We start from the raw sequence: 111,772 nt of genomic DNA on the forward strand, positions 1-111,772 counted from the left end.
CGCCGGCGCTCAGCGGGACCGCGCGGCTCCACATGAACTCGAAGACCTTGATCAGGTAGCTCACGAGACCGGGGTGACGCAGTTCCAGGGCGACCTGGCGGTCGTCCCGGATGGGGATGAAGGCGACCGTCTCGTCGCAGATGATGAGGCGCTCGACCAGTTCGTCGATGGTGCGGTACTCCACCTTGCCGTCGGTGAAGTTGTCCACCCACGCGAGCCGCTCGGGGCTGTATCTGGCCGTGTGCTGGTAGAGGGTCCGGATGCGCACCCCTCGCTCGATCAGCGGCCTGTCGCGCTCCAGCGCCTCGACGAGCCGGCGTTCCGGGTGGCGGTGGCTCGGCTGCACCGCGAGCACCTCGTTCTGGCACTGCGCCGTAGCGAGGTCGAGCGCCGCGTTGATGCGGTCGAGTCCCTCCAGTACGGAGATCGAGTGAGTGGACTCCGTCACCTGGGCGCTCAGCGCCATAAACGGCTCGAAGACGTCGGCCATCTCGATGGACAGCCGTCGGCGGTCCGTTATCTCGCGTTCGATCGGATTGAGCCGCTGAGCCAGGGCGACCGCCGGGGGAACCGGGCACAGCCAGTTCGCGTCGTCGGGATCCGGGTGGAGCAGGGCGAACTCCATCAAACACGGGGCAGGCTCCACGTCTGCGCGTGCGATACGTCCCGTGCGGAGTGCGTTCGCGTAAAGACGACCTCCTTCCTCACACAACTCCGTCACAGCGTGGGGATGTGTCGCTTTGGTCCGGTTCATTGTCAAATCTCCACCCCCCAGGGTCCTGAACATGCAGGAACATGATGCACCGATCGTGTGGCCATGACGTGCCCGAATGAGCCATCGTCTTACTCGACGGGGGAAGAGGGGACCTTCAAGTGAGGACGAAGCCGACTATGCGTAAGAGAATGCTTCGCTCGGTGCTTGTCGCCGCCTTCTCCGCCGTTGTGGCCTTCGGAACGCTGAGTGGCCTCTCTGGTGCGAAGAGCGAGGTGCGACAGGACACCGCTTGGTCACTCGCGGCCGACACCGCGACCGTGGCTGCCGGCGACACTTCTGTAACCGCAGATGACACTGCGTGGAGTTGACGTGACCACCCCACCCGACGACCGCTCGTTCCGCCGAGAAATGGCCACGGCCTACCGCTCCGGCTGGCACTTCATCGACCTGGCCACCGCCATCCCCCACAGCGGTGACTCGCTCATGGTGACCGTGTTCGGCGAGCCGGTCGTCGTGACGCGGGACGAGGACGAGGACGTACGGGCGTACCGGTGTCTGCGGCGGCCCCGGGGGGCGCCGCAGCCAGTGCGATGTGCCATCCGGTACGGAATGATCTTTGTGAATCTTGACCAGCGAGACCACCGGCTGGTGGAAACGGATGCCCCCGACATCCAGACCATCTCAGCCACCCCCCGCAGTGCCTGACGCGATTCCCCCGTCGTAACAAGATCGCTCAGGTGCTTCCCCCCGCAGCGGCGTCACCGTGACCTGAACACGGTGACGCCGCTGCAGTTTGTGCGGAATCTCCGGGTATCGGCCGATCCCGGGTGGCTGAAAATCGTCGCTTCAGCTGCTCCCGGCCGCCTTGCCCGCCACCTTCCCCACGGCCTTCCCCATCGCCCGCGTCAGCTCGATCTCGATCACCACCCGGGACGGGTTCGGCGACGGCGTCCGCTCGTAACGCTCCGCGTACCGGCGCTCCGCCTCGGCGACCCGGTCGCGTTCGACGCGTACGACCGCCCGGCCCTCCAGCGTCGCCCAGCGCCGCCCGTCCACCTGGCACACGGCGACCCGTGCGCCCTGGGGGCCGGCGGCCAGGACGTTCACCACCTTCGTGCTCGACTTGTTCGCGATGACCCGAGCAAGCCGTGCCTCCGGGTCGTATGTCACTCCGACAGGGACGACGTGCGGGCTGCCGTCGGGGCGGAGGGTGGTGAGGGTGCACAGGTGCCGTTCCCGCCAGAAGCTGAGATACGACGCGTCGGGATCGCCCGGGTCGACCGGGTAGGTGGCCATGGTCCGGAACTTAGTCCCCCGAAGGCCCCCTCCACTGCCTTGAGTGGAATAGACTCAACTTTGTGTACGTTGGGTGAGTCAGCCCGTGGGCGGGGGTCGTGCGCGACGCCCGCAAGGGCCCGTACGTGAAGGTCGTAGAAGCAGAAGGTCGTAGGAGGAGGAGCCTCGAACGTGGACGCCGAGCTGACCAACAGGAGCCGGGACGCGATCAACGCGGCCAGCAACCGTGCCGTGACCGGGGGGCACGCGGATCTGACCCCGGCGCATCTGCTGCTCTCGCTGCTGGAGGGGCAGGACAACGAGAACATCACCGACCTGCTGGCGGCCGTCGACGCGGATCAGGCCGCCGTACGGTCCGGGGCCGAGCGGGTGCTCGGCTCGCTGCCCAGCGTGACCGGGTCCACGGTCGCGCCGCCGCAGCCCAGCCGCGAGCTGCTCGCGGTGATCGCGGACGCGGGTGAGCGCGCGAAGGAGCTCGGCGACGACTACCTCTCGACCGAGCACCTGCTGATCGGGATCGCCGCGAAGGGCGGCGCGGCCGGGGACGTACTCTCCCAGCAGGGGGCCGGCGCGAAGAAGCTGCTGGACGCGTTCCAGAAGAGCAGGGGAGGGCGCCGGGTGACCACACCCGACCCCGAGGGGCAGTACAAGGCGCTGGAGAAGTTCGGTACGGACTTCACGGCCGCCGCGCGCGAGGGCAAGCTCGATCCCGTCATCGGGCGGGACCAGGAGATCCGGCGGGTCGTCCAGGTGCTGTCCCGCCGCACGAAGAACAACCCCGTGCTGATCGGCGAGCCCGGTGTCGGCAAGACCGCCGTCGTCGAGGGGCTGGCCCAGCGGATCATCAAGGGGGACGTGCCGGAGTCCCTGAAGAACAAGCGGCTGGTCGCGCTGGACCTGGGTGCGATGGTCGCGGGGGCGAAGTACCGGGGCGAGTTCGAGGAGCGGCTGAAGACCGTCCTCGCCGAGATCAAGGACTCCGACGGCCAGATCATCACCTTCATCGACGAGCTGCACACCGTCGTGGGCGCGGGCGCCGGGGGCGACTCCGCGATGGACGCCGGCAACATGCTGAAGCCGATGCTGGCCCGCGGCGAACTGCGCATGGTCGGCGCGACGACCCTCGACGAGTACCGCGAACGCATCGAGAAGGACCCGGCGTTGGAGCGCCGCTTCCAGCAGGTACTGGTCGCGGAGCCGAGCGTCGAGGACACGATCGCGATTCTGCGCGGCCTGAAGGGACGCTACGAAGCGCACCACAAGGTCGTCATCGCGGACAGCGCGCTGGTCGCCGCCGCCACCCTCTCCGACCGCTACATCACCTCCCGCTTCCTCCCCGACAAGGCGATCGACCTCGTCGACGAGGCGGCGTCGCGCCTCCGCATGGAGATCGACTCCTCCCCCGTCGAGATCGACGAACTCCAGCGCTCCGTCGACCGGTTGAAGATGGAGGAGCTGGCGCTCGACAAGGAGACGGACGCGGCGTCGATCGAGCGGCTGGAGAAGCTGCGCCGCGACCTCGCCGACCGCGAGGAGGAGCTGCGCGGCCTCAACGCCCGCTGGGAGAAGGAGAAGCAGTCCCTCAACCGGGTCGGCGAGCTGAAGGAGAAGCTCGACGAACTGCGCGGCCAGGCCGAACGCGCCCAGCGCGACGGCGACTTCGACACCGCCTCCAAGCTGCTCTACGGCGAGATCCCCTCCCTGGAACGGGACTTGGAGGAAGCCTCCGAGGCTGAGGAGGAGGCCTCCAAGGACACGATGGTGAAGGAGGAGGTCGGCCCGGACGACATCGCGGACGTCGTCGGCTCCTGGACCGGCATCCCCGCGGGCCGCCTGCTGGAGGGTGAGACGCAGAAACTCCTGCGCATGGAGGAGGAGTTGGGCCGCCGCCTCATCGGCCAGGGAGAGGCCGTACAGGCGGTCTCCGACGCCGTACGACGCACCCGCGCGGGTATCGCGGACCCGGACCGCCCCACCGGCTCGTTCCTCTTCCTGGGCCCGACGGGCGTAGGGAAGACCGAACTGGCCAAGGCGCTCGCGGACTTCCTCTTCGACGACGAGCGGGCCATGGTCCGCATCGACATGTCGGAGTACGGCGAGAAGCACAGCGTGGCCCGGCTGGTCGGCGCCCCGCCCGGATACGTCGGCTACGAGGAGGGCGGCCAGCTCACGGAGGCGGTGCGCAGGCGCCCGTACTCGGTGATCCTCCTCGACGAGGTCGAGAAGGCGCACCCCGAGGTCTTCGACGTCCTGCTCCAGGTGCTGGACGACGGCCGGTTGACGGACGGTCAGGGCCGCACGGTCGACTTCCGCAACACGATCCTGATCCTCACCTCCAACCTGGGCAGCAACTTCCTGATCGACCAGACCACGGGCGAGGACGAGAAGAAGGAGCAGGTCCTTCAGGTGGTCCGGGCGTCCTTCAAGCCGGAGTTCCTGAACCGGCTGGACGACCTGGTCGTCTTCTCCGCCCTGAACCGGGAGGAGCTCGGCCGCATCGCCGCCCTCCAGATCGGCCGCCTGGCCAAGCGCCTCGCGGAACGCCGCCTCACCCTGGAGATCAGCGACGAGGCCCTGACCTGGCTCGCGGACAACGGCAACGACCCGGCGTACGGGGCGCGCCCGCTCCGCCGCCTCGTCCAGACCGCGATCGGCGACCGGCTCGCCAAGGAGATCCTCGCGGGCGAGGTCAAGGACGGGGACACGGTGCGGGTGGACGCGTTCGGTGAGGGGCTCATCGTGGGGCCGGCGACCGGGAAGACGCTGTGACGCCCTGCGCTCAGGTCGTGACGTCAGGCGCTCAGTAGGTACTCGCGTCGAAGGTGACGAGGGCGGTGTCCCCGGCGGACCCGCCCTCGTGGCGCACGCTCACTGTCACGTCGTAGGTGCCGGCCGTGTGCGGGTCGTGGACGACGCGGACGCACAGGTCGTTCGTCCCGGGTGTCCTCCACACCACGAGGACCAGGCAGATCGACCACAACCCCCGCAGCCGCCGCCGCATCCCCCTCCGCATGTGCATGACCGTATCCGGTCAGCCCGTGGCGGACAGGTCCGTCAGGGGTTGCCACGCCCCTCCCCGGATGGGGGAGGATGGCGGAATCCGTACGAAGGGAAATACACGGTGAGCATCGACCCGTCCTCGATTCCGAACTTCGGGGGCCAGCCCGAGCCGAACCCCCAAGGACCGGCGGGCCCCGTCGTCCCGGATCAGGACCTCGTGAAGCAGCTCCTCGACCAGATGGAGCTGAAGTATGTCGTCGACGACGAGGGTGACCTCGCGGCGCCGTGGGAGCAGTTCCGTACGTACTTCATGTTCCGCGGTGAGGACGACCAGCTGGTCTTCTCGGTGCGGACGTTCTACGACCGTCCGCACGACATCGACGTCAAGCCGCAGCTGCTGGAGTCGATCGACGACTGGAACCGCCGCACCCTGTGGCCCAAGGTCTACACGCACACCCATGACGACGGCACCGTCCGTCTCATCGGTGAGGCACAGATGCTGATCGGCACCGGCGTCGACCTGAACCACTTCGTGTCCTCGACGGTCAGCTGGGTGCGCGCGGCGATCGAGTTCGACCGCTGGCTCGTCGAGCAGCTCGGCCTCACCGAGGAAGTCGACGAGGCCGTCGAGAAGCCTGAGGACGACGAGGAGTAGTCCTCGTCAGTACCGCTACCGCTCAGCCCCGCATGACTCGCGTGAATGTACCGGCGCCCGCCCACAGCCTGTGGACGGGCGCCGGTCGTCATGCCCCGCAGTCTCAGCCCGCCAGCTTCTTCAGCCGGTCCACCGCATCCTCCAGCACACCCACCCGCTTGCAGAACGCGAACCGCACGAAGGGCGCGCCCTCCTCCCGGTGGTCGTAGAAGACCGCGTTCGGGATGGCCACGACCCCGGCGAGTTCCGGCAGCGCGCGGCAGAAGGCGAAGCCGTCACCGTTTTTGGAGAGCTCAGGGCCGAGGGGGCGGATGTCGGTCGTGATGAAGTACGTGCCCGCCGGGCGGAAGACCTCGAAGCCCGCCTCCGCCAGGCCCGTCGCCAGGACGTCCCGCTTGGCCAGCATGTCCGCGCGGAAGGCGTCGAAGTACGAGTCCGGGAGCGCCAGCGCCTCCGCCACCGCGTACTGGAACGGGCCCGACGCCACGTAGGTCAGGAACTGCTTCGCCGACCGTACGGCGGTGACCAGCGGAGCCGTGGCGGTGACCCAGCCGACCTTCCACCCCGTGAACGAGAACGTCTTGCCCGCCGAACCGATCGACACCGTCCGCTCCCGCATCCCCGGGAACGTCACCAGCGGAAGGTGCTCGGCCCCGTCGAACACCAGGTGCTCGTACACCTCGTCCGTGATCACCAACAGATCGCGTTCTACGGCGAGTTCGGCGATGGCGGCGAGTTCCTCGCGGGTGAGGACGGTGCCGGTCGGGTTGTGCGGGGTGTTGATCAGGAGGAGGCGGGTGCGGTCGGTGACGGCGGCGTGCAGCTCGTCCAGGTCGAGGCGGAACGCCCCCTCGTGCGGGCGCAGGGTGACCGGTACGCGGGTGCCGCCCGCCATCGCGATGCAGGCCGCGTAGGAGTCGTAGTACGGCTCGAAGGCGATGACCTCGTCGCCCGGTTCCACCAGGGCCAGGAGCGCCGCGGCGATCGCCTCCGTCGCGCCCGCCGTGACCAGGACCTCGGCGTCGGGGTCGTAGGAGAGGCCGTAGCGGCGCTGCTGGTGGGCGGCGATCGCGGTGCGGAGTTCGGGGACGCCGGGGCCCGGCGGGTACTGGTTGCCGCGTCCGTCGCGCAGGGCGCGGACCGCCGCCTCGCGGATCTCCTCGGGGCCGTCCGTGTCGGGGAAACCCTGGCCGAGGTTGATCGAACCGGTCTTCAGGGCCAGGGCGGACATCTCGGCGAAGATCGTCGTCCCGAACTCGGCGAGCCGGCGGTTGAGGAGGGGGCGTGCGGTGGAGGTCATGCCCGTCATCCTGCGCCCAAGCTCTGGAGTTCCTCAACTCTGCTTTGGCAGGTGAGACGGCCGGGCATCCCTGCTTCACGCACCAACCGGGGCGCCCACGGGGGGCCGCTTCGGGGGAATCGGAAGGAGGGTGACGCCATGGTCTTCGGCATCATCCTGGCGGTCATCGCAGTGGCTTTCGTAGGAGCGGTCGTCCGCGCGGGGCGCAGGGACAAGCTCAGCAAGGGATCGGGGCGTCGGTCCGGGCTCTCCGGGGGCGCGGCCGGTTCGAGCAGCTGGTGGGCCGGGGACGGGGGTTCGTCGTCCTCGGGCGGCGGCCACTCCGGCGGTCACCACGGGGGCCACCACTCCTGCGGCGGCGGGCACTCGTCCTGCGGGGGCGGCTCGTCGTGCGGCGGGGGCTCGTCCTGCGGGGGTGGGGGCGGCTGCGGCGGGGGCAGCTGAGCCGGACGCGGTGACCGGACGGGCCGGACGCGGTGACAGCTGACACGGGGCAGCCGAGCGCCGCGAAGGAACCGAAGGGGCACCGCGAAAGGGGTCGAAAGGTATCGAAAAGTATCGGACGGGGGGTCGTGGCGCCCGTCGGGAGACCGCTCCCGGCGGGCGCTCCGGCGCGCGCCTGACACGCCTGGGCGTACGCCTTGGTTGAACAGTTGAGCTGTGCAGCCCCCTGAGGGATGGAAACCCCACGAAGTTGGGTAAAAACGCTGTGGTGGCGCCACCGCTCATGATTCCCTCTAAATCACCAACGCAGCCCCAACGCAACCCCTCGGGCGCCTGCAGACACCTTCTCCTCACTGGGCTGACCGGGCCGATGTCCCGGTGTCGGCCGGGGTGTGCCGGACCCCCACACCTCCCCTTACCTCCCCTTTCTTTGCGTGCTAGCGGAGCCGATCCATGCTCACGACCCTGAAGACCTCCTACACCGATACGCGCGCGGCCGACCTCGCCTGGACCCTGGGGCGCGAGCCGCTTCCCGCCCTGGCCACGCTCGATCTCGAACTGGCCGGTGCGAAGCTCCAGTTGAGACTGCTCGGCGCGTCCCACCAGGTACTCCTGGACGAGGAGCGGGGCAGCTGTTCGGAGACGGTCGCGTGCATCCCGGGTTCCAGCACACCGCTGCCGCTCGGGGTGGCCAAGCGGGTCGGCGACTGGGAGTACGAGTTCGCGGCCCGGGTCGAGGTGCTGTCCCCGGGGCAGTTCGCGGGCCGCGCCCAGGAACTGCTGGCCCTGGTCGCCGACCATCCCAACGGCCTGGCCGGGGTCTTCCCCGGCAGCCCGCACGCCTTCACGGCGATGCTCGCCCAGCGGCACGAGGGCCAGGTGCTCTGGCGCACCTGGCACGCGTATCCGCAGGACGGGCAGCTGGTGGCGACCCGGACGCGGGTGGGGGTGCGGGTGCCGGTGGGGCACGCGATGCCGTCGCCGGTGTGAACGTGGACGGGCCGGGACGGGCCCGCGTGGCCGACCCCGGCCCCGGTCCACCGTCTTGTGCCGGCCGACACCGACCCCGGTCGCTGTAAACACATTCCACACGTGTGGGTGACGAAGCGTGCCCGTCATGTGACGTAACGTCGCAGCGTGATCGAACCGCACGCGCCGGCCCGGCCGGGTACCCAGCCACCGTGGGCAGGCCCCGCGCGGCTGCCCGTACGGCCGGGCACGGGCCGGTTCCTGGTGCTCGCGGGCGTCTTCGTCTGCGCGGCCTGCGGCCTCGTGTACGAACTCGAACTCGTCGCCCTCGCCTCGTACCTGATCGGCGACTCGGTCACCCAGGCGTCCGTCGTCCTCTCCGTCATGGTCTTCGCGATGGGCATCGGCTCGCTCGCCGCGAAACGCCTGCGCTGGCACGCGGCGGCCGGGTTCGGCGCGGTCGAGGCGGCCCTCGCGCTGATCGGCGGGTGCAGCGCGATGGCCTTGTACGCGGTCTTCGCCTGGACGGGGAACTGGGGTGGGCTGTGGGCCCAGGGCCCGCGCTGCCTCCTGGTCGCCTTCTCGCTCGCCATCGGGCTGCTGATCGGCGCGGAGGTCCCGTTGCTGATGGAACTGATCCAGCGGATCCGCCGCCAGGACGCGGGGGGTGCGGTCGCCGACCTGTTCGCGGCGGACTACGTCGGTGCGCTGGTCGGCGGCCTCGCCTTCCCCTTCCTCCTCCTGCCGTTTCTGGGCCAGCTGACCGGCACCCTGCTCACCGGCACGGTCAACGTGGTCGCCGGCGGCTCCCTGGTCCTGGGCCTGTTCCGCCGCGACCTCTCCCGCCGGAGTCGCTGGCTCCTGGTCATCACCAACCTCACCGTCCTCGGCCTGCTCGCCTCCGCCGCCGTACTGGTCGACGACTTCGAACGGGCCGCGCGGCACGCGGTCTACGGCAAGGACGTCCGCGTCGCGCTCCAGACCGACGTCCAGGAGGTCGTCCTCACCGGCGGCGACCACGGCCGCCCCCTCGACCTGTTCCTCGACGGCCGCCTCAGGGTCAGCGGACGCGACGAGAACCGCTACCACGAGGCACTCGTCGCCCCCGCGATGAACGGCCCCCACGCGCGCGTGCTCGTCCTCGGGGGCGGCGACGGCCTCGCTGCCCGCGAGGTGCTGCGCCACCGGGGCGTGCGGCGCGTCGACATCGTCGAACTCGACGCGGGCGTCGTCCGGTTGGCCCGCCACGACCCCGCCCTGTCCGCCCTCAACGGTCATGTCTACGACGACCCGCGCGTCCACGTCACCACGGGCGACCCCTTCGACCGGTTGCGCGGGGTCCGCCCGGGCTCGTACGACGTGGTCGTCGCGGACCTCCCCGACCCCGGCATCACCGCCAGCACGAAGCTGTACTCCCAGGAGTTCTACGGCCTCGCCCGCCGGGCCCTCACGGAACGGGGGCGCCTGGTCGTGCACGCGGGTCCCGTCTCCTCCCGGCGCCATGTCTTCTGGACGGTCGTCTCGACGGTTCGCGCGGCCGGGCTCCACGCCGTCCCGTACCGGGTGGGGGGCCGTGCCTCGGGGTTCGCGGCGGGTCCCGACCGGACGACCGGCACGTCTCGGGCCCCGCGGGACTGGGGGTTCGTGCTGGCGACCCGGGGGGTGGCGCCCGCGGAGCCGGGGCTGGCGAGCGAGGAACGGGCGGCGGAGCGGACGCGGGTGCCGGGGCTGGCGGCTTCCACGTTGGTGCATCCGCGGTACTGAGGGTTTGTGTGCAGGAGGGGCGCTTGCTTTTCAGCGCCCGTCGGCATCATCCGACGCCCGCACCAACACACCGGCACTTCTGGGCAACGGCAGGTGTACCCCCGGTCAACCTAGGTAGGCTCGGCAAGCATGGAGCATGAGGTGCACGTTCCGGTTACCCCCGAGCAACTGCGGGACGCACTCGCGGACCCCGCCCGGGTCGCCCGCGCCGTCCCCGGCTTCCAGCAGGACGCCGGTACCGAACCCGTCGCCGGACGCCTGAAGGTCCGCGTCGGCAGCCACTCCATCACCTACCGGGGTTCCGTGCGCGTCTCCGCGCAGGACGACGGTACGTACGCCGTGGAGGGCGACGCGACCGAGGCCCGCGGCACCGGTTCCGTGAAACTCGCGCTCACGCTGCGCGTCCGCGAGTCCGACGGCGGCTCCACCCTCGTCTTCGACAGTACGGCGACGGCGGACGGCCGGATCACCGAGCTGGCGCCGGACGCGGTGCGGGCGGCGGCGACCAGGCTGCTGGACCGGTTCGCGGAGAACCTGGGGGCGGAAGCGGAAGCGGAGGCGAATGGGGAGGCGGAGGAACCGGGGCCGGCCGAACTCACCGACCCCGCCGCCGTGTTGGAGACACCGGAGACCGAGGTTCCGCCTCCGCCCCTGGAACCCCTGGCCGACGAGCCCGACGAGCCCGACGAGCCCGACGAGCCCGACGAGCCCGACGAGCCCGACGAGCCCGACGAGCCCGACGAGCCCGACGAGCCCGACGAGCCCGACGAGCCCGACGAGCCCGACGAAATCGACGACGTCGACGACGTCGACGACCCCGTGGGCGACATCGGCGGCCTGGACGAACCCGGACCCCACGTCTCCGAGACCTTCGCCGACACCTCCGAACCTCCCGCCGAAGCCGCCCACGCCCGCCGCACGATGATCGGCCGCAGCGCGGAGGAGGTCGACCACGCGCCCCCGCGCGGCCGTTACGCCCCCGTCCCCGCCCCGCAGACCGTGGCGGCGAACGCCACCCTCCGCTGGGCGGCCCCCGCCGCGGCGGTGATCCTGGCCTCTGCGATCGTGGTCAACAGGGTGCTGCGCAAACGCCGTTGACGGTTCGCCGAACGCCCTCTTGATCGGACCGTCGATCCGCCCAGTAGGGTCGTGCCGTGAGTAACGAAGAGATCACGCTGACCGCGGGCGACGCGGAAGTGACGGTGCAGCCGGGCAACGGCGGCCGTATCGGAGGGCTCCGCGTCGGCGGCACCGAACTCCTGCGCCAGGGCGAGCGGTTCGGGTGCTTCCCGATGGTCCCCTGGTGCGGCCGGATCCGCGACGGCCGCTTCCGGGACGGTACGACCGTCCGCCAGATGCCCCTCAACTCCCCGCCGCACGCCATCCACGGCACGGTCCGCGACGGCGCCTGGCGCACCGCCCGCAGGTCGGCCGACGAGGCGGTCATCACGTACGACCTGGTCGATCCCTGGCCCCACCCGGGCCGCGTCACCCAGGCCGTCGCGCTGACCGGGGACTCCCTGACGCTCACGATGGCGGTGGAGGCGTACGACGACTCCTTCCCGGCGCAGATCGGCTGGCACCCGTGGTTCCACCGCAACCTCGGTGGCGAGGACGTCACCGTCGACTTCAGCCCCGCCTGGCAGGAGGAGCGCGGTGACGACCATCTCCCCACCGGCAAGCGCGTCGACCGTAGGCCGGGCCCCTGGGACGACTGCTTCGGCATGCCCGGCGGCGTCGACGTCACGCTGACCTGGCCGGGGCAGCTGGAGCTGAAGGTGACCAGCCCGGAGGAGTGGGTCGTCGTCTACGACGAGCAGGAGGCCGCCGTGTGCGTGGAACCGCAGACCGGCCCGCCCGACGGCCTGAACACCCTGCCCCGCCTGGTCACCCCGATCGAGCCGCTGGAAGCCACGATGACCTGGGCGTGGACCCGCCTCTAAGCTGGGCGGCATGACGGACGTACGCGGCGTGGTGCTGCAGCAGATCAAGGACAAGGCCGTGGTGCACGGCAAGGTGACCCTGTCGTCGGGGCTGGAGGCCGATTACTACATCGACCTCCGCCGCGTCACCCTCGACGGCGAGGCCGCCCCGCTCGTCGGGCAGGTGCTGCTGGACCTGACCGCCGGCCTCGACTTCGACGCGGTCGGCGGGCTGACCATGGGCGCCGACCCGGTCGCCACGTCGATGCTGCACGCCGCCGCCGCGCGGGGGCGGAAGCTGGACGCCTTCGTCGTGCGCAAGGCCGCGAAGGCGCACGGCATGCAGCGCCAGGTCGAGGGCCCCGAGATCAAGGGCCGCCGCGTCCTGGTCGTCGAGGACACCTCCACCACCGGCGACTCCCCGCTCACCGCGGTCGAGGCCGTGCGCGCGGCCGGTGCCGAGGTCGTCGGCGTCGCGACCATCGTGGACCGGGCGACCGGTGCCGCCGAGAAGATCGAGGCGGGGGCCGGGGTGCCGTATCTCTTCGCCTACTCCAAGGACGAGCTGGGCCTGGACTGACCGCCCACTCTTAGCATCCGGCCGCGTCTGGAAAGATGGGGCCGACGATGACGTCGCACCCAAGGTCTAGGTCAGGGCCGTAGCACGCAGATCGCGAAGATCGCCAACCCGCACATACCAAGGAGCGGACAGATGCCCATCGCAACCCCCGAGGTCTACAACGAGATGCTCGACCGGGCGAAGGCAGGCAAGTTCGCCTACCCGGCCATCAATGTGACCTCGACCCAGACCCTGCACGCTGCGCTGCGCGGCTTCGCGGAGGCCGAGAGCGACGGCATCGTCCAGATCTCCACGGGTGGCGCCGAGTTCCTGGGCGGCCAGTACGCCAAGGAGATGGTCACGGGTTCCGTGGCCCTGGCCGAGTTCGCGCACATCGTCGCCGAGAAGTACCCGGTCACGGTCGCGCTGCACACCGACCACTGCCCCAAGGACAAGCTCGACGGCTACGTCCGTCCGCTGATCGCCGTCTCCGAGGAGCGTGTGAAGGCCGGCGGCAACCCGCTGTTCCAGTCGCACATGTGGGACGGCTCGGCGGAGACCCTGGCCGACAACCTCGCCATCGCGCAGGAGCTGCTGGCCCGCGCGGCCGCCGCGAAGATCATCCTTGAGGTGGAGATCACGCCGACCGGCGGCGAGGAGGACGGTGTCTCGCACGAGATCAACGACTCCCTCTACACCACGGTCGAGGACGCGATCCGTACGGTCGAGGCGCTCGGCCTCGGCGAGAAGGGCCGCTACCTGCTGGCCGCGTCCTTCGGCAACGTGCACGGCGTGTACAAGCCGGGCAACGTCGTGCTCCGCCCCGAGCTGCTCAAGGAGCTGAACGAGGGCGTGGCCGCGAAGTACGGCCAGCCGGCCGGCAGCAAGCCGTTCAACTTCGTCTTCCACGGCGGCTCCGGCTCCACGCCGGAGGAGATCGCCACCGCGCTGGAGAACGGCGTCGTGAAGATGAACCTCGACACCGACACCCAGTACGCGTTCACGCGCCCGATCGCGGACCACATGTTCCGCAACTACGACGGTGTGCTGAAGGTCGACGGCGAGGTCGGCTCGAAGAAGACCTACGACCCGCGCACCTGGGGCAAGCTCGCCGAGGCGTCGATGGCGGCGCGCGTCACCGAGGCGTGCTCGAACCTGCGCTCCACGGGCACGAAGATCAAGTAACCGTCTCTTCGAGGCGTTCACGAGGGTTTACGGCGCCCTTTTCGCGAGCCCGGTGCTACGGCACCGGGCTCGTTGTATACCTGGGGCATGTCCTCCGATGTCCGGCTCGCCTCGCCCCAGGGCAAGTGGATCCTGCTGACCACGGTGCTCGGCTCCAGCATGGCCATGGTGGACTCCACCGTCGTCAACGTCGCCCTGCCCCGCATCGGCCGCGATCTCGACGCCGACCTGGCCGCCCTCCAGTGGACGGTCAACGCGTACATGCTGACGCTGGCCGGCCTGATCCTCCTCGGCGGTTCGCTCGGCGACCGCTACGGCCGCCGCAAGATCTTCGTCCTGGGCGTGATCTGGTTCGCGGCGGCGTCCCTGCTGTGCGGACTCGCCCCCAACGTGACCGTCCTGGTCGCCGCCCGCGCGCTCCAGGGCATCGGCGGCGCGCTCCTCACCCCCGGCTCCCTCGCCCTCATCCAGGCCTCCTTCCACCCCGACGACCGGGCCAGGGCGGTCGGCCTGTGGTCCGGCTTCGGCGGCATCGGCGCGGCGATCGGCCCGTTCCTGGGCGGCTGGCTGGTGGACGGCCCCGGCTGGCGCTGGGTGTTCCTCATCAACGTCCCCATGGCCGTCATCTGCGCCCCCATCGCCGTACGCCACGTCCCCGAGTCGGCGGACGGCCGCAAGCACGGCCGCTTCGACGTCCTCGGCGCGGCACTGGGAGCCGTGTCGCTCGCGCTCGTGACGTACGCACTGATCGAGGCACGCAACGGCTCGCTGGTGGTCGTGCTGACCGCCGTCGCGGGCGTGGCCGCGGGCGTCGCCTTCGTCTACGTCGAGAAGCGCAGCGCCGACCCGATGATGCCGCCGGACATCTTCGCGTCGCGCCAGTTCACGGCGGTCAACCTCGTCACCTTCTGCGTCTACGCGGCCTTCGGCGGCTTCTTCTTCCTGACCGCGCTCCAACTCCAGGTAGTGGCGGGCTACTCGGCGCTCCAGGCAGGCACGGCGCTCCTCCCGACGACCGCCCTGATGCTGCTCTTCTCGGCCCGCTCCGGCGAACTGGCCCAGCGCATCGGCCCCCGCATCCCCCTCACGGTCGGCCCGCTCCTGTGCGCCGCGGCGATGCTGCTGATGTTGCGTGTCGGCCCGGACGCCTCCTACCTCGCCGACGTGGTACCGGCCCTCCTGGTGATGGGCGCCGGCATGGTCGTCCTGGTCGCCCCGCTCACGGCCACGGTCCTCGCCTCCGTCGACACGGCCCGCGCGGGCCTGGCCAGCGGCATCAACAACGCGGCGGCCCGCGCGGCCGGCCTCATCGCGGTCGCCGCGCTGCCGCTGCTCGCGGGGATGGGCCCGGAGGCGTACCGCTCGGCGGGCGCCTTCGACCACGCCTTCGACCGGGCGATGTGGTGGTGCGCGGGCGTCCTGGTGGTGGGCTCGGTCCTGGCCTACGCGACCGTACGCCGCCCGGCCCCGGACTGCCGCCGCCCGGAGTGCCTCACACACGGGTGGGTGACGGCTCCGCCGCTGGAGCCGCGGGTGGGGAAGGGGCGTCTCGAAGCGGGGCAGTAGGCGGGGCAAGGGGCGGGGTCGTGGCGCGACGGCTCGGCGGGCTTGTCGGGCGCGTCGGGCTTGTTGGCCTTGTCGGCCTTGATGCCGGGCAATCGCCGTCCCTGGGGGAGACTGGAACCCATGACGATTCACGAGAACCTCCTCGGGGGACCGCCCCCGACCCACCTCCCCGAAGACCCCGGGCCGCGCGACCTCCTCGCGAGTGGTGCGACGCCCGCCGATGTCGCCGCGAAGTATCCGACCTCCTCGCTGGCCTGGGCGCTGTTGGCCGACGACGCCTTCGAGCGGGGGAGTGTCGTGGAGTCGTACGCCTATGCGCGTACGGGTTACCACCGCGGGCTCGACTCCCTGCGGCGCAACGGATGGAAGGGGCACGGACCGGTGCCCTGGGAGCACGAGCCGAACCGCGGGTTCCTGCGGGCCCTGCACGGCCTCGCCCGTGCCGCGCAGGCGATCGGGGAGCAGGAGGAGTACGCGCGGTGCAGCCAGTTCCTGAAGGACTCCTCGCCGACGGCGGCCCAGACGCTCGGCTAGTCCGGGGACGTTGATGCAGGTCCGCCTGGTGTGACCAGGCGGACCTTGCGGTCTCGGGGGACCATTGGGGAGGATGCCCGGTGGGGACCGGGGCCCCCGTGTCGGAATTCGGCAGGGGCGGACCGCTACCCGGAGTACGCATCAGGAGACAGCGATGTCCCAACCGGCTCAGGAACCTCAGGAGCCCGAGGCCCCGCATCTCGACTTCCGGGGGACGACCCCCTACGAGGACTACGTCCAGGCCGACGTCCTCACCCACCTCCAGCACACCCGCTCCGACGACCCCGGCGAGATGGTCTTCCTGGTCACCACCCAGGTCATGGAGCTGTGGTTCACCGTCATCGTCCACGAGTGGGAGACCGCCGCGCGCGCCCTGCGCGAGGACCGGGTGCCGGTCGCGATCGACGCGCTGAAGCGTTCCGTACGGGAACTCGACGCGCTCAACGCTTCCTGGCGGCCCCTCGGCCAGCTGACCCCGGCCCAGTTCAACTCCTACCGCGCCGCCCTCGGTGAGGGCTCCGGCTTCCAGTCCGCGATGTACCGCCGCATGGAGTTCCTCCTCGGCGAGAAGTCCGCGTCCATGCTCGTCCCGCACCGCGGAGCGCCGCGCGTGCACGCCGAGTTGGAGAAGGCCCTGCAGGAACCGAGCCTCTACGACGAGGTGTTGAGGCTCCTCGACCGGCGCGGGCACGCGGTCCCCGAGGCCGTACTGACGCGTGACGTGACGCTGCGGTACGAGCCGTCGGACGCGGTGGAGCAGGTGTGGACCGCCCTCTACGCCGGTGACGCCGGCGACGAACTCGCCCGGCTCGGCGAGGCGTTGACCGACGTCGCCGAACTGGTCTGGCGATGGCGCAACGACCACCTTGTCGCCACCCGGCGCGCGATGGGCGCGAAGACCGGGACCGGCGGCTCCGCGGGCGTGGCCTGGCTGGAGAAGCGGGCCCAGAAGAACGTGTTCCCCGAGCTGTGGACGGCGCGGTCCCATGTCTGAACTCGTTCTGAAGGCCGAGAAGTTGGACGCCGGTGACGAACTGGCCGGTGTGCGTTCGCAGTTCGTCCTCAATGACGTTGTCTACCTCGACGGGAACTCGCTCGGCGCGCTGCCGGTCGGTGTTCCGGGGCGGGTCGAGGACGTCGTACGCCGCCAGTGGGGCGAACTGCGTATCCGCTCCTGGGACGAGAGCGGCTGGTGGACCGCGCCCGAGCGGATCGGCGACCGGATCGCTCCGCTGGTCGGGGCGGCGGCCGGGCAGATCGTCGTCGGCGACTCCACAAGTGTCAACGTCTTCAAGGCACTTGTGGCGGCCGTGCGGATGACGGCCGGCTCGGGGCGGGACGAGATCGTCGTCGACGCCACGACCTTTCCCACGGACGGGTACATCGCCGAGTCGGCGGCCCGGATGACCGGGTGCACGCTGCGGCCGGTGGCCCCGGCCGAGGTGCCGGGCGCGCTCGGCGACCGTACGGCGGCGGTGCTCCTCAACCACGTCGACTACCGCACCGGCCGGCTGCACGACCTGCCCGCGCTGACGGCCGCGGTGCACGCGGCGGGTGCTGTGGTCGTCTGGGACCTGTGCCACAGCGCGGGCGCGCTGCCGGTCGGACTCGACGAGCACGGGGTCGACCTCGCGGTCGGCTGCACCTACAAGTACCTGAACGGCGGCCCGGGTTCGCCCGCGTATCTGTATGTGCGGCGGGAGTTGCAGGACCGCTTCGACTCGCCGCTCCCCGGCTGGAACTCGCACGCCGAACCCTTCGGTATGCGGCCCGCCTACGAACCGGCGGCGGGCGCGTTGCGCGGCCGTGTGGGTACGCCGGACATCCTGTCCATGCTCGCTCTGGAAGCGGCCCTTGAGGTGTGGGACGGAGACGGCGGTGGCGTCTCGATCGAGGCGGTGCGCGCCAAGTCCCTTGCCCTGACGGACTTCTTCCTGGAGTGCGTGGCGTCGTACGTCCCCGCCGGGCGGGTGGAGTCGGTGACTCCGGTGGCGCACGCGGAGCGCGGCAGCCAGGTCGCGCTGCGGTGTGCGGACGCCGGGGACGTGATGAAGCGGCTGATCGAGCGGGGCGTGGTCGGCGACTTCCGGCATCCGGACGTGTTGCGGTTCGGATTCACGCCGTTGTACGTCGGGTTCGGGGACGTGGAGCGGGCGGCTCGGACGCTGGGAGACGTGGTCCGCTAGAAGCTGTATCTCGATCTAACCGTCGTAGGCCATGGGAGCGGTTAGATCGTCGGACAGGCTGGTGACGTACACCCCTGCCACGGCGGCGGCCCGCGCGGCGCGCGCGGCGCGCTCCGCGGCGGGGGTGTCCGGGGCGGTCCCGGTGGTCAGCAACTCGTAGTAGAGGGGCGCCGATACGGCCCGTACGACCTGGGAGGGATCGGTGCCGGCGGGCAACTCCCCGCGCGCCACGGCCTGTTCGACGCAGGGAGTCCACTCGGCGACCCGCACCTCGTAGAAGTGGCGCAGGGCCTCGGCCGTACGGGCGTCGCAGGTCGCGGCGGCGATGACGGCGCGGAACAGGGCGCCCTGCCGGGGATCGGCGAGGGTGCGCTGCACGAGCAGGGCGTTGGCGCGCAGGTCGCCGAGCAGCGAGCCCGTCTCCTCGCGCGGCAGCGACTGTTCGGCCATGTCGACGAGGAGGTCCGCGACCAGCGCGGTCACCGAACCCCAGCGCCGGTACACCGTGGTCTTGCCGACCTCCGCCCGCCGGGCGACGTCCGAGAGGTCGAGCCGGTCGACGCCCTGCTCGGCCAGCACGTCACCCGCGGCCCGCAGCACCGCCGTACGCACGCGTGCCGTGCGGCCACCGGGGCGCAGGGTGCCGGGTCCGGGGTCGGTTTCAGGGGCGGGCTCAGGGTCGGGCTGGGGTCTGTGTGCGTGCTCGTCCTCGGCGGACATTGCGGTCTCCTTGGAGTGCTGATGAGGTGCCGTGACGGGCACGGCGTCAGCGTAACGAAACAGCAGAACCGTTTAACCCTCACCCAGCGTGACATCCGCGTGTCCGCGCACGTCACCGGCCTGGTAGCGTCCCGCCAACGGCCGCAATCTTCTCCAGGTCCGCCACATCCGAACCGTCCAAATCCGTTTCGTCGCTGAGAGGTTGGAGCATGCCGGACGACGCAGCCGCACGTGCCGCCGCAGAAGAGGAGTCGGCCTTCTCGCACCCCGCCGTCGACCCCGACAGCACCGCCGCGTACGGCGACCACCCCGATCAGGTGATCGACTTCTACGCCCCGCGCGGCGAACGCGTGCCGGGCGAGGCTCCACCCCTGGTCGTAGTACTGCACGGGGGCGCGTGGCGCGCCCCGTACGACCGCCGGCACATCACCCCGTTCGCGGACTTCCTCGCGCGACGGGGGTTCGCGGTGGCCAACGTCGAGTACCGGCGGGGGCCCGCGAGTCCTGCGGAGGGCGCCTCAATTCCGGCGCAGGGCAGTGCGGTTGGCGCTACCGGCGGCCCGCTCGCCGGGCGCTGGCCGGACACCTTCGACGATGTCGCCGCCGCGCTGGACGCCCTCCCCGCGCTCGTACGGGAGGCGCTGCCGCAGGCCGATCCGCGCCGCACGGTGATCACCGGGCACTCGGCGGGCGGCCACCTCGCCCTCTGGGCCGCGGCCCGGCACGTCCTCCCGAAGGACGCCCCCTGGCGCACCGGCGCCCCCGCCGCGTTGCGCGGTGTGGTCGCGCTCGCCCCGATCGCCGACTTCACGGTCGCCGAGAAGCTGGCGGTGTGCGGCGGGGCGGCCGCTCAACTCCTGGGCGGAGAGACCAAGTTCGCCGAGCGTCTGCCGTACGCGGACCCGTCGCTCCTCCTCCCCACCGGCATCGCGACCACCCTGGTCCAGGGCCGCGCCGACATCGAGGTCCCCCAGGCGGTCGCCGAGTCCTACGCGGACGCGGCGGCGAAGTCGGGCGAGGTCGTGGGCCTCACGCTGCTGGAGGACGTCGGCCACTTCCCGCTGATCGACCCGGCGGCGGACGCCTGCGCGGTGGTGGCGGAGGAGATCGCACAGCTGGCGTGGTGAGCGGCCTCCGCCCGGGTGCCTGTCCGTCCCGGTCATACCCGTAATACCTGAGAGCTACGACGCAGGTGAGCTCCCTGGTGTGACGCGGACGACGACCCCGGATCCGTAATTTTCCTTCCAGATGATCCAGCCCGACAACCGGGCGGACGGGGAGGGGAGACGGGGATGGGGACGGGGACGGAGCTCGATACAGGGCTTGATACGGGGCTCGATACGGGGGCGGCCGAGGCGGCAACTGCCGAGCTGGGTGCGGAAGTTGCCGCGGATTCCGTGCCGCGGGCGGACAGGCGTCGCCGCACCGGCAGATGGCGTCGCGCCCTCCTCGCCGCCCTCGTCACCGGCGCCGTCGTGATCCCCCTCTCCGCCGCGGCGCAGCCCGAGATCCCCGCGCCCGCGCCCGCCGCCCTCGCCCCGCTCACACCGGCCACGCTGGACGAGGCGTACGCGGCGAACCGGGCCAACGCCGGCGAGGCGTCCCGGATGGCCGCCGCCAACGGTGACGACCGTCGCGCCGCGGCGGACCGCGCGATGGCCGACCCGGACCGGAATCTCCTCACCTTCGACGGCCGGGGCGAGGGCCAAGCGACGGAAGTCCTCGGCGACTTGGCGCACGCCGACCGCGTGGCCGTCCTGGTCCCGGGTTCGGACACCACGCTCGACACCTACGACCGCTTCCGCGCGACCGCGCTCAACCTGCGCCGCCAACTGACCCGGGACGCCCCCGACTCCCGTACAGCGGTGGTGTCCTGGCTCGGCTACCAGACCCCGCGCACGGTGAGCACCACGGTCCTGACGGGGGACAGAGCGGACCAAGCGGCCCCGCACCTACGGGAGTTCATACGGCAGGTGCACGCCGTCACCGGCCGCGGGGCGCACATCACGCTGGTGTGCCACTCGTACGGCACGGTCGTGTGCGGGCGGGCCGCCGCCGGTCTGGCCGTGTCCGACATCGCCCTGATCGGCAGCCCCGGCACGGGAGTCGACTCCGCCGCCGGTCTGCGCACCCCGGCCCGGGTCTGGGCGGGACGTGGCGCCGACGACTGGGTCGGAGGCGTCCCGCACGTCAGCGCGGACCTGTTCGGCACGACCGTCGGCTTCGGCACCGACCCGGTGTCCCCGGCGTTCGGCGCCCGTGTCTTCGCGGCCGGCGACGTCGGCCACAGCGACTACTTCACCCCGGGCACGGCCTCCCTGGCCAACCTCGCTCGGATCGTCCTGGGCGAGACCTCGGAGGTGACCCATGCGTAAGCGGACCCTGAGCAGTACGAGGACGAACGGGATCGGGATACGGCAGGGCCTGCACGGCCTACGGCACGCTGCCGCCCGGGTCGACGCCACGACCCCGCCCGACCGGGACCGTGCCGTGGACGCCCTGCGCGCCCTCGCGATCCTCGGTGTCGTCCTGGGCCACTGGCTGGTGACGGCGCTGGTCGCGGACGGCGGCACGTTGCACACGGCGAGCCCGTTGCAGCACATGCCGTGGCTGACGCCCATCTCCTGGGTGTTCCAGACGCTGGCGGTGTTCTTCCTGGTGGGCGGCCATGTGGCGACCCGTGGTTACGCCTCCGCACGGGCCCGGGGCACGACGTACGGGCAATGGCTGACCGCCCGGCTGGCCCGGCTGTTCAGACCGGCGGCCGCGCTCCTCACCCTGTGGACGGTGACGGCGATCGCGCTGCTCGTGTCCGGCGCGGACTTCGAGACGGTGCGCACCCTGGTCAAGCTGGCGCTGTCGCCGATGTGGTTCCTGCTCGTGTTCGCGGGCCTGACGGCGGCGACTCCCCTCGTGACCCGGCTGAACCCACTGTGGCCGCTGGCCGTCGTACTGCACGTGGACCTGATCCGTTTCGGACTCGGCGGCCCGTCCTGGCTCGGCTGGGTGAACGTGGCGGCGGGCTGGCTGGTGCCGTACACGCTCGGCGCGGCCTGGACCCGGGGCGAGTTGGACCGCGCCCGCGCGGGCTGGGTCCTGCTGGCCGGTGGTACGGCGGCGACGGCGGCGCTCGTCCTCTGGGCGGGCTACCCGGCGTCGATGGTCGGCGTCCCCGGCACCACGATCTCCAACCTCGACCCGCCGACCCTGGCCGCGGTCACCTTCGGCCTGGCCCAGTGCGGACTCGCCCTGCTCCTCCGCGACCGCCTGCGCCGCACGATGCGCCGTCCGCTCGCCTGGTCGGCGGTGGCCCTGGTCAACCTCTCCGCGATGACGGTCTTCCTCTGGCACCAGACGGCCCTGATGGCCGCCACAGCGACGACCCTCCCCGCGGGCCACCTGCCCGGCCTGCACACCCGCCCCGACGACCTGACGTGGGTCGCGGCCCGGGTGGCCTGGCTCCCGGTGTTCGCCCTGGCCCTGACGATCTGCTGGACGGCGTTCCGGACGTACGAGCAGGACCCGCGCCCGCGCCCGGTCGGCACCGGTTTCCGTACCCGCCTCCGAGCGAAGTCCCCTCACCGTGCCTAGGGTTGACCAGATGACCGCAGCTGCCGACGGTGCCGAGACCCCGCCCACCGCACCCACCCTGTTCCCCGGACACCGTCGGCTGCGCCTTGTCACGTACGCCCTCGTCTCCCTCGCCGCTCTCGGCCTCTCCCTGTCCGGCACGGACGAGATGATGCGCGAGTACGAACTGGGCGTGCCCCAGGGCTTGTTGGCGGGCTTCGGGCAGGGCGTCGCCCTGGTCCTCGCGCTGCGTCGCCCGTTCCCTGCCTGGGCGCTGTCCCTGACCACCACGGCCGTCACCGCGCTGGCCGCGCGTGCCGCCCTGGAGCCCCAACTCGCTCTGGACCACGGCCCGTACCCCGGCCCCAACTGGCCCTGGAGCACCACCGAAGTCATCGTCCAGGCCGCCGTACTCCTGCTGCTGGCGCTGCGCGTACCCGCCCGCAGAGCCCTCGCCGCGCTGGCCGTGACCGGGGTGACGACGTTCGTCATCCAGGGGGTGCTCGGCGCCCAGAGCTACTCCTCGACGGGCACGGTCGCGGTGGCCGTCTGCGCGGTGGCCGTCCTCGTCGGCACCGCCCTGCGCGGCCGCAGCGAGGCACGAACCCAACTCGTCGAGCAGGTGACGATCACGGCGGAGGAGCGGCACCACCGCACCCTCCTGGAGGAGCGCAGCCGTATCGCCCGCGAACTGCACGACGTGGTCGCGCACCACATGTCGGTGATCTCCATCCAGGCCCAAGTGGCGCCCCACCTGGTCGAGAACCCGTCGGACGAGCTCAAGGAGAACCTCGACGGCATCCGGCAGAACGCCCTTCAAGCCCTCGCCGAACTGCGCCGGGTCCTCGGCGTGCTCCGCTCGGAGAACCCGGAGTATCCGGAGGACCCGTACGCCATCGCCGCCCCCGGCACCGGCGTTGCCCCGCACGCCCCGCAGCCCACGCTGGACCGGCTGGACGCCCTGATGGAGAACACCAGGGGCGCCGGGCTCGACGTGCGCAGCGAGATCAGGGGCGAGGCGCGTCCGCTGGCACCCGGCGTGGAGCTGTCGGCGTACCGGATCATCCAGGAGGCGCTCAGCAACGCGCTGCGTCACGCGCCAGGTTCCACGGTCGCCGTCGAGGTCACCCACCTCCCCGAGGGGCTGCAGCTGACGGTCACCAACTCCCGCCCGCGGCAAGCCGTCCAGCCCTCCCTGGGCGCCGGTCACGGCCTGCTCGGGATGCGGGAGCGCGCGTCGATGCTCGGCGGACACCTGACCGCGACGGAAACATTCCAGGGCGGCTTCGCGATCGTCGCGTTCCTGCCCCGGGACGGCGTCGCGCTCCCCGACGAACCCGTCGACCCCGACGGACCACCCGCTCCCGAGCTCATCTTCCCGACAGGAGACGACACCCCATGACGAGCGGCACCATCCGCGTACTGATCGCCGACGACCAGCAGATGGTCCGGCAGGGCTTCACCGTGCTGCTCAACGCCCAGCCCGGCATAGAGGTGGTCGGCCAGGCGGTCGACGGCCTGGACGCGGTCGCCAAGGTCGCCGAGCTCGCCCCGGACGTCGTCCTCATGGACATCCGCATGCCCGAACTCGGCGGCATCGAGGCCACCCGTCTCATCACCGTCGCGACCCCGCAGATCAAGGTCCTGGTGCTCACCACCTTCGACCTCGACGAGTACGTGTACGAGGCACTGCGCGCCGGTGCCTCCGGCTTCCTCCTGAAGGACGCGTCCGCCGACCAACTGGCCGAGGCGGTACGGGTGGTGGCGGCCGGTGACGCGCTGCTCGCGCCCGGCGTCACCCGCCGCCTGATCGCCGAGTTCTCCCGGTTGAACGGCACCCCGCGCACCCCGCTCAAGTCACGCGTCGGCGACCTCACCGAGCGCGAGACGGAGGTCCTCGCACTGATCGCGCAGGGTCTGTCCAACGCGGAGATCGCCCAGCACCTGGTCGTCGCCGAACAGACCGTGAAGACCCATGTCGGCCGCATCCTGGTGAAGTTGGGCCTGCGGGACCGCACGCAGGCGGCGGTGTTCGCCTACGAGTCGGGGCTGGTCCGCCCGGGCGGCGGCCGCTGAAACCACGGCGGCTGCTGCACCACGGCGACCACGGCAGCCACCGAAGCCGCTGAAACCAGCCCGTCAGGCATACCCGTAGTACTTGAGACGGACGGCCCAGGACCCTTCTCACAGGTGACGACGGCTACCCGCCCCGCCGCCTACCGTTTTGAATGTGACCGAGACGACCCAGCAGATGCCGCCAGGCGCCGCCGCCAAGCCGCGCAGCCCGGAGTTCAGGCTGGCCGTGGACGCCCTGCGCGGGCTGCGGCAGGAGCTGTTCCACGATGCCTTCGCCTACCGCCCGCTGCCCCGCTCCACCGCCGAAGGCCCGCTGACCCGGCGCCTGAAGGGGCGGGCGCGGGAGTACGCGGCCTGGAGCCCGCACGCCCTGATCGTCGCGGCCGGCCTGCTCGCGATGCTCATCGCCTCGGACAACGGAATCCGCGGCGCGGGCAGCAACACGATCCTCGGCCTGCTCGCCCTGGCGCCGGTGCTGCTGACCATGGTGCGGCCGGTGGGCGCGTTCTGGCTGTCCATGGTCGCCACCCCGGTCGCCACGATGCTGGCGAACGAGTGGGACGACTCGTGGCCGTGGCTGGCCGGCAGTTTTGCCTGCCATCTGTTCGTGCTGACGATCGTGGCCATACGCACCCGGCCGCGCACCGCCGCCTGGATGTGGGTACTGACGGCGGTCTACGGCTTCATCGCGGGCAACGTCTCCGACGGCCGCGACTTCCGCTCCGACACGGCGGAGGTGCTGTTCAGCTCCGCGCTGGTCCTGCTCGGCGTCGCGGTCTGGCAGATACGCCGGGAGGCCCGGCAGGAGGTGACCGCGCAGCTGACGGTGACGGCGCACGAGCGCTCCCGGCGCACGCTGCTGGAGGAGCGCACGACGATCGCCCGCGAGCTGCACGACGTGGTGGCCCACCACATGTCGGTGGTCGCCATCCAGGCGGAGGCCGCGCCCTACCGCGTGGAGAACCCGCCGCCGGAGCTGGAGCGCGCGTTCGTCACGATCAGGGAGAACGCGGTGGCGGCCCTGACCGAGCTGCGCCGGGTCCTGGGCGTGGTGCGCGCGGAGGACTACGAGGCGCCCGACGCCCCGCAGCCCACCCTCGCCGACATGGACGCGCTGCTCGCCAATGTGCGCGACACCGGCCTGAGCGTCGACAAGGCGGTGACGGGGGCGGTGCGTGAACTCCCGCAGGGCGTCGAGCTGTCGGCGTACCGGATAGTGCAGGAGGCGTTGAGCAACACCCTGCGGCACGCGCCCGGTGCGAGCGCCCGGGTGGAGATCGGTTACGTGCTGGGCGGGCTGGGCCTGCGGATAGTCAACGGCCCGATGCCCGAGCCGAGCCTGGTGAAGCCCTCGCCGGGTGCGGGGCACGGCATCACCGGGATGCGGGAGCGGGTCTCCATGCTGAACGGTGAGATGACGGCGGCCCCGGCGGACGACGGCGGCTATGAGGTGACGGTGTTCCTGCCGGTCCCGAGTGCGAGTGAACCGGCGCCCAGTGCGAGGGAGGGTGACGCATGACGATCCGCGTACTGATCGCGGACGACCAGATGATGGTGCGCGAGGGCTTCTCGGTCCTGTTGGGCGCGATGCCGGACATCGAGGTCGTCGGCGAGGCGGTGAACGGGCGCGACGCGGTCGAGCGGGTGCGCGAACTGGCCCCGGACGTCGTGCTGATGGACATCCGCATGCCGGAGATGAACGGCATCGAGGCGACCCGGGAGATCGTCGCGGCGGACGGTAACGCGAAGGTGCTGGTGCTCACCACGTTCGACCTCGACGAGTACGTGTACCAGGCGCTGCGCGCGGGAGCCTCCGGGTTCCTCCTCAAGGACGCCTCGGCGCGTCAACTCGCCGACGGGGTGCGGGTGGTGGCGGCCGGCGAGGCGCTGCTCGCGCCCTCCGTCACCAGGCGGCTGATCACGGAGTTCTCGAAGCTGTCCGAGACACCCCGTCTGATGGCGGCCGCGCAGCAGGGGACGTACGGGGATCTGACCGAGCGGGAGACGGAGGTGCTGGTCCTCATCGCGCAGGGGCTGTCGAACGGGGAGATCGCCGAGCGGCTGGTGGTCGCCGAGTCGACGATCAAGACCCATGTCAGCCGGATCCTGGTGAAGCTGGGGCTGCGGGACCGTACGCAGGCGGCGGTGTTCGCGTACGAGGCGAGGCTGGTGAGGCCGGGCTAGGAACAGAGTCCAGGGGACGTTGGTCAGCGGCGGAGGATTCCGTTCGAGGGTGGTGGACAGCAGCTGGTACGTCCACCGATCTCCCCCTCTCGATGGAGTGATCCATGGCATTCGCCCCGCGTAAGAAGAAATCCGCCCGGTACCTCCCGCCCCCGTGCGCGAGCCGCTGCTCGGCTCCGGTCTAGGGTCCACCGGCCGCTCGGGACGTCCCATCGTGTGGCCAGGAACCGGTCCAGGAGCCGGTCCAGGACGCAGGACACCCCTGGTCAGAAGCCCGCCAAAGGGTTAGCGTCCGTCCATGGCAGCTGCTGACGACCTCGCCTTCGATCCCTGGGACCCGGCGTTCCTGTCCGACCCGTACCCCGCCTACGCCGAACTGCGCGAGCGGGGCCGGGTCACGTACTACGAGCCGACGGACCAGTGGTTGGTCCCCCGCCACGCGGACGTCTCGGCACTCCTCCGCGACCGCCGCCTCGGCCGCACCTACCAACACCGCTTCACCCACGAGGACTTCGGCCGTACGGCACCCCCGCCCGAGCACGAGCCCTTCCACACCCTCAACGACCACGGGATGCTCGACCTGGAGCCCCCGGACCACACCCGCATCCGGCGCCTGGTCTCGAAGGCGTTCACGCCGCGTACGGTCGAGCAACTGAAGCCGTACGTGAGCCGGTTGGCGGCCGACCTGGTCGACGCCCTGGTGGCGAAGGGCGGCGGCGACCTCCTCACGGACGTAGCCGAACCCCTCCCCGTCGCGGTGATCGCCGAGATGCTGGGCATCCCGGAGTCGGACCGTGCCCCGCTCCGCCCCTGGTCGGCGGACATCTGCGGGATGTACGAACTGAGTCCGTCCGAGGACACGGCGGCGAAGGCGGTCCGGGCGTCGGACGAATTCTCCTCGTATCTACGCGAGTTGATCGCGGTCCGCCGCAAGAACCCGGGTGACGACCTCATCTCCGGCATGATCGCGGCCCACGACGAGGACGACGACCGTCTCACCGAACAGGAGCTGATCTCCACCGCCGTCCTCCTGCTGAACGCGGGCCACGAGGCGACGGTGAACTCCACGGTGAACGGCTGGTGGGCGTTGTTCCGCAACCCGGATCAGTTGGCGACTCTCCGCGCGGACCACTCCCTCATCCCCTCCGCCGTCGAGGAATTGATGCGCTACGACACCCCGCTCCAGCTCTTCGAGCGGTGGGTGCTGGACGAGATCGAGATCGACGGTACGACGATCCCGCGCGGCGCGGAGATCGCAATGCTGTTCGGCGCGGCCAACCACGACCCGGCGGTCTTCACCGACCCCGAGCGCCTGGACCTCACCCGCGCCGACAACCCGCACATCAGCTTCAGCGCGGGGATCCACTACTGCATCGGCGCGCCCCTGGCCCGTATCGAACTCGCGGCTTCCATGGGGGCGTTGCTGGAGAAGGCCCCGACGCTGAGGCTGGCGGCGGAGCCGGAGCGGAAGCCGAACTTCGTGATCCGGGGGCTGGAGGGGCTGAGCGTCGAGGTGGGGTAACGGCCCCTCGTACAGCCCGAGTCGGCCCGTCGTGCAGCCCGAGTCGGGCCTACGTCGCCGACCCGCCCCGGGGTCCCTGGACCTGACGGCCGCCCGTCCGGGTGGGGCCGGGGGCGGGCGCCTTCCGCAACCGCTCGACGTGCTGCTGCTGGACGTCGCGGGAGAAGGTCAGGTAGTCGATGACCAGTTCCAACTGCTCGGGGGTGTAACGGCCGAACACCTTCCGGCCGGCGTCGTCGAGGAACGGCCCGATCAGCCCGAAGGCGCGCTGAGTCGCCTCCGGGGTGACGCGGATCAGGGTCTTGCGCCGGTCGCCGGGGTGCGGCGTGCGGGTGAGATAGGCGAGTTTCTCCAGCCGGTCGAGCATCGTGGTGACGCTCCCGGTGGTCAGGCCCAGTTGCCGGCTCAGCTCGCGAGGGGTGATCTCCTCGACCGCGAAAAGGATCTCCAGGCACCGCAGATCGGTCTCGTTGACCCCCATGAGCCGGGCCAGCTCGCGGTCGAAGTCGTCGACGGCGCTCTGGTAGGCCTGCACGGCCGCGCCCAGCCGCGCTTCGACCGACGCCGGTCCTGCCCCCGACCCCGAGCCCGCGCCCGACCCCGAGCCCGCGCCCGACGCTGAGCCCGCGTCCGAGCCCGCCTCCGACCCCATTCCGCTTGACATTCGAGATATCTCCCTGCATCGTAACTATCGACTATTAGCTTGAAAGCCAAGATGTATGAAAGTCAAGCAGAACTGGCCGACCCGAGGAGTCCACGCCATGTCGTCCAGCACGACCAACACCATGAACGTAGCCGCTGACGGCGGCGGCGGGCCGGTGCCCTATCCCAAGCGGTGGGCGGCGGCGTTCGTGATGATCCTCGCGGCGCTGCTGGACATGATCGACGGATCGATCGTGAACACCGCGCTGCCCTCCATCGGCAAGGGGCTGAAAGCCACCCCCGCCGACCTCCAATGGACCGTGTCCGCCTACATGTTGGGCTTCGCCGCCACGCTGATCATCGCCGGGCACCTGGGCGACCGCTACGGCCGCAAGAAGCTGTTCCTGCTCGGCGTCACCGCGTTCGCGCTGACGAGTCTGGCCAGCGCGCTGGCGGCCTCGGCCGGGGTGCTCGTCGCCTCGCGCGGCCTCCAGGGCGTGGCGGCGGCCGTGATCATGCCGCAGATCCTCGCCTCGTTCCGCACGATGTTCGACGGCGAGGAACGCGGCAAGGCCTTCGCCCTGTACGGCGCGATCGCCGGCATCTCCACCGCCGTCGGCGTGCTGCTCGGCGGCGTCCTGACCGACTGGGACCTGTTCGGCTGGGGCTGGCGCACGATCTTCGTCATCAACCTCCCGCTGGCGGCCGTGGTCCTGGTCCTCGGCGCGAGGTGGATCCCGGCCTCCAGGGACCGCGCCTTCACGGGCCGCATAGACCTGCCCGGCAACCTGGTCCTCGCCGCGGGCCTCGTCGCGATCGTGCTCCCGCTGGTCCAGGGCCGCTCCAACGGCTGGCCGCTGTGGGGCTGGCTCTGCCTGGCCGCGGGTGTCCTCGCGATCGCCGCGCTGACCTTCTCGGAGGGCAAACGCGGCCTCGAACACCCCCTCCTCCCCACGGACTTGTTCAAGAAGCCCGCCTTCAGCGCCGGCCTGCTCGTCCAACTCCTCTTCTACGGCGGCATGTCCGGCTTCTTCCTGGTCTTCACCATCTGGCTCCAGTCCGGCCAGGGCTACACCCCCACGCAGGCCGGTCTGCTGATGGTCGCCTTCAGCGCGGGCTCGATCCTCGCCGCCCCCGGGGTCGACCCGCTGGTCGCCAAGTTCGGCCGCGGCGTGCTGATCCTCGGCGCCCTGGTGATGGCGGGCGGCCTGTTCTGGGTCCGGCACGCGGCCCAGCACTCCGCCCAACTGCACACCGGAGCCTGGCCGTTGGTCCCGGGGCTGGTCCTGGCCGGCGTCGGTCTGATCTTCCTGATCATCCCGCTGGTCAACACGATCCTGAGCACCGTGCCGAGCGGCCTCGCGGGCGGCGCCTCCGGAATCCTCTCCACCGCCCAGCAGTTCGGCGGAGCCCTCGGCGTCGCCGTCATCGGCAACGCCTTCTTCTCCCACGCCGACAAGGGCCTCACGGACGCCCTCACCCACGCGGGCCCCTGGGCGATCGGCGCCTACGTCCTCTGCGCGGTCCTGTGCCTGGCCCTGCCCCGCAAGGCAGTCGGCAACCAGGCCGAGACCACCGCCTGACCCTCCACCCCAACAGGCCACTGCCCTACGGCAGTTGTGCCCCCCGCCCGAACGAAAGGGACCCCCATGTCCGAGAAGACCACCCCCACCGAGATCCTGACCCCCGCCGAGAAGCTCACCCTCCAGACCGCCGCCCACGGCGTCGTCTCCCTGATGGCGGCAGCCGACCCCGGCCTGATCTCCTCCACCCGCTCGGGCATGGCGGGCGGCAAGGCGCTGTCGTCCGCGACCGGTCTTGTCGGTCACGTCCTCGCAGAGAAGCTCAAGGGCCTTGATCTGGAGGGCAGTTCCACCGCCGACCTGGCCGACCACACGTTCACCGCCCTGACCGCCTCGATGACCCTCCTCAAGACCAAGGCACCCGCCGAGGCCGAGAACTTCCGCGCCACCATCACCATGATCGTGGACGCCGCCTCCCGCGCTCACAAGGGCGGAGCAGGTCCCGCCGAAACGGCAATGATCCAGAAGATCACCGCGGCCCTCGACAACGCCTGATCACCTGCCCGGACTTCGGTCCCGGGTGGCTCCTTCGGGCTATCCGACGCGCCGGACCAGAGCCCAGACGCCGAGCGACGCGATGACCCCGCCCAGGACCGCCAGCGGCAACTCCGCGTACAGGACACTCCAGTCGGGGCTCGCCTCGAAGCGCTGGAAGCGGTCCCGGACGTCGTACGACCACACCGCCAGCCCGACTCCCGCGCCGAGTACGGCGGTCAGACATCCTCCGGCAGCCTGTGCGCGTTGTCCCATGCCCGGGACGGACGCGTGCGGGGCGCCGGAGGTTCCCGGCCGTGTTCTCGGTCAGGTCGTGAGGTCGCGGCGGCGTAGAGCCGTCAGGCCTACGGCGACCAGGGTCGCGGCGATCGCCGTGAGAGCGATCACCGGGCCCCACGCCATGTCTCCGCCCGGGAGCTTCGGCAGGTGGCCGAAGGGGGAGATGTCCAGGACTGCCCGGGGGAGGTTCAGCGCGGGGCCGATCCAGCCGAGCGCGAGGGCGAGTCCGGCCGCCGCCCAGGATGCCGGGGACAGGCGCGGGGAGATGCCGTGGAGGAGCACTGCCAGGGCGCCGAGGGTCCAGATCGCCGGGAGTTGGACCAGGCTGGCCGCGAGGATGGGGCCCAGGTCGGCGCCGTAGCCCAGCGTCAGGCCGAGGCCGCTCAGCAGCATGATGACGACCGCGCCGCCGAAGGCGATCGTCAGGTGGCCTGCTGCCCAGCGCAGGCGGCCGACCGCGTTCGCGAGGATCGGTTCGGCGCGCTGGCCGGTCTCCTCGCTGTGCAGTCGTAGGACCGAGGAGACGGCGTACAGCGCGGCGAGCATGCCGAACATGCCCACCATCGTGGCCAGGAACGCGTCCTCGATGCCGGACTGGCCGCCCATCCGCTCGATGATCTCGCGGGTCCTGGCGTTGTCCCCGACCAGGTCCGCCGCGCCCTTCGTGATGCCGCCGAAGGCGACCCCGGCCGCGAGGAATCCGAGGCTCCAGCCCAGTACGGCGCCCCGTTGGAGACGCCAGGCCAGTGCGCCCGCCGTGCCGAGGCGGCCGTGGGCCGGGCCCGGGCGGGCCGGGAAGAAGCTCATTCCTACGTCCCGGCGGCCCGCCAACTCGTAGGCCAGCGAGCCCTGGAGGAGGGACGCGGTGACGAACAGGGCCAGTACCCACCAGCGTTCGGACGCGAACGGGCGCAGGTCCTCCAGCCAGCCGATCGGGGAGATCCAAGTTGCCGGGGAGGAACCGTCGTTGGTGGTCGAGTCTCCTACGGCGCGGAGGACGAAGGCCGCTCCCAGCAGTCCGCCGGTCAGGCCCTTCGCCAAACGGCCGCTGTCCGTGAACTGCGCGACGATCGCCGCGAGCGTCGCGAACACCATGCCCACTCCGCCGATACCGAGCCCGAGAGCCAGGGCTCCCGCCGAACCCTGACCGGCCATACCTCCCGTGATCAGCAGCGCCAGCGCGGAGTTGGCGACGAACGCCGTCAACAGGGCCGCCGTCAGCGGGGCCCGGCGGCCCACCATCGCCGAGGAGACGAGTTCCTGGCGACCGCTCTCCTCCTCGTCACGGGTGTGCCGTACGACGACGATCAGGCTCATGACCCCGGCGAGGATCGCGGCGTAGCCGCCGATGCGCCACGCGGTGAGACCGCCGAGCGAGTCGCTGAACACCGGGCCGTAGGTGGCGCGCAGCGAACTGTTGGTGAGCATCTGGCGGGCGATGTCCGCGCGTTCGGCCGGGGTGGAGTAGACGCTTCGCAGTGACCCGGGGAGGGAGAGGACCAGCAGGCCCGTCACCGCCACCCAGGCCGGGATCACCACGCGGTCGCGGCGCAGGTTGAACCTCAACAGGGCGCCGGTGCCCGCGAGTTGGCGCGAGCCGCTGGTGCGGGTGCCGGTGCGTGCGGGGAACGCTGCGGCCGTCATTCCGTCTCCTGGTAGTGGCGGAGGAACAGCTCCTCCAGCGTCGGCGGCTTCGAGGTCAGCGAGCGCACGCCGGACTCGCTCAACGACCGCAGTACGGCGTTGAGTTGGTCGGCCTCGACCTGGAGGCGGACGCGGTGGCCTTGGCTGTTCTGAATTTGCTGGACGGCGAGGTCGTGCACGCCGGGGATGGACGCCAACCCGTTGGGGGCGCCGGTGAGTTCGGCCGTCACGCTGGTGCGGGTGAGGTGGCGGAGGTCGGACAGTGAACCGGTCTCCACCGTGCGGCCCTTGCGGATGATGCTCACCCGGTCGCACAACTCCTCCACCTCGCTGAGGATGTGGGAGGAGAGCAGGATCGTGCGGCCCCGGTCGCGTTCCTCCTCCACGCAGCGCTGGAAGACCTCCTCCATCAGGGGGTCGAGGCCGGACGTCGGTTCGTCGAGGATCAGCAGGTCGACGTCCGATGCGAACGCGGCGACGAGGGCCACCTTCTGGCGGTTGCCCTTGGAGTAGGTGCGGCCCTTCTTGGTGGGGTCGAGTTCGAAGCGGTCGATCAGGTCGGTGCGCCGGGACCTGTCGAGGCCGCCGCGCAACTTGCCGTAGAGATCGATGACTTCGCCCCCGGAGAGGTTGCGCCACAGCGTCACGTCGCCGGGGACGTAGGCGACCCGGCGGTGCAGTTCGACGGCGTCGGTCCAGGGGTCGCGGCCCAGGAGCTGGGCCGCGCCCGAGTCCGCGTGGAGGAGGCCGAGCAGGACGCGGATCGTCGTGGACTTGCCGGAGCCGTTGGGGCCCAGGAAGCCGTGCACCTCGCCGGCCTCGACGTCCAGGTCGAGCCCCGCGAGGGCTTGTGTCTTGCCGAACGACTTGTGCAGTCCGGAGACGGTGATTGCCTTCGTCATGGAGCCGAACGTACGCTTCTTTCAGAAATTTGTGAAGTTAAGGAAGCGTGTGAAGCGCGGGTAGGGTGGGTCCATGACGGATACATCTGGTGCGACGGACACATCTGGTGCGCGGGACCCGGAGTCCGTGTCGAAGTTCGTCGAGTCCTTCGCGGCGCAGCTCGTCGAGGCGGGGATGCAGCGGATGCCCGCGCGGATCTTCGCCGCGCTGCTGTCCTCCGACGAGGGGGCGATGACCTCCGTCGAGCTGGGGGAGCAGCTGCGGATCAGCCCGGCGGCGGTGTCCGGTGGGGTGCGGTATCTGGCGCAGCAGCACATGGTGTCGCGCGAGCGTGAACCCGGTTCACGGCGTGAGCGGTACCGGGTTCAGGGCAACCAGTGGTACGAGGCGCTGACCAACCGCGAGGCCGTTCTCAAGCGGTGGGAGGCGGCGTTGAGCGAGGGGGTCGCCAGCCTCGGTGTGGAGACCCCGGCGGGGCGGCGCATGGCCGAGACCCTGGCCTTCTTCGAGTTCGTCGACGGCGAGATCTCGGCGATGATGGAACGCTGGCGGGTGTATCGGGACGAGCGGTTCGGTGGCGCGCCCTGAGGGGCGCGGGGCCGCACATCGGCACAGCCCCGCGCCCCTGAAAGCAGGGAACTTCAGCGCTCCTTGGTTTCTTCGAGAACCGTTCGGCCCAGCAGCGCGTACCGCTCAGGAGCTCGCCGCTTCAGGTACTGGGCGTAGCCGATGCCCGTCGCCGCGACCAGCAGTACCAGCCACGGGGTCGCCTTCAGGACCGGTGAGTTGGACTCCGAGCCCGCCGCGACGCTCATGTTGGACACCAGGAGCAGCACGACCGCCAGCATCGCGATGCCGCCGACGAGCGGGGCGGTGAACGTCTTGAACCAGTGCCGGCTCTCGGGGTGGTTCTTGCGGAAGTAGGCGAGTACCGCGAACGAGCAGACCGCCTGGACGACGAGGATCGCCATCGTGCCGAGGATGGCCAGCAGGACGTAGAGCGCGTTGGCCGGGTCCTTGCTCGTGGCCCAGAAGCCGAGGATCAGCACCGCGCTCACCACCGTCTGCACCAGGCCCGCGATGTGCGGGGAACCGTGCCGGGCGTGGGTGCGGCCGATGGTGTTCTTGAGCGACGGGAGGACGCCTTCGCGGCCCAGGGCGTACATGTAGCGGGACGCGCAGTTGTGGAAGGCCATGCCGCAGGCGAGCGAGCCGGTGATCATCAGCCACTGCATGAGGTCGACCGCCCAGTGGCCGACGTAGTGCTCGGTGGGGTTGAAGAAGAGGGCGAGCGGGTTGGCGGAGGACGCGGCCTTCACGGCCTCGGACTCGCCGTTGCCGATGATGGCCATCCAGGAGACGAAGACGTAGAAGACGCCGACGCCCAGGACGGAGATCATCGTCGCCTTGGGGATGATCTTCTTCGGGTCGCGGGACTCCTCGCCGTACATCGCGGTCGACTCGAAGCCGACCCACGACCAGAAGGCGAAGAAGAGACCGAGACCGGCGGACGTCCCCTTGAACGCGTTGATCGGGTTCACCGGTCCGAAGGTGAAGCCGTGCGGGCCGCCGCCGTGCAGGGCGACCGAGATCGCCATCGCCGCGAGGACGGTCACCTCGGTGCCGAGCAGGACCACGAGGAGCTTCTCGGCGACCGAGACGCCGAACCAGGTGCCCATCGAGTTGACGGCGAGCATCACCAGCGCGAAGGCCCACCACGGGATGTCAAGTCCCGTCTGGTCCTTGAAGGTTCCGGTGGCGAAGGTCGAGAAGATGCCGATCAGCGCGGGCTCGAACACGGCGTAGGCGAACGTGGCGAGGAGCCCGGAGGCCAGTCCGACGGTGCGGCCGAGGCCGTAGGAGATGAAGCCGTAGAAGGCGCCCGTGGAGGTGATGTGCTTCGCCATCGAGGTGAAGCCGACGGAAAAGATTGCCAGGACGACCATTGCGACGAGGTAGCTCGCCGGGGCGCCTATGCCGTTGCCGGACGAGACCATGAAGGGCACGTTGCCGGTCATCGCGGTGATCGGGGCGGCCGTCGCGACGGCCATGAAGACCACGCCCAGCAGGCCGATGGCGTTGGGCTTGAGCCGGTGAACGGCGCCGTCCTCGCTTGTGTTCGCCGCGGGGGCGACTCCTTCGTCCACTGCCATCGGATGGCCCCTCTCCTGCTGCTCTCGCTGCCGTTCGGCTGGTGCGTCGAACCGGAACTCTGTAGGCCGAATGAGTCGGGCAAGGGTTGCGGGACGTTAAATGTTTGTCAACCAGACCTTTAGAAATCTGAGGAAATCTGGGGGCAACACGCGCCTCGTACGGTCGCCGCCATGAGTACGTACACCTCCACGCTCGGCGGCCACAGCTACCGCTTCGGCTCCCTCGCGCGCCTGCTCGCCGCCGCGAGCCCGGAGCGTTCCGGCGACCGGCTGGCGGGGCTGGCCGCGTCGTCCGCCCAGGAGCGGGTCGCGGCGCGCTGGGCGCTGGCGGACGTACCGCTGACCGCGTTCCTCGCCGAGCCGGTGATCCCGTACGACACCGACGACGTGACCCGGCTGATTCTCGACACGCACGACACGGGTGCGTTCGCGGCGGTGGCCGGGCTGTCGGTCGGCGGGTTCCGGGAGTGGCTGCTGGCGGCGGAGACCGACGAACTGGCCGCCGTAGCACCGGGGTTGACGCCGGAAATGGTCGCGGCGGTGTCCAAACTCATGGGCAACGCGGACCTCGTCGCGGTCGCGCGGAAGGTGCGGGTGGTGACCGCCTTCCGCTCCACGATCGGCCTCCCGGGCCGCCTGGCCACCCGCCTCCAGCCGAACCACCCCACCGACGACCCGGCGGGCGTAGCCGCGGCCCTCCTCGACGGACTGCTCCTCGGCTCGGGCGACGCGGTGATCGGCATCAACCCCGCGACGGACAGCCCGAAGGCGGTACGGGACCTGCTGGAGTTGTTGGACGGCGTGATCCAGCGGTACGCGATCCCCACCCAGTCCTGCGTCCTGTCCCACGTCACGACGAGCATGGACCTGATGGAACGCGGGGCGCCGGTGGACCTGGTCTTCCAGTCCATCGCGGGCACCCAGGCGGCGAACGCGTCCTTCGGCGTGACGCTGGGGCTGCTCGACGAGGCGTACGAGGCGGCGAAGGGGCTGGGCCGGGGCACGGTCGGTTCGAACGTCATGTACTTCGAGACGGGCCAGGGCAGCGCGCTGTCGGCGGACGCGCACCACGGCGTCGACCAGCAGACGGTGGAGGCGAGGGCGTACGCGGTGGCCCGCCGTTACGACCCGCTGCTGGTGAACACGGTGGTGGGCTTCATAGGCCCGGAGTACCTGTACGACGGCCGCCAGATCCTCCGCGCGGCCCTGGAGGACCACTTCTGCGGAAAGGTCCTCGGCCTGCCGATGGGCCTGGACATCTGCTACACCAACCACGCCGACGCGGACGACGACGACATCGCCACGATGCTCACCATGCTCGGCGTGGCCGGCGCGTCCTTCGTGATCTGCACCCCGGGCGGCGACGACATCATGCTCAACTACCAATCCGCCTCGTACCACGACGCGTTGTACCTCCGCGAGGTCCTAGGGCTGCGCCCGGCACCGGAGTTCGAGACCTGGCTCGCCGCCATCGGCCTGCTGGGCGAGGGCGGGGAGATCAGGGACGTGTCCGGTACGGCCCACCCGTTGACGGCGATCGGAAGGGAACTGGTGGCATGACGATCAGTCAAGTGGAGTTGGCAGGCGGCGAGTTGTGGCCGACCCTGCGTCGCCACACGCAGGCCAGGATCGGCCTGGGGCGGGCGGGCACGGGCCTCCCCACCCACCACCGGCTGGAGTTGCAGGCGGCGCACGCGGCGGCGAAGGACGCGGTCCACTCCCCGTTCGAGCCGGACGTCGTGGCGGCGGCGCTGCGAGGCGAACCGACGGTCCGCGTCCGCAGCGCGGCCCCCGACCGCCTGACCTACCTCCAACGCCCGGACCTGGGGCGCCGGTTGGACCCCGCGGACCGCGCACACCTGCCGGTGGGGGAGTGGGATGTCGTCTTCGTGGTCGCCGACGGCCTGTCCAGCCGGGCGGTCCATGAACACGGCGCGGCGATGGTCCGAGCGACGACGGCACTGTTGCCTACGGCGTGGCAGGTGGCTCCGGTGGTGCTGGCTGAGCAGGCGCGGGTGGCCCTGGGTGACGACGTGGCCTCGGCGATGGGCGCGACGATGGTCGTGGTCTTCGTCGGGGAGCGGCCCGGGATGTCGGCGGCGGATTCGTTGGGGGCGTACCTGACGTACCGGCCGAGGCCGGGGGTTACGACGGACGCCGACCGGAACTGCGTGAGCAACATCCGGCCGCCGCTGGGGATGGCCTACGAGGTGGCTGCGGGGAAGTTGGCGGGGTTGATGGGGAGGGCAAGGGAACTGCAGATCACGGGGGTTGGGCTGAAGGACGAATCCGATCACGGTGGCGTGCGCGAGCGGCTACTCTGAGTGGCGGCTGGTCCGCGTCAAGGGGAGGGCGCATCATGACACTCATGGCAGAGCGACCGGTGATGAGCGGCACTGAGCCCAGCGGCGGCTTCGAGGAGCTCCTGGACCTCCTCGACGAGCTGCATGTGCCCGACGGCTACAAGGCCGAGATCATCAGGGGGAACATCGTCGTGGCGCCGTGGTCGAAGGCCTACTACTTCGACGTCCTGGAGTCGGTGTGTGAGCAACTGCGGCCGCACCTCCCCGAGGGACATCGGATCAGTGCCAATCCGTTCCTGTATGTGTTTCCGGGCTCCGAGCGTGCCTACGGCCCAGACATCCATGCAGCGCACCGGAGCGTCAGCCGGCATACGAGCAACCACCTGGACGGTGAAGCCCTCTCCTTCGTCGCCGAGCTCACTTCCCCCTCCACCCGGGCGGTCGACCTCACCGACAAGGTCGAGACCTACGGCAAGGCCGGCGTCCCCGTCTACCTGGTCCTCGACATGCAGGAGAAGCAGGCCATCGTCTTCGGGTCCCCATCTGTCAAGGGATACGAGGCCCGCTTCACCAAGCCCTTCGGAGAGAAGCTCTACATCCCCGAGCCTTTTGACTGCCCCCTCGACACCACCGGCTTCGAGCCCCCTACCCCGTCGGCAACGTAAGCCCCCAGGCCCCCTCCCGCACCACCCACGTCCGCGTCCGCACCGGCCCCGCCACCACCGCGTCCGCCCGGTACCGGAAATCCGCCCCGGACACGGTCACCGTCCGCCCCCGCGCGCACAGCGGAGAAGCCTCCGCCCCCACCGAGACCGGCCGTACGACCACCTCAGCCAGCCCCGAGGCCCCCGGCGTGACGGACACCCCCTCCACCGGCTGGTCCAGGTCGACGAGTGTCACCCCGTCCACCTCGACCCGCAGCCGAGCGGGCCCGAGCCGGGTCACACCGGCGAGCGGCTCCCGGGACGGCCGCACCGGCACCAGCGTCCGTACCAGCGACTGACACGTCCGCAGCCACGACGCGTGCGCGGAACCGGAACCGGACGGCACCGGCGTCGCCTCCACCGGCGGAGCCTCCCGCATCGGCGGCAGCGACGGAATCCGCAAGGCGCCGAGCACCACCCCGTCGCTGTCGTCGACCAGCAGATCCATCCGCCGTACGACCCCGTCGAGCACGGCGCGCGCGGCCGCCACCGCCCCCGTGGGCACCCCCAGCGCCCCCGCCAGGGACAGCCCGCCCCCCACCGGCACCATCGACAGCGCACATCCGGCCAGCTCCCGCTGCCGGTGCAACAGGGACACGGCCCGCATCAGGGCCCGGTCGTCGCCCACCAGCACCGGCCGGCGCGAACCCCGCCGCGCCAGGACCCGGGCGAATTCCTCGGGCCCCTCCGGCAGGCACACCTTCGTCGCCGCACCCGCGCTGAGCACGTCTTTCGCGATGCGGACGGACTCCGCGTCGGTGCGCCGGGCGGCCGGATCGATGACGATCAGCAGCTGATCGGAAGTCGCGAAAGTCGCCACCTCGGCCATGCCTCGCTTCCTCGGGTAGCATCTTTGTGCAAGAGCCCCTTGCGCTATTGCGCCAGGGGCTTCGTCTATTCCGGGGCATCCGGTCCGACGGGTCGCGACCGACGAGGGTCGCAGGTGTACGAGGCACACGCTGTGCCGCGTACGCCTCTGACCTTGGACATGCCCCGCCCGGAAGGGGTGTACGCGCGTGCCCGCACTTGTGCTGCTCGGTGCTCAGTGGGGTGACGAAGGCAAGGGAAAGGCGACGGACCTGCTAGGTGGGTCCGTCGACTATGTGGTGCGCTACCAGGGCGGCAACAACGCCGGCCACACGGTAGTCGTGGGCGATCAGAAGTACGCCCTTCACCTGCTCCCTTCCGGGATCCTCACACCGGAGTGCACTCCGGTCATCGGAAACGGTGTCGTCGTCGACCCGTCGGTCCTGTTCTCCGAGCTGAACGGGCTGAACGAGCGCGGCGTCGACACGTCCAAGCTCCTGATCAGCGGTAACGCTCACATCATCACGCCCTACAACGTGACGGTGGACAAGGTGACCGAGCGCTTCCTCGGGAAGCGGAAGATCGGGACGACGGGCCGCGGTATCGGGCCCACCTACGCGGACAAGATCAACCGCGTCGGCATCCGGGTCCAGGACCTGTACGACGAGTCGATCCTGACCCAGAAGGTCGAGGCGTCCCTCGACATCAAGAACCAGATGCTCACCAAGCTCTACAACCGGCGCGCGATCGCCATCGAGCAGGTCGTCGAGGAGCTGCTGTCCTACGCGGACCGCCTCAAGCCGTACGTCGCCGACACGGTGCTGATCCTCAACAAGGCGCTGGAGGACGACAAGGTGGTCCTCTTCGAGGGCGGCCAGGGCACCCTCCTGGACATCGACCACGGCACGTATCCCTTCGTGACGTCGTCGAACCCGACCGCGGGCGGCGCCTGCACCGGCTCCGGTGTCGGCCCCACGAAGATCAGCCGGGTCATCGGCATCCTCAAGGCGTACACGACCCGCGTCGGTTCGGGCCCGTTCCCGACGGAACTCTTCGACGCGGACGGCGACGCCCTGCGCCGCATCGGCGGCGAGCGGGGCGTCACCACGGGCCGCGACCGTCGCTGCGGCTGGTTCGACGCGGTCATCGCCCGCTACGCGACCCGCGTGAACGGCCTGACCGACTTCTTCCTCACCAAGCTCGACGTCCTCACCGGCTGGGAGGAGATCCCGGTCTGCGTCGCGTACGAGATCGACGGCAAGCGCGTCGAGGAACTCCCGTACTCGCAGAGCGACTTCCACCACGCGAAGCCGATCTACGAGACCCTGCCCGGCTGGAGCGAGGACATCACGAAGGCCAAGACCTTCGCGGACCTCCCGAAGAACGCGCAGGCGTACGTGAAGGCACTGGAGGAGATGTCGGGCGCACCGATCTCCGCGATCGGTGTCGGCCCCGGCCGTACGGAGACGATCGAGATCAACTCGTTCATCTAGAGGGGCGGTTGGAGCGGCTGTCGGAGCCGCGGCTGAGTGGTCCCCTTGGGCCGGTCTTGGGAATCCTTGACCGGCCCTTGGGCTGTCCGTGGTTACGCCGGTAACAGGTGAAGGCCAGCATCTACGCGGGTAGCCCGCCGCGCCCCGCACGCCACACCCGCTCTCTTTGCCCTTCCAGGAGTCCTGAATGCCCGTCAATCCCATGAACCGCCGTGAGTTCGTGCAGAAGTCAGCCGTCACCGGCGCTGCCGTCGCCGTCGCGGGCACGGCAGCGGCGACCCCGGCCGAGGCCGCCGACCGGCACCCCAAGCCCCACCCCCACCCGAAGCCGAACAAGACCTGGTCGTTCTCCATCCTGGGCACGACCGACCTGCACAGCCACGTCTTCGACTGGGACTACTACCTCGACAAGGCCTACTCCGACTCCAAGGGCAACTCCGTCGGCGTCGCCCGCGTCGCCACCCTCATCAAGCAGCAGCGCAAGGCGAAGGGCGAGGGGCACGTCCTCCTCGTCGACGCCGGTGACATCATCCAGGGCACCTCGCTGGGCTACTACTTCGCGCGCGTGGACCCCATCACCAGCGGCTCCAAGCACCCGATGGCCACCGCCATGAACCACATGCGCTACGACGCCGCCGCCCTCGGCAACCACGAGTTCAACTACGGCATCGACACCCTGCGCAAGTTTGAGCAGCAGTGTCACTTCCCGCTGCTCGGCGCCAACGCGCTGGACGCGAAGACCCTGCGCCCCGCGTTCGCCCCGTACACCGTGAAGAAGATCTGCGTCCCCGGCGCCCCGGACATCAAGGTCGGCATCCTCGGCCTCACCAACCCGGGCATCGCCCTGTGGGACAAGGACAACGTCAGCGGCAAGATGGTCTTCCCGGGCCTCGTCGAGCAGGCCAAGAAGTACGTCCCGCGGCTGCGTGCGCTGGGCTGCGACGTCGTCTTCCTCACCGACCACTCTGGCCTTGACGGCAGTTCGTCCTACGGCGACGAGCTGCCGTACGTCGAGAACGCCTCCAACCTCGTCGCCGAGCAGGTCCCCGGCATCGACGCGATCCTCGTGGGCCACACCCACGTGGAGGTCTCGTCGTACACGGTGAAGAACGAGGAGACCGGCGAGGACGTCCTCCTCTCCGAGCCTTATTGCTGGGGCTACCGCCTGAGCGTCTTCGACTTCGAGCTCGAACTCGTCCGCGGCCAGTGGAAGATCACCAGCAAGACGGCGCAGACCCTCAACCCCAACACGGTGGACGAGGACCCGGAGATCAAGAAACTCCTGGAAGCCGACCACGAGTTGGTCGTGAAGTACGTCAACACGTCCGTCGGCACCTGCACCGAGGACCTCTCGGCGGCGGAGTCCTGCTGGAAGGACGTCCCGATCATGGACTTCATCCAGCAGGTGCAGATGGACTCGGTGAAGGCGGGCCTGTCGACGGCCGACGCGGCGCTGCCCCTGATCTCGGTCGCGGCCCCCTTCAGCCGCACGGCCGACATCCCCAAGGGCTCGGTCACCATCAAGGACATCGCCGGCCTCTACATCTACGACAACACCCTCTACGGCAAGAAGCTCACGGGCGCCCAGCTGAAGGACTACCTGGAGTACGCGGCGAAGTACTACCACCAGGTACCGGCGGGCACGAAGGTCGACACCGCGACCCTGACGAACGCCAACAGCTTCTGGGACTACATGTACGACGTCGCGGCGGGCGTCTCGTACGACATCGACATCGCGCAGGCGGAGGGTTCGCGCATCAAGAACCTCACGTACAACGGCGCGGCGGTCACGGACGACCAGGTCTTCGTCGTCGCCGTCAACAACTACCGCGCGAACGGCGGCTCCGGCTACCCGCACATCGCCGCCGCGGAGACCGCCTACAGCGCCACCGACCAGGTCCGCGACCTGATGATCGCCTACGTCACGGCGAAGGGCGCCCTGGACCCGGCGGACTTCGCGACGGTCAACTGGAAGCTGACGCAGGCGGGTACGGCGGTCTTCTAGACTCCCGACCTACCTTCTGCACCGAGCGTGAGGAGCACGGATGGCCATGGAAGTCCTGGGGCGGGGTGAGGCCCGCACCGCCCTGGTCATGGAGTCCGTGCTCAGCACGGCGGCAGTCGTGTGGTGGTCGTCCCTGCTGTGGGCGCACCGCGACGTCCTGTACGCCGTGCCCGACGCCGTGGCGTTGATCCTCACGGTCGTGCTGTCGCTGGTGGTGACATGGACCCTGTGGCTTCGGGCGGGCCGACTGCGGAGTGCGACTCTGGCGCTGGTCGCTGTACGCGGCATCGCGGTGCTGGCGTTGTCCCTGTCGTTCTTCCAGGCCGTGTAGCTTCCAGGCCCTGTAGGTCAGTCGGCGCAGGCGAGTGGCAGGCCGAGGCAGGCGTGAACGGCCTGGCTCAACCGCCGGTCGACAGCGGCACGTTCGTCGGCGGCATCGGGCGACTCCGCCGGCGGGATCAGCGCATACGGCAGTGCCGTGGTGAGCACCGCCAGCGTGGCCATGTCCTGCTCGGCCCCGCTGGGCAGATGTGCGGTCACATGCTCGGTCAGCCAGTGCTGGGCCGTCCGGTGCCACAGGGTGTCCGGACGGAGAACGGCGGCGTACGTCAACGCCGGTTCGGTCCGCGCCATGGCCGCGACGACCGGATGCTCCCGCAGCAGCCGGGCCGCCCGCACCACCCTGCGCACCCCAAGGCACCGCGGTGGCGGCAACGGGCCGGGTACTTCCCGGGCCAGGTGCAGTAGACGTTTCAGTTCCTGCATCGTGGCGTCGCGGAGGAGTACGTCGGGAGAGGCCCAATTCCGGTAGAAGAACGGGCGGTTGGTGCCTGTCAGCTGTGCGATGTGGGTGATGCCCGTGCGCCGGGGCCCCCGCGCGGCCAGCGCGTCCAGAGTCGCGCGGTACACGGTGGCCATTCCGGGCGGTTCCTGCACCCGCTGTGAGCTGCTCATGTGAGCAGCTTGGCGCGGGGGGAGGTAGGTGTCTTGGAAAAGTGTGTCAGTTTCCCCGAAAGTGTCACACTTTTTCGTGTCCTGTCTCGGTTGATAGTTGACACTGCGGCTTCACCTGATGCTTGACACCGCTTGCCTCGGCTTGGCTGTGCGCCTGGATGTGGCGCATGGGGAGGGCCGGGGCCGTGCTGGTGGAGTTGAGCGTGGTCGAGTAGCGGTATCACGCGGTGATGGAGGTTGCCGCGGGGGTTGCGGTCACTCAGGTCGCGGCCCGGTATGGGGTCTCCAGGCAGTCGGTGCATGCCTGGGTGCGCAAGTACGAGGAGTTGGGCCTGCCGGGGCTGGCGGACCGGTCGCATCGGCCCGTCTCGTGTCCGCACCGGATCGCCGGGGAGGTGGAGGCGGTGGTGTGTGAGCTGCGGCGCCGGCATCCCGGCTGGGGTCCGCGCAGGCTGGTGCACGAGCTGGAACGGCGGGGCATCTCCCCGGTTCCCTCGCGGGCGACGGTCTATCGGGTCCTGGTGCGCAACGGGCTCGTCGAGCCGGGCACTCGCAGGCGGAGACGGTCGGATTACCGCAGGTGGGAGCGGTCTGCGGCGATGGAATTGTGGCAGATGGACATCGTCGGCGGGGTGCTGCTCGCGGGCGGTGGCGAGTGCAAGATGGTCACCGGGATCGACGACCACTCACGGTTCATGGTGATCGCGAAGGTGGTGGAGCGGGCCACGGCCCGCGCGGTGTGTCTGGCCTTCGGGGAGGCACTGCTGCGGTTCGGAGTGCCGGAAGAGGTGCTCACCGACAACGGCAAGCAGTTCACCGCCCGGTTCGGTTCCGGCAGGCCCGGGGAGACGATGTTCGACCGGATCTGCCGGGAGAACGGCATCGCCCACCGGCTCACCAAGCCCAGGTCCCCGACCACCACGGGGAAGATCGAGCGGTTCCATCAGACGCTGCGGCGTGAACTCCTCGACGGCTGCGCCCCGTTCGCGGACCCGGCGGCAGCGCAGGCGGCGGTGGATGTCTGGCTGGCGGACTACAACCGGATGCGGCCGCATCAGTCCTTGGACATGGCCGTCCCGGTCAGCCGGTTCGTTCCCAGGCCGCGGGCCGAGCAGGAAGCACTGCCGGTGATTCTGCCTGCCCGCCTCGACCTGGTCGCCTCCGCGGCACCGCCGGATCCGCCGCCTGAACCGGCGCCCGCAGCCTGGCCGTTGGCCGAGGGAGAGATCGGTGCCGTCGAAGTGGACCGGGTGGTGCCCGCCTCGGGGAACCTGAGCCTGCGCGGGCAGCAGATCTGGTTCGGTCCGGCCCTGGCCGGCACGGCAGTCACCTTGCGCATCGACGTCAACCGGCTGCACGTCCTCATCGGCGGGGCCCGCCACAAGACCCTGCCCTCGAAGCTGTGCGGCCGGGACCTCAAGGCCCTGCTGGCCAGTGGTGACGCCCGCCGGGCCGGGCCCTGGCCGGACGACCCCGGCCCGGCGCAGAAGACGGGTGGGGCGGTGGAGGTGGACCGCACCGTCAACGCGGTCGGCTACGTCGGCCTGGGCGGCGACAAAGTCCTGATCGGCTGGCCGTTCGCCGGACAACGCGTCACCCTGCGGCTGGACGGGCGGGTGCTGCAGGTCCTCGACGGACAGAGGGTCCTCAAGGCCACCCTGCGGAGCCCGCTGCCGCCCTCGGCCTGCAGCCGTCTGCAAGGCGGCCGTCCGGCCGGACCGCCACCGCAACTACCGCCTCCCACTGCGCAGATCCCCGAGCGCACGGTCAGCAGCACCGGCGGCTTCATGGTCGCCGGACAGCGCATCCAGCTCGGCCGCGGTCATGCCCGCCAGGTCGTCACCGCCCACCTGGACGAAGAAGCGATCCGCGTCTTCCAGGGAACCGAGCTGATCACCACCGTCCCCCGTGTCACCAGGAAGGAGGTGGTCGTCCGTAAATCCGGCGAACACAACCGCCGGAAGATCGTGTGATCGCTCCGTCAGGAGGGTTCGGACGGCTGCACGGACGGCCAGTTGGCCAGCCGGGCGAGGGCTTCCTGCGCAATGACCGGCCACGGGTCATCAACCAAACGCACTACCGCCGACCGTGGCGAGTTCGGATGGCCTGCAACGAGCCTCCGCACGGTGTCATGCGGATCGTCGACCAGCCGTTCCAGCAGCTCAGGCGGGCAGTTGCGCTTACTGGCCACCCGGTCTCGAACCCGCCAGTCCGGATCATTGATCAGTTCGGTCAGGATCTCCGACGGCACCGTCCTGCTATGCGCAGCCCAGAAACGCATGTCGGGATGGTTACGCACCAGGTCCCACCAGACAGGCAGCGGCATCGCTGCCCACGCCGAGCGGTTGTACTCCGCCGGGTCCTCGCTCTCCCGCAGCCGGATGAACTCCTGCACGGAGGTGATCTCAGGGAAACGGTCCGCCATGGCAGCCAGTAAGCCACGATGTCTAGGACAGACGTCAAGCATCACCCGACGCCAACCCGTCAACCATCAACTGAGACTCGACATGTCACACTTTTTCGGGGGAGGGGTGGGGGGAGGCGAGGAAGGTGCACCAGGCCGCATCGGAGACGGTGACGATCCCGCCGCCCGGATTCTTGGAGTCGCGGATGTGGACGGTGTCGGGGCAGGTGGCTATCTCGACGCAGTTCCCGCCGCCGTCGTCGCTGTAGCTGGACTTGAACCACCGCAGGGCGCGGGTGCCGCTCATCTCTCTTCTCCTGCCAACCGCTCGATGAGGCTCAGGGAGTCGTCGGGGCTCAGAGCCTGTGCGCGGATCTTCGCATAGCGGTGCGTCAGTTGGGACACTTCCGGCGGATCGCTGACCAGGATGCCCTGGTCCTCGATCTCCATGTAGACGACGTGCTCGTGGTCCTTGGTCACCACGAGCTTCATGGCACCACGAGCGCCCGCGTACGTTCCGCGCAGTCCACGATCCATCGGCAGCACCTGAACACACACGTTGTCCCGCCGCGAGTCCTCGGCGAGCGAGCGCAACTGCTCCCGCTGCACGTCCCAGCTGCCGAACGGCCGCCTCAGTACGCCCTCTTCGACGATCAGCTCGATCATCGGGGCCGGGTCGCGGTCGAAGAGTTTCCTGCGGGCCAGCCGCGCCTCGACGAGTTCTTCCCGCTTCTGCTCGGACACCGGCGGATAGCCGCCCCCGATCAACGCCCGCGCGTAGGCCTCGGTCTGGAACAGGCCGTCGACGACCAGCGTCTCGTACGAGGAGAGGGTGACGGCCTCCGCCTCGATCTCCGCGAACCCACGGAAACGGGTCGGGTACTTCTCCAACAGCATCCACTTGCGCGCCTCTTCGAAGACCCCGAGCCCACCCCCGACCTGCTCCTCCAACTTGGCGAGCATTTTGTCGCTCGCGGGCTGGGCGCAGGTCTCCATCGCGCTGATGGCTGACCCGGTGTAGCCGGTCAGCTTGCCCAACTCCACTTGCGTGAGCCCCTGTTGCTCACGCAGTGCCTTCGCGAGGAGGGCAACGAGATGTGCCACACCACTCGCCTCCGCCTTGTTCTCCGCCCGCGCCATCGCGGTCACCCCCGAACTCAACCGAACTCAACCGGTCAACAACACCTCGCACCCGTATCCAACCGTTGCGGACGGTCGACGCAGAGTTATGGAAGACGGTAGCTGTGACTACCGAGACTGTCCCCATGGATACGCAAAGTGACCTGAAATGGATCCCCGCAACCGGCATCCAACTCCGCAAGGCGGGGGTCCAGTTCGACGCGGTACGGGTGGACGGCGACGAGGGCAGAGACCTCGCGGACAGGCTCGCGCGCATGACAGGAGGGGCGCCGGGACCGGTCGTAGAGGAGGCGACGGGCAACAGGGCCGTCTACTTCCTGGTCCCGGTCGGCAGCACATCCCACCGCCCCTGGCCACCCGGAGTAACCCGCCTCACGGCCGGCCCGAACCACATGTCGTACATCCCGGTCCCGGCCCTCAACGGCCAGACCTGGCCCCTGACTTGGCGCTACCGCCCGACGGCACCGGACCACTTCGTCCACACGCTGCTGCTGCGCTCTGCGCTGGAAGGGTGGGGAGAGGTCAGGTGTCCAGACCTGGATCAGACGTGATCTGCCAGATGGTGACCAGTTCCGCGCGCGGCGTGACCATGTACACGAAGAAGCCGCCGTCCACGAACGCGTGCTTCGCCCCCCCGTCGGCATCCTGGTAGGCGGGGCCGTGGAGATGCAGTGCCTCGGCGGCTCTGACCAACTCGTCGGCCATCTTCTCGACCGCGGCCACGAACGCGGGTGGCGCTCCGGACGCCACTGTCTCCTCGTCGGGGACGTACTCCCAAGCCCAGCTCACGCGTCGCGCACCGCCTCGGCCGCCTCGCGGTAGATGACGCTCGCGGTGGTCAGGTGTACGCGCGCCTCGTCCGGCGTGGTCGCGATCCGCGCAAGGTACTCGGCGCGGTGGTAGGCCCGTGCTGTCCCAGGGTGTCGCTCGATCTCGATCAGTGCGGCCCAGTGCGCGAGATAGGCGTGGACGGGTCTGACCGAGTTGTGCTGCAACGCCTCGGTGAGGGCCTGGTCCTTGGCCTGGTCGTAAGAGGGGAGCAAGTGCGGGGCCACGATGGCACATGCTGCGCGCAGCCCCCGCGGGGTGCGGTCCGGGCGGGGGATCGCGGGGACGTCGTCATGTTCGGCGTGTTGCACGCTCATGCTGCTGTTCCCTTCGTGGCGTCGCTGGTCTGGACTCTAGCGCGCATCGCGACCGCGTCTCGTGCGGACGATCCGGTTGCCGCACCAACGGTGAACGAGAAGGGGGCGCCCTCATCGGGACGCCCCCTTTGTGCGGGCATATGCTGAATTCGTCCACCCGCGCACGCCGACCAGAAGAAGGTGACTGCGATGCGCATGCTGCTGAAAGCGTCCATGGACACGGAGAAGGGGAACGACGCCATCCGGAACGGGACTCTCGGGAAGCTGATGCAGGAGACCCTGGAGCAGATCAAGCCCGAGGCCGCCTACTTCACCGCCGAGAACGGCAAGCGCACCGCGTTCCTGTTCTTCGATCTGAAGGACCCCTCCGACATCCCGTCGATCAGTGAGCCGCTCTTCCTGAACCTGGGTGCCGAGTTGACCTACACCCCGGTGATGAACCCGGAGGAGGTCGAGACGGGTCTCGGCAAGATCCGCTAGGTCCTCATTCCTGCGGCGTCCCCTGGATCTTGGCGAGGGTCAGGACGCCGCCGCCGATGCCCCAGCCCGCGTCGGCGACCTCTTCGACCAGGACGAGCGTGGTGGCGCGGGCGCCGTCGCCGAAGATCTCGGCGTACAGGTCCGTCGTGCGCGTGATGATCTGCTCCTTCTGCTCCGCGGTGAGGGCGCCGGCGGGGACCTTGAAGTTCGCGAAAGGCATGGTGCTCTCTTTTCTCGTGGTGCTGTGCGTGGTGCTTTGCGGGATGGGGCAACCATCCGGCCCCGATGCACGCTCCGCCAGGGCTGAGCCCACCCAGGGGTTGGCGGCCCCTGGCTCCGACCCTGCCGGAGAGGAGACGATGGGCGGGTGAACCTTCCCGAACTCGCGGCGTTCCTCAAGTCCCGGCGTGACCGGGTCCGGCCGGCCGATGTCGGGCTGCCCGTCGGGCCCCGGCGCCGGGTGCCGGGACTGCGGCGCGAGGAGGTCGCGCAGCTGGCGGGACTGTCCGCCGACTACTACACCGAACTGGAGCGGGGGCGTGGCGCACAGCCCTCGGCGCAGACCCTGGCCGCCCTTGCGCGGGCGCTACGGCTCGGCGGTGACCAGCGCGACCACCTGTTCCACCTCGCCGACCGGCCGCTGCCCGAGTCGGCGCACGGCGTGGGCGCACGGCACGTTCAGCCCGCCCTGCTCGGGCTGCTGGACCGGCTGTCCACCACCCCGGCCCAGGTCATCACCGACCTGCACGAGACCCTCGTACAGAACGAGTTGGCGGTGGCGCTGCTCGGGCGGGCGCCGGAGCCGCGCGGGCCCGCCACCGGGTTCGCGTACCGCTGGTTCACCGATCCGGCCTCCCGCGCGGTCTACCCGCCCGAGGACCATCCGCACCACTCACGGGTCTTCGTCGCCGACCTCCAGGCAGTGGCCGCCCGGCGGAGTCGCGACAGCGAGGTCGCCGGGATGACGGCCGCGCTGCGGCGGCGCAGCGCGGAGTTCGCCGGCCTGTGGGACACCCACGACGTCGGGCTGCGCCGCACCGATCACAAGCGGATCGTGCACCCCACGCTGGGCGTCATCGAGCTGGACTGCCACAGCCTGTTCAGCGAGGACGGGCGCCAGCGTCTGCTGTGGTTCACCGCCCCGCCCGGCACCGAGGGCGCCGCCCAGCTCGAACTGCTCGGTGTCATCGGCACGCAGGACATGGCGGCCACCGAAGACCCGTCCCGCACTACCGGCTGAGACCACCGGCCGACAACAACGGAACGGTCACCCCTCACGCTCGCCTCAGGTGAGCCTCAGGTGCGCCTCGATGTGGTCGAGCATCGCGTCCAGCGCGACTTCCAACGGCCTGACCTGGCGCTGCAGTTGGGTGAGCAGAAGGCCGCCCTGGAGCGCGGCGAGCGTCGCGAGGGCGAGGTCGTCGGGGTCGGTGTCGAGTTCACCGCGGTCGTGCATCGCCTGGAGGCCGCCGCGGATCGCCGACTCCCAGCGCAGGAAGCCGCTGGCCGTGGCGAGCCGTGCCTCGGGGTTGGTCTCGGCGATCTCGCTGCCGAGGGAGCCGATCGGGCAGCCGCCGCGGCACTGCATCCGGAGCTGGTACTCCACCAGGGCGTCCCGCCACTGCCGTAGGCCCCGCATGGTGTCGAGTCCGGCGAAGAGCGGTTGCTGCATGTCCAGCACCGCCTCGGTCTGGAACTCGATCACGGCCAGCAGCAGTTCCTGCTTGTCGGCGAAGTAGTGGTAGATCTGCGAGCCGCTCACCCCGGCGGCCGCCCGCACGTCCTCCAGGGTCGCCTCGGTCACGCCCCGCTCGTACATGAGCTGCGCGGCGGCGGCCACGATCCGGCGCCGGGTCTCCTGGCCCTTGCGGGTCAGCTTCTTCTCGGGGGGCCGGCGTACCTCGGTGCTCATGCCCGCAACGCTAGCAGATTCTGGATTGGACAACCCATTTTTTTCGGACCAGTGTGGGTCGCACAACCCATTCCTGGAAGGACCCACCATGGAACTCTCCGACAAGGTCGCCCTCGTCACCGGCTCGACGGGCGGTATCGGTGCCGAGACGGCACGGCTGATGGCCGCGGCCGGCGCCGAGGTCGTCGTCTCCGGCCGCAACGCCGAGCGCGGGGCCGCGACCGTGCGGTCGATCACGGACACCGGCGGCAGGGCGCGCTTCGTCGCCGCCGACCTCACCGACCCGGCCGCGCTGCGCCACCTCGCCGAAGCGGCCGGACCCGTCGACATCCTGGTCAACAACGCCGCGATCTTCCCCGGAGCGCCGACCGTGGACCAGGACCCCGGCACGCTCGACGAGACCCTCGCGGCCAACGTCCGCGCCCCGTACCTCCTCACCGCGGCCCTGGTTCCCGCGATGATCGCCAAGGGCTCCGGCTCCATCGTCAACGTCAGCACCATGGCCGCCCGGATCGGCCTGCCCGGGCTGTCCGTCTACAGCGCCACCAAGGCCGCGCTGGAGTCGCTGACCCGCACCTGGGCGGCCGAGTTCAGTCCGGCGGGCGTGCGCGTGAACACCGTCGCGCCCGGTCCCACGCGGACCGACATGGTCCTGGCGAGCATGGGTGAGGAGAACGCCGTGCAGTTCGCGAAGACCACCCTGCTCGGCCGGCTCGCGGCCCCGCGCGAGATCGCCGAGGTGATCCTCTTCCTCGCCTCGGACCGCGCGAGCTACCTCACCGGCGCCACCCTCGCGGCCGACGCCGGACGCACCGCCGTCTAGCCGGGAGGGTCGGAAGCCGCAGCGGACCCATACGGCTGGCGTACTAGCTGAACACGATCATCGAGCCCTGGGCCAGGCTGCGCGTCGCCGCCGCGTGCAGGCCCAGCCACACGTGCCGCTCACGCGCGAACGGGCTGGGATCGTACGGTGCGGCCACAGCCGGTTCCTCCAACTCCGTGGGAGCGGACGGGGGTTCGGGCGTCGCCGGTGGGTTCGCCGGGTCGATGCCGATCGTCGGGGCCACGAACTCCAGCTCGCGGAGCAGGGCTTGGGACGAGCCCAACGGGCCGCCGCCGGCGAGGAGTTCGTCGTTCGCGAGCGGGTGCGGGAAGTCGACCGGGACGTAGGCGCCCGCGTGGTCGTAGTGCCAGACCAGGTGGGACTGCTGGGCCGTGGTCTCGAACATCTCCAGGAGTTGTTCGTAGTCGCCGCCCAGTTCGTCCACCGGCGTCACCGGGAGACCGCAGACCTGGAGGAGGTAGGCCCGGCGCAGGAAGTGCAGCGCGTCGTAGTCGAAGCCCGCGACCGGGGCGACCTCGCCGGACAGTCCCGGCATGTACTGGTACACCGGCACCGGGGGGAGCCCGGCCTCGGCCAACAGGGAGTTGTAGAGCGCGAGTTCCTCGGCGAACGGATTGTCGGGGGTGTGGCACAACACGTCGACGAGCGGGACCAGCCACAGGTCACAGGCCAAAAGGGGGCTCCTCGGTTACTCGCTGCGCATCGTGGATCTCGCATGGTGGTCAGGCAAGAGTAGGGGGAAGAGTAGTCGGTGCGGCCCGGGTCAGCTCCCCTCGTGCAGGTCCCATACCCACACGCCGTCCACCCACTTACCGGGTTTGCCGACCAGCTTTTCCACAGCGGTGCGGAGCTTGTCGTCGTTGGGCTGTGGCGCGATCACCAGCGCGCCCGCGTGCCAGTACGCGAAGTCGACCTTGGCCTGCGCCTGCCAGTTCTTGCCGATGGTGGGGATGACGCCGGTGTAGCGCACGTCCCGCAGCATGTTGGAGGTGTAGCGGGGTGAGGCGCCGTAGATGCCGATGCGGTCGTCGCCGTAGGGGCCGTTGAAGTAGCCGCCCGGCATCTTGAAGCCGAGGCCGGACGCCGTCTGCCAGTGCAGGGGTTCCGCCGAGCCCGGGTCGGCGAGCGGGACCGGGACGATGGATTCGCCGGTGCGGACGTACGACTTGTAGGTGCCGTCCGTGAAGAAGGCCGGCACCGTCGCCCGGTCGACCGCCTTCAGGGGTGCGGGGATGATCGGGATCACGGCCATGCACACGGCCAGGAGACCTACGTACTGCGTGCCTATCTGGCGCGTCGCCGCCAGCTTGTCCACCGCGATCGCCAGCAGCATGCCGAGTGCCGGTGCGCAGATCATCGCGACCCGGCCCTCGATCACCGACTCGAAGAGCGGCTTGTGGGCGAGCAGGGCCCACGGGCCCGGGTAGACCGTGTCCGTGAGCGGGATGCGGATCTTGGGGCCCATGGAGAGGATCGCCGCCGCGACCGCCGTGAACGCCAGCGCCTTGACGAGCGCGTGCTCCCACAGGCGTACGACGATGGCGAAGGCGAGGGCGACGAGCGGCCAGCCGTAGAAGGCGTTCTGCTCGGTGGGGTTGAGGGCGAGGGAGTTCGCGCGGACCTCGTTGCCCGCGATCAGGGAGCGTTCGGCGAAGGAGAGCAGGGCGAGGGGGCTGTTGCCGGCGTTGTCTCCGTGCAGGACGCTCTTGTAGCTCTGCGGGCCCATGAACTGGTAGTAGAGCGGGATCAGGATGATCGGCGCGCAGACCCCGGCCGCGATGCCCAGGCCCTTGAGGAGTGGGCGCCAGGACGCCTGGACGACATCCCTGTTGAGGGCTCCGTAGGACGCGGCGAACAGGACCATGCCGATCGACGCGAGGAGGAGCGGCTCCTCGCCGAGGAAGATCTGGTAGGCCGCCATCACGCCGAGCACGAGGCCGTCGCGGACGACCCGGGTGCCCACGCACAGCCGTAGAGCGCGGTCGATGATCAGCGGGATCATGAAGAGGATGACGAAGTTCGGGTGCGCGTTCGCGTGGCTGACCATCGGCGGGGCGAAGGCCGCGAGCGAGGCGCCGACGAAGGCCGCGGCCCGTTGCCGTACGACGCGCTTCACGATCAGCCAGTACCAGGCGGCGGCCGTGGCCGCGAGGCCGAGCGCCATGCAGACGCTGAGCGAGACCGCGGGGCCGGCCAGCAGGGTGAGCGGCGCGAAGGGGACCGACAGGCCGAGCATGACCGTGTTGGCCATGAGGTTCACGCCGTCGGGGAAGCCCTGGAGGTTCGAGAAGAACGGGTTGTGGAGGTGGGCCACGTTGTCGGCCGTGACCGCGAAGAACCACTCCCACTGGTTCTGGTCCTGGAGCGAGTCGACCAGGTAGCGGTGGTCCGGGTCGAAGAGGCGGCCCGAGTAGAGGCCGACCGACATGAGGAGGAAGAGGACGACGACCAGGATGTCGACCGGGCGCAGGGAGCGGGCGCGGAGGCGCCCGAGTTCGGTGAGGACCTTGGCGTAGTCGAGGGGCCGTACCTTCGAGCCGGACTGGTGGGACCAGCGCACCGGCACCTCGGCGACCTCCCAGTCGGCGCGGCGGAAGTGCTGGAGGACCTCCACGTCGATGCCCCAGCCGTTGATGCGGGAGGCGGCGAAGGCCTCGCGGGCGCGGTCGCCCTCGAAGAGCTTGAAGCCGCACTGGGTGTCGCGTATGCCGGGCACCGCGGCCTGGCGTATGAGGAAGTTGCCCGCGCGGCCGAGGAGTTCGCGTATCGGATGCTGGTGGCTCTCGATCGTCGCGCCCGGCGCCGCGCGCGAGCCGATCGCGGCCGCGTGGCCCTCGCTCAGCTCCTTGTCGAGTTTCTCCAACTCCTCGATGGGCGCGGCCAGATCGGCGTCGGTGACCAGGACCCGGTGCCCGCGCGTGGCGGCGACGCCGAGGCGCAGGGCGTGGCCCTTGCCGCGGTTGCGGGGGCTGGTGACGAGCTGCACCCGGGGGTCGGCGCGGGAGGTGACGACCTCGCGGGTCCCGTCGTCGGAGCCGTCGTCGGCGACGATGATCTCCCAGTCGCCGAAGCGGCCCTCGTTGTCCCTCAGGTATGTGGTGATCGCGTCGAGCGTGGGTCCGAGCCGCCGCTCCTCGTTGTAGGCGGGCACGACGACACTGAGGTCCACGACGACGGCACTGGGGTCCACGGAGGAACTGGGGTCCACGGAGGCACTGTCCACGGCCGGAGCGGCCCTTTCCGGTCCGGTCACCGGGCGGCCAGCCGCTCGATGAGGTCGAGGGAGTGCGTGTTGTACGCCAGGACGATCGCGCGCGCGGCCGGGGTGTCGCGGCGCGCCAGGGCGTCGACCAGTTCGGTGTGCTCGGACCACAGCCGGCCGCGCAGATCGCTCAGCCGGCGCAGGTGCTGCACCGTGCACACCCAGGACTGGACGCGCAGCCGGTGCAGGAAGTCGCCGAGGTAGGGGTTGCCGAACATGGCGCTCAACTCGCGCCAGTAGCGCAGGTCGTAGCCGATCAGCACCGTGAGGTCACCGGCGTCGGCGGCGCGCTGCGCCTCCTCGCCGCGGCGGCGGACACCGGCGAGCGCGGCGACCGTACGGGGGTCGTCGGTGCGGTCGAAGACGGGGTGGCCCTCGATCAGGGCCAGGAACATGCCCTCGGTGACCAGGGCGCGGGCCTCGATCATCCCGCGGTGGTCGGCCACCGAGTACTCGTGGACGCGGAAGCCGCGGTGCTGGTCGGCTTCCAGGAGTCCCTGCGCGGAGAGATCGACGAGCGCTTCCCGGACCGGAGTCGCGGAGACGCCGTACTGCTCGGCGATCTCCTTCACCGTGAACTCCTGACCGGGCTGGAGCCGGCCCGCCAGGACCTCGTCGCGCAACGCGTCGGCGATCTGCTGCCGCAGGGTGCTGCGGGTCACGGCGCCGCTGCCGCTGCTTCCTCCGGGCATCGTCGGAGCGTCTCCCTCATCGCGTTCGATGGCGTACTCGTATATGTCTACGAGCACGCCACCTTACGCGTTCGGGTTCCCGCCCTGCCCGAATGCGGGCACCAGGTGAACGGACCCGCCCATTCCGGGCGTTAAGAGGTGTATTCGGCGCCGAATTACATGCCGTTTTACGCGGTGAATTCGTCCGCCACGGAAAGCGCCGCGTCCAGGGCGGCGAGGCCCTCCTTCAGCTCGGCCTCGGTCACGTTGAGCGGCGGGACGACGTGGGTGCGGTTCATGTTGACGAACGGCCACAGCCCCTGCTGCTTGGCGGCGGCTCCGAAGGCGGCCATCGCCGCGTTCGCCTCACCGGCCGCGTTGTACGGCACCAGCGGCTCGCGCGTCTCCCGGTCCTTCACCAGCTCAAGCGCCCAGAACATGCCGACGCCCCGCACCTCGCCGATGCTCGGGTGCCGCTCGGCCAGCGCCCGCAGCGCGGGCTCGACGACCGTCGTACCAAGGGTCCTCGTGTTCTCCACGACGCCCTCCTCGGCCATGACGCCGATCGTCGCGACGGCCGCGGCACAGGCCAGCGGGTGGCCGGAGTACGTCAGTCCGCCCGGGTAGGGCCGCTTGCCGAAGGTGTCCGCGATCGCGCCGGAGATGGCGACACCGCCGAGCGGCACATAGCCGGAGTTCACGCCCTTCGCGAAGGTCATCAGGTCCGGTACGACGTCGAACAGATCCGCCGCGAACCACTCACCGGTCCGCCCGAACCCGGCCATCACCTCGTCCAGGATGAAGACGATCCCGTACTTGTCGCAGATCTCCCGGACCCCGGCGAGGTAACCGGGCGGCGGCACCATGATCCCGGCGGTCCCCGGAACGGTCTCCAGGACGATCGCGGCGATCGTCGCCGGCCCCTCGAAGGCGATCGTCGTCTCCAGGTGCTCCAGCGCGCGCTCGCACTCCTGCGCCTCGGTCTCGGCGTAGAAACGGGACCGGTACAGGAAGGGCGTCCAGAAGTGCACGACCCCGGCCGCGGCGCTGTCGCTGGCCCAACGGCGGGGATCCCCGGTGAGGTTGATCGCCTGCTGCGTACCGCCGTGGTACGAGCGGTAGGCGGACATCACCTTGGGGCGGCCGGTGTGCAGCCGGGCCATGCGCGTCGCGTGCTCGATCGCGTCCGCGCCGCCGTTGGTGAAGAAGATCTTGTCCAGGTCCCCGGGCGTCCGCTCGGCGATCAGCCGGGCCGCCTCCGAGCGGGCCTCGATCGCGAAGGCGGGCGCGAAGGTGGTCATCGTCGCGGCCTGCTCCTGGATCGCGGCGACGACCTTCGGGTGCTGGTAGCCGATGTTCGTGTAGACGAGCCCGCTGGTGAAGTCCAGGTAGCGCTTGCCGTCGTAGTCCCAGAAGTACGACCCCTCCGCGCCGGCCACGGCGAGCGGGTCGATGAGCTCCTGCGCGGACCAGGAGTGGAACACGTGCGCACGGTCCGCGGCCTTCACGGCGGCGCCGGCCTGGGGGTTGGGCTGAGGGGTCATGCGGGTGAGCGTAAATGTCCGCGATGCGGAAGCGGTATCGGCGTCCTGTCTGTGGTCGGGGGGTTTCCGCGACAGGTTGTCCATTCACTTGTCCCTCCACGCTGACGACAGTATGCTGTCAAAAACGCAGTATCCTGTCATAGTGGCTGGAGGAGTCATGAGCAGCAGCACCCGCAAGCCCGTGCACCTCGCCGTGTACGACACCCTCGCCGACTGGGAGACGGGCCACACGACCGCCCACCTCGCCCGCGCCGGGTACGGGATCCGGACGGTCGGGCCGACCCGTGAACCGGTGGTGAGCATCGGCGGCCTCCGCGTCGCGCCGGACCTGGCCCTGGCCGACGTACGGCCGGAGGACAGCTCGCTGCTGATCCTCCCGGGCGCCGATCTGTGGGACACGGGGGACGACCTCGCCCCCTTCGCCCGTACGGCACGGGAGTTCCTCGACGCCGGTGTCCCCGTCGCCGCTATCTGCGGGGCGACCGCCGGGCTCGCGCGCGAGGGGCTGCTCGACGACCGGGACCACACCGGCGCGGTCTCCTTCTATCTGGCGGCCACCGGGTACGGCGGCGGCGAGCGGTACGTCGACGCGGACGCCGTGACCGACGGGAACCTGGTCACCGCCGGTCCCACCGAGCCCGTCGCCTTCGCACGGGAGGTCTTCCGGCTGCTCGGGGTGTACGAGGGCGAGGTGCTCGACGCCTGGTACCGCCTGTTCCACGACTCGGACGCGGAGGCGTACGGCGTCCTCCAGAAGGCCGGCGTGCTGTGAGCCGTGAGCGTCAGGAACTGCTCAGCCGCAGTGCCCTCGGGGTCTTCCGGCTGAACGGCCAATTCCTTGCGGTGGCCGAGGAGTTGGCGCGTCCCGCCGGGCTCACCGCCGCCTGGTGGCAGGTGCTCGGCGCGGTCCTCGGGGAGCCGTTGCCGGTCTCCGGGATCGCCCGGGCCATGGGCATCACCCGGCAGAGCGTCCAGCGGATCGCCGATCTCCTGGTGGAACGGGGTCTGGCCGAGTACCGGGCCAATCCCGCCCACCGACGGGCCAAGCTCCTGGCACCCACGGCGGAGGGCCGGGCGGCGATCGCACGCGTCGGCCCGGGCCACACGGCGTACGCCGACCGACTGGCGGAGACACTCGGCCAGACACGGCTCGCGGAGGCGGTGGAGATGCTGGAGCGGTTGTCGGCGGCGCTCGACGAACTCGGGCCGCCTGACCGTGACACCCTCGGGCCGCGTGGTGACGAGCGGTGACGAGACCGGGGCCGGCGTGACGTGGCCGTGCGGTGGTTGGCGCGGTTCTGTGGTGTCCGGTGCGTTCGGTCGGCCTGATTCCGACGGCCTCCGCCCTCCGCCCGCCTGATCCGGGTGCCCTCGGGCCTCCCGGTGACGGGCGATGACGAGCGGTGACGGGCACGGCTTCGCCGTTACGGAACCGTAGACACCGGGCCGTCCGTCTCGTCGATTCCCCGCACTATTCTCGGTCTGTCGCGGAGCACGGAGCACCAGCGCGCGACCGGGGCGTGACCGGGGAATTCAGGGGAGGCGGCGCGGTCGTGGAGAAACTGGGGGCGGGCGATCCGCAGCGGATCGGGGCGTACCGGCTGCTGGCCCGGCTGGGCGCCGGTGGCATGGGGCACGTGTATCTGGCCCGGTCGGACCGGGGACGCACGGTCGCCGTGAAGCTGGTGCGGGAGGACCTCGCCGCGCAGGAGGAGTTCCGGGCGCGGTTCCGGCAGGAGGTGCGGGCCGCGCGGCGGGTCGGCGGCCACTGGACGGCGCCCGTGCTGGACGCGGACACCGAGGCCGAGGTGCCGTGGGTGGCCACCGGGTACGTCGCCGGGCCGAGCCTGCAACAGGTCGTCGGGCGCGATCACGGGGCGCTGCCCGAGCGGTCGGTACGGATCCTCGCGGCCGGGCTCGCGCACGCGCTCCAGGACATCCACGCCGCCGGCATCGTCCACCGCGACCTCAAGCCGTCCAACGTGCTGGTGACCATCGACGGCCCCCGTGTCATCGACTTCGGCATAGCGCGAGCCCTGGAGACACAGGCCGGGGACGGGCTCACCCGCACCGGCTCGCTGGTCGGCTCGCCCGGTTTCATGGCGCCGGAACAGGTGCGGGGCGACCGCATCACCCCGGCGTGCGACGTCTTCTGCCTCGGTTCCGTCCTCGCCTACGCCGCGACCGGCACCCTTCCCTTCGGCGCCGCGAACAGCGGTGTCCACGCCCTGATGTTCCGCATCGCCCAGGAGGAACCCGACCTGTCGGGCGTCCCCGAGGGCATCGCCGACCTCGTCCGCGACTGCCTCCGCAAGGACCCGGCCACCCGCCCCACCCTCAACCGCATCCTCGACCGCACGGGCGCCGAGGACACCGTCTCCGGCGGCCGCTCCCGCGACCCGTGGCTGCCGGGCCCGTTGGTGGCCCAACTCGGCCGCCATGCCGTGCAGTTGCTGGACACGGAGGACCCGGAGACGACGGAGCTGGAACGGGTGGAGGTGGAGCGAGCGGATCCGGCCCCGGAGAGCGGGGACAGCGGGGGCCCGGAGGCGGTTCAGGGCGCCGCGCCTGTTTCCGCCGCGATTCCTCCCGTTATTCCTCCCGTTCCTGCTTCCGCTCCTGCGCCCACTCCCGCTTCCGCCCCCGTCGCCGTAGAGAAGCCGGACCTCCTGCGTAAAGCAGCCACAGCTTCCGAGGCCTCCCCCGAGCACGCCCCCGCCTCCGACGAGTCCTCCCCGGCACCACCCGCACCGGCGCCCGTCGCGGCGCCGGACAACCACGTCCCGACGGTGGTCGCGGACCCGGCCGGAGCCACCCGGACACCGCCGCCCCCACAGCCCCCGCACCCGGCCTACGGCTACCCGCAACAGCACCCCCAGCCCTCCGCCCCCGACTACCCCCAGCCCCCCGCCCGTCAACTCCTCGGCTGGGGCGGCCAGGTGCCGTACAACCCCTACCCCCACAACGGCGGCCTCGGTGCCACCCCGCCCTACGGCCCGGGGCCGGCCGGGATGGCCCCGGTGTACGGGGAACCCCAGCCGCCGCGCAGGAACGGGCGGTCCACCGCACTCCTCGTCGTGGTCGCGCTGGTCGTCGCGCTGGGCGCCGGTGGCTCGGTGTACGCGTTGATGAAGGGCGGGAGCAACAGCGGGCGTACGAAGGCCGGTTCGGGCGGCCAGGCCACCAGCGCCGCGCCCACGACCCCGGGGCCGAGCACAGGGGAGCCGACGCCGAGCCGGTCGTCCTCGCCCTCTCCGACGACGTCCGGCGACGGTGCCGTACCCAGCGGGTACCTCGGCACCTGGAACGCGTCCATCGACAACGCCACGGGCCACAACACCCGCCAACTCGCCATCCGGCAGGGGAAGGTGGGGTCGCCGGTGCTCACCCTCGTCGCGGACGGACCCGGCTACCACTGCGAGTTCACCGCCGACCTCGCCCAAGAGCCGGGCGGGGAGAGCCCATTGGCGATCGGGGCGTCCACCGTCACCTCCGGGAAGCCGCTCTCGTCGTGCAACCCGGGCTCCGCCACCGAGATCACCCTGCTGTCGGACACCACGCTGGAGCGCGTGAGCACCAGCAACGGGGAGAAGCTGACGTACACGAAGGCCGGCTGAACCTCGGGCTGACGGTGAACTGAACTCCCTTCACGTCAGGGCCAGTTGAACGTCACGCGAACTTCGGCCAGGACCCCCTGCGTGTTTTCCGGTGCCGCTCGTACCGTGACCCCACGATCCGGCTGGGGAGCGGGGGCCCGCAGTGGAGTGGCTGAGCGCGGAGAACGTCGTCGCCGTGGGCACGGCGGTGCTCGGCATCGTCGCGTCCGGCGTGATGGTCTGGTACGAACGCCGGGTGCCGCGCCGCAAACGGATCGGCTACCGCGTCCAGATGGACAACCCCATTGGCGACGACGTCCGTTCGGGCCGCGCGAACAGACGCCTCGGTCTCTTCGACGAGGCGCCCGGCATGTCCGACGCCACCCTCGTCCTGCTGCGCATCGAGAACGACGGTTCGCAGAGCATCGCCGACAACGACTACACCGGGCGCGAACTCCACGGCCTCACCGCGGTGTTCACCGACCGCACGATCCGCGGCGTCTCGGTCACCCAGCCCGTCGGCACCGACCATCTGATGGACCACTTCACCCCGGCGGCCGGCCTCGGCTACGACACCAACACCCTGCGCATCCCGCGCGTCCCGCTCAACCCCCGCGACCACTTCAAGCTCCTGGTGCTGCTGTCCGGCGGCGACGTCGGCTGCGCGATCCGGCTCATCGGCGGCATCCGCGACGGCGAGGTGCACCCCAACCGCAGCGCCACCCCGGACGACAAGGCGCCCCTGTTCAGCCGCGCCTCCCGGCTGATCACCATCATGCTCACGGTGTGCGTGGTGACGCTGGCGGCGATCGTCGTGGTCCGCGACGACACCCCGCCGCCGATCGGCTGCGCGCACGGCACCCTCACCGTCACCGGTTCGACCGCCTTCGCCCCGGTCGTGGAGGAGGTCGCGAAGAAGTACGAACGGGACTGCGAGGGCGCGAAGGTCATCGTCGACCCGCACGGATCGACCGCGGGCGTACGGGAGTTGGAGGCCACCGGGCTCGCGTCGAAGAACGGCTCACCGGCCGTCGTGGCCCTCTCGGACGGACCCAAGCCGAGCGACATGCCGCGACTGCGCGAGAACCGGGTCGCGATGTCGGTCTTCGCGATCGTCGTCAACGACGGCATCCATCTCGACGACCTGTCCACCGCGGACGTACGACGCCTGTACCGGGGCGAGATCAAGAACTGGCGGCAGCTCGGCGGGCCGAACCTCGCCGTGCATCTGGTCAGCCGGGACGCCAACTCCGGTACGAGGCAGGTGTTCCAACGCCGGGTGCTGAAGCGCGGGGAGATCGCCAATTCCTCTGTCGACTGTGTTCACAAGGACGATCCGACGGCGCCCGTCATCCGCTGTGAACTCGACTCCACGGACCAGGTGTTGACCCAGGTCGCCGAACTCCCCGGCGCGATCGGCTACAGCGAACTCACCCTCGCCTCCGGCGCCAAGGGCCTGCACACCCTCCGGCTGGACGGCCACCCGCCCTCCGTGGACGCCATCGAACACGGCACGAGCTCCTACCCGTACCGCGAGATCGAGTACGCCTACACCTACGGCCAGCCCCCGGCCGACTCCCTCGCGTCGAGCTTCCTGACCTACCTCTCGCGGGGCAACGGCCAGGACGTGATCCGCACCCACGGCCACATCCCGTGCTGGACGCCGGAGGGCCTGAAGCTCTGCGCGTAGCTCGGCGAGCGGATCGGCTCAGCGGGGCTCGGGCGGCCGCTGCCTCGGCATGTTCGGCCGACTGCCGCCGCCCGGCCCCGGCGGCTGCGGGAACCTGCCCTGCACGACGGTCCCCTCCTGCCGGCTCCCGGGGACCACCGCGGACTGGATGCCCAGCGGCCCCGCCCCGGTCCGGAACTCCACCATCCAGTCGGCGGTCTCCACCCGGACCAGTTCCGTCACGTCCTCCGAGAAGCGCCGCAGCACCCCCAGACACCGGTCCGCGGCCTCGCTCGCCGTGCCCTCCGCGGGCCCCAGGAACTCCCGCACACCCTCCGACGCCCAGTCGAACTGGAGCACCTGGAGACGCCGCTGCACGGCCTGCGCCGTAGCGACGTCCCTCATCCAGCCGGACGTCATCCCGAAGAACCGGTCCCCGGCCACGCACGCGGCCCCCAGCAGCAGCGCCAGATAGCCCCAGGCGGCCAGCCCGTCCACCACCCCGGTGAGGTCCAGCAGGGGCAGCCCGGCGCCCGCCAGCGCGCCCAGCGCCGCGCCCGCGCGCAGCATCCGCGCGCCGCGCCGCTTCCACACCCGGTCCGTGAGGTAGCGGGCCGCCGTCTCCAGCGCCCCGCGCTCGACCCACCGGTACAGCTCGTCCAGCCGGGCCGTCGGCTCGCCCCAGTCCCCGAGCGGAAACGTCCGCCCGGCCAGATCGCCGCCTTCGGGCTGAATCTCCGGCTGACCCACCCGGCACTCCCTTACGTCGTGTGACACCTGATGCTGATGTGCCGGACCCTTCCTACCGCCCAATGGGTGGCGAAGGATCTGGTTTCACCTCTTTTCCGCCCGGAAGTGGGTCTTGATCAGGTATAGGACACGGTGAAGACTCACTCGAAAGAGTGCCGAAGCGATGACTGCCCGGACCACGTAGGCTCGTGCCGGGCGGGGGAAACCGCGCCCATCCAGCCGTATCCATGACCGACAGCCGTACGAAACCAGGAGCTGATCGTGATTCCCGGTGGTGGCCAGCCCAATATGCAGCAGCTGCTGCAGCAGGCCCAGAAGATGCAGCAGGACCTGGCGGCCGCGCAGGAGGAACTGGCGCGGACCGAGGTCGACGGACAGGCGGGCGGCGGGCTGGTCAAGGCCACCGTCACCGGTTCCGGCGAGCTGCGCGCGCTGAAGATCGACCCGAAGGCGGTCGACCCGGAGGACACCGAGACCCTCGCGGACCTCATCGTCGCGGCGGTCCAGGCGGCCAACGAGAACGCGCAGACCCTCCAGCAGCAGAAGCTCGGCCCGCTCGCGCAGGGTCTCGGCGGCGGCAGCGGTATCCCCGGTCTGCCTTTCTAAGACGGCCCGCGGCCAACTACGGTACGTACGGCACGTACCGCTCGACTTCCAGGAAGGGCAGGCAGTCCGTTGTACGAAGGCGTGGTCCAGGACCTCATCGACGAATTGGGGCGACTCCCCGGCGTCGGTCCCAAGAGCGCGCAGCGGATCGCCTTCCACATCCTGCAGGCGGAGCCGACGGACGTACGGCGGCTCGCGCAGTGCCTGATGGAGGTCAAGGCGAAGGTCCGCTTCTGCGCGACCTGCGGCAATGTCGCGCAGGAAGAGCTGTGCGGCATCTGCCGCGACCCGCGCCGCGACCTCACGGTGATCTGCGTGGTCGAGGAGCCGAAGGACGTCGTGGCGGTTGAACGCACCCGCGAGTTCCGGGGCAAGTACCACGTCCTGGGCGGCGCGATCAGCCCGATCGAAGGTGTCGGACCCGACGACCTGCGTATACGAGAACTTCTCGCGCGGTTGGCCGACGGTACGGTCACGGAACTGATCCTTGCCACGGACCCCAATCTGGAAGGCGAGGCCACGGCCACGTACCTCGCCCGCATGATCAAGCCCATGGGCCTCAAGGTCACCCGCCTGGCCAGCGGCCTCCCGGTGGGCGGCGACCTGGAATACGCGGACGAGGTGACCCTCGGCCGCGCCTTCGAGGGGAGACGACTCCTAGATGTCTGACGCCACGCTGCATGCCACCGATCCGGACCCGGACGACTTCGCGGTCCAGATCGCGGACCAGGTCGAGAGCTTCCTGGTGGCCGTGTTCGAGGTAGCGAAGGGCGAGGACCCGGACTCCGCGGTCCCCTTCCTCCTCCTTGAGGTGTCCCAACTCCTCCTGGCGGGCGGCCGGTTGGGCGCGCACGAGGACATCCTCCCGGACGAGCGCTACGAGCCCGACCTGGGCCCGGAGCCGGACGTGGACGAGATCCGCGAGCGCTTCGCGGTGATGCTGGAGCCGATCGACGTGTACTCGGAGGTCTTCGACCCCTACGAGCCGCGCAAGGCCCCGGTACCGGCCCGTATCTCGGATGACCTCGCCGACGTCATCACCGACCTCCGCCACGGCATGGCCCACTACCGCGCCGGCCGCACCACGGAGGCCATGTGGTGGTGGCAGTTCTCCTACTTCTCCAACTGGGGCTCCACCGCCTCGGCAACCCTCCGCGCCCTCCAGTCCCTGGTCGCCCACGTCCGCCTCAACCAGCCCCTCCCGGAACTGGACGGCCTGGACACGGACCAGAGCGTCATGGGCGACGAGACCCTGGAGTTCGAGGCGGGCGCGGTGATGGCGGAGGAGATCGCGGGACCGCTGGGGATCAGGCCGGTGAAGTGACCCAGATGGGTTGCGACCTGCGAGGGTTCCGCGAGGCGCAGGACTGACACAGGTTGCCGACGCCAGGGACACGAACGGTGGCCGGGGCTGGTGCGGGTGGGCGTTGGGCGGCGTCGTTCATTGGAGGATTTGGGCCACGTCCGGCGGGCTCACCCCTCGCCCACCTGCGCACAAGTCGGACCCGGTTGCCCGAATCCTCCGATTACGCATCCCGGGGCGGTGGTCGGAGTGTGCCGTCCACTGCGTCGACTACTCGCTGCGCCATGCCCCCGAGACCGTGCGGCTGGAGTTCATCAAGGGGAAGGTCCAGGTCAAGTCCGCGCCGGACGGCAACCACCGCGAGGTCCACATGTGGCCACTGGAGCGGCGCATGCAACTGCGTCCCGACCTTCGCCTCTGTCCGGAGCGGGGCCTCAAGACCGAGGCCTATCGCAAGGGGCGCGCTCGCGCGGACGGAATCCTGGTGCCCAAGGGCGGCCTCAAGGGGCATGGGGAGTGGTCCGAGGCCGGGGGAGTACTGATGGCGGTGGAGATCACGTCGTACGACTCCGACACGAATCAGCGCGACCGGGTCGAGAAGCCCGACGGGTACGCGGCCGCAGGCATCCCCGTCTACCTCCTCATCGACCGTGACGACTGCTCGGTCGTTCTGCTCAACCAGCCCGAGGACGGCCGGTACCGCCACCAGGAGAAGCTCCCCTTCGGCGCGACCATCGAGATCCCGGGCCCCGTGAACATCACCCTGGACACCGAGCCCCTCAAGGAGTTCGCCGACTGATCACAGCCCCCACACCCCCTTCCCCACCGCCGTCACCCCACCCGCCAACGCCAACGACAACACCAGCACCCGCGCCCGAGGTTCAGGTATCCGCCCAGCCAGCCCCCGCCCGATCACCCCGCCCACCACCATCGCGGCGACGACCGCGACCCACTGCGGTGTACGCAAACTGGGCACCCCGTTCGCCGCGACCGAGAACGCGTTGACGACGACGCCGTAGAACTGGGCGTTGGGGACGAACTCCCGTACCGTCCAGCCCGCGTTGACCGCGTACAGGGAGATCGGTGGGCCGCCGACGCCCGCCGCCGCGTTCATGAAGCCGCCCGCCGCGCCCGCCGCGACCGCGCCCTTCGTGCCGCGCAGGGCCGGGACCCGGGCGCCGCGCATCACCAGGAGGACGGCTGCCGTCACCAAGCCTCCCATCACCAACAACAGGACCGGTGGGGGGAGTTGGCGGGTCATCCAGGCGCCCGCCGGTACCGTGCAGACCGCCGCCGCGCACAGGGGGACCATCGCGCGGGCCCGGACCTGTCGCCAGCCGCCTGCCAGGCCCACGACGCTGATCGCGCCGGCGGCGCAGTTGGCGAGGACCACTCCCTGGGACGGGCCGAGGAGGAGGACGAGGGCCGGGACGGCGACCAGGGCGAAGCCCATGCCCGTGAGCCACTGGACGGAGGCACCGAGCAGGACGATTCCGCCCAGGAGCATGTCGGTGGTCATGGAGCAACATCATTCAGGGGGAGGGTGTAGCCCGCTACACCCTCGGTTCGGGACCGCACTCCCTCGTCGCGGACCTGCGGAAACGGGATCGTTGAACTCGTCAGCCGGTGAACGAGCCACCGGCTCCGAGATCCCAAGGATGCCCGTCATGAAGAACCTCCTCTCCTCCAAGCCCGTCCTCTGGTTCCTCTTCCTGTTCAACCTGGTCGTCGCCGCGGTCGCCCCCTTCGTGGTCGACGGAACGCAGGGCGTGATGACCGCCGTCGGTATGGGCGTCGTGTCGCTGGGAGCCGGTGTCAGCCTCGTCCGGGACCGTGGTCAGGCGGTCGCAGCGCGTTAATTGGGCCAGCCCTGGCCGACCCCTGTACGTCCGCTGCACGGGCGCTAACCGGCCGAAAGCGAGGCTGGAGTCATCCCAAAAGGCACCAGTACCACTGGAGTTGAGATGACCCGCCGGTCCATGAGCAAGCGTGCAGCAGTCGTCACCGTCACCACCGTCCTGGCCCTCGGTACCCTCGGCACCGTCGCCGCGACCGCCGGGCCCCAGCACGACGCCAAGCCCAGCAAGAAGCAGATAGCCGCCCTCTTCGACGGCTGGAACGCCGCCCTGCAGACCGGCGACCCGAAGAAGGTCGCGAACCGGTACGCGCCGGACGCCGTCCTCCTGCCGACCGTCTCCAACGAGATCCGCACCGACCGTGCCGAGATCGTCGACTACTTCGAGCACTTCCTGCCGAACAAGCCGGTCGCGAAGAAGGTCGAGACGTACATCAACGTCCTCGACAGCGACTCGGCCATCGACGCGGGCGCCTACGACATCACGCTCACCGACCCGAAGACCGGCAAGAAGCGTGTGGTGGAGGCCCGTTACACCTACGAGTACGAGAAGCGCGGCGGCAAGTGGCTGATCGTCAACCACCACTCCTCGGTGATGCCCGAAGGGTGATGACCACCGACAGCCCGCTGTCGGGCGCGTCCCGCAGAGCCACCGTTCCGCCGTCGTCCGTCACCAACTGGCGTACGACGGCGAGGCCCAGGCCCGAACCGGAGCGTCCGGTGAGGCCCTGGCCGCGCCAGAAGCGGTCGAAGGCGCGGGACTTGTCCGCGTCGGACATGCCGGGGCCCTCGTCCGCCACCGTCAACTCGACCTCGTCGCCCCGGAGTTCGGACCGTACGGTGATCGTCGCGCCGTCCGGTGACACCTCCAGGGCGTTCGACAGCACGTTGTCCAGGACCTGTTCGAGATGACCGGGACTGGCCAGCACGAGCGGCCGGCCGTCGACGACACTCCCCCCGAGCGCGATGTGTACTCCGCGCTCGTCGGCGGCCGGTCTCCACACCGAGAGGCGTTCGGCCACGATCTCCCGAAGCGGTAGAGGTTCCGCCGCCGTCACCTTCGCCTCGGCCCGCGCCAGCACCAGCAGGCCGTTGACCAGGCGGCTCATCCGGACCACCTCCGCCGTCGCCTGTTCCACGTCCTCCCGTACGAACTCGTCGTCCACGCCGTCCGCGATGTTGTCCAGCGAGAGTCTCAACGCCGTGAGCGGGGTGCGGAGTTGGTGGGAGGCGTCGGCCACGAAGATGCTCTGCGAGGCGATGAGGGTGTCGAGGCGTTCGGCACCCTGGTTGAGGGTGCGGGCGAGTGTCTGCGTCTCGTGCGGGCCCGTCACGGGGGAGCGGGCGGTCAGGTCGCCGTCGCTGAACTTGCTCGCCATGTCGTTGAGTTGGCGCAGAGGGCGGGTGAGGCGGCGGGCCACGATCGCGCCCAGGCCGGCCGCCACCGCCAGGACGGCGAGGGCGAGGATCGCCCGGAAACCCCAGATCTGAATCAGGCGCCGGGTCAGGTCGGAGGTCGGGTACGTGATGCGTACGGCGCCGACCGTCCGGCCGTCGCGCTTCGCCGGTGCCGTCACCTCCAACTCCCCGTCGCCCCAGTGTGTCGCGGTCTTCGCGCGCGAGGCCGGCAGCACCTCGGCCGTGCCGGGGGTCTCCTGCGCGTACGCCACGACCATGCGGTCCAGGGCGGCGCGCGAGGCGGCGTCGCCGCTCAGGAGGAGGGCCATCGTCTTCGCCTCACGCTCCACCGACTGCTCGGTGTCACCGCGGAGTTGGGCGGTCAGCGTGAAGGCGACGGGCACGGTGAACGCGGTCAGCGCCACGGCCACGAGCAGGACGTAGCTGACGATGAGCTGCCGGATCATGAGGGAGACGCGCTGTCTGTGATCTCCAGGCGGAAACCGACCCCTCGTACCGCGTCGATCGTGATCGCGCCCGCCAACTTCCGCCGTAGCGCCGCCACATGGACGTCGAGCGTCTTCGTCGGGCCGAACCAGTTCGCGTCCCAGACCGCTTCCATGATCTGCTCGCGCGACATCAGCGCGCCGGGCTCCTCGGTGAGGAACGACAGCAGGTCGTACTCCTTGGGCGCGAGGGGGACCTCCTCGCCGTCGAGGCGGACGCGGGCGGCCTTGCGGTCGATGGTGAGGCGGGTGCCGTACTCGTCGGGGCCGGCGGCCTCGGCGGCGGCGCGGGGCTGGGCGCGGCGCATCACCGCCCTTATGCGTGCGATGACCTCCCGGACGCCGAACGGTTTCGAGACGTAGTCGTCCGCGCCCAGTTCCAGGCCGACCACCCGGTCCGTCTCGTCGCTGCGCGCGCTGATCACGATGATCGGGACGTCGCCGCGGGCGCGCAGCGCCTTGCAGACGTCGAGGCCGTCGGTGTCGGGCAGGCCGAGGTCGAGCAGGACGACGTCGTAGGGGGCGGAGTGGGCCAGGGCGGCGGCGCCCGTGGTGACCCAGTCGACCTCGAAGCCGTAGCGGATCAGTCCGCGTCGCAGGGACTCGGCGACCGGCTCATCGTCTTCCACCAGAAGTACGCGCACACGGCGCACCTTAATGCTTGAAACTTAATTCACAGGCGTGACCTGTGACCCTTGGCACTTTTCCCGCACCCCTTGAGTGGGCATGCGCTGACCTGGGCGTCCGAATCTCACCATGCGATACCTGGGAAGGGAATTTCGGGCGCTCGTTAAACTGAGCCGACACACAGGACTGAGCGAGGAGCGCACGTGGGCCTTGTCGTGCAGAAGTACGGAGGCTCCTCCGTAGCCGATGCCGAGGGCATCAAGCGCGTCGCCAAGCGAATCGTCGAAGCGAAGAAGAACGGCCACCAAGTGGTCGTCGTCGTTTCCGCGATGGGCGACACGACGGACGAGCTGATCGATCTCGCCGAGCAGGTATCTCCGATGCCCGCCGGGCGTGAGTTCGACATGCTGCTGACCGCCGGAGAGCGGATCTCCATGGCGCTGCTGGCCATGGCGATCAAGAACCTGGGCCACGAGGCCCAGTCGTTCACGGGCAGCCAGGCAGGCGTCATCACCGACTCGGTCCACAACAAAGCGCGGATCATCGACGTCACGCCCGGTCGCATCCGTACGGCGTTGGACGAGGGCAACATCGCCATCGTCGCCGGGTTCCAGGGCGTCAGCCAGGACAAGAAGGACATCACCACGCTGGGGCGGGGTGGCAGCGACACCACCGCCGTCGCCCTCGCCGCCGCGCTCGACGCCGAGGTGTGCGAGATCTACACCGACGTCGACGGTGTGTTCACCGCCGACCCGCGGGTGGTGCCGAAGGCGCGGAAGATCGACTGGATCGTCTTCGAGGACATGCTGGAGCTCGCCGCCTCCGGCTCCAAGGTGCTGCTCCACCGCTGTGTGGAGTACGCCCGCCGATACAACATCCCGATCCATGTGCGGTCCAGCTTCAGCGGACTTCAGGGCACATGGGTCAGCAGTGAGCCGATTGGGGACCAGAAGGTGGAGCAGGCCATCATCTCCGGTGTCGCGCACGACACCTCCGAGGCCAAGATCACGGTCGTCGGCGTGCCCGACAAGCCGGGCGAGGCCGCGGTGATCTTCCGGACGATCTCCGACGCGCAGGTCAACATCGACATGATCGTGCAGAACGTGTCGGCGGCCTCGACGGGCCTCACGGACATCTCCTTCACCCTCCCCAAGGCGGAGGGCCGCAAGGCCATCGACGCCCTGGAGAAGAACAAGGGCGGCATCGGCTTCGAGTCGCTGCGCTACGACGACCAGATCGGCAAGATCTCCCTGGTCGGCGCCGGCATGAAGACGAACCCCGGCGTCACCGCCGACTTCTTCACCGCCCTGTCCGACGCGGGCGTCAACATCGAGCTGATCTCGACCTCCGAGATCCGTATCTCGGTGGTCACCCGCGCCGACGACGTCAACGAGGCCGTCCGCGCCGTGCACACGGCGTTCGGCCTCGACTCCGACAGCGACGAGGCCGTCGTCTACGGAGGCACCGGCCGCTGATGGCCAGCACCGGAGCGACCGTGCGTCCGACGCTCGCCGTGGTCGGCGCGACCGGGGCCGTCGGCACGGTCATGCTCCAGATCCTGTCCCAGCATGCGGACATCTGGGGCGAGATCCGCCTGATCGCCTCTCCGCGCTCGGCCGGCCGCAAGCTGGCCCTGCGCGGGGAGCAGGTCGAGGTGGTGGCCCTGACGGAGGAGGCCTTCGACGGCGTCGACGTCGCGATGTTCGACGTCCCCGACGAGGTCGCCGCCCAGTGGGCGCCGGTCGCCGCCGCCAAGGGCGTGGTCGTCGTCGACAACTCGGGCGCCTTCCGGATGGACCCCGAGGTGCCCCTGGTGGTCCCCGAGGTCAACCCGCACAAGGTCCGGCACCGTCCGCGCGGGATCATCGCCAACCCGAACTGCACGACCCTGTCGATGATCGTCGCCGTGGGCGCGCTGCACGCCGAGTTCGGGCTGCGCGAGCTGGTGGTGTCGTCGTACCAGGCGGTGAGCGGGGCCGGGCGCGCCGGTGTGGACACCCTGCGCCAGCAGCTGTCCCTCGTGGCCGGTACGGACCTGGGCACCAAGCCCGGTGACGTACGGCGGGCCGTCGGGGACAACACCGGGCCGTTCCCGGAGCCGGTCGCGCTGAACGTCGTACCGTGGGCCGGGTCGCTGCGTGAGGACGGCTGGTCCTCGGAGGAGATGAAGGTGCGGGACGAGTCCCGCAAGATCCTCGGGCTGCCCGCGCTGCCGGTCGCGGTGACCTGCGTGCGCGTCCCGGTGGTCACCACGCACTCCCTGACCGTCCACGCCCGCTTCCAGGGCGAGGTCACCGTCGACGGGGCGCGCGAGATCCTCGCCACGGCCCCGGGGGTCGTCCTGTTCGACAATCCGGCCGCCGGGGAGTTCCCCACGCCCGCCGACGTGGTGGGCACCGACCCGACGTGGGTGGGGCGGCTGCGGCGGGCGCTGGACGACCCGACGGCGCTCGAACTGTTCGTCTGCGGCGACAATCTGCGCAAGGGAGCCGCCCTCAATACCGCGCAGATCGCCGAGCTGGTGGCCCGCGAGCTGGCGTGAGTGCAGGCCCCACCTACCCTGCCCGGCCGTAAATCTGCTGGCCAGTGGCGCACGAGTTTGTAGGATCAGCGTGCGCGATGTGGCCGGATTAATGGTTGGGACCCCTTGAATCCAGCCACCTCCGCATCCGAAGATTTCACTCCCCGCTTCCCGCAACCGCGCGGCGAGCGGGGAGCGTCTTTGCGAACGCCCTTCAGGTGGGCGCGTGGTGATGCGGTAAGGGACGTGGGGACGTCCCGGACATTTCGTGACACAGGGGAAGAGCGGGTAGGCATGAGGGTGTTCGACGCACTGCCGGTTGTGCTGCCTGACACCAGACGGGTGGGTGAGGACGCAAGACAGGTGTGTGGACTGTCGGTTTCGTCTGACGTAAATGTGACGGCCGACGCGTACAACCCCCAAGGGGGGAAGCGTGTCCAACTGGCGTGGCTCAGGTACTCGACTTCACTGCGGCACGCGGTACGGCCCTCCGGCCTCCGCGTGGATCCCGTGCGCCCGGCGGCATGCCGGTGATCGCGCCGATGCCCGCAGCGCGGCCCGCCCGCATCCCGAACCAGCGCGACGGTGTCGACGACGCCGTCGCGGCCGGAACGACGGTCGACCATCTCACCGAGACCTACCGGGCGCACTACCGCTCGCTGCTCGGCCTGGCCGCACTCCTCCTCGACGACACCGCCTCCTGCGAGGACGTCGTCCAGGAGGCGTTCATCCGGGTCCACTCGGCGCGCAAACGTGTCCGTGACCCCGAGAAGACCCTGGCCTATCTGCGCCAGACGGTCGTCAACCTCTCCCGCTCGGCCCTGCGCCGCCGCATCCTCGGCCTCAAGCTCCTCTCGAAGCCGATGCCGGACATGGCCAGCGCGGAAGAGGGCGCCTACGACCTGCTGGAGCGCGACTCCCTCATCAAGGCCATGAAGGGACTGCAGCGCCGCCAGCGCGAGGTCCTGGTCCTGCGGTACTTCGCGGACATGACCGAGGCGCAGGTCGCCGAGTCGCTCGGCATATCGCTGGGCTCGGTGAAGGCGTACGGCTCGCGCGGTATCGCCGCCCTCCGGATCGCCATGGAGGCCACGGCATGAGCGACAGGCCCGAGGGAAACGGTTCGCGTGAACGGCGCGAGCCGGACGTCCGGCGCGGCCCGACCTGGGCGCGCAAGGAACAGCCGAACGAAACACATGCTGGGAACGGAACTGTGAACCACGGCCCCGACGAACAGAGCCCCACCGGGCCGAGCCTCGACGGGAACCCCGAGAACCCTGAGAACTCCGGGGACTCCGAGGGCATCGAGGGACGGCACCCCGTAGGACCCGTAGGACCTCCGGGCTCCGGAGGACAGGGTCCCGACGAGCACGGCAACGACCCGCACGGCAACGACCCGCACGGCAATGACGTGTTCGGCACCGTCGTACTCGGCGCCGAAGGCTTCGACTCCGACGAGCTGGCGCTACGGCGGCTGCTGCACCAGGCGGTCCAGGAGGTCGAGCCGCGCGACGGCACGCTGGACCACCTGCGCAGGGCGGTACCGGCCCGCCGGGCCCGCAAGCGCCAGGCCCTCGTCGGCATGGCCGCCACCGTGCTCTTCTTCGGCACCGCGATCCCGGCCCTCGTGCACGTCTCGAACTCCACCGGCTCGGACGCCGATCCGTCCATCATGGGCAACAGCTCACAGGCGCAGGGCGGCACCAGCCAGGGCAAGGGCCCGGACGGCGGTTCCAGCACCTCGGGCGGCACCTCGGGGCGGGCCTCGCAGAACCCGGGCGGCCACAAGAACGACGGCACGGGCAAGGCCCCGGGCCGCGGCACCGTGAGCACGAACCCCTCGGCCAGCACCGGGACGGCCGCGTCCGTCTGCACGGCCGACCAGCTCGGCGCCTCCAACTCGACGGTGGACGCCGCCGATTCGGCGGGCATCGTCTACGGCACGTTCAGCGTGACCAACACCTCCGGCACCAGCTGTACCGTCAGCGGCCCCGGCACCGTGGGCACCGCCGCGGTGGGTGCCGCCGACTCCAACAAGATCACCGTTGTGCAGCACAGCTCGGGGGACGCGGCGGCCGGCCTGCCCGACCCGTCGACGGAGGTCTCCCAACTGGTGCTCCAGGCGGGTGCCTCCTACGTGGTCAAGTTCGCCTGGGTGCCCTCCGAGACCTGCCCCACCAGCGGCACCAGCACCGGTGGCACCACCACCGGCGGTCCGACGGCCACCCCGACGCCCACCGAGGACGCCAGTTCCAGCAGCGGGTCCACGAGCGGCGACACGGGTACGTCCACCCAGCTCCTGGAGGACGGCACGCTCGACGGCAGCGTCCAGGTCACGCACACGGCGGAGGCGGGCTCCCCGACGGTCATGGCCACGGTGCCGAACGCGTGCGCGGGCACGGTCTACCGGACGGGTCTGCTGGCGGGGTCGTAGACCGGACCGCGTGTCCACAGGTGGTCAGCCGGGTCGGGGGACCCGGCTGTGTCTGTGTCGGGCCACGTCAGACGGTCGCGTGGGCCGCTTCCTCGTTCTCGTCCTCAGGGACGAGGCCCAGCTCCGCATCGCGCGCGAACTCCACCTCGCGGCGCAGCAGGCGGAACCACATGAAGACGACGAAGCCCGCGAAGACGAACCACTCGCCGGTGTAGCCGAGGTTCTGGAACGCCTTCAGATCGAGGCCGGTGTTCGCGGGCGCGGTCGCCGGTACGGCCTTCATCTCGGAGTCGCCCTTGTCGAGGGTGATCCAGGCGTCGTACAGGTGGTACGGGACCAGGTTCACCAGGGAGGCCGCGCTGATCGCGGCGGTCTGGCCGGACGGCAGGCCGCCCTGGGCGCTCACCCCGTTGTCGCCCGGGGTCTCGGACGCCTGGAGCGAGCCGGTGACGGTGACTTCGCCGGTCGGCGGGGCCGGTGCCTTCGCGGCGTCGGGCTTGCCGGGGATCCAGCCGCGGACTACGGGGAGGGCCTTGCCGTTGTCCGTGCGCAGCAGGGTCAGGACGTAGAAGCCGTTCTTCTCGCCCAACTGGCGGTCCGGGACGAGGAGTTGCTTGCCGTAGCGGCCGGTCGCGGTGGTCTGGCGGCCGGAGGTGCTCTGGTCGACCGGGAGCAGTGAGGCGAGGGGACGGGCCGCTTCCGTGCGGTCGGTCTCGACCTGCTTGGTGGCCTGGTGGCTGCTGTCCACGCGCGCCTGGAACCGGCTCAGCTGCCACGACCCCATGAAGATGCAGAAGGGGATGGCGAGCAGTACGAAGACGTTGATGCCCCACCAGCGCGATGTCAGCAGAAACCGGTACACGACTCCCACGGTACGGGGCTGTCGTGGGGCCCTTGGCCCGGGGGTCGGCCCGAAGGTTCACCCGGCGTCGGCAATGCTCCGGCCGGGACTTGGTCGAAGTTATCCACAGGCTGAGGATCCGGTCAGTGCAATGTCTGTGTGGGCGGGCAGTATGGGGCCATGACTGAGAGCAACGGGTCCGAGAACACACCGGACTGGGAGAAGCGCTTCCGGGCGCCCCGCGTGTCCCTGCCCGACTGGGCGGAGGACGCACCCGACCGTTCCCTGTTCGTGTCGAACGCGACGGGGACGTATGAGCTGTACGCCTGGGACCGGGCGACGGGCGAGCAACGCCAGGTCACGGACCGGCCGAACGGCACGACGGACGGTGTGCTCTCCCCGGACGGGGAGTGGATCTGGTGGTTCGACGACAAGGACGGCGACGAGTTCGGCGTCTGGCGCCGCCAGCCCTTCAAGGGAGGACCGGACGAACCCGCCGTCCCCGGCCTCGAACCGTCCTACCCGGCCGGGGTCGCCCTCGCGCGAGACGGCAGGACCGCCGTGGTCGGCCGCTCGACGGACGAGGACGGTACGACGATCCACCTCGCCCGCACCGGTGACGAGACCACGCTGATCTACCGGCACCGCGAGTCGGCGGGCGTCGGCGACCTCTCGCACGACGGTTCGCTGATCGCGATCGAGCACACGGAGCACGGCGACGCGATGCACTCCGCGCTGCGCGTCCTGCGCCCGGACGGCACGGCGGTCGCCGACCTGGACGACACCAAGGGCGGCACCGAGGAGCTGGGCCTTGAGGTCCTCGGCTTCGCACCGGTGGACGGTGACACCCGCCTGCTCATCGGCCATCAGCGGCGCGGCCGTTGGGAGCCCCTGGTGTGGGACGTGGTCAAGGGCGGCGAGACGGACCTGTCCCTCGACCTGCCCGGCGACGTGAGCGCCGAGTGGTACCCGGACGGCTCGGCCCTCCTCATCGCGCACAGCTTCGAGGCCCGCAGCGAGGTCTTCCGCTACGACCTCGCCTCGGGCGAACTGGAGAAGGTGCCGACACCGCCCGGTTCGGTCTCCGGTGCCACGGCCCGCCCCGACGGCAGCGTCGAATACCTCTGGTCGTCGGCCGCCGAACCGTCCGCCGTGCGCTCGACGACGGGCGAGGTCGTCCTGGACCCGCCCGGCCTGAAGTCCCCCGGCTCGGTCGCGGTGGAGGACGTCTGGGTGGAGGGCCCCGGCGGCCGCATCCACGCCCTCGTCCAGAAGCCGGCGGGCGCCACCGGCCCCCTCCCCACGGTCTTCGACATCCACGGCGGCCCGACCTGGCACGACAGTGACTCCTTCTCGGCGGGCCCGGCGGCCTGGGTCGACCACGGGTACGCGGTCGTCCGGGTCAACTACCGCGGCTCGACCGGCTACGGCCGCGCCTGGACCGACGCCCTGAAGTACCGCGTCGGCCTGATCGAGCTGGAGGACATCGCGGCGGTCCGGGAGTGGGCGATCACCTCGGGCCTCGCCGACCCCGACCGGCTGATCCTCACCGGCGGCTCCTGGGGCGGCTACCTCACCCTCCTCGGCATCGGCACCCAGCCCGACGCGTGGACCCTGGGCATCGCGGCGGTCCCGGTCGCCGACTACGTCACGGCGTACCACGACGAGATGGAAGCCCTGAAGGCCATGGACCGCACGCTCCTGGGCGGCACCCCGGAGGAGGTCCCGGCCCGCTTCGAGGCGTCCTCCCCGCTGACCTACGTCGACAAGGTCACGGCCCCGGTCTACATCTCGGCCGGCGTCAACGACCCGCGCTGCCCGATCCGGCAGATCGACAACTACGTGAAGCGGCTCGAGTCGCGGGACGCCGTGCACGAGGTGTACCGGTACGACGCGGGGCACGGGTCGTTGGTGGTGGACGAGCGGATCAAGCAGGTGAAGCTGGAACTGGACTTCGCGGAGAGGCACTTGGGGGGTGGGGCGGCTTAGCGGGGTTGCCTGGGCGGGGGCTTCTCGACGCCGGTCATTTTCAGCCCGTTGGGGGTCCCCCCTCTGGGGGAGTTTGAGGACGAGGCCCCTTCAGGGCCGAAGCGGGGGTCTGGGGGCGCAGCCCCCGGCAACGCCCGCTTCGGCGCAGGGCACTTGCTCAAGCACCGGTCCAGCTCAGGGCACCGTCACGCCCCGGCACGATCCCGGGGTCGCCGCCCCAGCAACTCCGCCAGCCCCCGCCGAGTCGCCGCCAGCACGACCCGGTCCGAGTCCCGCAGGACATACGTGTCGGGGAGGTCCCAGACCAACCCCGACCGCCGTACGTCCTCGGAGGCGTCCCGCGTAGCCGTGTCCAACGCCAGCACCCGCCACGATCCCGCCCGGAACGCCTCGGCGATCGTCTTCCCCTCCAGCTGGGGATGCCCGCCCACGGTCATCGCCGCGAACAGCAGCACCCGCCGCTCGACAGGGATCGCGCCCAGGATCTGCCGCCCCATCATCGCCCCGGCGAACGCGGGCGCGGCCAGATGGGACACACTCCGGCTCCGGGTCAGGGCACCGGGGTGCGCGGCCCGCAACGTTCGGTACACGGCGGTCGCGAAGTCGTCGTCGTACAGCCGGAGTACGACCCGTAGATCCGGCCGTACGGACCGGGCGTACAGCACCGCTTCGAGGTTCGTCGTGTCGGAGCTGGTGACCGCGAGGAGGGCGTGGGCGCGGTGGACCTTGGCGGATTCCAGGACGCCCTCCTGGGTGACGTCACCCAGGATCACCGGCACCCGCAGCCGGCGCGCGACCGCGAGCCCGCGGGCCTCGGGGTCGGCCTCGACGCACACCACGGGGATGTTGAGTTCGCGCAGCCGGGTCAGCACCCGGGTGCCGATCTTGCCGAGCCCGAGCAGCACGACATGCCCGCCGAGCCCCCGCGGCGGCTTGCGCAACGCGGACGCCGTACGGAACGTGCCCAGCGCTTCCAGCACGGCGGCCAGCAGCACCGGAAGCATCAGCAACCCGACGAGCCCGGAGAGGAGTTGAAGGATCTGCCGGCCCAGGGGCTCCCCGATCGCGGGGTTGTCGATCGCGAAGAGATCGAGCAGCGTCAGATAGAAGGCGGTCAGCGGATGGATCTGGGTCACCAGCCACAGCGAGATGGCCAGCGCGATGACACACGCCACCATCCCCGCCAGCGACCACCGCAGCCGCCGCGAGAACAGCGAGGAGAACGCGGGCACGACACCGCCCCCGCGCCCGCCCGGCAACTGCGGCCCGGCGTACGACACCTGCTCCAGGACGACGGTCCCGCGCCCGGTGGCGGAGGCGACGGCCGCCGCGTCGGGCAGCAGGCGCGGGCCCTGTTCGCCCATGCCCTCGGAGCCGTCCGCGCCGGCCGGATCGCTGCTGGTCGCCGACAGCAGGGCCAGCGTGGCAAGCCCCGGATCGGCCACCTCCCCGGGGCCCGGCGGCGGCCGTTCCACCGCGCGGAGCAGCAGCCCGTCGGTCTGGACGACCTTGCTGGTCCCGGCGAGCGCGGTCGCGGCCAGCGCGGGTGCGGCGGTGTCGGCGTCGGAGAGCACGGTCGTGGACGCGTCGAACCCGGTACCGGGCCCGCCGCTCGTCCCGTCACCGGTCGCCAACGCGGCTGCCTGGTCGAGGAGTTCCTCGATGTGCTGGCCCAGCCGCCGGTTGTAGAGGCGGATCACCAGCCGGATGCGGGGGTTGAGGCGGCGGGCGGTGAGGGCGGCGCGGATGTTCGTCTCGTCGTCGTCATAGACGAGGGCCAGTGCGGTCGCCCGCTCCACGCCCGCCTCGGCGAACACGGCCTCGGTCAGCTCGGCGACCTCCAACACCCGCTCCCCGCGCGGGGGTTCGGGGGCGACGGGTGCAGTGCTACCGCCGCCGTTGCCGTTGGCCCGGGCCACCGCCGCGTTGACCCGGTCGAGCAGCGCCGCCGAGGCGGCGCGGGCGCGGCCGACGACGGGCGGCCGGGCGGTGGCCTCGGAGAGCGGGACGACGAGGGTGATCTGCTCGCCGTAGACACTGCGGAGTTCGACGGCGAGCCGGTGCGCGAGCGCGTCGTCGCCGCACACCACCATGTGTGCCCGGGCACTGCCCGGAGGGGTCTGATTCGGAACGCTGCTCGCCACGAGGGGAAAGACTGCCCCAAGGAGGCGGGTGGTTCCAGTATTCCGCTGAACACCCGTGCCCCGACTGCCGTATGCAGAGACAGGGAGCAAAACTCGCGAAACCAGGCGTCTGCCGGAGGTATCTCACCCGTGGCCATCACCACCGAACCAGCCGCGCCGACCACGGAGACGCCGCCGGACCCACACGTGAAACCGGACACGGAACTGAACGCGCCCGCCAAGGAGTCACCGGACGCGCCCGCCAAGGAGTCGAAGGACGGCTGGCAGTTCAACTCGCCGCTCGTGCTGACCATGGTGCTGCTCGTGGTGGTGCTGGCCCAGGGTCCGATCCGTCAGGCGCTGTCCGCGCCGGTGATGCAGAGCTGGATGACGGTCTTCGTGGCCGTCGTCGTGCAGGCGCTCCCCTTCCTGGTGCTGGGCGTGCTGCTGTCGGCCGGGATCGCGGTGTTCGTACCGGCGACGTTCTTCACCCGCGCGCTGCCGAAGAACCCCGTGCTGGCCGTACCGATCGCCGGCATGGCGGGCGCGATCCTGCCCGGCTGCGAGTGCGCGTCCGTGCCGGTGGCCGGGGCGCTGGTGCGCCGGGGTGTCACCCCGGCGGCGGCGATCGCGTTCCTGCTCTCCGCCCCGGCGATCAACCCGATCGTGCTGACGGCGACGGCGGTGGCGTTCCCGCGCAACCCGGAGATGGTGCTCGCCCGGTTCGCCGGAAGCCTGCTCGTGGCCTGCGTGATGGGCTGGCTGTGGACGCGGATCGGCCGCACCGACTGGCTGCGCCTGCCCGCCCACGAACCGCACGAGGGGGAGACCAAGGGGGCCGCGTTCTGGGGCTCGGTCCGGCACGACGTGATGCAGGCCGGCGGGTTCCTCGTCCTCGGCGCGATGTCGGCGGCGACGCTCAAGGCGGTGGCACCCGCGAGCTGGCTGCGCACGGCCGCCGACAACCCGGTGGTCGCGATCCTCGCCCTCTCGATCCTCGCCGTCCTGCTGTCGATCTGCTCGGAGGCGGACGCGTTCGTCGCCGCGTCGCTCACCCAGTTCTCGCTCACGGCCAAACTCGCGTTCCTGGTGGTGGGCCCGATGATCGACCTGAAGCTGTTCGCCATGCAGGCGGGCACGTTCGGCCGCGGCTTCGCGATGCGCTTCGCACCCGCCACCTTCGTTCTCGCCATCGCCGGCGCGGTCGTCACCGGGGCGGTGCTCCTGTGAACCGGCAGGCACAGGCGGCGGTCCTGTTCCTGGTCGGCGCGGCCCTCCTGCACGCGGGCTTCACCAACCTCTACCTGCGCTACGTCAAGGCAGGCCTCCAGCCGCTCCTCCTGCTCTCCGGCGCGGTCCTCATCGTGACCGCACTGGCGACGGCCTGGTACGAGTGGCGCCGGACACGGAGGGAGAAGGCCCACGCGGAAGCGCAGGCGGCGCACACGGAAGCGCACGCGGAGGCCCACACCGAGGACGACGCCCACAAGGGCCACGTCCACCGCGAACCCCGCATCTCCTGGCTCCTGATCCTGCCCCTCTTCGCCCTGATCCTGGTCGCCCCGCCGGCCCTCGGCTCCTACAGCGCGGTCCGCACCGGCACAGCCATCCAGCAGCCGTACGGCCTGCTCAAGCTCCCCGACAGCAATCCGCTCACCATCGGCCTGGTCGACTACGCGAGCCGTGCGGTCTACGACCACGGACGGTCCCTGGGCACCCGGCAGTTGAAGGTCACCGGCTTCGTCGCGCTGGACAAGTCGGGCTCCCCGTTCCTCGTCCGCATGGCCCTCAACTGCTGTGCCGCGGACGCCCAGCCGGTGAAGATCGCCCTGACCGGCAAGGTCCCGCCGGTACTTCAGCCGGACACCTGGCTGGAGATCACCGGCACCTACAGCCCCAAGCAGACCAAGGACCCCATCAACAACCGCCCGATCCCCTACTTCCAGGTGACCCAGGCGAAGCCGGTCCCGACGCCGAAGGACCCGTACGACGAGAGCTGGAACCAGTAGCGACCAGAACCAGTAACCAGCGGGATTTCAGCGGAGGTTGGCGACCGCGGCGGCCATGATCGGCTCGGCCGCCTCCTCGGTCAGCTCCGGCGGTACGACCAGCAGGTCCCAGCGGCCGCGGCCCGGCGCGAGCAGGACGACGGTGTTCGGGGCGTGCACGGCGGTGGTCCGGTGCAGCCGTACGACCTGGTTGGCCACGAGCATCCGGCCCGGGGCGGTCGACCAGACCCGCCCGTTCACCATCACGCTGACGATGTGCCCCCAGGTCCGGGGCAGCCCGGCGAGCAGGCGCGGCACCTCGGTGAGCACGTCGTAGGAGTGCGGCCACCAGGCTCCGTCGAGGCGGCGCGGTACGGAGGTGTGGGCGGCGAGGCGCAGCCGGAGGAGGGGCGGGGCGGTCTGCTCCACGTCGGGCGACGAGGCGATGGTGTCCGAGGCGGGCGAACTGTGGGTGTCCGTGGGCGCGTTCATGTCGCGGTCCCTGTCCCCGGCCGTCCGTCGTGCGGCGGTCCGGTGCCGTGGTGCACTGGGAACGACGACGGCGCCAGAGCCGAGGTGCGGAGAACTCCCGGTACCGCTCACCGTACTCCCGCCCCGCGCGGGCCGGTCTGCGCCGGAGGCACTCCGAGGCCCTCCGCGGCCCGCGGGCGTACCGTGAAAGGACCGAGGATTTCTCGTGCACCGGATCGCGCCGGTGCCGTTCTCGGCGAACCACGACGCCGGGGCGGATCTGTTCCGCGCCCGGGGCAGGGCTCAGCCCATGACCGTGAATGTGCCCGGTCGGCCGGTGACCGCGGACGCGCCCGCGGCCCTCGCCGGACACGGCGGTGCCGGTACGGCGGGCTGGGAGAGGACGTGGTCCACAACCGGCCACGAGCCCCACACGTCAAACCGCGAGCGCGGCCCGTCCCCCTGGGAAGGGGACCGCGTCCGCCCGCTCAGCCGCCGCCAGATCGAGGACCGCTTCCAGGACCTCGGCGTGCTGTACGAGGAGACCTGCGGCGGGCCCCGCACGGGCAACCGTTCCCGCACCGCGTTCCTGCGGCGCCTCGCGGGTGACGTCCGGCGCCCCGGTTTCACCCTGCTGATCGCCGAGAACACGACCCTGACGGCCTGCGCCTACGGCTTCCCCGTCCGCGCCGCCGATCCCTGGTGGCAGGGCCACGACACCCGGCTGCCCCGGCTGCTGCACGGCCTCGCGGTCACCGGCGGACTCTTCGCGGTCTCCGGGATCGTCGTCCCGCCCCGCGTGCGCACCCACTACCAGGACCGGGACTGGAACCTCGCCCGGCGCCTGCAGCGCCGGCTGCTCGTCGATCACGCGCCGGCCCTCGGCGTCACCCTGGTGCCCCGCACCGACACCGAGACCCTGACGGCCTACCGGGCGTGGGGCTGGCAGGACGTCGCGGGAGCCTCGTCGGACCCCGCGAGAGCACCCGAACGGGGCTCCCTGCGAGGCCGCGACGGTCTTGATCCACGGCTTCCGGGCGCCTGCCGGGTGCTGGTTCTGGCCCCCTGAGAGCGTCAACCTGCGTCAGTACATCTGTGCTCGCCGCGACAGAGATTCCCCGGGTGCGACTAGAGTTCCCGTACGGGGGAACCAGCTCCCCCGGCGGCAGGCCGTCCCTCCCGGTGGCCGCAGGAAAGGTGTACATGCCCGCAGAAAGCCAGCAGCCCGCGGCCGACCGGCTCGACGACGACGACTACCCCGCCTACACCATGGGCCGGGCCGCCGAGCTGATCGCCACCACCCCCGGTTTCCTCCGGTCACTGGGTGAGGCCGGGCTGATCACCCCGACGCGGTCGGACGGCGGTCACCGCCGCTACTCGCGCCATCAGCTCCGTACGGCCTCTCGCGCGCGCGAGCTGGTCGACCAGGGGACGCCCATCGAGGCCGCGTGCCGGATCATCAGCCTGGAGGACCGGCTGGACGAGGCCCTGCGTGTCAACGAGGAGCTGCGCCGCTCATCCCATCGGTAGAAAATCTGATGTCCCCGAAACAGAAATTCACCGTTTCGGAGGGCCCTTTTCCCGCCCCATTTCCCCGTCGCGAAAATGGGTTCCGTGCTAGGCTGACTTCAGTTGCAGTTGTGGTTGCCAATTTTGAACCGGACCTCCGGTGCAGGTGATCATCACGGCGATGGAGGAGATTCGTAAAGTGCGGATCTCGTGCACTGCCTAGGAGTTAAGACATGGCCACCGGTACCGTGAAGTGGTTCAACGCGGAAAAGGGCTTCGGCTTCATCGAGCAGGACGGCGGCGGCGCTGACGTCTTCGCCCACTACTCGAACATCGCCACCCAGGGCTTCCGTGAGCTGCAGGAAGGTCAGAAGGTGACCTTCGACATCACGCAGGGCCAGAAGGGCCCGCAGGCGGAGAACATCGTTCCCGCCTAAGCACGCGAGACTGCGAAACAGGGGCCCGCACCTTGGGTGCGGGCCCCTTTTCGTATCCGCTCATTTACCTGTCGTTCCACGGCCGTTCTCGGCTTCCCCGGCACCCCCGGCTTTCCCCGAGGAGAAATCCTCCCCTCTCCTCCCGCTCGAAACCCCTTGGTGAGGCACCATGCGCTGCGTGATCGCCCGTTACCCCTTCGATCTGACGAAGAGCGAGGTGGAGGAGATGCTCAAGGGCATCCGCCCGGAGCAGCCCGTCACCGGCCAGTGCGCCGTCATCAGCCGCAAGCTGTACCCGGTCAAGCAGGTCGGCGAGGTGATCACCAAGCAGGACCGCCGTGACTTCACCGCCTTCGAGGTGACCAGGGCCCTCACCCGGCTCGGCTTCACCTGCCACGAGACGCCGCCCGCGCCCGCCACCCCCGCACCGGCCCCCGCCGCGGAGAACCCCACGGACTCCGGCCCGGAATCGACCTCGTACATCGGCACCACCCTGGGCTGACGCCTCCGCCCGCACGTCCCCGCACACCCCGAGCGACCACGCCGCCGTAGATCCATCCGGGCGCGAGGTCGCTCTTTGCGTCCCGGCCGGCACGGCTCCAGCCGTCACAGCTCCTTGTCGGGCCAGTCCAGCAGGCGGGCCCCGATGACCGCCGTCTGCAGCGTGTACCGCTGGCCTGGGTCCGCCGGGTCCGCGCCGGTCAGCTGATGGATGCGTTCGAGACGGTACGTCAGCGCGCGCACGCTCAGCGAGAGCCGGCGCGCGGACTCCGCCGCCACACAACCGGAGTCGAAGTACGTCGACAGGGTGTCCAGCAGCGGGCGCGCACCGCCGCGCGCCCTGGTCAGCGGGCCCAGCGCGTCGAGCACCAGATCCGCCATCGCCTGCCGGTCACGCGTGAGCACCGGGTAGACCAGCAGGTCGGCGGCGCGCAGGAGCGGGCCCTCCAGGTTGAGCCGCTCGGCCAGTTCGAGCGTGTTCAGGGCTTCCTCGTACGACTGGACGATGCCGCCCGCGCCCGGCTGCGGCCGGCCGATCGCCGCGCGGGTGCCCTCCGCTGCGGCGTACGACTGCTTGGCGAAGTGGGCGAGGATGTCGTCCTGGTCGCCGGGCGCGACACACAGCATCCGGCCGGCCTTCGTGGTGAGCAGGATGTTGCGGTCACCGAAACGGCTGATCATCGCGCGCTCCACCTGACGCGGCACCGGTGCGCTCTCGTCGTACGGCGTCGGGCCCTGGACCACGGCGACCGCGTGCGAGTGGGAGAGGCGCAGGCCGAAGCGCTCGGCGCGTTCCGCGAGCCGGCCCAGATCGCTGCGGCCGTAGAGCAGGTCGTCGATGAACTCCCGCCGCGCCGCCTCTTCTTGGCGTACGGCGAGACGCTGCGCGCGTTCGTAGCCCTCGGCGAAGGCGTCGACCACCTGCTGCACCGCGGCAAGGGTGCAGTCGGCGGCACCGGGGGTCTGCGGCCAGGCGGCGCGGGTGGCCGCGAGATGGGCGTTGACCAGGGCGCGCAGTCCGTGACCGGCCTCGGCCGCCTGCTCGCCCAGGGTGCGGCGGGCCTCCAACTCGGCCCGGGTCAGGCGCCGTCCGGTGCCGGCGACCTCCGCCAGGAGCGGCGCATACCCCGCCAGATACTGCTCAGGTATTCCGCGCTCCGGCAACTCCGCCCCCGTTTTCCTTGACGCCCTGGTGACGCTTTCTTAGCGCGGCACCGGCATCAAGACCCTAATGAACACTGCCGGGTTCCGGCAATGCGCGGGCGCGCACCCCGCGTGCACCATGGCGCCAGGGGAGCACCGCGGAAGGTTCCGGTGCCGGACACCGGCAGGTGTACGGCACCGGAACCACGATCCGCGCAGCCCCGGAGTCTTAACGCGTCGTGGACACAGCGGACAGGGAACGGGGGGCCGGGATCATGGGGGCGTTCTTCGCTGCCGCGACCGGTTTTCCCACCGTCGTCTTCACCGCCGCGCTCACCGTGGTCGTCCTGTTCTGGCTGCTGGTCGCGCTGGGCGCGGCGGACGCCCACGGACACGCCCACGCTCACCTCAACTCCCGTGCACACGGCGACGGTTGGGGGCTCGGCGGGGTGCCGGTGACCCTCGCCTTCTCGCTGTTCACCGCCGTCGGCTGGCTGATCAGCTACTGCGCGAGCGTGCTGCTCGTCCCCTCCGGCCCGGTCGGGGTCCTGGTCGGGGCGGTCGTACTGACCGGCACGGTGTACGTCTCCTGGCAGGCGACCAAGCTGTTCGTACGACCCCTGCACCGCCTGTTCCCCGACGAACACGGGCCGTCCCGGCTGGACTTCGTCGGGCTGACCTGCACGATCCGCACCGGGCGGGTCGATGCCGGGTTCGGCCAGGCGGAGGTCAGGTCGGCGGACGGCTCGGCCGCGGTGGTCCAGGTCCGGCAGACGGGCGACGACTCCGGTGAGGGCGTCCTCGCCAGTGGCAGCACCGGACTGCTCTACGCCTACGACGAGACCGGCGAGTTCTTCTGGGTCGCGCCCTACGACAGTGCGCTCGACCCGAGGACCGGCCCGGGCACGACGGGATAGGCCGCCAACTCAGGCCGCCCGCACGCTCGTTGACCTCCCTTCGTTGATCTCCACCCGCCGATCCCTGCCCGGTCGTCGACCACCCTTCTCATCTCTTGGGGACCCATGTCATGAACGCCATCACCGTCGGCATCGGTGTGTTCGTCGCCGTTGTCCTGCTCATCGCGCTCACCCTGCTCCTGGTGGTCGGCCGGCTCTTCCGGAAGGTGGAGCAGGGGCGGGCGCTGATCGTCTCCAAGACGAAGAAGGTCGACGTCACCTTCACCGGGGCGGTCGTGCTGCCGGTGCTGCACAAGGCCGAGTTCATGGACATCTCGGTGAAGACCATCGAGATCCGGCGCACCGGGCGCGAGGGCCTGATCTGCCAGGACAACATCCGCGCGGACATCCACATCAGCTTCTTCGTGCGGGTCAACAAGACCGTCGAGGACGTCATCAAGGTCGCGCAGGCCATCGGCACCCAGACCGCGAGCGACCCGGTGGCGATCCAGGACTTCTTCGCCGCGAAGTTCTCCGAGGCGCTCAAGACCGTCGGCAAGCAGCTGGACTTCGTCGATCTCTACACCAAGCGCGAGGAGTTCCGGGACCGGATCATCCAGGTCATCGGCACCGACCTCAACGGCTACCACCTCGACGACGCGGCCATCGACTTCCTCGAACAGACACCGATGACGCAGCTCGACAACCAGAACATCCTGGACGCGCAGGGCATCCGCAAGATCACCGAGCTGACGACGATCGAGCACGTCCGCACCAACGAGTTCCAGCGCACCGAGCAGAAGGAGATCACCCGGCAGAACGTCGACGCCCGGGAGACCATCCTGGAGCTGGAACGCCGGCAGGCCGAGGCGGAGATCAAGCAGCGCCGTGAGGTGGAGGTCCTGCGGGCGCGCGAGGAGGCCGCCACCGCGAAGGTGCAGGAGGAGGAACGGCTGGGCGCGCAGGCCGCGTTCCTCCGCACCGAGGAGCAACTCGGCGTCCAGCGCGAGAACCAGGCCCGCGAGATCGCCGTGGCCCAGAAGAACCGCGAGCGGGTCATCGCCGTGGAGAACGAGCGCATCGAGAAGGACCGGCTCCTCGAAGTCATCGCCAGGGAACGGGAGACGAGCCTGTCCGGGATCGCCCGGGACAAGGAGGTCGAGGCGGAGCGCCGCGAGGTCGCGGACGTGGTCCGGGAACGGATCGCCGTGGACCGTACGGTCGCCGAGCAGGAGGAGGCCATCAAGAAGCTGCGGGTGGTCGAGGAGGCCGAGCGCACCCGCCAGGCCGTGATCATCGCCGCCGAGGCGGAGGCACAGGAGAAACTGGTCAAGGACATCAAGGGCGCCGAGGCCGCGGAGGCCGCCGCCAAGCACCGCGCCGGTGAGCAACTCACCCTCGCCGAGGCCCGGTTGAAGTCCGCCGACCTCGACGCCCGCGCCAAGCTCCGGCTCGCCGAGGGCATCCAGGCGGAGGCAGCGGCTGCCGGACTCGCCGAGGTCCAGGTCCGCGACAAGGAGGCCGAGGTCACCGTGAAGGCCGGCCGCGCGGAGGCCGAGGCCACGGGGGCGCGGCTGCGCGCGGAGGCGGAAGGCACCGAGGCCCGGCTGCGTGCGGAGGCCGAGGGCACCCGGGCCAAGGCGCTCGCGGAGGCCGAAGGTGCGCAGGCGAAGGTGCTGGCGCAGGCCGAAGGGGTACGGGCGAACGCGCTCGCGGAAGCCACCGGCATCGGCGAGAAGCTCAAGGCCGAGGCGGAGGGTCTCACCGAGAAGGCAGCCGCGATGGCCGCCCTCGACGACGCCTCGCGCGGCCACGAGGAGTACCGGCTGCGGCTGCAGGCCGAGAAGGAGATCCGGCTCGCGGGTCTCGACGTTCAGCGGCAGGTCGCGGAGGCGCAGGCCACGGTCCTCGCGACGGGTCTGGAGCACGCCGACATCGACATCGTCGGTGGCGACTCGGTCTTCCTCGACCGGCTGATGTCGTCGATCTCGTTCGGCAAGAGCGTTGACGGTTTCGTCTCCAACTCCCAGACGGCCCAGGCGTTGGCGGGTCCCTGGCTGGACGGCACGTCGAACATCGCCGACGACCTCGCCCGCGTCCTCGGCCCGGTCTCCACGGCCGACGTGCAGAACCTCACCGTGTCCGCGCTGCTGATGAAGCTGATGACCTCGGACCAGGCGAACGCCGGCCAGGTGCGTCAACTGCTCGACAGGGCAGGTGAGTTGGGCCTGGCGGACACCCCGCTGGCCGCGCTCAACGGACACCCGGCGAAGGCCTGACCGGCCCGACCCCACCGACGGTCCGGAACTGCCGCACAGGGGACGGCAGTTCCGGACTCACCCCCTGAGAATCCGAGAGGGACCCATGACCACCGGCCTGGACACCGGCACCTACGAGGTCCTGCGCGACCGCCTCGCCGCACAGGCCGCCGAACTCGCCCGCCGCGCGCAGACGCTCAACGCCCGCCGCACCGAGGAGTTCGGCTCCACCCGCCTGGAACTCACCGGCACCGAACGCCTCGACACCGAGCACCCGGCCGCGCCGCGCGACCTCGTCGCCGTAGGAGACGCCCTCCTCTTCGGTCGCCAGGTCTCCCTCGGTGTCACCCGGGAGACGACGGTGGCCGACGTCCTCGCCCTGCACGCCCGCCACGACCTGCGCCCGCTGCCCGAGAACGCCGTACCCGGACTCCTCGACGACCCGGACTTCGTACGGGAGTTCACCGCCCTGCACCGGTACTACCGCCAGGCCCGACTGCTCCAACTCCGTTGCCTCGACGGCAAGTTGCTCGCCGTCTTCCGCACCGGCGAGAAGGCCGACGACATCCGGGTCCTGCGCTGGGCGCTCGCGGACGACGGCCGGTCGGCGACCTTCCTGGACGCGCACGGCGAACGCGACCACGTCCTCCCGCCGTCGTACGACTTCGGCTGGACGGCGACGACCCGCGAGGACCTCGTCCCCGGCCGGCACCCGCACGTCCGGATCCAGGACGGGCTGTACGTCGACACGGTGGGCGGCACTCTCACCGTCAAGGTGGAGGACAACACAGAGACGGGGGAGGGGATCTACTCCGAGCCGGTGGACGAGCCGCTGCAGTCGGCGGCCGACGCGGAGATCGCGTATGCGCGGGTGGGTGTGCTGGTGCTGCTGCGTGTGTGTCCCTACAAGGAGGAGGCCCACCGCTACCTGGTCTTCAACACTCTCACCAGGGCTGTCGTCCGGCTCGACGGGATCGGGCTGTCGTGTCAGCGGCTTCCCGAGGAGCGGGGGATCGTGTTCCCGGGCGGGTACTGCCTGGCCACGGGGGTGTGGAAGACCTTCGAAGTGGACACCGCCGGGCTGGAGTTGGAGCGGGTGGTGCGCTCGCCCAACGGTGAGGACGTGCTGTTCGCGTACCGGGCGCGGGTGCCGGGGCGGAGCCTCCTGCTGCCGTACAACGCGATCCGCAAGGAGGTCGCCAACCCGCTGTCCTGTCAGGGCTGGGGGCTCTTCGGGGATGGCACGCTGATGGTGCTGCGCGCGGGTGCGGAGGGGGAGGCGGCTCGCGTTCATCCGGTGCGGGTGTGGCGTACGCCGTATGTCTCCGACACGTACGCCGCCGCCCAACTCGTCGGCTCCGGGCCGCTGTTCCGGGTGGGGAACGCCGATCTCGTACGCGGGATCTCCGACTGTCTGTCCCTCGCGGGTGCGGTGGCCGGGATGGAGCCCACGGCGGAGGTGTACGAGGCGCTGGTCGGCGCGTGCGTCCGGGCGGCGGACTCGTACCACTGGCTCGGGGACGCCGAACTCGGGGACCTGGGCGGCCCGTTGACGGACGTCCGGGTCACGGCGGAACAGGTCCTGGCCGAGTTCGAGACGGTCCGGACGCTCACCGCCCGCGCGGCCGACGCCCTCGCCGATGCCATGAAACGGCTCACCGGGCTCGTACGACGGCTGCGGGGCGAGATGCCCCGGGACGCGGCGGGGTGGGTCGCCGGACTGACCGAACTCCGGCGTGCACAGGGGCACTTGCTGACTCTGAAGGAGATGCGGTACGCGGACACCGTACGGATCGACGAGTCGGCGGCCGGGGTGGAGGCGGAGCTCGGGGCGTTCGGGCAGCGGGCGGTCGTGTTCCTGGCGGGCGAGGACGCGTTCGCCGGGCACCATGAGCTGATCGGCGAGCTGGTCGCGGAGGCGGGGGAGCTGGCCACGGTCGCCGAGTCGGCACCCGTGGCCGCCCGGCTCGACGAACTCACCGACGGGCTGCGGACGGTGACCGAGGTGATCGCCGGGCTGGACATCGGTGACGCCACGGTCCGTACGTCGATCCTGGAGCGGATCGCCGAGGTGCTGGGCGGGGTCAACCGGGCCCGTGCCACGCTGGACGCCCGGCGCAGGGAACTCCAGGACCGGGAGGGCCGGGCGGAGTTCGCGGCCGAGTTCGCCCTGCTGGGCCAGGCGGTGACGGGCGCGCTCGCGGACGCGGCGACACCGGAGGCCTGTGACGCCCAACTCACCCGGCTGCTCGTCCAGTTGGAGAACCTGGAAGCCCGCTTCACGGACTTCGACGACTTCCTCGCCGAACTGACCGGCAGACGCACCGAGATCTACGAGACCTTCTCCGCCCGCAAGCAGACCCTGGCCGACGAACGCGCCCGTAGAGCCGAGCAGTTGGCGGTCTCGGCGACCCGGGTCCTGGAGACGGTGGGGCGCCGGGCGGCCACGCTCGCCGACGCCGACGCGGTCAGCACGTACTTCGCCTCCGACCCGATGGTGACGAAGATCCGCCGCTCCGCCGACCAACTCCGGGATCTGGGCGACCGGATGAGGGCCGAGGAGCTGACCGGCCGGCTCGCGGCGGCCCGTGAGGAGGCGGTCCGCGCCCTGCGCGACCGCACCGACCTCTACACGGACGGCGGCCGGACCCTCCGCCTGGGCCGCCACCGTTTCGCCGTGAACACCGAGCCCCTCGACCTCACCCTGGTCCCCGCCGGTGACGGCCTCGCCTTCGCCCTCACCGGCACGGACTACCGAACCCCGGTCACCGACCCGGAGTTCACGGCCACCCGCAGATTCTGGGACCGCCCGCTGCCCTCCGAATCACCGCAGGTCTACCGCTCCGAACACCTCGCCGCCCGCCTCCTCGACGAACACGGCGCCCAGTCCCTCGCCCAGGAACCCGACCTAGCCGCCCTGGTCCGCCGGGCCGCGCAGGAGTCGTACGACGAAGGCTACGAACGCGGCGTGCACGACCACGACGCGACCGCGATCCTGACCGCGCTGCTCCGCCGGTACGAGGGCGCGGGCCTGCTGCGGCACGAACCGGCCGCCCGGGCACGGGCGTTGCTGTTCTGGACGCACGGCACGAGCCCGGAGGAGCGCGCGAGCTGGACGCGCCGGGCGAGGTCGCTCGCGCGGGCCCGCGACACCTTCGGACCGACCCCGGCCGTCACCGACTTCCTGACGGAACTGGCCGAACGGACCGGCGAGCCCGCCGCCGCGTACCTCTTCGACGAACTGACCACCGGCCCCGAGGGCTTCGTGATCAGCGCCGCCGCACGCACCCTCCTCGACAAGTTCCGCCGCACAGTCGGGAGTTCGGCCTACGACGACGATGTGCTCGCCGTCGACGAACCGGCCGCCCGCCGCCAGCTGGTGGAGGCCTGGCTGACGGCGTACACGACGACATCCGGCACCGAGGCAGACCCGGGGGACCTCGCGGAGGCGGTGGCCGCCGAACTCTGCCCGGACGTACCGCGGTACGAGTCGGACGTGCGGCTGACGGAGACGGTCGGGGGACTGCTGGGCACGCACCCGCGCATCGAGGCGGGGGCGTTGTCACTCCGGGTCGATGAACTCCTCGCCCGGACCCGGGAGTTCAGGGCGTCGGAGGTCCCCGGTCATCGCGCGTACCAGCGTCGCCGTACGGCCTTGGTGGCGGCGGAACGTGCCTGGCTGCGCCTCGACGAGTACCGGCCGCGCGTGCTGTCGTCCTTCGTGCGGGGGCGCCTGGTCGACGAGGTGTATCTCCCGCTGGTCGGCGACAACCTGGCCCGGCAGATCGGTACGACGGGGGAGGGACGGCGGACCGATACGGGCGGCCTGCTGCTGCTCATCTCACCGCCCGGGTACGGCAAGACGACCCTCATGGAGTACGTCGCCGACCGGCTCGGGCTGGTGCTGGTCAAGGTCAGCGGGCCCGCCCTCGGGCACGGTGTCACCTCCCTCGACCCGGCGGAGGCGCCGAACGCGACCGCCCGCCAGGAGGTGGAGAAGGTCAACTTCGCGCTCGCGGCGGGCAACAACGTGCTGCTCCACCTCGATGACATCCAGCACACCTCGCCCGAACTGCTGCAGAAATTCATCCCGTTGTGCGATGCGACGCGGCGGGTGGAGGGCGTGTGGGAGGGCGTACCGCGTACATACGACCTACGGGGGAAACGGTTCGCCGTCTGCATGACCGGTAACCCCTACACCGAGTCGGGCGGGCGTTTCCGGGTCCCCGACATGCTGGCCAACCGTGCCGACGTCTGGAACCTAGGCGACGTACTGACCGGCAAGGAGGCGGTGTTCGCGCTGAGTTTCCTGGAGAACGCGCTGACCTCCAACCCGGTCCTCGCCCCGCTCGCCGGCCGCGACCGCGCCGACCTGGACCTGCTGATCCGCCTCGCGGAAGGCGACACGACCGCCCGCGCGGACCGGTTGTCCTATGCCTGCGACCCCGCCGAACTGGCCCGGATGGTAGGGGTGTTGAGGCACCTCGTCACCGCCCGCGACACCGTGCTCGCGGTCAACTCCGCGTACATGGCGTCGGCGGCGACGACGGACGCGGCCCGCACGGAACCGCCGTTCAGGCTCCAGGGGTCGTACCGCACCATGAACCGCATCGCCCAGCGCGTCGAGCCGGTGATGAACTCCCGTGAACTGTCAGCGGTGTTGGACGACCACTACACCGCCGAGGCACAGACGCTGGGGGCGGGCGCCGAGGCGAACCTGCTGAAGCTGGGGGAGTTGCGCGGCACGCTGACCGGTGAACAGGCCGTGCGCTGGGGCGAGTTGAAGACGGCGTACGTGCGGGAGCGGGGTGCGGCGCAGGACGAACCGCTGCGTCGCGCGGTCGCCGCCCTCGGGGTGCTGGCCGAGCGCATCGGCGCGGTGGAGTCGGCGATCACCCGGGCGAGCGGCCCGGGATGATGCCCACCGATCCTTGAGCCCTCGCCCAACTGCTAGAGCTGGAGCAGCCGTTGGGTGATCTCGCGGTACTGCCGCAGCGCGTTGCGGAACTCCTCGGAGTCGGACTCGGACGGGGACTCGGGGTCCTGGTCCGCCCAGGCGGCGCGGAGGAGGTCGCGGCGGGCGGCGAGCGCGGTCACGAGCTGGGCGGTGGCCTCGTCGTAGGCGCTCTCCGCCTCCTCCAGGGCATCGCGCGGGGTGTCCGCGAAGGTGTTGAGGGCGTGTCGCAGCCGCTGGAGGACCTTGTCCCGCTCGCTCGACGGGAGCAGGGGCTCCGGGCCCGGGGTACGGCGTTCGGAGGGGACCCGGTTCTGACCTGCGGGTTGTTGGGCGCGTGTCTGGTCGTACATCATCGGGAGTCGCTTCCGTCCCGCCCGAAGGCGTTTTTGGGATCGTCCGTGCACCGGCCACTGCCCTGCGCCGTGCTGCCAGTCAACGTGCGGCGACGGTTCGTGTCAACGCGGCGGTCACGCGCTCCCGGCCACCGCGTTCCGGCGCGGGCCGGAGTACCTTGGAAGGACCGAGGCCTTCGCGCGCCGATGTCCCGCTCCGGCGCCGCGTCCTCGCGTTTCCCTTCACAGGGGCAGCCCGTGACCCCGGCCGCGCCATCCGCAGCGAGGCCGAGGAGTCCAGGATGTCCACCCTCTCCACCCCGTCCACGACGGGGATCCCGGCGGGCACCGGCCCGCCGCCCCCGCCCTACGACGGCACCTCCCCCTTCCCGCTGGACGAGGGCCCGGCGCCCGTCCGGGACGGCGGGGACCGGATCTACGTCGGCGTCACCGCGGCGATCGTCGTCCTGCCGTTCGTCGGGCTCGGCCTGGCGGGCTGGCTGCTGTGGGGGCGGCTGATCCACCCTGTCGACATCGTGCTCGCGGCCGTCCTCTACACGGTCACCGGCCTCGGCGTCACGGTCGGCTTCCACCGCGGGCTCACCCACGGCTCGTACCGCGCGGTCCGGCCCGTGCGGATCGCGCTCGCGGTGGCCGGGTCGATGAGCTTCCAGGGCGACGTCATCGGCTGGGTCGCCACCCACCGCCGCCACCACGCCTTCACCGACCGGCCCGGCGACCCGCACTCGCCGTACCGCTACGGCACCCATCTGCGCGGCCAGTTGCACGGACTGTTCGACGCCCATGTCGGCTGGCTGTTCCGCAACGAGCAGACAGCGCCCGAGCGTTACGCCCCCGACCTCGTCGCCGACCCCGACATCCGGGCCGTCTCCCGCGCCTTCCCGTGGCTGTGCCTGCTCACCCTCGCGCTGCCGTTCGGCCTCGGCTGGGCGATCGGCGGCAGCTGGCTGTACGGCGTAACAGGCCTGCTGTGGGCGGGACTTGTGCGTATCGCGCTGCTCCACCACGTCACCTGGAGCGTCAACTCGCTGTGCCACATGATCGGTGAGCGCCCCTTCCGCACCCGGCGCCACGACCGCGCCACCAACCTGTGGCCGCTGGCTCTGCTCTCCTTCGGCGAGAGCTGGCACAACCTCCACCATGCCGACCCCACGAGCGCCCGGCACGGCGTCGACCGCGGCCAGATCGACCCGTCCGCCGCCGTCATCCGCCTGATGGAGCGCGCCGGTTGGGCCTACGACGTGCACTGGCCGTCCGCGGACCGGGTCGCCGCGCGCCGCGCCTGACCTCGGCTACGAGCGGCTACGACCGGTTACGACTGCTGCGGTGCCGGGATGGTCCTGGTGTCGAAGTCGCCCTCGATGATCTGCGTCGCGAGATCCGACAGGCGCAGGTGGCGGGCACGGGCGTAGGAGCGGAAGGCGGTGAAGGCGTCGTCGACGGACGTGTTCCAGCGCTCCGCCAGCACGCCCTTGACCTGCTCGATGAGGATGCGGCTGGTGAGCGCGTTCTGCAGCTGGCTGTTCTCGACGTGCGACTGCTCCAGCGTGCGCTGCTGGAGCACCGCGATGGTGGCCACGTCGGCGAGGGCCTGGGCGAGGGCGATGTCGTCGTCGCCGAGGCGGTGCGGGGTGCTCTGGAAGAGGTTGAGCGCGCCGACGACCCGGTTGCGCAGCCGCAGCGGGATCGCGTGCGTGGAGACGTACCCCGTCGCGCGTGCCTGCGCCGCGAAGCGCGGCCAGGCCGCGGTCACCTCCGCCCGGGTCAGGTCGATGTTGGTGCGGGCGGCGCCGGTGCGGTAGCACTCGACGCACGGGCCCTGGTCGTGCTGGAGCGCGAGGAGTTCCAACAGGCGGGTGTGCTCGTCCGAGGCGGCGATGATCTGCAGTTCGCCGTGCGCGTCCACGAGCAGGATCCCGGCCGCCGACACGTCGAGCAGCTCGACGCAGCGCGCGGACAGCCGGTGCAGCAGGTCGATGACGTCGAAGTCCTCGACCAGGGAGTCCGCGACCTCCACGAAGATCTCGGCCAGACGTTGTTCGCGGGCCATGGCGATCATCCCTTTCCAGTGTCGGGCGAATACGGCCCGCTCATATCGTCGTCCAATTCGTCCCCGAAGCGGAGTCTGCGGGCGACGACATCCTCCGCGACCGCCCCCAGGGTGCGTTCATTGCCGTAGGCGTGGGCCCGCAGGCGCAGCAGGGCCTCCTGTATGGGTACGCCCAGTTGGACACTGATCATCCCGGTGGCCTGGTGCACGACCGGGCGGTTCAGCCCGGTCGGCCAGTCCGGCATCGCGTCCGGTCCGGGTGCGGTGCCGTTCGCGTGCCCGTTGCCGTTCAGGAACGCGCCGGTCAGGGCGGCCGTCAGGGCGGTGGCGTCGGCGTACTGCTGCTCGCTCATCCGTCTGTCCCCGGCGCTCAGCACGGTCAGCACACCGACCCGGATGGCACCGATGCCCAGCGGGAACCCGCACACGCCCTGGACGCCCATGTCGCGCGCGGCCGGCAGCAGCACGGGCCACCGCTCGGGGCGCACCCGGTCCAGATCCGGCTCCAGTACGGGCAGACCGGTGCGGACGGCCTCCGGGCCGGGGCCCTCGCCCAGCGTGAACTGGAGTTCCTCGAAACGGGCGCTCAGCTCGGGATGACACCACAGGGGCTCGGCCGTGCGGGCGGCGCCGACCAGCAGCGACAGGGCGACGCCCCCGGCACCCAGCGCCCGGACGCAGGCCTGCGCGGGATCGCCGCCCTCACCGAGGCGCAGCGACCGCAGGACTTCGGCCATGCCGTCGCTGATCACCGAGCTCCGTTCCGCGGCCGCCGGGGCACTTCGAGACGATGCGCCGACCGACGTCTGCCGTACCCTACGTGGCCCGGCGCTCCAGCGGGCGGTCGGCGAGCACGCCCTTCCAGGCGTCCCGCACGCTCGCGTACCGCGGGAACCGCTCCACCAGACCGGCGGCCCGGAACACGAGCAACGGCCCCGGCCGGGAGTGCACGACGCGCAGCCACCCGAGCCGCTCACGACACTCCTCCCAGGCCGTGCCCAACGGGTCCAGAACACTGCCGTCCATGAAGGTCACGTCGAGCAGATCGACCACGACGAAGAGCCGCCCCGCGCCGTGCAGGGCCTCCTTGAGCTCGTGCGCGAAGGCAGGCACGGTCGTCAGATCGAGCTCACCGCCGGCCCGCACCACTCGTAGTCCGTGTGCTTGTCCGGCTGCCTGCCCGTCCGGTTGTCCGTCTGGCTCGTCGAACAGATCAGGATGCGGGCCCATGTGCCCCATCTCCCCTGTAAGAAAGTGGCTTTCGCCTTCTTGCGCAGGGCCTCTGTTGCGCGGAACGTGACTGCACGGAGAGGGCCGGGGTCCTGGGCTGCCGTACGACGAGCGTACTGCCGGGAAGGGATATGCCGGGAGCCGTTTCTGGCTAATGGGTACCGGTTTCGGCCTTGTGCTTGCCTCAGTCGGCCTGATGCGGTATCCACTCGCTGTCGTCCAGCGAATAGCCGTACTGCGGACGCCCGCTCATCCCACTGGTGTGGAACGGCTTCCCCTGGTCGTCGATGCGCAGCACGCCCTTGCGGGTCCCGCTGGTCCACGCCAGCTCCAGATACCAGCGCACGTCATGGGAGGCCGCGGCGGCCGTGACGTACAGAACCTCGGGATCACTCTCGCTCACCTTGTACGGCAACCCCGTCTGCCCGGACTTCGGCGTGGCCACCGGCCGCGTCGCGTCCAGCCCGACGTCGAAGGAGTGCGTGGGCACCCCGCCACCGCAGCCGACCCCGATATACCCCATGGCATACGCGTTCCAGGCCAGCGGCGACCCGCTCTGCACCACCCGCACATTCAGCGACTGGAGTACGACGGTCTCCTGCCCGGTGCCCTGAACAGTGAGCTCAAGGAACTGACTGCCCGCGGACACGGCCCCCAGCGCACTCACCCAGCTCGGGGCGTCCTGCTCGGTGGGCGGCGGCGGCACCTTCGCCGCGTCCTCGTCGACCAGGTAGGTCTGACTGCACGGACTCTCCCAGGCATACGGCCGTGAGGTCACCGTCAGGGGTACGGCGGTCGCCGCGCCGCCGTCGGCCTTGTCGCTCGGGGTGGCGGACACGCCGGTCTTCGCCGCGGCGGACTTGGAGGGGTTCGCGCTGTCGGAGGGCGAGGTGGAGGAGGAGGGGGAGGGGGTCGCCTTCGCCTTCGACGACGGGGTGGCGGAGGAGGTGCCGTTTCCGGTGGAGGTCACGGAGCCGGCTTCCTGCTTGCGGTCGCCGTTGTCGTCGCCGCCGGACACGAGACGGGGGACGAGCGCGGTGGCGGCGACGACCACGGCTACGGCGGCGGCTGTGAGGAGGGTGGTGCGGCGGCGGGTGCGATTGCCGTTGCGGGGGCCGGGGTTGGGGGTGGTGGGGTGGCTTGTCTCCGTTGCGTCGGAGGGGCTTGCCTCGGGGGTGGAGGGGGGCGTGGGGATGGGCGTGGTGGTCGGCTCGGTGCCGGTGGGAGTGGAAGGGGAGGGCGTTGGAGCGGAGGGGGTGGCGGGTGCGGGGGTGCTCGTGCCTGGCTCCGCAGTTGCCGTAGCGGCAGGGGTTGCCGGGGCAGCCGGGGTAGCCGCTGTGGCTGTCCCGGCGGCAGCCTTCCGTTCCCGCTGGCGTGCCCCGTCGGCCAGGATCCACCGGCGGTGGGCCTCGACGAGCTCGTCCGGGGTCGCCTTGCAGAGCCGGGCGAACCGCTCCACGGGGGCGTACTCGGTGGGGACGGCATCGCCGTTGCAGTACCGGTGCAACGTCGACGTACTCATGTGCAGCCGCTTCGCGAGCACGCCGTAGCTCAGCCCCGACCGGTCCTTGAACTCCCGTATCAGCGCCGCGAAATCGGCGGTCTCCTCAGGCCCTGCCACCCTGCCCCATTCCAGTCGAGCGTTCCAGGGAGTCACTGTTCTCCCAGGTAAGAGCCGGTGCGAACGTTCCAGGTTCCCGTAGATCCCGGCTGTCGTAGCGGGTGGGACGGAAAGCGGCACAAGCTGCGGTCATCAAAGCACGCCGCCCGCCGACCAGTTGGGCGGCGGCCACTTCCCTCCTTCCGAAAGGCACAACAGCCATGTCCGCGTTCACCGCCCGTCCCCGCACCCGCCTCTTCGCCGCCGCCACGGTCGCACTCGCCGCGCTCTCCCTCACGGCCTGCAACGACAAGCTGGGAGTACAGGACGAGGGCGCGGCCACGCCGACCTCTTCCACGGTGGCGACGCAGGCACCGTCAGGGACGAAGACGGGAGGTTCCACGGGTTCCACGGGTTCCACGGGTTCCACGTCGGGCGGTACCTCGACGGGTGGCGGCACGGGGACGAGCGGCAGCAAGACGAGCGGGGGCTCCGGCTCGGGTTCAGGTTCTGCCTCGGGTTCTGCCTCGGGCTCCGGCTCCGGCACCTCCACGAGCGGCAGCGTCCCGTGCAACGGCGCCAACACCAAGGTGACGGCCCAGACGGTCTCCCGCCCCATCAACCACATGCTGCTCACCGTCACCAACACGGGTTCCAAGACCTGCGACCTCTACTACTACCCGGCCGTCAACTTCGACGACGCCCAGTCCGTACCGCCGGTCATGAAGGACTCGCAGCCCCAGGCGGTGACCACCCTCACCCCGGGCCAGTCGGGCTACGCCGGCGTGGCCCTCTCCGGCGGAGACAACGGCACCGGCACGAACGGCCGCACCGCCAAGTCCCTCTCCGTCTACTTCTTCGACCGCAACAACAACAGCATCAGCCCGGCGGCGACCCCGGCCCTGCCGACGAAGGGCGTGTACGTGGACGACTCGCTGAAGGTGACCTACTGGCTGACGGACGCGCAGGACGCCCTGACGTACTGAGCGCCGGGGACGGGGACGCCCAGCACGCCAGAGGGCCGGTACTGGAATCAGTACCGGCCCTCTGCACTACTACTCGGCTGTCGGGGTGGCGGGATTTGAACCCACGACCTCTTCGTCCCGAACGAAGCGCGCTGCCAAGCTGCGCTACACCCCGATGTCGCCACTCATCTTGCCAGTGTTGCTGCTCATCGCGGCGACGTCGTTTACTTTAGCCCACCGGTGGCTGGAGACGAAATCCGGTTTTGGCGCGGTGGCGGATCGGGTTGGGGCGGGCGTGGTCGAGGGCCACGAGGAGGACGGAGAGGGCGTAGAAGGCGAGGCCGAGGAGGAGGGCGTTGCCCAGAACGCTCTTGTAGCCGTGCCGTTCCACGTCGAGAAACGAGTAGAGGTAGCGGCCCGGTGTGCCGGGGAGGATCAGCTCGCCCCGGCCCAACGACACCGCCAGGTACGTCATCGGGTACAGCAGCCACGTCGCCGCCATCCGCAGACGCAGCCGGCCGGGGGCGGTCAGGAACAGCCAGTCGATCACCGCGGCGATCGGTATCACCGTGTGCAGGACCTGGTTCGTCACCGCCTGCCAGCCCGTGGGAGCCGTCGTGCCGCCCGTCATCGCGAACGGGCTCGACGCGTGCGCCAGGATCAGGTGGTACACCAGGCCGGTGATCGTGATGTAGAGCAGTGCCGCGCCCGTGACCAGGGGGGAGAGGGGACGGCGGGCCGTCCAGGCGCGGCGGGCCGTGGCGAGCATGACCAGGGCCAGCAGGATGTTGCTCTGGATCGTGAAGTACGTCAGCACCCGGATCGGGCTGCCGAGGAACAGGTCGACGGTCACCGCCGCTGCCGCGACGAGCGCGACCAGCAGTCGGTACGCCGCTGTCAGCGGGCGACGGTACGGGGCCACCACCGCAGTGGCGGGAACGGGTGAGGCGAACAGCGCGGGCATACCGGGTACCGCGGGGAGGTCCGGGATGTCCCTGGGTATCGGGGCGGTCATGCCCTCACGCTAGGCAGCGGGGACGAATCGGGCGATACGGGTGGGCTGGACGAGCTACCCCGGCGACCGCGACTCCACGAGGCCCCCGCGGCAGCAGCCCTCGGTACCTGTCTCCTACTCCTGCCCCACCAACGTCAGCAACGTGGCCTCCGGCGGACAGGCGAACCGCACCGGCGTGTACCGATTGGTCCCGCACCCCGCCGACACATGCAGATACGACGTCCGCCCCTCCATCGAGTGCCGGGACAACCCCTTGACCCGGTCCGTGTCCAGGTCGCAGTTCGTCACCAGGGCGCCGTAGAAGGGGATGCAGAGCTGGCCGCCGTGCGTGTGGCCGCCGAGGATCAGGGGGTAGCCGTCCGCCGTGAACGCGTCCAGGGCCCGGAGGTACGGCGCGTGCACCACGGCCATCGAGAAGTCGGCGTCGTCGGACGGGCCGCCGGCCACGCGTGCGTAGCGGTCGCGTTTGATGTGCGGGTCGTCCAGGCCGGTCAACTCCACCGACGCGCCTTCGAGTTTCAGCGTCCCCCGCGTGTTCGTCAGGTTCAGCCAGCCCGCCGCGTCGAAGCCGTCCCGCAGGTCCTCCCACGGGTTGTGGACGGCTCCTACGACGGGCGGGTTGCCGTTCAGCCCGTGGCGGCCCGCGGTCTTCTCGAACAAGTACCGGACGGGATTACGGGGTGTGGGGCCGTAGTAGTCGTTCGAGCCGAAGACGTACGCGCCCGGGAAGTCCATCAGCGGGCCGAGCGCATCGAGGACCTCGGGGACGGCCTCCGGGTCGGAGAGGTTGTCGCCGGTGTTGATCACGAAGTCGGGGCGCAGGCCCGCGAGCGAGCGCAGCCAGCGCTGTTTCTTGCGCTGGCCGCCGACCATGTGGATGTCGGAGACCTGGAGGACTCTGAGCGGGCGCATGCCGGCCGGCAGCACCGGGACCGTCACCCGGCGCAGCCGGAAGGAGCGGACCTCGAAGGCCGCCGCATAGACCACACCGGCGGCACCGGCCGCCGCAATTCCCAGAGGTACTCCGTATCGCGCGCGCATATCTCCATCGTGTCAGACCCCACTGACACCCCGTCGGCCGCGGCCACTTAAGAGGCCACTTAAGAGGCCACCTAAGAGGCCCCTCAAGCGGCTCCTCAAGCAGGCCCTTAAATCCGCGGGCGGCCAGACTCGCGCACCTGCGAGAATCGGACCCATGACCACCACGCTCAAGGCGAAGCTGCAGGAAGACCTCAACGCCGCGATCAAGGCGCACGACAAGCTGCGCTCCTCCACGCTCCGGCTGACGCTCTCCGCGATCACCAATCAGGAGGTCGCGGGCAAGGAGAAGCGCCAGCTCTCCGACGACGAGGTCCTCAAGGTGATCACCAAGGAGGCGAAGAAGCGCCGCGAGGCCGCGGACGCCTTCGCGCAGGGCGGTCGCCCCGAGTCGGCCGCGCAGGAGACGGCGGAGGGCGAGATCCTCGCCGAGTACCTGCCCAAGCAGCTCGGCGACGAGGAGCTGACCGCGATCGTCACCCAGGCCGTCGAGGAGGCCAAGGCGGCCGGCGCCGAGGGCCCGCGCGCGATGGGCGCCGTCATGAAGATCGTGAACCCGAAGGTCGCCGGCCTGGCCGAGGGCGGCCGTGTCGCCGCCGTGGTGAAGAAGCTCCTCGCCGGCTGAACCGCCGGTCCGGAGAGACCCGTCTGGAGAAACACATTTCGCTACGACGACGGGGGCGCCCCTTTTCACCAGGGGCGCCCCCGTCGTCGTAGACGAAGAAGCGGACGGAGAAGGCAGGAGACCTGCCGACCGCCGGGGTGCTAGCCCCTGTTGCCGCCGTTCCCGTTGCCGTTGTTCCCGCCGTTCGACGTGCCCTGGATGAAGCCGTCGGGCAGGGAGAACGTCGGGGTGGGGGTGGTGCCGCCGTCGGTCGTGCCGGTGGTGCCGCCGTCGGTGGTCAGGCCGCCGTTGTCGTTGCCCCCGTTGTCGTTGTTCTTGCCGCCGTCGTTGCCCTTGTCCTTCTTGACGGGGTCGGGGATGTTGACGAGCTGGAAGGACTCGGCCTGCTTGCCTTCCAGGGCGCCGGACATGGCGTCCTTCCAGATCGGGCCCGGGGTGTCGGCGCCGTAGACCTCGGGGTGGTAGACGCCGCCGATGGTGATGTTGGTCATCTCGACGTTCTGCTTGGCGCTGCCGACCCAGACCGCGCCGGCCAGGTTCGGGGTGTAGCCGACGAACCAGGCGTTCTTGCGCGAGTCCGTCGTACCCGTCTTGCCGGCGCTCTCGCGGTCGGTGAGGCCGGCCTCCTGGCCGGTGCCGGAGTCGACCACGCCGCGCAGCACGGTGTTGACCGTGTCGGCGGTCTTCTTGCTCATCGCGCGCGTGCAGGTCGACTTGGGGACGGCGAGCGACTTCTGCTCGTTGCCCACCTTCTGGGTGATGGACTCGATGGCGATCGGGGTGCAGTAGGTGCCCTCGTTGGCGAAGGCCGCGTACGCGCTGGCCATCGTCAGCGGCGAGAGGCCCTTGGAGCCGAGCGCGATGGCCGGGACCTCGGGGATCTTGTCGCCGTTGCCCTGCACGACCCCGAGCTTGTTGGTCATGTTCACCACGGGGCACAGACCGATGTCGGAGATCATCTGCACGAAGTAGGTGTTGACCGACTTGGCCATCGCCTCCTTCAGCGCGTACGGACCCTTCTCCGACTCGCTCTCGTTCTCCACCGTCGCGCCGTCCGTGTTGACCCAGTTCTTGCCGCTGCAGGTCGAGACGGGGCTCGGGTAGTCCATCGAGTACGGCGCCGGGTACTGCTGGGTGGCCGGCAGGCCCTGCTCCAGCGCGGCCGCCGCGACGAACGGCTTGAACGTCGAACCGGTCGGGAAGCCGAAGTTCGAGCCGCCCATGTCGGCGTTGACCGAGTAGTTGTACTCGGTCTCGTTCTTGCCGTAGCCGTACGGCTTCGACTGGCCCATTCCGAGGATCTTGCCGGTGCCGGGCTCGACGAGGGTGGCCGCGGCGGCGACCGAGTCCGACTTGTAGATGTGGTCCTTGAGCGAGGCCTGCACCGAGTTCTGCGCCTGCGGGTCCAGCGTCGTACGGATCGTCAGGCCGCCCTGGTTCCAGATCTTCGCCCGGGCCTCCTTGGTCTTGCCGAAGACCGGGTCGCTCAGGAAGACCTTCTCGACGTACTTGCAGAAGAAGCTGGCGCCCTTGACCGCGGTGATGCAGCCGTTCTTCGGCTGGCTGACCTTCAGGCCGAGGTCGGTCTTCTCGGCCGCCAGGGCCTCCGCCTTGGAGATGTCGCCGACCTCGGCCATGCGGGCCAGCACGGTGTTGCGCCGCTTCTTGGCCTCGGCCTCGTCGTTGATCGGGTCGTAGCGCGTGGGCGACTGGACGATGCCCGCGAGGAGTGCCGACTGCTGGAGGTTCAGGTCCTTGGCGTGCTTGGAGAAGTAGCGCTCGGACGCCGCCTCGACGCCGTAGGCCTGCTCTCCGAAGAAGGTGATGTTGAGGTAGTTCTCCAGGATCTTCTTCTTGCCGAGCTTCTCTTCGATCTGGATCGCGTACTTCAGTTCCTTGACCTTGCGGCCGAGCGTCTGCTGGGTGGCCTGGGCGACCTTCGTCGGGTCGTCACCGGCCTCCTCGACGAAGTAGTTCTTCACCAGCTGCTGGGTGAGGGTCGAGGCGCCCTGGGAGACCCCGCCGCTCTGCGCGTTCTTGTTGAGGGCGCGCAGGACGCCCTTCAGGTCGATCGCGCCGTGCTGGTAGAAGCGCGAGTCCTCGATCGCGACGATCGCCTTCTGCATGTACGGCGAGATGTCCTTGAGCTCCACCACCGTGCGGTCACGGGAGTAGACCGAAGCGAGCTGGTTGCCCTTGCTGTCCAGGATCGTGGTGCGCTGGCTGAGCTGAGGGCTCTTCAGACTGTCCGGAATGTCGTCGAACCCCTGGACCGACCCCTTGGCCGCGAGTCCCAGCGCGCCGGCCGCGGGCATCGCGATTCCGGCCATCACGGCACCGGCGAGCACACTGACACCGAGGAACTTGGCGGTCTGTTGCAGGGGGGACAGACCACCACCCGAGCGCTTTTTTGGCATGGGGGCAGCCTACGTTCTCATTCGCCGGACACGTGTATAGGCGTTGGCCTAAGCTGCTCTCAACTGTCACAGCAGCGCGGTCACGTATCAATACGTCCGGCGACCCCGAATCGTTCCGGTCGTTCCCGGATTTTTTGTCGGAGGCGTGTCCGAATCCGCCTCCTGTGTCACCTGGTGCCCCTTGTGGCGCATGTCAACTGTCCCGCTTTGCCGGGAAAGTCACGCATGTCGTCAGCTCACTCCCCCGGGTGATCTGCCGCTTACCCATAGTCCGTTCGGGCCATTCAAGATTGGGCCCGAAGGGGGTGTTGCGCTGTGCCCACCTTCCGTAACGTCCTCAACTGGCGGCGGTGAATATGCCGCTGCCGCCGTGGGGGAGCCTCGATTCGGGAGAGGACGGCGCCGGTATGGGCTGGGTTACCGACTGGAGTGCGCAGGCGGCCTGCCGCACTACCGATCCGGATGAACTGTTCGTTCAAGGAGCAGCGCAGAACAGGGCGAAGGCAGTGTGCACCGGATGTCCGGTTCGCACGGAGTGCCTCGCCGATGCGCTCGACAACCGCGTCGAATTCGGCGTGTGGGGAGGAATGACGGAGCGGGAGCGCCGCGCACTGCTGCGCAGGCGGCCCACTGTCACTTCATGGCGCCGGCTACTGGAGACCGCGCGTATCGAGTACGAACGAGGGGTCGGCATCATCCCCCTCGACGACGACGAGATCTACGAGAACTACGCGGCGGTGGGCTGACGCCGGTCCCGTAGGGGCCGATCGACCCCGGGCGATCCCCGGGGGTACCCGCCCCGGGAGTTGCGTCCCGGGGCGTGCGTCAGACCTTCGTCTCGGGCAGCTCCGGCCGACCGGCCGCGAGCCGGTTCCCGATGTCCCGCAGCCCCGCGAGGTCGTGTACATCGCCGGGCAGCGCGGCCACTTCGGCGACGGCCACCTCCGGGTGCCGCGCGGTGAAGCGGTCACGTGTGCGCTGCTCACGTGAGAGCAGTCGCATCCGCTCGGCGTGCAACTTGAGCAGGCCCGCGGTGAGTTGGTCGACGGATCGCTCGTCGTCGGTCGGCTGATCGTCGGTGTCGTCCGTGGCGGCGGACCGCTCCTGGTCCGTGTCGGCGGGGGAGCCTTCGTCAGGAGCTGCGGCGCGAACTGCTGCCTCGGTGGCGGGCGATGAAGCGGGAGATTCTGAACTGCCGTACGTGTCGGGAGAGTTACGAAGTCCAGCTTTCCCGCCCACCTGATCGACAATGCGGGGCTCTTCAAGATTTTCCGCGGCGGCGAGTGCCCGCTCGGCCGACAGCCGGGCGGCTCCGCTGCCGTGCACCCGGTTGAGGACCAGACCGGCCAGCGGCATCTCCTCGGCCGCCAGCCGCTCCACGAAGTACGCCGCCTCGCGCAGCGCGTCCCGCTCCGGGGCCGCGACCACCAGGAACGCCGTGCCGGGCGCCTGGAGCAGCTTGTACGTCGCGTCCGCGCGCGTGCGGAAACCGCCGAAGGTGGTGTCCATCGCGGCGATGAACGTCTGGATGTCCTTGAGCAGTTGACCCCCGAGCAGCTTGCCGAGCGTGCCGGTCATTATCGACATGCCGACGTTGAGGAACTTCATCCCGGCCCGCCCGCCCAGCTTCGCCGGGGCGGTCAGCAGCCGGATCAACTTGCCGTCCAGGAACGAGCCGAGACGTTTCGGCGCGTCCAGGAAGTCGAGCGCCGAGCGGGACGGCGGGGTGTCCACCACGATCAGGTCCCAGTCGTGCTGGGCGCGCAGCTGGCCCAGCTTCTCCATCGCCATGTACTCCTGCGTGCCCGCGAAGCCCGCCGAAAGCGACTGGTAGAAGGGGTTGTTCAGGATCGCGGCCGCCCGCTCGCGGTCCGCGTGCGCCTCGACGATCTCGTCGAAGGTGCGCTTCATGTCGAGCATCATCGCGTGCAGTTCGCCGTCCCCGTCGACGCCCTTCACGCGCCTCGGGGTGTTGTCCAGCGAGTCGATCCCCATGGACTGGGCGAGCCTGCGGGCCGGGTCGATGGTCAGGACGACGACCCGGCGCCCCCGCTCGGCGGCCCGCAGCCCGAGCGCCGCCGCGGTGGTCGTCTTGCCGACCCCGCCCGAGCCGCAGCACACGACGATGCGCGTCTCCGGGTCGTCGATCAGCGGGTCCACGTCGAGCACGCGCGCGTGGGAGATGTGGTGGGGGCGGGCGGGGTCCTGTGCGGAGGAGGCCTGTCGGGGGCGGGCGGGGTCCGTTTCGCGGGCCGGGTCCGGACTCATGACATCCCCTGCTTCCGCAGCTCGGTGGCGAGTTCGTACAGGCCCGCGAGGTCCATGCCCTCGGCGAGCAACGGCAGTTCGTGCAACGGCAGGCCCTGCTCGCCGAGTACGGCCCGCTGGTCGTGCTCCAGCGCGTACCGCTCGGCGTACTCCTCGGCCTGCGCGAGCAGCGGGTCCACCAGCTTCTCGGCGTTGCCGCCGCGCCGGGCCCCGCCGAGGCCCGCGGCGGACAGCGCCTGGGCTACGGCGGTGCGCGGTACGGCCCGTACGAGATCGAGGTCGGCCGCGTCCAGCACCTCGGGGCGGACCATGTTCACGATGATCCGGCCCACCGGCAGCCGCGCCGCCCGCAGTTCGGCGATGCCGTCCGCGGTCTCCTGGACGGGCATCTCCTCCAGCAGCGTCACCAGGTGCACGGCCGTCTCCGGCGACTTCAGCACCCGCATCACCGCCTGCGCCTGATTGTGTATCGGGCCGATCTTCGCGAGCCCCGCCACCTCGTCGTTGACGTTGAGGAAACGGGTGATGCGGCCGGTCGGCGGCGCGTCCATCACGACGTAGTCGTAGGCGAACCGTCCGCTCTTCTCCTTGCGGCGTACGGCCTCGCAGGCCTTGCCGGTCAGGAGGACGTCCCGGAGGCCGGGCGCGACCGTGGTGGCGAAGTCGATCGCGCCGAGTTTCTTCAGGGCGCGGCCCGCTCCGCCCAGTTTGTAGAACATCTGGAGGTAGTCCAGAAGGGCCAGTTCGGGGTCGATGGCGAGTGCGTACACCTCCCCGCCCCCGGGAGCGACGGCGATCTTCCGCTCCTCATAGGGCAGCGTCTCCGTCTCGAAGAGCTGCGCGATGCCCTGGCGACCCTCGACCTCGACGAGAAGCGTCCGCTTCCCCTCGGTGGCCAGGGCCAGCGCGAGGGCCGCGGCCACCGTGGTCTTGCCGGTACCGCCCTTGCCACTGACGACCTGGAGCCTGCTCACGTCTTCGAGCCTAACCAGTCCGCGCCCGAACCAAGCGGGAGGCTGTGGATAACGCGACGGCGGAGGGGTGGTCGGCAGCGGCTAAAGTCGGCCGCATGACCAAGTGGGAATACTCGACAGTGCCGCTTCTCGTACACGCCACGAAGCAGATTCTGGACACCTGGGGCGAGGACGGCTGGGAGCTCGTCCAGGTCGTGCCCGGGCCGAACAACCCCGAGCAACTGGTGGCCTACCTCAAGCGGGAGAAGGCATGAGTGCCGTCGACGCCCGGCTGGCCGAGCTCGGTCTGACCCTGCCGGCGGTCGTCCCGCCGCTCGCCGCGTACCAGCCCGCCGTGCAGTCCGGGGTGTACGTCTACACCTCGGGCCAGCTGCCCATGGTGGACGGCAAGCTCCCCGTCACGGGCAAGGTGGGCGGTGAGGTCACCGCGGAGGAGGCCAAGGAACTGGCCCGCACCTGCGCGCTGAACGCCCTCGCGGCCGTCAAGTCCGTCACCGGTGACCTCGACCGCATCGCGCGCGTGGTGAAGGTCGTCGGCTTCGTCGCCTCGGCCTCCGACTTCACCGGCCAGCCCGGTGTCATCAACGGCGCCAGCGAACTCCTCGGCGAGGTCCTCGGCGACAAGGGCGTCCACGCGCGGAGCGCGGTCGGCGTGGCGGTACTGCCGCTGGACTCACCGGTCGAGGTCGAGATCCAGGTGGAGCTGACGCAGGCGTAGCCGCTGTCCCGGGGCGGACGACGAGCCGGCTTGATCGCTGTCGCTGTCCCGGGTGCGCGATCGGGCGTAATCGCTGTCCAGGGGTACGTGTTGTTGCCTCTCGAACATCCGCGCACTACGGGATAGCCTCCGCCCATGGCGAACGGTCAGTGGTACCCGGCGGAGTGGCCCGAGCGCATCAGGGCGCTCGCGGAGGGTCGACTCACGCCGGTGGAGCCGCGTCGGGCGGCCACGGTGATGCTCCTCAGGGACACCGGCCCCGACACCGGCCCCGCCGTCCACATGCTGCGCAGACGCGCCTCCATGGCCTTCGCCGGGGGCGCGTACGCGTACCCGGGCGGCGGTGTCGACCCGCGCGACGACGACCACCACGTCCGCTGGGCGGGCCCCACGCGCGCGTGGTGGGCGAACCGGCTCGGAGTCGACGAGGCGGGCGCCCAGGCGATCGTGTGCGCGGCCGTACGGGAGACGTACGAGGAGGCGGGCGTCCTGCTCGCCGGACCCGCCCCCGACGCGGTCGTCGGCGACACCACGGGCCCCGAATGGGAGGCGGACCGCGCCGCCCTGGTCGCCCGTGACCTGTCCTTCGCGGAGTTCCTCGACCGCCGCGGCCTGGTCCTGCGCTCCGACCTGCTGGGCGCGTGGGCCCGCTGGATCACCCCGGAGTTCGAGACCCGCCGCTACGACACCTGGTTCTTCGTCGCCGTCCTCCCGGAGGGCCAGCGCACCCGCAACGCCTCCACCGAGGCCGACCGCACGGTGTGGATCACTCCCGGCGAGGCGGCGACCGGGTACGACAAGGGCGACCTGACGATGATGCCGCCCACCATCGCGACCCTGCGCGGCCTGATGCCGTACGGCAGCGCGGCGGAGGCCCTCTCGGCAGCCCCGCAACGCGATCTGACCCCGGTCCTCGCCCGGGCCCGCCTGGAGGCCGACGAGGTCGTCCTGTCGTGGCCGGGCCATGGGGAGTTCACGAAGCACATTCCTCTGGGTGGGGCGCCCGCATGACCACCCCACTGAACGACACCCCCCACCCCGCCACCGCCACGGAAGGCGCCCCCGTATGACCGACGCAGCCGCCCTCCCCGGCCAGCCACGTGGCGGGGTGCTCACCGGCCCTGCCACCGCCCGGGCCGTCAACGTGCTCGCGCCCAACGCGTCCGCGATGACGCTGGACGGGACGAACACCTGGATCGTCGCGGAGCCGGACTCCGAGCTGGCCGTGGTGATCGATCCGGGACCGTTGGACGAGGGGCATCTGCGGAATGTCGTCGACATCGCGGAGAAGGCGGGGAAACGGGTCGCGTTGACCCTGTTGACGCACGGGCACCCCGACCACGCGGAAGGCGCCGTCCGGTTCGCCGAGTTGACCGGTACCAAGGTGCGCGCGCTGGATCCGGCGTTGCGGCTCGGGGACGAAGGGCTGGGGGCCGGGGAGGTGGTCCGGGTCGGCGGGCTGGAGCTCGTCGTCGTGTCGACGCCCGGGCACACCGGGGACTCCCTGTGCTTCCATCTCCCGGCCGATCAGGCCGTCCTGACCGGGGACACCATCCTGGGGCGCGGTACGACCGTCGTGGCGCATCCTGACGGCCGCCTGGGGGACTACCTGGACTCGCTGCGGCGGCTGCGGTCCCTCACCGTCGACGACGGCGTCCACACCGTCCTGCCGGGCCACGGGCCCGTCCTGGAGGACGCCCAGGGTGCCGTCGAGTTCTATCTCGCCCACCGCGCCCACCGGCTCGCCCAGATCGAGACGGCCGTCGAGAACGGTCACCGGAGCCCGGCCGAGGTCGTCGCCCACGTGTACGCGGACGTCGACCGCTCCCTGTGGCCGGCGGCGGAACTGTCCGTACGGGCCCAGTTGGACTACCTCACGGAACACGGCCTCATCTAGTCAGCGGGGCGTGACGCCTTCACGCCGTGCACGCGCGCGTACTCCTCGGCCAGCCACGGGCCAAGATCGTCGACGTACGACCGCAGGACGCCCGCGTCGCCCGGCGGGTCGTATCCGAACTCCGCCGCCCTGCGCAGGGCCTCCGCCCGCTCCGGGTAGTACGCGGCGAACGCCTCTGCCATCTCCCGCAGGTCGCTGGTCCAGCCGTTCCAGCGCGGCATGACCAGGGTGAAGCCGGTGCGGACCAGGTGGCGGGACATGAAGCGGACCAAGGGGCGTCGGCCCTCGTCCGTGTCACAGGCCGCCGAGACGCGCTCGCGCCAGCGGGGGAGCAGCAGCCCCAGGTCGCCGTTCGTCTCGCGGGCCAGCCGTGAGTCGGGGCGGTAGCGGGGCAGGTCCTCGGCCAAGTCCTCCCCCAGCAGCGGGGTGCACAGGCACGCCACGAACCACCCCAGGTCGTACGTCTCCGCCTCGCTCAGCAGCCGTGCCCGGCCGTACAGCAGCGTGCCGACCCCGTCGATCTCCGGGAACTCCTTGTCGAGCGCCTCGCCGAGGTTCCGGGCCTCGGAGCGGTCCTCCTCGGTCGGTTCCCGCCGGGTCACCACGAGCAGGTCCAGATCGCTGCGCCCCACGCGCGCGGTGCCGCGCGGGATCGACCCGTAGAGGTACGCGCTGTTGAGGCGTCCCCCGTAGAGGTCGATCAGCCGGTC

110 protein-coding genes and 1 tRNA gene (2 of these 111 only partly in view) are annotated in these 111,772 nt (G+C 70.5%); 68 read left to right on the plus strand and 43 right to left on the minus strand.

Annotated features, from left to right (window positions below):
* Window positions 1-754, minus strand: partial view of a helix-turn-helix transcriptional regulator gene (locus tag OG496_RS30440; protein WP_366494527.1) — the 5' portion only. 248 nt of this gene lie to the left of the window's left edge; the window shows 754 of its 1,002 coding nt (coding positions 1-754); the start codon lies at window positions 752-754; the stop codon falls past the left edge of the window.
* Window positions 755-1,123: 369 nt separating this feature from the next.
* Between OG496_RS30440 and OG496_RS30445 the strand changes: the two genes are divergently transcribed.
* Entirely contained in the window at window positions 1,124-1,420 is a 297-nt protein-coding gene (locus tag OG496_RS30445) for a (2Fe-2S)-binding protein (RefSeq protein WP_052347132.1), read from the plus strand.
* Window positions 1,421-1,561: 141 nt separating this feature from the next.
* Here the strand turns inward: OG496_RS30445 and OG496_RS30450 are convergent, their stop codons facing one another.
* Window positions 1,562-2,011: a pyridoxamine 5'-phosphate oxidase family protein gene (locus OG496_RS30450; RefSeq protein ID WP_405973170.1), complete on the minus strand. Its 450-nt coding sequence runs from the start codon at window positions 2,009-2,011 to the stop codon at window positions 1,562-1,564.
* A 171-nt stretch (window positions 2,012-2,182) separates the two neighbouring features.
* On the opposite strand from OG496_RS30450, the gene clpB reads away from it, so the two are divergent.
* The gene (gene clpB / locus OG496_RS30455; protein WP_399394081.1) at window positions 2,183-4,780 is read left to right on the plus strand and encodes an ATP-dependent chaperone ClpB; all 2,598 of its coding nucleotides are present in this window, start codon (window positions 2,183-2,185) and stop codon (window positions 4,778-4,780) included.
* 31 nt (window positions 4,781-4,811) lie between these two features.
* On the opposite strand, the gene OG496_RS30460 is transcribed toward clpB, so the two are convergent.
* Window positions 4,812-5,024: a hypothetical protein gene (locus OG496_RS30460; protein ID WP_405973171.1), complete on the minus strand. Its 213-nt coding sequence runs from the start codon at window positions 5,022-5,024 to the stop codon at window positions 4,812-4,814.
* A gap of 108 nt (window positions 5,025-5,132) precedes the next feature.
* On the opposite strand from OG496_RS30460, the gene OG496_RS30465 reads away from it, so the two are divergent.
* Window positions 5,133-5,666, plus strand: a complete 534-nt coding sequence (locus tag OG496_RS30465) for a YbjN domain-containing protein (protein ID WP_033284794.1) — start codon at window positions 5,133-5,135, stop codon at window positions 5,664-5,666.
* A gap of 103 nt (window positions 5,667-5,769) precedes the next feature.
* On the opposite strand, the gene OG496_RS30470 is transcribed toward OG496_RS30465, so the two are convergent.
* On the minus strand, window positions 5,770-6,975 hold the full coding sequence (locus tag OG496_RS30470) for a pyridoxal phosphate-dependent aminotransferase (protein WP_405973172.1): 1,206 nt from the start codon (window positions 6,973-6,975) through the stop codon (window positions 5,770-5,772).
* Window positions 6,976-7,104: 129 nt separating this feature from the next.
* Between OG496_RS30470 and OG496_RS30475 the strand changes: the two genes are divergently transcribed.
* From OG496_RS30475 to kynU, 11 genes are all read left to right on the plus strand, one after another.
* Window positions 7,105-7,410, plus strand: coding sequence for a hypothetical protein (locus OG496_RS30475; protein ID WP_405973173.1), 306 nt, complete (start codon window positions 7,105-7,107; stop codon window positions 7,408-7,410).
* Window positions 7,411-7,863: 453 nt separating this feature from the next.
* Complete coding sequence (locus OG496_RS30480; protein WP_405973174.1) at window positions 7,864-8,400, plus strand: DUF2617 family protein; 537 nt, start codon at window positions 7,864-7,866, stop codon at window positions 8,398-8,400.
* A 147-nt stretch (window positions 8,401-8,547) separates the two neighbouring features.
* A complete protein-coding gene (locus OG496_RS30485) occupies window positions 8,548-10,143 on the plus strand; it encodes a polyamine aminopropyltransferase (protein ID WP_405973175.1) in 1,596 nt (531 codons plus the stop codon).
* A 129-nt stretch (window positions 10,144-10,272) separates the two neighbouring features.
* Window positions 10,273-11,241, plus strand: coding sequence for an SRPBCC domain-containing protein (locus OG496_RS30490; protein WP_405973176.1), 969 nt, complete (start codon window positions 10,273-10,275; stop codon window positions 11,239-11,241).
* A 56-nt stretch (window positions 11,242-11,297) separates the two neighbouring features.
* Entirely contained in the window at window positions 11,298-12,086 is a 789-nt protein-coding gene (locus OG496_RS30495) for an aldose 1-epimerase (RefSeq protein ID WP_405973177.1), read from the plus strand.
* A gap of 10 nt (window positions 12,087-12,096) precedes the next feature.
* On the plus strand, window positions 12,097-12,645 hold the full coding sequence (gene pyrE, locus OG496_RS30500) for an orotate phosphoribosyltransferase (RefSeq protein WP_366494518.1): 549 nt from the start codon (window positions 12,097-12,099) through the stop codon (window positions 12,643-12,645).
* 132 nt (window positions 12,646-12,777) lie between these two features.
* Window positions 12,778-13,809: a class II fructose-bisphosphate aldolase gene (gene fbaA / locus OG496_RS30505; protein ID WP_366494516.1), complete on the plus strand. Its 1,032-nt coding sequence runs from the start codon at window positions 12,778-12,780 to the stop codon at window positions 13,807-13,809.
* A gap of 87 nt (window positions 13,810-13,896) precedes the next feature.
* Entirely contained in the window at window positions 13,897-15,375 is a 1,479-nt protein-coding gene (locus OG496_RS30510; RefSeq protein WP_405973178.1) for an MFS transporter, read from the plus strand.
* Between the two features lie 120 nt (window positions 15,376-15,495).
* Entirely contained in the window at window positions 15,496-15,909 is a 414-nt protein-coding gene (locus tag OG496_RS30515; protein WP_019063040.1) for a DUF3151 domain-containing protein, read from the plus strand.
* 154 nt (window positions 15,910-16,063) lie between these two features.
* Window positions 16,064-16,903 carry a tryptophan 2,3-dioxygenase family protein gene (locus tag OG496_RS30520; protein ID WP_405973179.1) on the plus strand — a complete coding sequence of 280 codons (840 nt, stop codon included), beginning with the start codon at window positions 16,064-16,066 and terminating at the stop codon, window positions 16,901-16,903.
* Window positions 16,896-18,095: a kynureninase gene (kynU, locus tag OG496_RS30525; protein ID WP_405973180.1), complete on the plus strand. Its 1,200-nt coding sequence runs from the start codon at window positions 16,896-16,898 to the stop codon at window positions 18,093-18,095. The genes OG496_RS30520 and kynU overlap by 8 nt, the downstream gene beginning before the upstream one ends.
* A 15-nt stretch (window positions 18,096-18,110) precedes the next feature.
* Here the strand turns inward: kynU and OG496_RS30530 are convergent, their stop codons facing one another.
* Window positions 18,111-18,815 (minus strand): TetR/AcrR family transcriptional regulator, encoded by a 705-nt coding sequence (locus OG496_RS30530; RefSeq protein ID WP_405973181.1) that lies wholly within the window; start codon window positions 18,813-18,815, stop codon window positions 18,111-18,113.
* Window positions 18,816-19,024: 209 nt separating this feature from the next.
* On the opposite strand from OG496_RS30530, the gene OG496_RS30535 reads away from it, so the two are divergent.
* The 8 genes from OG496_RS30535 to OG496_RS30570 all read left to right on the plus strand — a co-directional run bounded on the left by OG496_RS30535 (window position 19,025) and on the right by OG496_RS30570 (window position 28,167).
* The gene (locus OG496_RS30535) at window positions 19,025-19,942 is read left to right on the plus strand and encodes an alpha/beta hydrolase (RefSeq protein WP_405973182.1); all 918 of its coding nucleotides are present in this window, start codon (window positions 19,025-19,027) and stop codon (window positions 19,940-19,942) included.
* Window positions 19,943-20,107: 165 nt separating this feature from the next.
* Window positions 20,108-21,190 (plus strand): alpha/beta hydrolase, encoded by a 1,083-nt coding sequence (locus OG496_RS30540; protein WP_405973183.1) that lies wholly within the window; start codon window positions 20,108-20,110, stop codon window positions 21,188-21,190.
* Window positions 21,183-22,406, plus strand: a complete 1,224-nt coding sequence (locus OG496_RS30545; protein ID WP_405973184.1) for an acyltransferase — start codon at window positions 21,183-21,185, stop codon at window positions 22,404-22,406. The genes OG496_RS30540 and OG496_RS30545 overlap by 8 nt, the downstream gene beginning before the upstream one ends.
* 10 nt (window positions 22,407-22,416) lie before the next feature.
* A complete protein-coding gene (locus OG496_RS30550) occupies window positions 22,417-23,787 on the plus strand; it encodes a sensor histidine kinase (RefSeq protein ID WP_405973185.1) in 1,371 nt (456 codons plus the stop codon).
* Complete coding sequence (locus OG496_RS30555) at window positions 23,784-24,461, plus strand: response regulator (RefSeq protein ID WP_405973186.1); 678 nt, start codon at window positions 23,784-23,786, stop codon at window positions 24,459-24,461. The genes OG496_RS30550 and OG496_RS30555 overlap by 4 nt, the downstream gene beginning before the upstream one ends.
* 175 nt (window positions 24,462-24,636) lie before the next feature.
* Window positions 24,637-25,980 carry a sensor histidine kinase gene (locus OG496_RS30560; protein ID WP_405976742.1) on the plus strand — a complete coding sequence of 448 codons (1,344 nt, stop codon included), beginning with the start codon at window positions 24,637-24,639 and terminating at the stop codon, window positions 25,978-25,980.
* The gene (locus OG496_RS30565; protein WP_405973187.1) at window positions 25,977-26,645 is read left to right on the plus strand and encodes a response regulator; all 669 of its coding nucleotides are present in this window, start codon (window positions 25,977-25,979) and stop codon (window positions 26,643-26,645) included. The genes OG496_RS30560 and OG496_RS30565 overlap by 4 nt, the downstream gene beginning before the upstream one ends.
* Before the next feature lie 298 nt (window positions 26,646-26,943).
* Complete coding sequence (locus OG496_RS30570) at window positions 26,944-28,167, plus strand: cytochrome P450 (protein WP_405973188.1); 1,224 nt, start codon at window positions 26,944-26,946, stop codon at window positions 28,165-28,167.
* A gap of 49 nt (window positions 28,168-28,216) precedes the next feature.
* On the opposite strand, the gene OG496_RS30575 is transcribed toward OG496_RS30570, so the two are convergent.
* Window positions 28,217-28,831 (minus strand): MarR family winged helix-turn-helix transcriptional regulator, encoded by a 615-nt coding sequence (locus tag OG496_RS30575; RefSeq protein ID WP_405973189.1) that lies wholly within the window; start codon window positions 28,829-28,831, stop codon window positions 28,217-28,219.
* 97 nt (window positions 28,832-28,928) lie between these two features.
* On the opposite strand from OG496_RS30575, the gene OG496_RS30580 reads away from it, so the two are divergent.
* Together OG496_RS30580 and OG496_RS30585 are read left to right on the plus strand one after the other, a co-directional pair.
* On the plus strand, window positions 28,929-30,392 hold the full coding sequence (locus tag OG496_RS30580) for an MFS transporter (protein WP_405973190.1): 1,464 nt from the start codon (window positions 28,929-28,931) through the stop codon (window positions 30,390-30,392).
* A gap of 66 nt (window positions 30,393-30,458) precedes the next feature.
* A complete protein-coding gene (locus tag OG496_RS30585; protein ID WP_405973191.1) occupies window positions 30,459-30,887 on the plus strand; it encodes a hypothetical protein in 429 nt (142 codons plus the stop codon).
* A 39-nt stretch (window positions 30,888-30,926) separates the two neighbouring features.
* Here OG496_RS30585 and OG496_RS30590 read toward each other — a convergent pair whose 3' ends face one another.
* Genes OG496_RS30590 through OG496_RS30600 form a run of 3 tightly spaced genes read right to left on the minus strand, consistent with a single transcriptional unit; the run spans window position 30,927 to window position 33,712 of the window.
* A complete protein-coding gene (locus OG496_RS30590) occupies window positions 30,927-31,142 on the minus strand; it encodes a hypothetical protein (RefSeq protein ID WP_366494501.1) in 216 nt (71 codons plus the stop codon).
* 51 nt (window positions 31,143-31,193) lie between these two features.
* Entirely contained in the window at window positions 31,194-32,810 is a 1,617-nt protein-coding gene (locus OG496_RS30595) for an ABC transporter permease (RefSeq protein WP_405973192.1), read from the minus strand.
* A complete protein-coding gene (locus OG496_RS30600; RefSeq protein WP_405973193.1) occupies window positions 32,807-33,712 on the minus strand; it encodes an ATP-binding cassette domain-containing protein in 906 nt (301 codons plus the stop codon). The genes OG496_RS30595 and OG496_RS30600 overlap by 4 nt, the downstream gene beginning before the upstream one ends.
* Before the next feature lie 73 nt (window positions 33,713-33,785).
* Here OG496_RS30600 and OG496_RS30605 point away from each other — a divergent pair, with 73 nt between their 5' ends.
* A complete protein-coding gene (locus OG496_RS30605; RefSeq protein ID WP_405973194.1) occupies window positions 33,786-34,301 on the plus strand; it encodes a GbsR/MarR family transcriptional regulator in 516 nt (171 codons plus the stop codon).
* Window positions 34,302-34,354: 53 nt separating this feature from the next.
* Here the strand turns inward: OG496_RS30605 and OG496_RS30610 are convergent, their stop codons facing one another.
* Window positions 34,355-35,866 (minus strand): APC family permease, encoded by a 1,512-nt coding sequence (locus tag OG496_RS30610; RefSeq protein ID WP_405973195.1) that lies wholly within the window; start codon window positions 35,864-35,866, stop codon window positions 34,355-34,357.
* A 171-nt stretch (window positions 35,867-36,037) separates the two neighbouring features.
* Here OG496_RS30610 and OG496_RS30615 point away from each other — a divergent pair, with 171 nt between their 5' ends.
* From OG496_RS30615 to OG496_RS30625, 3 genes are read left to right on the plus strand one after another with little or no spacing between them, the layout of a single operon-like run.
* On the plus strand, window positions 36,038-37,426 hold the full coding sequence (locus OG496_RS30615; protein ID WP_405973196.1) for an ethanolamine ammonia-lyase subunit EutB: 1,389 nt from the start codon (window positions 36,038-36,040) through the stop codon (window positions 37,424-37,426).
* A complete protein-coding gene (gene eutC, locus OG496_RS30620; protein ID WP_405973197.1) occupies window positions 37,423-38,190 on the plus strand; it encodes an ethanolamine ammonia-lyase subunit EutC in 768 nt (255 codons plus the stop codon). The genes OG496_RS30615 and eutC overlap by 4 nt, the downstream gene beginning before the upstream one ends.
* Before the next feature lie 35 nt (window positions 38,191-38,225).
* A complete protein-coding gene (locus OG496_RS30625; protein ID WP_405973198.1) occupies window positions 38,226-38,834 on the plus strand; it encodes a Uma2 family endonuclease in 609 nt (202 codons plus the stop codon).
* Here OG496_RS30625 and OG496_RS30630 read toward each other — a convergent pair.
* Entirely contained in the window at window positions 38,815-39,702 is an 888-nt protein-coding gene (locus tag OG496_RS30630; RefSeq protein WP_405973199.1) for a diacylglycerol kinase, read from the minus strand. The genes OG496_RS30625 and OG496_RS30630 overlap by 20 nt on opposite strands.
* A 187-nt stretch (window positions 39,703-39,889) precedes the next feature.
* Between OG496_RS30630 and OG496_RS30635 the strand changes: the two genes are divergently transcribed.
* The 3 genes from OG496_RS30635 to OG496_RS30645 all read left to right on the plus strand — a co-directional run bounded on the left by OG496_RS30635 (window position 39,890) and on the right by OG496_RS30645 (window position 43,509).
* Window positions 39,890-41,173, plus strand: coding sequence for an adenylosuccinate synthase (locus OG496_RS30635; RefSeq protein ID WP_366494493.1), 1,284 nt, complete (start codon window positions 39,890-39,892; stop codon window positions 41,171-41,173).
* Between the two features lie 187 nt (window positions 41,174-41,360).
* A complete protein-coding gene (locus OG496_RS30640; RefSeq protein ID WP_405973200.1) occupies window positions 41,361-43,178 on the plus strand; it encodes a bifunctional metallophosphatase/5'-nucleotidase in 1,818 nt (605 codons plus the stop codon).
* A gap of 40 nt (window positions 43,179-43,218) precedes the next feature.
* Window positions 43,219-43,509 (plus strand): hypothetical protein, encoded by a 291-nt coding sequence (locus OG496_RS30645; RefSeq protein ID WP_405973201.1) that lies wholly within the window; start codon window positions 43,219-43,221, stop codon window positions 43,507-43,509.
* 17 nt (window positions 43,510-43,526) lie between these two features.
* On the opposite strand, the gene OG496_RS30650 is transcribed toward OG496_RS30645, so the two are convergent.
* The gene (locus OG496_RS30650) at window positions 43,527-44,132 is read right to left on the minus strand and encodes a TetR/AcrR family transcriptional regulator (protein ID WP_405973202.1); all 606 of its coding nucleotides are present in this window, start codon (window positions 44,130-44,132) and stop codon (window positions 43,527-43,529) included.
* 230 nt (window positions 44,133-44,362) lie between these two features.
* Between OG496_RS30650 and OG496_RS30655 the strand changes: the two genes are divergently transcribed.
* Window positions 44,363-46,105 (plus strand): IS481 family transposase, encoded by a 1,743-nt coding sequence (locus OG496_RS30655; RefSeq protein ID WP_405971376.1) that lies wholly within the window; start codon window positions 44,363-44,365, stop codon window positions 46,103-46,105.
* 8 nt (window positions 46,106-46,113) lie between these two features.
* Here the strand turns inward: OG496_RS30655 and OG496_RS30660 are convergent, their stop codons facing one another.
* The 3 genes from OG496_RS30660 to OG496_RS30670 all read right to left on the minus strand — a co-directional run bounded on the left by OG496_RS30660 (window position 46,114) and on the right by OG496_RS30670 (window position 47,685).
* Complete coding sequence (locus OG496_RS30660; RefSeq protein WP_405971377.1) at window positions 46,114-46,557, minus strand: hypothetical protein; 444 nt, start codon at window positions 46,555-46,557, stop codon at window positions 46,114-46,116.
* Window positions 46,558-46,642: 85 nt separating this feature from the next.
* Complete coding sequence (locus tag OG496_RS30665) at window positions 46,643-46,843, minus strand: DUF397 domain-containing protein (RefSeq protein ID WP_405973203.1); 201 nt, start codon at window positions 46,841-46,843, stop codon at window positions 46,643-46,645.
* Entirely contained in the window at window positions 46,840-47,685 is an 846-nt protein-coding gene (locus OG496_RS30670; protein WP_405973204.1) for a helix-turn-helix transcriptional regulator, read from the minus strand. Before OG496_RS30670 ends, OG496_RS30665 begins: the two co-directional genes overlap by 4 nt.
* A 116-nt stretch (window positions 47,686-47,801) precedes the next feature.
* Between OG496_RS30670 and OG496_RS30675 the strand changes: the two genes are divergently transcribed.
* Window positions 47,802-48,227: a hypothetical protein gene (locus OG496_RS30675; protein WP_405973205.1), complete on the plus strand. Its 426-nt coding sequence runs from the start codon at window positions 47,802-47,804 to the stop codon at window positions 48,225-48,227.
* Here the strand turns inward: OG496_RS30675 and OG496_RS30680 are convergent.
* Both OG496_RS30680 and OG496_RS30685 read right to left on the minus strand, forming a co-directional pair.
* A complete protein-coding gene (locus OG496_RS30680) occupies window positions 48,199-48,465 on the minus strand; it encodes a hypothetical protein (protein WP_405973206.1) in 267 nt (88 codons plus the stop codon). The two genes, OG496_RS30675 and OG496_RS30680, sit on opposite strands and share 29 nt — an antisense overlap.
* On the minus strand, window positions 48,462-48,821 hold the full coding sequence (locus tag OG496_RS30685) for a DUF6247 family protein (protein ID WP_405973207.1): 360 nt from the start codon (window positions 48,819-48,821) through the stop codon (window positions 48,462-48,464). The genes OG496_RS30680 and OG496_RS30685 overlap by 4 nt, the downstream gene beginning before the upstream one ends.
* A gap of 189 nt (window positions 48,822-49,010) precedes the next feature.
* Here OG496_RS30685 and OG496_RS30690 point away from each other — a divergent pair, with 189 nt between their 5' ends.
* On the plus strand, window positions 49,011-49,301 hold the full coding sequence (locus tag OG496_RS30690) for a hypothetical protein (protein ID WP_405973208.1): 291 nt from the start codon (window positions 49,011-49,013) through the stop codon (window positions 49,299-49,301).
* 4 nt (window positions 49,302-49,305) lie between these two features.
* Here OG496_RS30690 and OG496_RS30695 read toward each other — a convergent pair whose 3' ends face one another.
* Window positions 49,306-49,521, minus strand: coding sequence for a 4-oxalocrotonate tautomerase family protein (locus OG496_RS30695; RefSeq protein ID WP_019070350.1), 216 nt, complete (start codon window positions 49,519-49,521; stop codon window positions 49,306-49,308).
* 147 nt (window positions 49,522-49,668) lie between these two features.
* Here OG496_RS30695 and OG496_RS30700 point away from each other — a divergent pair, with 147 nt between their 5' ends.
* Window positions 49,669-50,541, plus strand: coding sequence for a helix-turn-helix domain-containing protein (locus OG496_RS30700; protein WP_405973209.1), 873 nt, complete (start codon window positions 49,669-49,671; stop codon window positions 50,539-50,541).
* A 45-nt stretch (window positions 50,542-50,586) separates the two neighbouring features.
* On the opposite strand, the gene OG496_RS30705 is transcribed toward OG496_RS30700, so the two are convergent.
* Complete coding sequence (locus tag OG496_RS30705; RefSeq protein ID WP_405973210.1) at window positions 50,587-51,213, minus strand: TetR/AcrR family transcriptional regulator; 627 nt, start codon at window positions 51,211-51,213, stop codon at window positions 50,587-50,589.
* Window positions 51,214-51,301: 88 nt separating this feature from the next.
* Between OG496_RS30705 and OG496_RS30710 the strand changes: the two genes are divergently transcribed.
* Window positions 51,302-52,036 carry an SDR family NAD(P)-dependent oxidoreductase gene (locus tag OG496_RS30710; RefSeq protein ID WP_405973211.1) on the plus strand — a complete coding sequence of 245 codons (735 nt, stop codon included), beginning with the start codon at window positions 51,302-51,304 and terminating at the stop codon, window positions 52,034-52,036.
* Between the two features lie 43 nt (window positions 52,037-52,079).
* Here OG496_RS30710 and OG496_RS30715 read toward each other — a convergent pair whose 3' ends face one another.
* The 4 genes from OG496_RS30715 to OG496_RS30730 form a co-directional block, all read right to left on the minus strand.
* Complete coding sequence (locus tag OG496_RS30715; protein ID WP_366494480.1) at window positions 52,080-52,730, minus strand: hypothetical protein; 651 nt, start codon at window positions 52,728-52,730, stop codon at window positions 52,080-52,082.
* Window positions 52,731-52,820: 90 nt separating this feature from the next.
* Window positions 52,821-55,265 (minus strand): dolichyl-phosphate beta-glucosyltransferase, encoded by a 2,445-nt coding sequence (locus OG496_RS30720; protein WP_405973212.1) that lies wholly within the window; start codon window positions 55,263-55,265, stop codon window positions 52,821-52,823.
* A 41-nt stretch (window positions 55,266-55,306) separates the two neighbouring features.
* Window positions 55,307-56,011 (minus strand): GntR family transcriptional regulator, encoded by a 705-nt coding sequence (locus OG496_RS30725; protein WP_366494896.1) that lies wholly within the window; start codon window positions 56,009-56,011, stop codon window positions 55,307-55,309.
* Window positions 56,012-56,178: 167 nt separating this feature from the next.
* The gene (locus OG496_RS30730) at window positions 56,179-57,534 is read right to left on the minus strand and encodes an aspartate aminotransferase family protein (RefSeq protein ID WP_405973213.1); all 1,356 of its coding nucleotides are present in this window, start codon (window positions 57,532-57,534) and stop codon (window positions 56,179-56,181) included.
* Window positions 57,535-57,691: 157 nt separating this feature from the next.
* On the opposite strand from OG496_RS30730, the gene OG496_RS30735 reads away from it, so the two are divergent.
* The 4 genes from OG496_RS30735 (at window position 57,692) to OG496_RS30750 (ending at window position 62,820) form a co-directional block, all read left to right on the plus strand.
* The gene (locus tag OG496_RS30735) at window positions 57,692-58,306 is read left to right on the plus strand and encodes a type 1 glutamine amidotransferase family protein (protein ID WP_366494477.1); all 615 of its coding nucleotides are present in this window, start codon (window positions 57,692-57,694) and stop codon (window positions 58,304-58,306) included.
* Window positions 58,303-58,785, plus strand: a complete 483-nt coding sequence (locus OG496_RS30740; protein WP_366494476.1) for a MarR family transcriptional regulator — start codon at window positions 58,303-58,305, stop codon at window positions 58,783-58,785. The genes OG496_RS30735 and OG496_RS30740 overlap by 4 nt, the downstream gene beginning before the upstream one ends.
* A 302-nt stretch (window positions 58,786-59,087) precedes the next feature.
* Complete coding sequence (locus tag OG496_RS30745; protein ID WP_405973214.1) at window positions 59,088-61,151, plus strand: protein kinase domain-containing protein; 2,064 nt, start codon at window positions 59,088-59,090, stop codon at window positions 61,149-61,151.
* Window positions 61,152-61,293: 142 nt separating this feature from the next.
* Entirely contained in the window at window positions 61,294-62,820 is a 1,527-nt protein-coding gene (locus OG496_RS30750; protein WP_405973215.1) for a substrate-binding domain-containing protein, read from the plus strand.
* An 18-nt stretch (window positions 62,821-62,838) separates the two neighbouring features.
* Here OG496_RS30750 and OG496_RS30755 read toward each other — a convergent pair whose 3' ends face one another.
* Window positions 62,839-63,549, minus strand: a complete 711-nt coding sequence (locus OG496_RS30755; RefSeq protein WP_405973216.1) for an SLATT domain-containing protein — start codon at window positions 63,547-63,549, stop codon at window positions 62,839-62,841.
* Window positions 63,550-63,810: 261 nt separating this feature from the next.
* On the opposite strand from OG496_RS30755, the gene OG496_RS30760 reads away from it, so the two are divergent.
* The 4 genes from OG496_RS30760 (at window position 63,811) to OG496_RS30775 (ending at window position 66,257) form a co-directional block, all read left to right on the plus strand.
* Window positions 63,811-64,155, plus strand: a complete 345-nt coding sequence (locus OG496_RS30760) for a YbaB/EbfC family nucleoid-associated protein (protein WP_266860004.1) — start codon at window positions 63,811-63,813, stop codon at window positions 64,153-64,155.
* 69 nt (window positions 64,156-64,224) lie between these two features.
* Window positions 64,225-64,824: a recombination mediator RecR gene (gene recR / locus OG496_RS30765; protein WP_019063094.1), complete on the plus strand. Its 600-nt coding sequence runs from the start codon at window positions 64,225-64,227 to the stop codon at window positions 64,822-64,824.
* Entirely contained in the window at window positions 64,817-65,479 is a 663-nt protein-coding gene (locus OG496_RS30770) for a DUF5063 domain-containing protein (protein WP_405973217.1), read from the plus strand. The genes recR and OG496_RS30770 overlap by 8 nt, the downstream gene beginning before the upstream one ends.
* Before the next feature lie 277 nt (window positions 65,480-65,756).
* Entirely contained in the window at window positions 65,757-66,257 is a 501-nt protein-coding gene (locus OG496_RS30775) for a Uma2 family endonuclease (RefSeq protein ID WP_405973218.1), read from the plus strand.
* On the opposite strand, the gene OG496_RS30780 is transcribed toward OG496_RS30775, so the two are convergent.
* Window positions 66,258-66,977 carry a TSUP family transporter gene (locus tag OG496_RS30780; RefSeq protein ID WP_405973219.1) on the minus strand — a complete coding sequence of 240 codons (720 nt, stop codon included), beginning with the start codon at window positions 66,975-66,977 and terminating at the stop codon, window positions 66,258-66,260.
* 148 nt (window positions 66,978-67,125) lie between these two features.
* Here OG496_RS30780 and OG496_RS30785 point away from each other — a divergent pair, with 148 nt between their 5' ends.
* Window positions 67,126-67,317, plus strand: coding sequence for a hypothetical protein (locus OG496_RS30785; RefSeq protein ID WP_366494470.1), 192 nt, complete (start codon window positions 67,126-67,128; stop codon window positions 67,315-67,317).
* Between the two features lie 105 nt (window positions 67,318-67,422).
* The gene (locus OG496_RS30790) at window positions 67,423-67,923 is read left to right on the plus strand and encodes an SgcJ/EcaC family oxidoreductase (RefSeq protein ID WP_366494469.1); all 501 of its coding nucleotides are present in this window, start codon (window positions 67,423-67,425) and stop codon (window positions 67,921-67,923) included.
* Here the strand turns inward: OG496_RS30790 and OG496_RS30795 are convergent.
* Window positions 67,889-69,178, minus strand: coding sequence for an ATP-binding protein (locus OG496_RS30795; RefSeq protein ID WP_405973220.1), 1,290 nt, complete (start codon window positions 69,176-69,178; stop codon window positions 67,889-67,891). The genes OG496_RS30790 and OG496_RS30795 overlap by 35 nt on opposite strands.
* Complete coding sequence (locus OG496_RS30800) at window positions 69,175-69,861, minus strand: response regulator transcription factor (protein WP_405973221.1); 687 nt, start codon at window positions 69,859-69,861, stop codon at window positions 69,175-69,177. Before OG496_RS30800 ends, OG496_RS30795 begins: the two co-directional genes overlap by 4 nt.
* Before the next feature lie 186 nt (window positions 69,862-70,047).
* Between OG496_RS30800 and OG496_RS30805 the strand changes: the two genes are divergently transcribed.
* From OG496_RS30805 to OG496_RS30820, 4 genes are all read left to right on the plus strand, one after another.
* Complete coding sequence (locus tag OG496_RS30805) at window positions 70,048-71,319, plus strand: aspartate kinase (RefSeq protein WP_266860030.1); 1,272 nt, start codon at window positions 70,048-70,050, stop codon at window positions 71,317-71,319.
* Window positions 71,319-72,386: an aspartate-semialdehyde dehydrogenase gene (locus tag OG496_RS30810; protein WP_405973222.1), complete on the plus strand. Its 1,068-nt coding sequence runs from the start codon at window positions 71,319-71,321 to the stop codon at window positions 72,384-72,386. The genes OG496_RS30805 and OG496_RS30810 overlap by 1 nt, the downstream gene beginning before the upstream one ends.
* A 503-nt stretch (window positions 72,387-72,889) precedes the next feature.
* Window positions 72,890-73,465: a SigE family RNA polymerase sigma factor gene (locus OG496_RS30815; RefSeq protein WP_019063113.1), complete on the plus strand. Its 576-nt coding sequence runs from the start codon at window positions 72,890-72,892 to the stop codon at window positions 73,463-73,465.
* On the plus strand, window positions 73,462-74,799 hold the full coding sequence (locus OG496_RS30820; protein WP_405973223.1) for a hypothetical protein: 1,338 nt from the start codon (window positions 73,462-73,464) through the stop codon (window positions 74,797-74,799). Before OG496_RS30815 ends, OG496_RS30820 begins: the two co-directional genes overlap by 4 nt.
* A 67-nt stretch (window positions 74,800-74,866) precedes the next feature.
* Here the strand turns inward: OG496_RS30820 and OG496_RS30825 are convergent, their stop codons facing one another.
* Window positions 74,867-75,661: an SURF1 family protein gene (locus OG496_RS30825; protein ID WP_405973224.1), complete on the minus strand. Its 795-nt coding sequence runs from the start codon at window positions 75,659-75,661 to the stop codon at window positions 74,867-74,869.
* Between the two features lie 159 nt (window positions 75,662-75,820).
* Between OG496_RS30825 and OG496_RS30830 the strand changes: the two genes are divergently transcribed.
* The gene (locus OG496_RS30830; protein WP_405973225.1) at window positions 75,821-77,629 is read left to right on the plus strand and encodes a prolyl oligopeptidase family serine peptidase; all 1,809 of its coding nucleotides are present in this window, start codon (window positions 75,821-75,823) and stop codon (window positions 77,627-77,629) included.
* A 185-nt stretch (window positions 77,630-77,814) separates the two neighbouring features.
* Here OG496_RS30830 and OG496_RS30835 read toward each other — a convergent pair whose 3' ends face one another.
* Window positions 77,815-79,722 (minus strand): NAD-binding protein, encoded by a 1,908-nt coding sequence (locus tag OG496_RS30835; protein WP_405976743.1) that lies wholly within the window; start codon window positions 79,720-79,722, stop codon window positions 77,815-77,817.
* A gap of 180 nt (window positions 79,723-79,902) precedes the next feature.
* Here OG496_RS30835 and OG496_RS30840 point away from each other — a divergent pair, with 180 nt between their 5' ends.
* Both OG496_RS30840 and OG496_RS30845 read left to right on the plus strand, forming a co-directional pair.
* Window positions 79,903-80,982: a permease gene (locus tag OG496_RS30840; RefSeq protein WP_405973226.1), complete on the plus strand. Its 1,080-nt coding sequence runs from the start codon at window positions 79,903-79,905 to the stop codon at window positions 80,980-80,982.
* A complete protein-coding gene (locus OG496_RS30845) occupies window positions 80,979-81,761 on the plus strand; it encodes a TIGR03943 family putative permease subunit (RefSeq protein WP_366494460.1) in 783 nt (260 codons plus the stop codon). Before OG496_RS30840 ends, OG496_RS30845 begins: the two co-directional genes overlap by 4 nt.
* A gap of 27 nt (window positions 81,762-81,788) precedes the next feature.
* On the opposite strand, the gene OG496_RS30850 is transcribed toward OG496_RS30845, so the two are convergent.
* Window positions 81,789-82,232 carry a DUF5994 family protein gene (locus OG496_RS30850; protein ID WP_405973227.1) on the minus strand — a complete coding sequence of 148 codons (444 nt, stop codon included), beginning with the start codon at window positions 82,230-82,232 and terminating at the stop codon, window positions 81,789-81,791.
* A gap of 205 nt (window positions 82,233-82,437) precedes the next feature.
* On the opposite strand from OG496_RS30850, the gene OG496_RS30855 reads away from it, so the two are divergent.
* The 4 genes from OG496_RS30855 (at window position 82,438) to OG496_RS30870 (ending at window position 84,659) form a co-directional block, all read left to right on the plus strand.
* Window positions 82,438-83,280: a hypothetical protein gene (locus tag OG496_RS30855; protein WP_405973228.1), complete on the plus strand. Its 843-nt coding sequence runs from the start codon at window positions 82,438-82,440 to the stop codon at window positions 83,278-83,280.
* Window positions 83,281-83,414: 134 nt separating this feature from the next.
* Complete coding sequence (locus OG496_RS30860) at window positions 83,415-83,741, plus strand: MerR family transcriptional regulator (RefSeq protein ID WP_366494457.1); 327 nt, start codon at window positions 83,415-83,417, stop codon at window positions 83,739-83,741.
* A gap of 212 nt (window positions 83,742-83,953) precedes the next feature.
* Window positions 83,954-84,157, plus strand: coding sequence for a cold-shock protein (locus OG496_RS30865; RefSeq protein ID WP_019063123.1), 204 nt, complete (start codon window positions 83,954-83,956; stop codon window positions 84,155-84,157).
* A gap of 169 nt (window positions 84,158-84,326) precedes the next feature.
* A complete protein-coding gene (locus tag OG496_RS30870; RefSeq protein ID WP_405973229.1) occupies window positions 84,327-84,659 on the plus strand; it encodes an SCO5918 family protein in 333 nt (110 codons plus the stop codon).
* A 104-nt stretch (window positions 84,660-84,763) separates the two neighbouring features.
* On the opposite strand, the gene OG496_RS30875 is transcribed toward OG496_RS30870, so the two are convergent.
* Window positions 84,764-85,822: a PucR family transcriptional regulator gene (locus OG496_RS30875; RefSeq protein WP_405973230.1), complete on the minus strand. Its 1,059-nt coding sequence runs from the start codon at window positions 85,820-85,822 to the stop codon at window positions 84,764-84,766.
* A 254-nt stretch (window positions 85,823-86,076) separates the two neighbouring features.
* Between OG496_RS30875 and OG496_RS30880 the strand changes: the two genes are divergently transcribed.
* The 3 genes from OG496_RS30880 to OG496_RS30890 all read left to right on the plus strand — a co-directional run bounded on the left by OG496_RS30880 (window position 86,077) and on the right by OG496_RS30890 (window position 93,873).
* On the plus strand, window positions 86,077-86,718 hold the full coding sequence (locus OG496_RS30880; protein WP_405973231.1) for a hypothetical protein: 642 nt from the start codon (window positions 86,077-86,079) through the stop codon (window positions 86,716-86,718).
* A 110-nt stretch (window positions 86,719-86,828) separates the two neighbouring features.
* Window positions 86,829-88,976 carry a flotillin family protein gene (locus OG496_RS30885; protein WP_405973232.1) on the plus strand — a complete coding sequence of 716 codons (2,148 nt, stop codon included), beginning with the start codon at window positions 86,829-86,831 and terminating at the stop codon, window positions 88,974-88,976.
* 85 nt (window positions 88,977-89,061) lie between these two features.
* The gene (locus OG496_RS30890) at window positions 89,062-93,873 is read left to right on the plus strand and encodes a DNA repair ATPase (RefSeq protein WP_405973233.1); all 4,812 of its coding nucleotides are present in this window, start codon (window positions 89,062-89,064) and stop codon (window positions 93,871-93,873) included.
* Between the two features lie 32 nt (window positions 93,874-93,905).
* Here the strand turns inward: OG496_RS30890 and OG496_RS30895 are convergent, their stop codons facing one another.
* On the minus strand, window positions 93,906-94,265 hold the full coding sequence (locus OG496_RS30895) for a hypothetical protein (protein ID WP_405973234.1): 360 nt from the start codon (window positions 94,263-94,265) through the stop codon (window positions 93,906-93,908).
* A gap of 281 nt (window positions 94,266-94,546) precedes the next feature.
* Here OG496_RS30895 and OG496_RS30900 point away from each other — a divergent pair, with 281 nt between their 5' ends.
* The gene (locus OG496_RS30900) at window positions 94,547-95,551 is read left to right on the plus strand and encodes an acyl-CoA desaturase (RefSeq protein ID WP_405973235.1); all 1,005 of its coding nucleotides are present in this window, start codon (window positions 94,547-94,549) and stop codon (window positions 95,549-95,551) included.
* A 26-nt stretch (window positions 95,552-95,577) separates the two neighbouring features.
* Here OG496_RS30900 and OG496_RS30905 read toward each other — a convergent pair whose 3' ends face one another.
* The 4 genes from OG496_RS30905 to OG496_RS30920 all read right to left on the minus strand — a co-directional run bounded on the left by OG496_RS30905 (window position 95,578) and on the right by OG496_RS30920 (window position 99,166).
* Window positions 95,578-96,324: a GAF domain-containing protein gene (locus OG496_RS30905; protein ID WP_405973236.1), complete on the minus strand. Its 747-nt coding sequence runs from the start codon at window positions 96,322-96,324 to the stop codon at window positions 95,578-95,580.
* On the minus strand, window positions 96,321-97,067 hold the full coding sequence (locus tag OG496_RS30910) for an ANTAR domain-containing protein (protein ID WP_405973237.1): 747 nt from the start codon (window positions 97,065-97,067) through the stop codon (window positions 96,321-96,323). The genes OG496_RS30905 and OG496_RS30910 overlap by 4 nt, the downstream gene beginning before the upstream one ends.
* Window positions 97,068-97,131: 64 nt before the next feature.
* Window positions 97,132-97,545 carry an STAS domain-containing protein gene (locus OG496_RS30915; RefSeq protein WP_405973238.1) on the minus strand — a complete coding sequence of 138 codons (414 nt, stop codon included), beginning with the start codon at window positions 97,543-97,545 and terminating at the stop codon, window positions 97,132-97,134.
* A 184-nt stretch (window positions 97,546-97,729) separates the two neighbouring features.
* Entirely contained in the window at window positions 97,730-99,166 is a 1,437-nt protein-coding gene (locus OG496_RS30920) for a helix-turn-helix domain-containing protein (RefSeq protein ID WP_405973239.1), read from the minus strand.
* A gap of 200 nt (window positions 99,167-99,366) precedes the next feature.
* On the opposite strand from OG496_RS30920, the gene OG496_RS30925 reads away from it, so the two are divergent.
* Window positions 99,367-100,131 carry a DUF4232 domain-containing protein gene (locus OG496_RS30925; protein ID WP_405973240.1) on the plus strand — a complete coding sequence of 255 codons (765 nt, stop codon included), beginning with the start codon at window positions 99,367-99,369 and terminating at the stop codon, window positions 100,129-100,131.
* A gap of 80 nt (window positions 100,132-100,211) precedes the next feature.
* On the opposite strand, the gene OG496_RS30930 is transcribed toward OG496_RS30925, so the two are convergent.
* From OG496_RS30930 to OG496_RS30940, 3 genes are all read right to left on the minus strand, one after another.
* A tRNA-Pro gene (locus OG496_RS30930) sits at window positions 100,212-100,285 on the minus strand.
* A 54-nt stretch (window positions 100,286-100,339) separates the two neighbouring features.
* Window positions 100,340-101,125, minus strand: coding sequence for a Pr6Pr family membrane protein (locus tag OG496_RS30935; RefSeq protein ID WP_405973241.1), 786 nt, complete (start codon window positions 101,123-101,125; stop codon window positions 100,340-100,342).
* 114 nt (window positions 101,126-101,239) lie between these two features.
* Window positions 101,240-102,166, minus strand: coding sequence for a metallophosphoesterase (locus OG496_RS30940; RefSeq protein ID WP_405973242.1), 927 nt, complete (start codon window positions 102,164-102,166; stop codon window positions 101,240-101,242).
* A 154-nt stretch (window positions 102,167-102,320) separates the two neighbouring features.
* Here OG496_RS30940 and OG496_RS30945 point away from each other — a divergent pair, with 154 nt between their 5' ends.
* On the plus strand, window positions 102,321-102,788 hold the full coding sequence (locus tag OG496_RS30945; protein WP_366494441.1) for a GatB/YqeY domain-containing protein: 468 nt from the start codon (window positions 102,321-102,323) through the stop codon (window positions 102,786-102,788).
* Between the two features lie 140 nt (window positions 102,789-102,928).
* Here the strand turns inward: OG496_RS30945 and OG496_RS30950 are convergent, their stop codons facing one another.
* Window positions 102,929-105,205, minus strand: a complete 2,277-nt coding sequence (locus OG496_RS30950; protein WP_405973243.1) for a transglycosylase domain-containing protein — start codon at window positions 105,203-105,205, stop codon at window positions 102,929-102,931.
* Window positions 105,206-105,612: 407 nt separating this feature from the next.
* Here OG496_RS30950 and wblA point away from each other — a divergent pair, with 407 nt between their 5' ends.
* Window positions 105,613-105,951 (plus strand): transcriptional regulator WblA, encoded by a 339-nt coding sequence (wblA, locus tag OG496_RS30955; protein ID WP_019063745.1) that lies wholly within the window; start codon window positions 105,613-105,615, stop codon window positions 105,949-105,951.
* A 79-nt stretch (window positions 105,952-106,030) separates the two neighbouring features.
* On the opposite strand, the gene OG496_RS30960 is transcribed toward wblA, so the two are convergent.
* Both OG496_RS30960 and OG496_RS30965 read right to left on the minus strand, forming a co-directional pair.
* Window positions 106,031-107,473 carry an ArsA family ATPase gene (locus OG496_RS30960; RefSeq protein WP_405973244.1) on the minus strand — a complete coding sequence of 481 codons (1,443 nt, stop codon included), beginning with the start codon at window positions 107,471-107,473 and terminating at the stop codon, window positions 106,031-106,033.
* Window positions 107,470-108,447 (minus strand): ArsA-related P-loop ATPase, encoded by a 978-nt coding sequence (locus tag OG496_RS30965; RefSeq protein ID WP_366494438.1) that lies wholly within the window; start codon window positions 108,445-108,447, stop codon window positions 107,470-107,472. The genes OG496_RS30960 and OG496_RS30965 overlap by 4 nt, the downstream gene beginning before the upstream one ends.
* A gap of 95 nt (window positions 108,448-108,542) precedes the next feature.
* Here OG496_RS30965 and OG496_RS30970 point away from each other — a divergent pair, with 95 nt between their 5' ends.
* The 4 genes from OG496_RS30970 (at window position 108,543) to OG496_RS30985 (ending at window position 111,062) form a co-directional block, all read left to right on the plus strand.
* Entirely contained in the window at window positions 108,543-108,701 is a 159-nt protein-coding gene (locus OG496_RS30970) for a DUF4177 domain-containing protein (RefSeq protein ID WP_019063748.1), read from the plus strand.
* Window positions 108,698-109,165 carry a RidA family protein gene (locus OG496_RS30975; RefSeq protein WP_317880519.1) on the plus strand — a complete coding sequence of 156 codons (468 nt, stop codon included), beginning with the start codon at window positions 108,698-108,700 and terminating at the stop codon, window positions 109,163-109,165. Before OG496_RS30970 ends, OG496_RS30975 begins: the two co-directional genes overlap by 4 nt.
* Window positions 109,166-109,300: 135 nt before the next feature.
* Window positions 109,301-110,176 (plus strand): NUDIX hydrolase, encoded by an 876-nt coding sequence (locus OG496_RS30980; protein WP_405973245.1) that lies wholly within the window; start codon window positions 109,301-109,303, stop codon window positions 110,174-110,176.
* A 55-nt stretch (window positions 110,177-110,231) separates the two neighbouring features.
* Window positions 110,232-111,062, plus strand: a complete 831-nt coding sequence (locus tag OG496_RS30985; RefSeq protein WP_405973246.1) for an MBL fold metallo-hydrolase — start codon at window positions 110,232-110,234, stop codon at window positions 111,060-111,062.
* On the opposite strand, the gene OG496_RS30990 is transcribed toward OG496_RS30985, so the two are convergent.
* Window positions 111,059-111,772, minus strand: partial view of a nucleotidyltransferase domain-containing protein gene (locus OG496_RS30990; protein ID WP_405973247.1) — the 3' portion only. Its footprint extends 111 nt past the window's final position; only the last 714 of its 825 coding nucleotides appear in the window; its start codon lies beyond the right edge, outside the window — the gene reads right to left on this strand; the stop codon is at window positions 111,059-111,061. The two genes, OG496_RS30985 and OG496_RS30990, sit on opposite strands and share 4 nt — an antisense overlap.

Source organism: Streptomyces sp. NBC_00988 (assembly GCF_045162645.1).
Lineage (GTDB): Bacteria > Actinomycetota > Actinomycetes > Streptomycetales > Streptomycetaceae > Streptomyces.

Coding starts and splice junctions, on each gene's coding strand:
- OG496_RS30445 (WP_052347132.1), top strand. CDS start 1,124: ATGGCCACGGCCTACCGCTCCGGCTGGCACTTCATCGACCTGGCCACC.
- OG496_RS30450 (WP_405973170.1), bottom strand. CDS start 2,011: ATGGCCACCTACCCGGTCGACCCGGGCGATCCCGACGCGTCGTATCTC.
- OG496_RS30460 (WP_405973171.1), bottom strand. CDS start 5,024: ATGCGGAGGGGGATGCGGCGGCGGCTGCGGGGGTTGTGGTCGATCTGC.
- OG496_RS30470 (WP_405973172.1), bottom strand. CDS start 6,975: ATGACGGGCATGACCTCCACCGCACGCCCCCTCCTCAACCGCCGGCTC.
- OG496_RS30475 (WP_405973173.1), top strand. CDS start 7,105: ATGGTCTTCGGCATCATCCTGGCGGTCATCGCAGTGGCTTTCGTAGGA.
- OG496_RS30480 (WP_405973174.1), top strand. CDS start 7,864: ATGCTCACGACCCTGAAGACCTCCTACACCGATACGCGCGCGGCCGAC.
- OG496_RS30490 (WP_405973176.1), top strand. CDS start 10,273: ATGGAGCATGAGGTGCACGTTCCGGTTACCCCCGAGCAACTGCGGGAC.
- pyrE (WP_366494518.1), top strand. CDS start 12,097: ATGACGGACGTACGCGGCGTGGTGCTGCAGCAGATCAAGGACAAGGCC.
- fbaA (WP_366494516.1), top strand. CDS start 12,778: ATGCCCATCGCAACCCCCGAGGTCTACAACGAGATGCTCGACCGGGCG.
- OG496_RS30510 (WP_405973178.1), top strand. CDS start 13,897: ATGTCCTCCGATGTCCGGCTCGCCTCGCCCCAGGGCAAGTGGATCCTG.
- OG496_RS30515 (WP_019063040.1), top strand. CDS start 15,496: ATGACGATTCACGAGAACCTCCTCGGGGGACCGCCCCCGACCCACCTC.
- OG496_RS30520 (WP_405973179.1), top strand. CDS start 16,064: ATGTCCCAACCGGCTCAGGAACCTCAGGAGCCCGAGGCCCCGCATCTC.
- kynU (WP_405973180.1), top strand. CDS start 16,896: ATGTCTGAACTCGTTCTGAAGGCCGAGAAGTTGGACGCCGGTGACGAA.
- OG496_RS30530 (WP_405973181.1), bottom strand. CDS start 18,815: ATGTCCGCCGAGGACGAGCACGCACACAGACCCCAGCCCGACCCTGAG.
- OG496_RS30535 (WP_405973182.1), top strand. CDS start 19,025: ATGCCGGACGACGCAGCCGCACGTGCCGCCGCAGAAGAGGAGTCGGCC.
- OG496_RS30540 (WP_405973183.1), top strand. CDS start 20,108: ATGGGGACGGGGACGGAGCTCGATACAGGGCTTGATACGGGGCTCGAT.
- OG496_RS30545 (WP_405973184.1), top strand. CDS start 21,183: ATGCGTAAGCGGACCCTGAGCAGTACGAGGACGAACGGGATCGGGATA.
- OG496_RS30550 (WP_405973185.1), top strand. CDS start 22,417: ATGACCGCAGCTGCCGACGGTGCCGAGACCCCGCCCACCGCACCCACC.
- OG496_RS30555 (WP_405973186.1), top strand. CDS start 23,784: ATGACGAGCGGCACCATCCGCGTACTGATCGCCGACGACCAGCAGATG.
- OG496_RS30560 (WP_405976742.1), top strand. CDS start 24,637: ATGCCGCCAGGCGCCGCCGCCAAGCCGCGCAGCCCGGAGTTCAGGCTG.
- OG496_RS30565 (WP_405973187.1), top strand. CDS start 25,977: ATGACGATCCGCGTACTGATCGCGGACGACCAGATGATGGTGCGCGAG.
- OG496_RS30570 (WP_405973188.1), top strand. CDS start 26,944: ATGGCAGCTGCTGACGACCTCGCCTTCGATCCCTGGGACCCGGCGTTC.
- OG496_RS30575 (WP_405973189.1), bottom strand. CDS start 28,831: ATGTCAAGCGGAATGGGGTCGGAGGCGGGCTCGGACGCGGGCTCAGCG.
- OG496_RS30580 (WP_405973190.1), top strand. CDS start 28,929: ATGTCGTCCAGCACGACCAACACCATGAACGTAGCCGCTGACGGCGGC.
- OG496_RS30585 (WP_405973191.1), top strand. CDS start 30,459: ATGTCCGAGAAGACCACCCCCACCGAGATCCTGACCCCCGCCGAGAAG.
- OG496_RS30590 (WP_366494501.1), bottom strand. CDS start 31,142: ATGGGACAACGCGCACAGGCTGCCGGAGGATGTCTGACCGCCGTACTC.
- OG496_RS30595 (WP_405973192.1), bottom strand. CDS start 32,810: ATGACGGCCGCAGCGTTCCCCGCACGCACCGGCACCCGCACCAGCGGC.
- OG496_RS30600 (WP_405973193.1), bottom strand. CDS start 33,712: ATGACGAAGGCAATCACCGTCTCCGGACTGCACAAGTCGTTCGGCAAG.
- OG496_RS30605 (WP_405973194.1), top strand. CDS start 33,786: ATGACGGATACATCTGGTGCGACGGACACATCTGGTGCGCGGGACCCG.
- OG496_RS30610 (WP_405973195.1), bottom strand. CDS start 35,866: ATGGCAGTGGACGAAGGAGTCGCCCCCGCGGCGAACACAAGCGAGGAC.
- OG496_RS30615 (WP_405973196.1), top strand. CDS start 36,038: ATGAGTACGTACACCTCCACGCTCGGCGGCCACAGCTACCGCTTCGGC.
- eutC (WP_405973197.1), top strand. CDS start 37,423: ATGACGATCAGTCAAGTGGAGTTGGCAGGCGGCGAGTTGTGGCCGACC.
- OG496_RS30625 (WP_405973198.1), top strand. CDS start 38,226: ATGACACTCATGGCAGAGCGACCGGTGATGAGCGGCACTGAGCCCAGC.
- OG496_RS30630 (WP_405973199.1), bottom strand. CDS start 39,702: ATGGCCGAGGTGGCGACTTTCGCGACTTCCGATCAGCTGCTGATCGTC.
- OG496_RS30640 (WP_405973200.1), top strand. CDS start 41,361: ATGCCCGTCAATCCCATGAACCGCCGTGAGTTCGTGCAGAAGTCAGCC.
- OG496_RS30645 (WP_405973201.1), top strand. CDS start 43,219: ATGGCCATGGAAGTCCTGGGGCGGGGTGAGGCCCGCACCGCCCTGGTC.
- OG496_RS30650 (WP_405973202.1), bottom strand. CDS start 44,132: ATGAGCAGCTCACAGCGGGTGCAGGAACCGCCCGGAATGGCCACCGTG.
- OG496_RS30655 (WP_405971376.1), top strand. CDS start 44,363: ATGGAGGTTGCCGCGGGGGTTGCGGTCACTCAGGTCGCGGCCCGGTAT.
- OG496_RS30660 (WP_405971377.1), bottom strand. CDS start 46,557: ATGGCGGACCGTTTCCCTGAGATCACCTCCGTGCAGGAGTTCATCCGG.
- OG496_RS30665 (WP_405973203.1), bottom strand. CDS start 46,843: ATGAGCGGCACCCGCGCCCTGCGGTGGTTCAAGTCCAGCTACAGCGAC.
- OG496_RS30675 (WP_405973205.1), top strand. CDS start 47,802: ATGGATACGCAAAGTGACCTGAAATGGATCCCCGCAACCGGCATCCAA.
- OG496_RS30685 (WP_405973207.1), bottom strand. CDS start 48,821: ATGAGCGTGCAACACGCCGAACATGACGACGTCCCCGCGATCCCCCGC.
- OG496_RS30690 (WP_405973208.1), top strand. CDS start 49,011: ATGCGCATGCTGCTGAAAGCGTCCATGGACACGGAGAAGGGGAACGAC.
- OG496_RS30695 (WP_019070350.1), bottom strand. CDS start 49,521: ATGCCTTTCGCGAACTTCAAGGTCCCCGCCGGCGCCCTCACCGCGGAG.
- OG496_RS30705 (WP_405973210.1), bottom strand. CDS start 51,213: ATGAGCACCGAGGTACGCCGGCCCCCCGAGAAGAAGCTGACCCGCAAG.
- OG496_RS30710 (WP_405973211.1), top strand. CDS start 51,302: ATGGAACTCTCCGACAAGGTCGCCCTCGTCACCGGCTCGACGGGCGGT.
- OG496_RS30725 (WP_366494896.1), bottom strand. CDS start 56,011: ATGCCCGGAGGAAGCAGCGGCAGCGGCGCCGTGACCCGCAGCACCCTG.
- OG496_RS30730 (WP_405973213.1), bottom strand. CDS start 57,534: ATGACCCCTCAGCCCAACCCCCAGGCCGGCGCCGCCGTGAAGGCCGCG.
- OG496_RS30735 (WP_366494477.1), top strand. CDS start 57,692: ATGAGCAGCAGCACCCGCAAGCCCGTGCACCTCGCCGTGTACGACACC.
- OG496_RS30770 (WP_405973217.1), top strand. CDS start 64,817: ATGTCTGACGCCACGCTGCATGCCACCGATCCGGACCCGGACGACTTC.
- OG496_RS30780 (WP_405973219.1), bottom strand. CDS start 66,977: ATGACCACCGACATGCTCCTGGGCGGAATCGTCCTGCTCGGTGCCTCC.
- OG496_RS30785 (WP_366494470.1), top strand. CDS start 67,126: ATGAAGAACCTCCTCTCCTCCAAGCCCGTCCTCTGGTTCCTCTTCCTG.
- OG496_RS30790 (WP_366494469.1), top strand. CDS start 67,423: ATGACCCGCCGGTCCATGAGCAAGCGTGCAGCAGTCGTCACCGTCACC.
- OG496_RS30795 (WP_405973220.1), bottom strand. CDS start 69,178: ATGATCCGGCAGCTCATCGTCAGCTACGTCCTGCTCGTGGCCGTGGCG.
- OG496_RS30810 (WP_405973222.1), top strand. CDS start 71,319: ATGGCCAGCACCGGAGCGACCGTGCGTCCGACGCTCGCCGTGGTCGGC.
- OG496_RS30815 (WP_019063113.1), top strand. CDS start 72,890: ATGCCGGTGATCGCGCCGATGCCCGCAGCGCGGCCCGCCCGCATCCCG.
- OG496_RS30820 (WP_405973223.1), top strand. CDS start 73,462: ATGAGCGACAGGCCCGAGGGAAACGGTTCGCGTGAACGGCGCGAGCCG.
- OG496_RS30830 (WP_405973225.1), top strand. CDS start 75,821: ATGACTGAGAGCAACGGGTCCGAGAACACACCGGACTGGGAGAAGCGC.
- OG496_RS30835 (WP_405976743.1), bottom strand. CDS start 79,722: ATGGTGGTGTGCGGCGACGACGCGCTCGCGCACCGGCTCGCCGTCGAA.
- OG496_RS30850 (WP_405973227.1), bottom strand. CDS start 82,232: ATGAACGCGCCCACGGACACCCACAGTTCGCCCGCCTCGGACACCATC.
- OG496_RS30860 (WP_366494457.1), top strand. CDS start 83,415: ATGCCCGCAGAAAGCCAGCAGCCCGCGGCCGACCGGCTCGACGACGAC.
- OG496_RS30865 (WP_019063123.1), top strand. CDS start 83,954: ATGGCCACCGGTACCGTGAAGTGGTTCAACGCGGAAAAGGGCTTCGGC.
- OG496_RS30870 (WP_405973229.1), top strand. CDS start 84,327: ATGCGCTGCGTGATCGCCCGTTACCCCTTCGATCTGACGAAGAGCGAG.
- OG496_RS30880 (WP_405973231.1), top strand. CDS start 86,077: ATGGGGGCGTTCTTCGCTGCCGCGACCGGTTTTCCCACCGTCGTCTTC.
- OG496_RS30885 (WP_405973232.1), top strand. CDS start 86,829: ATGAACGCCATCACCGTCGGCATCGGTGTGTTCGTCGCCGTTGTCCTG.
- OG496_RS30890 (WP_405973233.1), top strand. CDS start 89,062: ATGACCACCGGCCTGGACACCGGCACCTACGAGGTCCTGCGCGACCGC.
- OG496_RS30895 (WP_405973234.1), bottom strand. CDS start 94,265: ATGATGTACGACCAGACACGCGCCCAACAACCCGCAGGTCAGAACCGG.
- OG496_RS30900 (WP_405973235.1), top strand. CDS start 94,547: ATGTCCACCCTCTCCACCCCGTCCACGACGGGGATCCCGGCGGGCACC.
- OG496_RS30905 (WP_405973236.1), bottom strand. CDS start 96,324: ATGATCGCCATGGCCCGCGAACAACGTCTGGCCGAGATCTTCGTGGAG.
- OG496_RS30915 (WP_405973238.1), bottom strand. CDS start 97,545: ATGGGCCCGCATCCTGATCTGTTCGACGAGCCAGACGGACAACCGGAC.
- OG496_RS30925 (WP_405973240.1), top strand. CDS start 99,367: ATGTCCGCGTTCACCGCCCGTCCCCGCACCCGCCTCTTCGCCGCCGCC.
- OG496_RS30935 (WP_405973241.1), bottom strand. CDS start 101,125: ATGACCGCCCCGATACCCAGGGACATCCCGGACCTCCCCGCGGTACCC.
- OG496_RS30940 (WP_405973242.1), bottom strand. CDS start 102,166: ATGCGCGCGCGATACGGAGTACCTCTGGGAATTGCGGCGGCCGGTGCC.
- OG496_RS30945 (WP_366494441.1), top strand. CDS start 102,321: ATGACCACCACGCTCAAGGCGAAGCTGCAGGAAGACCTCAACGCCGCG.
- OG496_RS30950 (WP_405973243.1), bottom strand. CDS start 105,205: ATGCCAAAAAAGCGCTCGGGTGGTGGTCTGTCCCCCCTGCAACAGACC.
- wblA (WP_019063745.1), top strand. CDS start 105,613: ATGGGCTGGGTTACCGACTGGAGTGCGCAGGCGGCCTGCCGCACTACC.
- OG496_RS30960 (WP_405973244.1), bottom strand. CDS start 107,473: ATGAGTCCGGACCCGGCCCGCGAAACGGACCCCGCCCGCCCCCGACAG.
- OG496_RS30970 (WP_019063748.1), top strand. CDS start 108,543: ATGACCAAGTGGGAATACTCGACAGTGCCGCTTCTCGTACACGCCACG.
- OG496_RS30975 (WP_317880519.1), top strand. CDS start 108,698: ATGAGTGCCGTCGACGCCCGGCTGGCCGAGCTCGGTCTGACCCTGCCG.
- OG496_RS30980 (WP_405973245.1), top strand. CDS start 109,301: ATGGCGAACGGTCAGTGGTACCCGGCGGAGTGGCCCGAGCGCATCAGG.
- OG496_RS30985 (WP_405973246.1), top strand. CDS start 110,232: ATGACCGACGCAGCCGCCCTCCCCGGCCAGCCACGTGGCGGGGTGCTC.